This window comes from Chryseobacterium sp. SIMBA_038, assembly GCF_046535115.1.
GTDB lineage: Bacteria > Bacteroidota > Bacteroidia > Flavobacteriales > Weeksellaceae > Chryseobacterium.
In genome coordinates this window covers 688,531-803,873 of record NZ_JAWRXH010000002.1, presented here as the reverse complement: position 1 = coordinate 803,873, position 115,343 = coordinate 688,531, and the positions used below count along the sequence as shown (strand labels likewise).

The window sequence follows — 115,343 nt, the reverse complement described above, 5'->3', positions numbered from 1 at the left end:
ATTGTCTAATTCACTCCTGACTTTGTCCAGTTCATATTCATTGCCATGGTTTTGAGTAAATCCGCGATTTACTTTTGCTCCAGAAATTTTAAAGAAATCAAAATAATTTTTAATCTAAAACAATTATAGCAATGAAAATAAATCAGACTCATAAAAGAAATTTTCAGACAATAGCTGCAACAGCTTTTCTATTTATTTCAACATCAGGTTTTGCACAACAGCTTACAACAGGAAGTAATAAAAATTCGGAGGAAATTCGTCCTTTTCATATTCATGTTTCAGACAATGCTCTTAATGAACTTCGTCAACGTATTAATACAACGAGATGGCCCGATAAAGAAACGGTAACCGATCAGTCTCAGGGTGTAAAATTAGATCAGATCAAAAATTTAGCTAATTATTGGGGAACAGATTACGACTGGCGTAAAGCCGAAGCAAAACTGAACGCTCTTCCACAGTTTGTCACTAATATTGACGGACTTGATATTCAATTTGTTCATATTAAATCTAAACATAAAAATGCACTTCCATTAATTATCACTCACGGATGGCCGGGTTCTGTTTTTGAACTTTTAAAAGTAGTCGGTCCACTTACAGATCCCACAGCGTACGGTGGAAAAGCAGAAGATGCTTTTGATCTCGTTATCCCATCAATGCCCGGTTATGGATTTTCAGAAAAGCCAAAAACGACAGGATGGGGACCGGAAAAAATAGGAAATGCATGGGATATTTTGATGAAGCGTCTCGGATACAAAAATTACGTTTCACAAGGAGGAGATTGGGGTTCTGTGATTGCAGATGCGATGGCTCGTCAGGCTCCAAAAGGTCTGCTAGCAATACATGTGAATATGCCCGCAACCGTACCGGCAGAAATTGCTGATATTTTAAAAGAAGGAGGTTCTGTTCCCGCAGGTCTTTCTGATAAAGAAAAAGCAGCTTTTATTTCATTAAATAAATTGTATACAAAAGGTGGCGGTTATGCAGGAATGATGGTTACCCGTCCGCAAACTCTTGGCTATGGACTCACAGATTCTCCAACCGCACTGGCTTCTTTTTTCTTAGACAAATTCAATGAATGGACGTACAGTGGAGGAAATGCGGAAAAATCTCTTACCAAAGATGAAATGTTGGATGATATTACATTGTACTGGCTTACCAATACAGCTACCTCTTCTGCACAGTTGTATTGGGAGAACAACACCAATAATTTCAATGTTGTAGAGCAAAAAACATCCGAAATTAAAATTCCTGTTGCGGTAACCGTTTTTCCGGGAGAGATTTATCAGGCTCCGAAAAGCTGGACAGAGCGTAGTTATAAAAATCTTATCTATTTCAATGAGGTGAAAAAAGGTGGTCATTTTGCAGCATGGGAAGAACCTCAACTTTTCTCTGAGGAAATGAGAGCTGCTTTCAAATCATTCCGTAAATAACAGAATATCAAATCTATATTAATTAAAATTTTAAATAATATGTTTCACACTTCAATACCTAAGCATCATTATTTCATTAAAAAATATTTGATCAGCGCTATCCTTATTTTACTATTTAATATAGGGTTAAATGCACAGGAAACGAAAAGTTCTCTGGGAACTTTAAAGCAAATCAACGCAGGTGTTCTGAATATTGGCTACACAGAAGCCGGTTCACCTAGCGGAACTCCAGTGATTCTGCTTCATGGTTGGCCGTATGACATTCATAGTTATGAGGAAGTTGTTCCTTTATTGACAGCGAAAGGTTACAGAGTAATCACTCCCTATTTAAGAGGCTTTGGGACAACCCGTTTTCTTTCTGATAAAACCATGAGAAACGGTCAACAAACAGCGGTTGCAAACGATATTATTGCTTTAATGGATGCTTTAAAAATCGACAAAGCGATTATTGGAGGGTTTGACTGGGGCGCGAGAACGGCAGACGTAATGGCGGTTCTTTATCCGGAAAGAGTAAAAGGTTTGGTTTCCGTGAGCGGATATTTAATTACCAATCTTGAAGCGAATAAAAAACCGTTATCTCCGAATGCGGAATTGGGTTGGTGGTATCAATATTATTTTTCAACCGAGCGTGGTGAAAAAGGATATAAAGACAATACCTATGAATTCAATAAATTGATTTGGAAACAGGCTTCACCGTTATGGAATTTCAGTAAAGAAACGTATGATCAAACGGCGCAATCTTTCAACAATCCGGATCATGTTGCAATTGTTATTCATAATTATCGTTGGAGATTGTCTTTAGCGAAAGGTGAAACAAAATATGATGAATTGGAGCAAAAACTTCAATCAAGACCCAAAATCAGTGTTCCTACCATTACAATCAGCAGTGATTTTGACGGCGCTGCAATTGACGGAAAGGCTTATGAAAATCAATTTACAGGAAAATATTCACATAAAATCTTAAAAGGAATCGGGCACAATGTTCCGCAGGAAGATCCGAAGTCTTTTGCAGATGCAATTATTGAAGTTGATGGCTATTCAAAATAACTTCACTTTTTAGAATGTCTTTTTTACACTTCAAATTGTCTGTTTCACTTATTTTATGATTTCATACAATTTTAAACTCAAGTAATTTTGACCCATAATTTTAAAACCAATTAATAACAATTAAATATTTTCAAAATGGAAAACAATCAAACTTTACAAACAGAAAACGTATTATACACAGGAAAAACTCATACAACAGGAGGTCGTGAAGGGTTTTCTAAAAGCTCTGACGGAAACCTCAACATAAAACTTTCAACTCCGGGCGGAAATGAAGCAGGAACGAATCCGGAACAGCTTTTTGCAGCGGGCTGGTCAGCTTGTTTTATCGGAGCACTGGGAATTGCAGCGAAAAGAAGGAAAATCAGACTTTCTGCCGAGACAGCTGTAGATGCAGAAGTTGACCTTTGTATGAGCGATGATGCTTATTTTTTACAGGCTCGATTGAATGTAAGTCTTCCGGGAATTGATGCCGAAACTGCAAAATTATTGACTGAAGAAGCGCATCAGACTTGTCCGTATTCAAAAATGTCGAGAGGAAATATTAATGTAGAAATTAATATTATTTAAAGATTAATTCCAATTATTTAAATAAAACCCGCTGTGTATTTATCATATACAACGGGTTTCTGCAATTTAATAATGAACTAATATGTAAAACAAAAGGCCTTAAAAAAGCCTTTTGTTCATCAATCAAATATCTATGGACTTTAGTTTTTGCTGATTTTTTTAGAGAAAGTCTGTCCGTTCTTTAATTTCAATTCTACAATGTAAATTCCTTTTGGAAGTCCTTGCATATCGATCTGATCATTAGAGAATCTTACATTAATTTTCTGTCCTACAACATTCATTACATTTACATTTTCAATCGCTGAATCTGCTTTGATGTAAAGAATTCCGTTTGTTGGGTTGGGATAAATTCCTAGTGTATTAAGTTTAATATCTGAAGTACTTAAACCTGTAAAATCTTTAATACATCTTACAGAAGCACCCTGACCTCTTGGAGCCCCAGAAGATGGATTGGCGATGGTAGTTCCTACATAAAGATATTTTCCGCCTGTGGTTGCTACATCCGAACTCCAGAAATAACCTCTTTGTCCTACATAGGTAAATCCGCCATCTGTACTGCCTCTATAACCACCTGCCGGCAATTTTAATTTACTGTTAAAAGCTGAAGTCGGATTGCTGATAGACGCAGCGTTTACAGCCGATGTCCAATCTGCCTGAGAAGGCATTTTCCAGCCCTGCCCGATTGCTTTACAAGGATCCGCTCCCATGGCCTGATTTACTGCTGAAGCGTTATTTGCTGTCCATTGGTCGCTTGAAGCGTTTCCACCCCACCATGAGCTTGCACTGGAACCAATAATAAATGAATTAACTCCCACCAATGCACTTGGATTATTAGTTGAAGGAGCATTAATAATTGATGAATTTCTTGCCTGATGACCGTCATCCCATCTTCCCCACTGGAAAAGATCTCCATAAGAATCTGCATCTGCCTGAGAAGTTGCCACCTGCGCGCTTCCTAAGTTTTGCTGAAGCCAAATTTTCCCGTCTGATCCTCTTACCGTTGTATACGTTACAGGTTGTCCTTTATAGGTAAAAGTAACACAACCTAAATCACCAATATTAGTTCCCGGATCTGTATTATTACAAAGCTGAGCTGCGCTGCCTAAAGAAATTCTTTTTACTTTTAAACCTCCGTCTGTATAGGCTAAAACAAGATAATTGTTTGCTTTATCGATCGCAAGATCATTGTAAGTTGCCTGTCCGTCAGAAAGGAAATTTCCTCCTAAAGTTCCCCAAGTTTGAGTGGAGTTATCTAATTTGTAAACTGTATTTCTTAGCAAATCATCATTTTCCCAACGGCTTGCTACCACGTAAGGCTCGCCAGCAGAAGTTACTGCAATGGCAACATGCTGAACACCACCTGAAGAAAAATAGGCATTTCCTAATTGTATCCAAGAAGTTCCGTCAAATTTCTTAACATTTACTTTTCTTGAGTTTGCAGCGTTTGAAACATACGCAACATAAAGATTATTATTCGCATCAATTGCTATATCTGATGTATAACTTTCTCCTGAAGATGAAGCATCCACAATACTTCCGCCCGTCAATACCCAGTTATCAGAAGTGGTTGCAGTCGTTGTATTTTCGTATACTCTTACTCCACTTGCTACGTTGCAGGTATACACTTTGTTATTCGTTCCGATCACCATTTCTGCAAATGAAGCTCCACTAGAAAAACCTGTATTTCCTACCTGCTCCCAAACTCCGTTCACATAACGCTGAACCGTTCCTGAATTATGAGTACCAAAAGTGAATAATACATTCGATGGAGATACTGCAGAAGCATGATAATTAACTGTACTCGTCGTTGCACTTGGCAATTGAGACCAAGCGGTTCCGTTAAACTGGCGAACTTCTAATCCCGTTCCCTGATTTGTATAATAAATATTACCTGAACCATCCACAGATAAAGAGTTGTACAACGCTATTCCTGATGTAATTCCGGCACTTCCTCCGGCATAAGACCAAGAAGTTCCGTTGAATTTCTGTACAGAACCTTTTGTTACTGATGAATCATAATAAGAAATAAAATAATTTCCCACATTGTCTACCACCAAATTATTGTGGCTCGTTCCTGCTGCTGATATCGGTTGCACCGATCCAACATTCTCCCATTGCTGTGCGTATGAGTAACTTACTGCGATAGTAAGCAACCCTAATCCCACTCCAATTTTTTTCATCGCAAAATATAAATTTCCGAACATAATGAATATTATTTTTATTTATTCTAAATTTAATTTAATTTTGCGCAAAATTAGTTGACATCTTTAACCTCGAGTTATCATTTCCGAACTTTTTGTTATCTGATGTCCGGCTTTCGTTTTAAATTGTACCATGCCCGTAAAAACCTGTCGTATGAAGAATCAATCTAAAAATGGATTATTGTTCAGATCCGAAGACATTAAAATCGTAATGCAGGAAGACTCGTATCCTGACAAGTTTTCAAGATCGAATATGATCGAGGGTAAATCGAGTTTTAATCTTATTTTTTTATTGAGCCCGAATATTAATTTGGAAGCTCAGGATTGTGGTACGCACTTTAAATTCAAGAAAAATCAATATATTCTTCATTATTCGCCCCAAGAAAGTACGGCTGAACTTTGGACAGAAAATCAGGAAGTTTTAAAATATCTTCAAATTCAGATCAATTATCAATATATATTTAATCTGATTAATCCTGAATCTAATCGAGAAAGCGCGGAGATTTTGGAAAATATGATTGAAAACAATTATATTTTTCTTCACAAAGAAACTCCTCCGAATATGACTGTCGAAATGCATATCATTTTAAGGGAAATTGTAAGCTATTCTAAAAGAGGCGTGATGCAGAAATTATTCATTGAAGCAAAGATTATCAAACTTCTGATTTTAATTTTTGAGCAATTCAATGAAAAAAATACTATTGAGACTTCTCCCAAAACACCATCAATTATTAAAAAATTCGTTGATGAAAACTTTCATAAGAACATAAAAGTTGAAGAGATCGGAAAGCTAATAGGAATTAATCAAAACAAAATAAGAAAAGAGTTTAAAGCTCAATATCACATCACAGTTACCGATTATCTTTCTGAACTAAGAATGCTTAAAGCAAAAAAAATGATCATTGATAAAGAAATCATGATCAAAGAAATCGCCATTGAATGCGGTTACGAATACGTTCAAAACTTTACAAGAGCCTTCAAAAAGAAATACGGAGTTTCTCCTGAAACTTTAAGAAACGGCTAAAAACAGAAAAACCACCTAATAAATTAAGTGGTTTATATATGTTGTTTTGCTTTGATATTACTTTTTCAGAATTCATGTGAAAAAGCAATGACAATCAATTAATGATGTCCGTGACTATCGTGTAAGAAAGGTCCGTTTCCTTTAGGGTTGCTGAAGATTACTTCTACTCCCTTCTGCTCATTCAGTTCTTTTCTTCTGATATCTTCCGGATCAAAAGGTTTTACTTTACCGAAGTATTCCATCAAACCTTCACTTAACCACATTGGGATTACCAATCCAAAAAACATAAAGATACACCAGAATCCTACAAGGAACATTGTAACAAAATAGATTGTCCAAAGGAACTGATAAAACGGCCAAAATGCTGATAACATCATTTTTCTTATATATTTTAGGCAAAAATAGAACTTTTTTCTTTTTTAAACAAAAGATCAGCGTCCTATTTTCATTATTTATTTTTATTTTAAACTATTTTAGAGAGAAGTTAGATATTAGATGTTAGAAATTAGACTTATAGCTTTGTCCGAATTTCCAATCATATAATTAACCTCTACAAATTTAATGGGCAAGATTTGCGAAGAAATCATTTCCTTTATCATCGGTGATGATGAATGCCGGAAAATCTTTTACTTCAATTTTTCTTACTGCTTCCATTCCTAATTCAGGGAAATCGACCACCTCAACAGACAAAATATTGTCTTTTGCCAAGATTGCAGCAGGCCCTCCAATCGAGCCAATATAGAATCCACCGTATTTGTGACAAGCGTTAGTAACATCAGTTGTTCTGTTCCCTTTTGCCAGCATCACCATGCTTCCGCCATGGCTTTGGAATTCGTCTACATAAACATCCATTCTTCCCGCAGTTGTTGGTCCGAAACTTCCTGAAGCCATTCCTTCCGGAGTTTTTGCCGGTCCTGCGTAATAAATCGGATGATTTTTGAAATATTCAGGCATTGGTTTTCCTGCATCCAATAATTCTTTGATTTTTGCGTGAGCGATATCTCTTGCAACGATCAATGTTCCGTTTAATTTTAATCTTGTTTTAATTGGATATTTTGAAAGCTCTGCTAAAATTTCAGGCATTGGCTTATTCAAATTGATCTCAACTGCTTCCTCTAAGTGTGGCGGCGTTGTAGGTAAGAATCTTTTTGGATCTTCTTCCAATTGCTCTAAGAAAATACCGTCTTTATTGATTTTTCCTTTAATATTTCTGTCAGCTGAACAAGAAACACCCATCCCAACCGGGCAAGAAGCCGCGTGACGAGGAAGTCTGATAACTCTAACATCGTGAGTTAAATATTTCCCGCCAAACTGAGCTCCAATTGCACTTTCCTGGCAGATTTTCTGAACTTTAGCTTCCCATTCCAGATCTCTGAAAGCCTGACCCGCTTCATTTCCTTCTGTCGGAAGATTATCATAATATTTTGCCGATGCTTTCTTTACCGTAGCTAAATTCGCTTCAGCAGAAGTCCCACCAATCACCAAAGCTAAGTGGTAAGGCGGACAAGCAGCCGTTCCCAAATCTGAAATTCTTTCTTTTACAAAAGCTTCCAAAGATTTTTCGTTCAATAAAGACTTTGTTTTTTGATATAAGAAAGTTTTGTTAGCAGAACCACCACCTTTTGTTAAGAATAAAAACTCATAAGAATCTCCTTTCTTAGCATACAAATCAATTTGTGCCGGAAGATTTGAACCAGAGTTTTTCTCATCAAACATATTCAAAGGAACTACCTGAGAATATCTTAAGTTTCTTTTTTGATACGTATTGTAAATTCCTTTGCTTAAATATTCACCATCATCAACGCCTGTGTAAACGTTCTCTCCTTTTTTACCCATCACGATAGCAGTTCCTGTATCCTGGCAAGAAGGCAACGCTCCTTCCACTGCTACAGCAGCATTCTGTAATAAGTTATAGGCAACGAATCTGTCATTATCAGTAGCTTCAGGATCATCGATAATTCTTTTCAAACTTTCTAAGTGAGATGAACGAAGCATAAAAGAAACATCTGCCATAGCTTCTTCAGCCAATAGCTCCAACCCTTTTGGATCAATTGTTAAGATCTCTCTGTCTCCTAGTTTTTCAACTTTCACATATTCTGAAGTCAACTTTTTATAAACCGTATCGTCCTTTTGAATCGGGTACGGATCCTGATATCTAAATTCCATTTCAATTTTTTCTTGGTGCAAAAATACGGCTTACCTAAAAAAACATGAGTAAAATCAGTGACTTGAATTGATATTTATAATGATTATAAATTGCGGGATTCTGAGTTTATGATTAATTTTATAGAAACGTATTTTTAACGACAAAAGGCACAAAAGTTTTTAAACACATTAGTATAATTTAAGTTTAATTAAATAGTGTTTTAAAAGAACACATTAGTTTTTGAAAATCTATGATTCTCATTTTTGTGAACTTTAAAGATTTTTATTATAAAATTTAAACTAAATCTTTTGTGTCTTTTGTGGTTAAATTAAAATTAAAAAAATTTCAATCACAATGAATTACAGAATAGAAAAAGACACCATGGGTGAGGTTCAAGTTCCTGCTGATAAATTTTGGGGAGCACAGACGGAACGTTCAAGAAACAATTTTAAGATTGGTCCTGAAGGTTCAATGCCCCACGAAATTATTGAAGCGTTTGCTTATTTAAAAAAAGCAGCTGCCTTCACCAATACTGATCTGGGAGTTCTTCCTGCTGAAAAAAGAGATATGATCGCCAAAGTTTGCGAAGAAATCTTGGAAGGAAAATTAAACGACCAATTTCCTTTGGTAATCTGGCAAACAGGCTCAGGAACGCAATCTAACATGAATGTGAATGAAGTAATTTCTAACAGAGCTCACGTTAATAATGGAGGAAATTTAGGTGATAAATCTGAAATTCATGCCAATGATGACGTGAATAAATCACAATCGTCCAATGATACTTATCCAACAGCAATGCACATTGCAGCTTATAAAAAGGTTGTTGAAGCAACGATTCCTGCTGTTGAAAAACTAAAAAATACGTTAGCGGAAAAATCTGCTGCTTTTAAAGATATTGTAAAGATTGGAAGAACGCATTTAATGGATGCGACTCCATTGACTTTAGGACAGGAGTTTTCAGGATATGTGGCTCAGTTAAATTATGGTTTAAAAGCATTAAAAAACACATTGCCTCACCTTTCTGAGCTTGCTTTGGGGGGAACTGCTGTAGGAACTGGTTTAAATACACCTCAAGGTTACGATGTAAAAGTGGCTGAATATATTTCAAAATTCACCAATCTTCCTTTCGTAACGGCTGAAAATAAATTTGAAGCTTTGGCTGCTCACGATGCTATTGTTGAGTCTCACGGAGCTCTAAAACAACTGGCCGTTTCTTTATTTAAGATTGCTCAGGATATCAGGTTAATGGCTTCTGGTCCACGTTCAGGGATTGGTGAAATTCATATTCCTGAAAATGAGCCTGGATCTTCAATTATGCCTGGAAAAGTAAATCCAACCCAAAACGAAGCATTAACAATGGTTTGCGCGCAAGTTTTAGGAAATGATACTACAATTTCTTTCGCGGGAACTCAGGGAAATTATGAATTGAATGTTTTCAAGCCTGTAATGGCTTATAATTTCTTGCAATCTGCGCAGTTAATTGCTGATGCATGTATTTCATTTAATGATCATTGTGCTATTGGAATTGAACCTAACAATGAAAGAATTAAAGAATTGGTAGATAAATCTCTGATGCTTGTTACAGCTTTGAATACGCACATCGGTTATGAAAATGCTGCAAAAATTGCAAAAACTGCTCACAAAAACGGAACAACGTTGAAAGAAGAAGCTGTAAATCTTGGATTTTTAACTGCTGAACAATTCGACGAATGGGTGAAGCCAGAGGATATGGTGGGAAGTTTAAAATAGAGAATTAGATTTAATTATTATATTGTAAAAACGCTGAGAAAATATTTTCCCAGCGTTTTTTATATGAATGGTTACATGTTCTTTACCACCAAAGTGCTACTCCAAAGACTAAGGCCTTATCATTTTCAAAATTTTCGTTTTTAAAGAAATTTCCGAAATCTTTTTTCACAAAAATGCTGAAATCATTGTAAGAAACCGTGAACTGTCCTCCATAAATAAAAGGATTCACCTGATAATTGCTTCTATCTCTTTCACTGATTCCGTCTCCTTTTATAATATTATTGGTAGCCATTTTTACCCCGCCGTAAACGTTCGCTCCCACTTTGAAACCTTTGTTGTAATCTCTGTACTGAACATCCATTCCGGCGTTTTTGATTTTCGAAAAATTATACTGAATTCCAAGCGGAACCATGATGTATCCCGTTCTCAGCTTACTTTTGCTCAATCCTTTATCATAATGAGCCAAGACAGGATTGGCATTAAGATCTTTCATGAAAAACATATTGTTATCAATATTTAAAGTTCTCCAAGAAAAACCAATTCCAGAAATCAATCCCCACGGGCTCGTTCTACCGAACTGATAATTAAGTTTAAAACCAAATTCAAAATTTCCGGCGTAACCTAAGTTTTTATCTAGGTCGTTATCAACTTTAGAATTCGTAAGATTCATGATTCCGTAAGAAAAATATCCTGAAAGACTTTTCGTTGGTCTGAATTTTTTCATCAATTGTGCTTTTAACTCTTCATTAGAAGTAACATCAGAGTTAAGAAGTGAATATCTTACCTGTTTTTGAATCACATTATCAAGATCAAAGCCTAATTCTTCAATTCTTGTATCAATTTTTTCAGAAAAACGATCGGCAATAAGTGATTTTTGTTTATCAAACTCAGTTTTCTCAAGATTTTTTGCCTGAAGAGTGAGCAATTCTGCTTCCATCAGCTTTTTCTCTTCCTGAATGATAGCATCAATTTTTTTTGCATACTCGTCTACTTTTTCCTTTACGATAGGACTTACCTCGGTATCATTTTTTGACTGGAGATTCACTGATAATGATTTTCTCTGTGAATACGCTGATGTGGATAACAGACATAGGAATCCCATCATGATAATTTTCTTGATCATATTATTAATTTTTTATAGTTAAAATGAGTTTTATTTTCCGTTCAGATCAACGCTTGCGACGTTGCTTTCTTTAGTTTTTTCAATCACATCTTTATGTTCAACAGAAAAAAGCAATGTGGAAGGGTCTACATATTTTTTTCTTTTCGCAGGAATCTTTGAAGAATCTGCCTGAGCCATAATTTGTTCTGTCTTAATTTTAGGAAGCTGTGGAACAATTATTTGTGTACCTTCTTTTTGTGGAAGTATCCGTTTCTGTTCTGCTAAAACTTTTGAAGGTTGAACTTCATCGATGATTTTAGTTGAAATATCTTTATTTTCGGGACTTATATTTTTATCTGCATAAACAGGCTCTGTATCTTTATTTCCATCTTCAGAAGGTTTATCCTGAATAGGCTTATTTTTTATCTCGGCAATTTCTGTATGTTGAGTTTTTCCTTTCTCCGAAGGATTTGAAAAAAGAACGAATCCCAAACCAAAAGCCAAAACAATACTTGCAGCAGCCCAAACCCAAGTCATATAAGATCCAGATTTTTTCTGCTCTTTCTGTAATTCAATCTCAGACCACAGATCTCTTGAAGGAGTAATTTCTCTTTCTTCTATCTGTTTTTTTATCTGATGTTCTAAATTATCTTTGTGCGTGTTCATTTCTCTTTGTTTTTTGTTGTTGAAGATAAAGTACTCTTAACTTCTCTTTAGCTCGAAACAGCTGCGTCTTGCTTACCGCAAGTGAGATCTGTAATGTCTCGGAAATTTCCTGATGCGAGAAACCTTCCAGAACATACAAGTTGAAAACCATTCTGTAAGCATCCGGAAGCTGATTCAAAAGTTCTTGGGCATCGAAGTCAACAGTAATTTCATCGTCCAGAACTTCTACCAAAAAAGATGGGTTGATATCGTCTATATAAAAAACCGTTTTGTGGCTTTTTATAAAATTAAGACACTCATTCACGACAATTCTTCTTGCCCATCCTTCGAGATTACCATCACCACGAAAACTTTCAATATGTTTAAAAATTTTACAGAAAGCTTTGATGATACAATCTTCTGCCTGATACAGGTCTGTGATGTAGCTTTTGCCCACGCTCAGGAACTTCTTAACGTTCTGCTCATAGAAAATCTTCTGAGCAGCCGGATCTTGTTTTTTAAGACGGCTCAGTAAATCTTCTTTTTTATTTCCGAACAAAATTTTCATTCTTAAAACTGTTTCTATTGTAAAGACAACGAAAACCTAAAAAGGTTACACAAAAATATATTTTTATTAAAAAATATTTTGAATTAATATTTTTCCCATTTAACAATAAAACGCAATAATCTATAAATCAAATGATTGTAAAAATTAAATTAAACAATCAAAACTTAAAGGTTTCAAAAAACAAAAAGGCCAGAAACATGTTCTGACCTTTTATATTTTATTTAATTGCTTTATCCTGAAAATTCATCCAACATATTTCTCGTCGGAACAAAGAAAAGCGTTCCCGTAACTACTGTGCTGAAATCCAAAATCCGGTCATAGTTGCCAACCGGATCTCCGATAAACATATTGGTCAACATTTTTTTAGTCGTTGCAAATGTGCTTGAATACGCAATAAAGTACGTCCCGAACTCATTTGTTGAAGGACTTCCAAAAGGCATATTATCTCTTACGATTTTTAGTTCTTCACCATTTTCCCCTTCAATATTCGCCAAAGCGATGTGTGAGTTTGAAGGCTTGACATCGTCTGACATCTCAATGTCATTTTCTTTTGATCTCCCGATCACTTTTTCCTGTTCTTCTGTTGAAAGACCTTTCCAGGCATCCATGTTATGAAGATATTTTTGAACAAAAAGATAACTTCCACCTTTAAAATCTTGATCTTCATCGCCAATTTTTGCGAAATGATCTCTGTCTTCTCCGTGTGGATTTTCCGTTCCGTCAACAAAACCTAAGATCGAGCGGGCATCCCAATATTTAAAACCATGAATTTCCAATATACTTTCAGCAAAAGGATTCAATAATTTTGAAATTTCGATCGCCATATCAAAAATAATGCTTTGATTATCTGCTCTTAAATGAAAATGGAGATCTCCGGGAGTAGAAACAGCGGTATGTTTTATGCCCCTAATTTCTTCAAAAGTGGCTAATTCTTTAGGCATAGGCATTGGAAGTTCCAATTTTTTCCACGCTTCATAACCAATTCCCATCACACAACTAGCCCGGCTGTCTAGAAATCTGTTAAACACAGAATTATTTAAGTTTAAAACTAATGCACATAATTTTTGAAAGACATCTTTTAACTTAGGATCATCATTCAGCTTCCAAACCATAAAAATGGTATTGCTGTTGGGATAATCGGTAACGTTTTGTGATTCTATGCTCATGAATTCAATCAATATTAGACTTAAAATTTTGAATTAAATAGCCTCAGTCGGAGTGGAAACCTGATCTGCAAAATACTGTTCCAATTCTTTCAACGTTTCAGGATTGGTTTGAATATCTTTCACCAACTGACCTTTATTTACAACAACAATTCTGTTACAAACCTCCGTTGTATGCGAAAGATCATGACTTGAAATAAGGAAAGTTACTCCATCCTGTTTTGATAATTCTTTAATTAAATTTTTCAGTTTGATCTGCGTGGAAGGATCTAAATTGGCAAAAGGTTCATCTAAAATAATAATTTCAGGATTTCCGATAATTGCGCCTACAATTCCTACTTTCTTCTGATTTCCTTTTGAGAGATCACGAACGTATTTTCCTGAATTTAAAATTTCACCATTAAATAAATCATGAAATTGTTTTAAAAACTCATCTACAGAAGCTTTATTCTGCCCTCTCAATTCTCCAATAAAATAGAAATATTCCTCCGGAGTCAGATAACCAATTAAAAAAGTATCATCCACGAAAGCCGAAACTTTGCTTTTCCAAGCTTCAGATTCACTTACTTTAATTCCGTCAATGCTTACAGAACCTGTTGTAGCCTGAATCAGATCTAACATTAAGCTGAATAACGTTGTTTTTCCCGCTCCGTTATTTCCGACAAGACCGAAAGTTTCGCCGTTGGGGATTTCAATATTTTCGATATTCAGAACAGTCGCAGTTCCGTATGTTTTAGATAAATTATTTATAGTAATCATATTAATCTTTGTTTTTGAATGCGTCTAACGTACTGTATTTCTCTTTTTTATAGTGTCTTACGATGGTATCGAATATTTTTTCTCTCAATAAAAATCCAATTAATCCTAAAATGGCGATGCTTACCACTCCGGCAGTCATTCCGAAGAAATATTTTGAAGCTCCGAAAACAGCCATCGGTAAAAGCATTTTTGGAATTAATAACAGCAAAGCCTTCATATTGAAACTGTTTTTTTGTCCAATCCTTTTTTCTCTGGAATTTAAGTCTATTTGAGTTTTATTAAAAGCTCCAGACCAAAGCGTAAATTGAGAATTAACTCCAATATTGTACAACCCCGCTGCGAAGAAAGTAATGTAGATTTCCCAACCCCAATAAGCATAAAATATGGCAATGATCATTGAAACTCCTGTTACAATATTCATCAACCACCATTTTGCTTTTAAATATTCTTTGTAAGGAACATTTAAAGTCATCATCAAAGGATAATAAGAACTGTCGAAAGCCGGAACCCTCTGCCCAAACAAAAATTGGAAACCTCCCGTCACAAAAAGTCCCATAAGCATCATCATGTAAGGTGTTTTATAGACTGAAGAGCTGAACATGAGCATTCCATAGAATATAAACAGAAAACTCCCTAAAATGATTCCTTTAGCTACTTTATTACGCCTTAACAGCTTGATATCGTTATTAATAAATGTTCCGAGTACGCCGTATTTATTTAAAAAAGCAATATTTTCTGTTCTTCCTATCATTTTTTTTGCTTCTAATCCTTGATCCAAATAAAATTCCTGATAAACATGTTTAAAACAAATCCACCAAAGTCCCGAAAACAAAACAATTGGTATTAAAATTAAATAAGGCTTTGTATAAAAACCATAGAAAAAAGTTTCAGAATAAGACAGAAGAGGGATGATATTATAATACGTTAAAAGCCCTAATCCTAAGAATATAGAACCAATTACGATAGCAATCGTTTCTTTATTATTGAAAAGTATATTGATGAAATTATTAAGGTAGAAAAGTAAAGAAACTCCAATAAACCACGACAAAACTTCTACAAATCCGTATCCGTTGAATAGCGCAATAATAGAAAACGTGATGAAAAATAAAGAATTTATCCAACTGAAAACCGATAAAAATGTTTTGATCAACATGTAATTGACCAATGTTTTCTTAGAGATATTCAGTGTAAGAAAGGGTTTGATGTTTTGGGTAGACATTTCCTGCCACATGTATTTGACAATCAAATCTACCACCCAGACAATAATCATGAATTTTGAAACTACTTTTAAAGGATCAGCATTCATTTTCTCCTGAACAAGGTAGAAAGCAGCAAAAGCACCTCCTACTAAACATGCCATAAAATAAAGAATCCCGATAAACCGTAAGATCTTCATGGCCAAATTTACCCCAACAGAAGTACCGCGAAAAAAACTTTTTATTTCTAGCCTTAAGAACTTTACAAACATAGCTTACTTTTTTACATTAGTAAGTGGAATGCAAAATATGTTACAGATTTTGTGACAAAACGTTTTTAATGAGATTTCAGAGATTAAAATAATTTCAAAAACATTTTAAATAACATCAATATTTAACAATCTTAGAATAATAAATTTTTGACAATTATTTTTTGCCACAAAAATTAATCACATAATTTCTGCTTTTAAAATTTATAAGGCCTCCAGCTTTGTTAAAACTATCACAAGCACCAGAGATATTTTCTTTAGTGAGATAAGATACACCAAGATTAATATATAATAATTTTAGGATTTCGTTATCTCTATTTGTCAAGTTTAAGGCATTTATCTGTTCATAAGATTCAATAGCTTTTTCAAAATCATTTTTCAAATAAAAAGAATTTCCTTTTTCATAAACTTTAACTACATTACGATCTTCTGTTGACATACTCCCATCCACTTTAGAATCATCTAATTTAATTTTCTGTCTTCTTGTAATTAAAATATCTTTACCCGTATTATTTTTAAAAAATTTTTCTCCATTTTTTAAGTATTGAATAAATTTTGAATCAAAATCAGGAGATATACTTTTTTGGATTTTCAAATTATCAATTTTAGATTCTTTTGTGACAATAAATTGTACAGCGAAAAAATTATTGCCCTTTGGAAAATCATTATAATTTATAAAAAAATCTCGAAAATATTTATTAAAACTTCCTGTATAATTAAAATCTGGTTTTACAATCACGTTTTCCAGATAAACCATTTTATCTTCAATCTTAATTTCTTCAGGTTGAAATTCTGGATATAATTCCAAGAAAGATTCTGGTTTTAATAAATAATAAATTTTATCTTTATTCAAGTTTTTTAAGAGAAGATATTTATCTTGAAATTCATAATCTATCTTTAAAGCAGGTGTTATTATTTGTTTTGATGTTATAGAAACAGGAACTTCAGCATCATTTATTTCCATCTTATTATTTGAAAATTTATATTGATAATAAGTAGAATATGTTTTATCATTAACTTCCAAAGGACCACCATTGGCATAAGTTATTTTATCCAAAATCCAAATCCCCTCTAATTTGACATTTTGGCAAAAACCTTCAAAAAAAATAAATAATAATACTATAGATAAAGTTTTTCTCATTTTAATATTTCAAATTAATTTCCAATCAACTCCCTTGCCTGCGCCAAAGCCGCTTCAGTAATTTTACTTCCGGAAAGTAATTGGGCAATTTCGTTCAATTTTTCGTCATCACTTAAAGAAACAATTGTAGACTGCGTTTTTCCGGAAACGTCCTGTTTTACTACTTTGTAATTGTTATTTCCTTTTGCGGCAACCTGCGCCAAGTGAGAAATAACGATCAACTGCATGTCCTGAGACATTTCACGCATCAGATTTCCGATTTCTTCGGCTACTTTTCCTGAAACTCCACTGTCGATCTCGTCTAAAATAAGCGTTGGAAGCTCGTCACTTTCAGCAATAATTTTTTTGACAGCCAACATCACCCGTGACCTTTCACCGCCGGAAATAGCTGTTTGAATGGGTTTTAAAGGAAACCCAGAATTCGCCTGAAACAACAACTGAATATTTTCTTTCCCGAATTGGTTAAATTCTGAAGTATCCTGAAGCTCAATATCAACTTTAGCTTTTTCAAGACCTAGTTTTTTAAGTAAGCTTTCTGCTTTTTTAATGAAAACAGGAATACTTTTCTTCCTATTTTTAGAAAGTTTTTCGGAAAGAGCTTGAAGAGATTTTTCTTTTTTAGAAATATTTTCTTCAATTTCAATAATATTTGATTCTAATTCTGATGCACCCTGTTGTTCTCCTGCTAACTGATCTCTGATTTCTTTTAATTCAGTAACGTCAGAAACATTATGCTTAATAAATAGAGCATTCAATTTATTATTCAGTTCAGAAAGTGAGGCAAGATTTTCAGGATTGATTTCAATTTTTTCAGACTCATTTTCCAGTTCGGAAATGATGTCTTTTAATTCTACAAAAGAGATTTCTAATCTTTGGTCAAGCTCAGCAAAGCTGTTTGAAACCTCAGAAATTTTTGATAATTTATTTTTAGCTTCATTAAAGAAAGATAAAATCCCGATTTGTTCCTGATGAAATCTTGATAAAACCTGAGCCAGATTTTCAGAAATCATTCCTGCATTTTCCTGAACAGAAAGTAGATTTTTTAATTCTTCATAATCAACATCATCCAGATTCAATTCTTCCAGTTCATTCAATAAAAACTGCTTGTAATCACTTTCTTTATTGCTTTCTGAAAGTTGAGTCTGTAATTTTTTCAGCTGAGTTTTTAAGCTTTGAAATTCTAAAAATTCATGCTGATATTCTTCAACGATTTTTTTATTTTCTGAAAGTCCATCAATGATTTTAAACTGATATTCTGAGGTAAAAAGGTTTGAAGTCTCAAACTGTGAATGAATATCAATAAGTTGCGAAGAAAGCTCTCTTAAAACATCCAACGTAACCGGAACGTCATTAATAAACGCTCTGGATTTTCCTGCAGGAGAAATTTCTCTGCGGATAATCGTTTGATGCTCATAATCGAGATCATTTTCGATAAAGAATTTTTTGAACTGATTATTTAATTCAAATTCCGTTTCTACAATGCTTTTTTCTGCTGCATTTGAAATGGATTTCACGTCCGCCCTCTCTCCTAAAATAAGTCTAAGAGCACCTAAAATAATAGATTTACCGGCACCAGTTTCCCCGGTTATCACTTGTAAACCGTTGTGTAATGATACATCAAGCGTATCAATTAAAGCAAAATTTTTAATGTAAATTCTCGAAAGCATTGATGTAGCGTTACTTTAGGTAATGCAAATATAGAACTTTAAAATTCAGAATTCAAGACTGAAAAACAGCAAGCTTTTTATTTCCACTTGCTCCAAAATTCGTCTGTTTTTTTCGGATTCATGAGAATCAATAATTGTTTCAGTTCATTCAATGCAATTCCTCCATTATTATTAGAATTGAAAATATTAAAAATCTCACTACCCTTAGTTGTAAGAAAAACATCTAGATAATAGTTCTGAGTAAAATTACTTTCATAGGTTTTCAACTGTAACAAACCATCAAAAATAACTTTCTTTGCCGGTATCTGATCCTGATTGAATAAATTATCTAACCCTGCTCTGTGATAGGTATAAAAGAGTGATCTCAACTGTACCATATTAGGGCTCATAATTTCTTTGATCAGCTGAGAACGGTTTCTAGGCTCATTAATCTGCTTCCATCCTTCATAGGTATTCTGGGACTCTCCGTTTTGGGCAATTTGCTGTGCTTTTTGAAACCATGGAGTTCCGCCTGAAGACTGGAAACTGTCTGCATCATAACCCAAAATTGTATAAACATAAAAACTAATTACATCAATTAAATTTTTCCCGGAAAACTGTCTTTCATTAAAAATAAGATTCTCATTTTCAATATATTCAAAAGAAAATCTTTGATCCTGAATATTCAATAATGAAGATTCATAATTAGTATTATAAACCGGACGTACTGCTTGAACTAAAACCTCCCCTTTGTATTTATTATTACCAGGGCTTTCCCTTAGGACTATATAAAAATTACATTTTACCTTTTCAAAATTCTGAAGCTTTTTCCCCGTCCAGCTTGTATTATTGATAAAATCTCTAAGACTTTTTTCCAAAGCTTTATACGCTTGCTGGTTACTTCCTCCCAATGCTTGATAATTTACCTGAACGGTAGCCAGCAACTCCTGAGAAAAGCTAAGATTAAATATGAAAAGCAGTAAAAATAAACTTATGTATTTTTTCATTATCTATTAAAAATTGAGAACGGAAATTTATTAAAATTATTTCAATATCTGAGACTCAACAAAATTAAGGATGTCTTTTGCAACATCGTCCTTAGATTTTAGTTCAAATTCTTTTTTCTCCGTTTTGGTGAATATTTTTATTTTATTGGTATCATTTTTAAATCCTGCGCCTTCGTCACGAAGAGAATTTAAAACAATCATATCAAGATTTTTCTTTTCCAGTTTTCCCTTGGCGTTTTCTTCTTCATTCTGAGTTTCTAATGCAAAACCTACCAAGAATTGATGGGTTTTCTTTTCACCCATTGTTTTGAGGATGTCCGGATTTTTAATTAATTCAATCGTTAGGCTGTCATCATTTTTTTTGATCTTCTCTTTTGCAACTTCCTTTGGAGCATAATCTGCAACGGCGGCACTTGCAATACCGATGTCGATAGTTTCATAAAATTCAAATACTTTTGCCAACATTTCTTTTGCAGAAGTAACTTTATGGAGATCAACATTTTTATCATCTATCACCTGAGAAGTAGGTCCTGAGATCAAAATAACTTTTGCACCTCTTTTTGAAGCTTCTTCAGCCAAAGAAAATCCCATTTTACCCGAAGAATGATTTCCTATAAATCTTACAGGATCAAGAGCTTCATAGGTTGGTCCGGCTGTAATTAAAACCGTTTTTCCTTCTAAAGTTTTTTTATGATTTGAATTAAAAAATTCTTCAACCGCTTTAGCAATCGTTTCCGGCTCTGCCATTCTTCCCTGTCCGATCAATCCGCTTGCCAACTCACCATTTTCCGCAGGAATAATAAAATGACCGAAATCTTCAGCCAATTCTAAATTCTGCTTTGTGGAAGGATGTGCATACATATCCAAATCCATTGCAGGAGCTATAAAAACAGGACATTTCGCTGACATATAGGTTGCAATGACCAAATTATCACACATTCCGTGCGTCATTTTAGCCAAAGTATTTGCTGTACACGGTGCAACGATCATTACATCTGCCCACAACGCCATTTCTACATGACTGTTCCATGTTCCGTTTTCGTTGTAAAAATCTGTATAAACAGGTTTCTTAGACAGTGTAGACAAGCTTAGCTTCGTTACAAAATGCTCAGCGTCAGGAGTCATAATTACCTGAACTTCCGCATCTTTCTTTATAAACTCTCTTATCAGAAAATGAATTTTATAGGCTGCAATTCCTCCAGAAACGGCAATAAGAATCTTTTTCCCGGAAATACTCATTTAGTTTTAATTTTTTAAAACACTAAAATACTTATTTTTTCTCACAAACCATTTAAACAACAAAGGTCATAAAAGAAATAGTTCCTTTATGACCTTCATCTATTAAAAACCAAACGGTTTTTATTTTCTTTCTTCAGTTTTTCTGAAGTAAATATCTTCATTTAACCATTCTTCGATCGCGATAGAAGTCGGTTTTGGAAGTTTTTCGTAATGTTTAGAGATCTCAATTTGCTCTCTGTTTTCGAAAACTTCTTCCAATGTAGAGTTGTGAACAGCAAATTCGTCTAATTTGTTATGCAATTCTGTACGAATTTCTGCGTTGATCTGCTCTGCTCTCTTTCCCATGATAACAATAGCTTCATAGATTGAACCTACTTTATCTTCAATCTTGTCTTTATCGTAAGTAATAGTATTTACTTCTGCTTTTGTATCTTTTACACTCATTTTGAGAAAATTAATTTATTTATAAGGTGGCAAATTTACGAATTATCTTTGGATTTTGAAAGTCGCTGCCGGTGGAGGTGTCTGAAGCTTCGCACTATCCCTCTGGATCTGCATTGCTTTCTTCTCTGCATCGATCTGATTTTTAATCTGATCTTCAGTTTTGTTCTTTTCAGCCAGCTTTTCTACTTCTTTTTTCTGTCTTGCCGTTAATGTTGCAATTCTAGCTTCTGTTTGTTTTTTTACAACTGCGAAATCTTTCTTTTCTTTCTCTAATTTCTCTCTAAGATCCAATGCAGTTTTAGAATATTCTGTATTCGGAAGTTCTTTTTCAACAAGTTTTGTAAATGACAATGCACTTTCAATACGCTCGTCTTTAAGGTCATAAATAGATTTCTGAGCCAACAAATAACGTGACTTCATCATATAATCATAGATTTTCGGACGAAGTTTTGTACTTGGGAAATCTTCCAATACGTTTTCTAAAGCCGTGTTTGCAGCTTTATAATCACCCATATTGAAGTATTGTCTTGCATTTTCGTAAGATTTGAATTCTAATTTGTAAGACAACTCATCAATAAGCGTTGTGATGTTTTTAGATCTTTCAGAGTTTGGATAATTATTCAAGAAATCCTGTAACTCATTAATCGCCAATTCTGTACTAGACTGATCCAAATTATAATCCATTGAACCTTCATAGTAACATAAAGCCGACATATATGCCGCCTCTTCTGCTCTAGGGTCCTTTGGAAAACTTACTGCAAAGTTTTTGAACTGATGCCCAGCCAACTTATAATTTTTATCATAATAGTTTGCATACGCCGTATTGAAACCCACATTAGGGAAATCATCCGTACCAGCAACCAAATTAGCCAACCTGTCATAAAGAGCCAGTGAATTTTTCCACTTCTTTTTTGCAAAGTTCTCATTTGCAACCTTTAAGATGTAGTTTTTATCAGCACTTTTCATCGCTTTATCTTGCTGACTCACACATGAAGATACCACAGCTACAGCAAAAAGACCTAAAATATATTTTTTCATATAAAAAATTCAACAGTTTTCGGATTATATGACCGATCTATTAATTTGCAAAAATATAACTTTTTTGTCAATAGATTTTTTTTTATGAATATTTAACGTAATTTTAGTCTGCAGCGTATCCCAAAATTGCAAAAACACTCATCAAAAGATTCATTCTTACCTTTTTTTCGGCTTCTTTACCGTAAGCTTCTTCGTTTTTACTCGGAACATAGAGCTCATAAAAGTTTTTATTACGAATTACGAACAATGTAGAACCTATAATTGTGGTCAAAACATCCTCTGGTTTTGGAGTGAATGTAAAAACTCCGGACGTAACGCCTTTTTTTATGACTTCATCTAATTTTTTAACGAATAGTTGATAAAAATCGAGAAGTTCATCCTTTAAATTTTCTGTATGGCGAAGTTCCTGAGTGACAAATCCGTGAAAATAATTATATTTAAATAACTGAGAGACAATATATTTAATAATTTCCTTCATCTGCATCTCCGGTTTCCCATCTTTGATCGTATCTGCAAATTCTGAAAAGTTTTCCCTAGTCTTTAAAACCCTGTATTGATAGAGATAAGACATCATTTTTTCTTTAGAACCGAAATAATAAGAGATCATTGCGACATTAATATTGGCTTTGGAACAGATATCCCTCACCGATGTTCCTTCGTATCCTTTTTTCGCAATCAGCTCTTCGGCGATGTCTAAAATATGGATTTGTTTTTCCGTAAATTTTTTCTTCATGAAGTGTAGTTTGAGTAAAGTTAAGAAATTTTTAACATATTTATAAACGTTCGTTTAAGAATTTTATATTAATTCTAAATAGTTAGTATTTTTGTACATGGATTTTTTTGATTTTCATCATCATAAGAAAAATGTGACTTACGGAATTTATAATTTAGACTTAAATAATATTCCGCCCGATTCGCTGTATTCTATTGGGATTCACCCTCAAGACATTAGTATTGAATCAATTGATAATCAAATTGATTGGTTACAATCAAACATCAATGAAAACTGTTTTGCAATCGGAGAATGCGGTCTGGATTCTTTTGTTGAAATTGATCAAAAAATTCAGGAAGACGTTTTTTTAAGACAGATCAAAATTTCGAATGAAGTAGAAAAGCCTTTAATTATTCATTGTGTAAGAAAATTTTACGAAGTGATTTCCTTCAAAAAAAGAGCTGAACAGGCGATGATCATTCATGGTTTTAATAAAAAACAAAGCATTGCCGAAGATCTGCTTAAAAATAATTTTTATTTGAGTTTTGGAAAAGCGGTTTTGTATAATTTATCTTTGCAAAATATTCTGAAAATTACCCCTTTAGACAAAATCTTTTTAGAAACTGATAATGAAGATTTTTATATTGAAGATTTATATCAAAAAACTTCAGAACTCAAGGGAATTTCTTTAGAAAAACTGAACGAACAAATTGTAGAAAATTTAGAGACAATAAAAAATGGATAAAAACTGGTTGGAGAGAACGGAACTTCTCATCAAAGAAGAAGGTTTGGAAAGATTGAATAAAGCGACTGTTCTGGTTGTTGGATTAGGCGGAGTTGGCTCTTTCGCGGCAGAATTTCTGGCACGAGCGGGAGTCGGAACTATGACGATCGTAGATGGCGACACGGTAGATATCACAAACATTAACAGACAGTTACCTGCTTTACATTCAACCATCGGGAAGCATAAAGTAGAGGTTGTTGCAGAAAGACTTTTAGATATTAATCCTCAACTTAATTTAACCAAAATCAATGAGTTTCTAAATCCGGAAAGAATGGATGAAGTTCTTGATTCTGCGAAATTTGATTATGTTTTAGATTGTATCGACAGTGTAACGCCAAAACTCTGTTTAATCATTGCTGCAAAAAGAAGAAAAATAAAAATTGTAAGCTCAATGGGAGCCGGAGGGAAGACCGATCCTAGCAAGGTAATGGTAAGAGACATCAGCAAAACTGAGCATTGCCATCTTGCAAGACAGGTAAGAAAAAGATTAAAAAAAGAGAAAATTGATAAAGGCGTTCGTTGCGTTTTTTCAAACGATATTCAAGATGAAGAAAGCCTAAAAATGACAGACGGAACTAATTTTAAAAGATCTTTTTACGGAACGATAAGTTATATGCCTGCGATTTTTGGATTGTATACAGCTTCGGAAGTTATTAACCATTTATTGAAAAAAGATTAATTTAATTCATAATAAAAATGCTTCGGCTCCGCTCAGCATGACATTTCTACTACTAGCTGTTTTTCACAGCATATTTGTAGCGCTGTCATGCTGAGCGGAGTCGAAGCATCTCAAACAAACAAAATATACCTTATATTTACACCCTGTAAATGACAAATTTCAAATATCCCGGAGCCGAAAAACTCAAAAAAGACAATGAGATCACTTTACTTTTTGAAAAAGGTAAATGGAGAACCTGTGGAAATTTGAGAATTATTATTCTAAAAGATAAACCTACTTTACCTGTAGAAGTTTTAAAAATTGGAGTTTCTGTTTCTAAACGATATTTCAAAAAAGCAGTTCACAGAAATCGCGTAAAAAGATTATTACGAGAATGTTACCGTTTGAATAAAGATCTTTTCAGGGAAGCTTTCGGTGAAAAAACGATTGCGATGCTATTTTGGGTTTCGCCTGAAATGCCTGCTAAATTTCAGGATGTGGAAGCGCAGTTTATTAAGCTTTGTCAGTCTAATCAGCCTCAGAAAAAATCTTAATCTTTCTATTTTTCCAGAATAAATAAAGTGTAAACATTTGTGAAAATCTGTGGTTATAATTATTTATTTTTCTACCACAGATTACTCAGATTTGCACAGATGATTGTGTGATACTTTCTTGCGCTTAAATCTGATTCGCTGAGAATTAAAAATTCATTAAAATCTTTGCATACTTTTTGTAACTTTATGGGAAACAATTAATCTGAAAATTAAAATGTTAGATCATGTTCCCTTTCTACCTTATGTTTTGAGTGCATTTATCGGTATCGGACTGGCTGCTGCGACCGGCTTCAGAGTTTTTCTGCCAATGTTTGCGGTGAGTCTCGCTTCATATCTTCATTGGATTCCGACGAATGAGAGTTTTGAATGGCTTTCCGGCCTTCCGACGCTTATCACAACCGGAATTGCTACGGTAGCTGAGATCCTCGCTTATTATATTCCGTTCATCGATCATTTATTGGATACGATCTCTGTTCCGATGGCAACTGTGGCTGGTTCTGTTCTGTTTGCGAGTCAGTTCGCAGATTTAGGAACTTTTCCGCAATGGGCTTTGGCTTTGATCGCGGGAGGAGGAACAGCAGCAACCATAAGTTCAGGGTTTGCGGGACTTCGGGCAGCTTCTACGGCAACGACAGGCGGATTGGGAAATTCAGTTGTTGGAACTACAGAAACAGCAGGAGCGGGAATTATGACTGTTTTAGCAATGGCAATGCCTATTTTGGCTGGGATTTTTGCTATAATTTTAGTTATTCTCGTTGTCGTTTACGGACGAAAGGCATGGCGAAAATTGAGAAGTAAGAAAAATGTCGTCAATAATACATAAAACAAAAATGCTGAATCTTTAGGACTCAGCATTTTTTATATTTTCTTTTTTTTAATCTTAGTTTTTCCCTCGGATATCCTTAATTTCTTGGATTTTCCCTTCAAAATATTCTTTCTTTTCAGGATGTTTGGTTATTAATATATTGAAAGCTTTAATCGCTTTTGTGTACAATTTCTGTTCGAAATACAGAGTCGCCAAAGTTTCTGTCATTAGATGTGAAATATCATCCGTTTTTTCCTTCACAACGAAATTAACTTCATCTTTTAACTGAGAGATTTTAGGGTTATTTTCTATGAAAGATTCAATAACCTTATTTTTAATTTCAGTTTTTACTTTGTCTACAGGTTCTGTCTCTTCTATCGTCTCAATATCTTCTACAGTTTTTTCTGTTTCATCAGACGGTCTGTCGATTTTCAGCCAGCTTTGCCATGTATTGATAAATCCGGGAATATTGCTGTCTATAGGATTTACCTTTTCGGCAGGAGTTTCTATAATCTCCTCTTTTTCCTTTTGCTGTTCTTCTTTAGCTTTATTGGCATCAACCGCCCAGCTTGAAATAATATCTGAATTAAAGAAAGAGACATTCAATGCCGGAGCTTCTTCCTCTTCCTCGTCTTCTTCTACAGTTTCAGGTCTTTTAATTTTTCGTTCGACAACAGGCTCTTCGACAGTTTCGATTTCTTCAGGAAGTTCTCTTTCTTCAACTTGTTGAATAATTTCCTCTTTCTTTGGAGATTCTTCTTTTACCTCTTCAACTTTTGGCTGAGGAGTTTCTGTTGATTTATTAAGTAAAGAATCCGGAACGTGAGACTCGAAACTCATTTGTTTCCATGCAGATTTTGCTTCTTGTGGTTCTTCTGCGACAGGTTTTTCTTCTGGAAGTTCTTCGTTTACAGTTTCTTCAACTGTTTCAAGCTCGTCAGATTTATTTTCAACTAATTCAGGTTTCTCTTCCTCAGTTTTTTCTTCAATAATTTCTTTTGCAGGTTCTTCAACATTAAAACTTTGAGTTTCTGCAAAACTTATTTCATGTCCTGAAATTTCAGGTTCAGTTTCTTTTTGTTCAGAAGAAACTTTTACCGTTTTCATTTTTTTCTCAACCTCTTCAATCAGACGTCTCATTTCATCTTCATGCTTGTTGATGTTTGGCTGAGGAATTTCTTCGCTTACAACTTCTTCAACAGTATTAGATTGAATTTTAACGTCAGGAAGGAAAGAATCTGTTCCGTGGAAACTTAATTCGGCATCATTATTTACCTTTTCAGTTTCACTTTCTGAAGTAATTTCTTCTTCATTAATGATTTCTTCGGGAGTAAATGCTATTTTAGCTTCAACTTCATTAAGCTCTTCATTTTCAACAGAAACCGATTCAGTTTCTTCAACTAAATCATCTTCTTTAGGTTCATTTTCAATTAAAGAAGGTTCTATTTCATGGAAGCTAATATCAGCTTCATTATCAATTTTTTCTTCCTCAACTTCTGAATCTACTTTCTCTTCATTAATAATTGTTTCAGGAGTAAATTCTGCAATTTCTTCAACAGGATTTTCTTGCTGAACATCCTCAGAAATTGGTTCTTCCTGAATATTTTCTACCTCATCAATTACCTCTTCTACTTCTTTCTTTTCAGCTTTTTGAGTAACAATAGATCCTGATTCTAAAGTAGATTCCAAATCAATAGTTTCCAAAGTATCATCATTAAGGAAGTTTTCTTCACCTTCAAATAAGATACGGTTTCTTTCACCGTCAACGTGAAGATGCTTAATTTCCGGTATGATTTGAGCCTGAAGAAGAAATGCTTCTTCGTGCTTTTTATCTTTAACGATTTGTTCGGCTTGCTCTTCCTTGATGATCTGCTGTTGCTCTTTTTCCTCTCTTTTAATAGGAAAACTACTGCTTTTATAAATATATTTGAAGGTATTTGCAGAAACCAAAGGCTTTTGCTCTTCAATAATTTCGGGTTTTGGCTTTTGCTTAATCTTACCGTTGATCAACTGATAAAGAATTTTCTTATCCGTTGTGTAAGCAGCCGTTGTAGAAAGCTCTTTCTGATAATTTTCTTTATCATAAAGATGAATCCCATACAGATGTAAAGCTCTGATATTTTGAATGTAAGGAAAAGAATTGATCTCCTCTTTCAAAAGAGTAAGATCTTCTGACTGTATATTTTTGGGGTTCTTTAATAATTCTAAAACTCTTGGATTCATTTTACCAATTCGCTACAATATCGTTAAATATCTTGTTAATGATTCTATCTGTTGCAATCTTCACCTGTGAAGCCTCTATATCTGATTGTGATAAATTACTGTTGAAAACCGCTTCATCAGAATATGTTCTGTCGAAACTTGAATCCGAATGGATTTTGTTTTCATAATGTACTTTCACTGTGATTGTTAATTTGTTTTGAGAATCCTGAACAATTCCTCCCGTCGTTTGATTGGTCGTAGAATTGGATCCAATCGTAGTCGGTGTTATAGAATAGTCTGAAATCTCACCTTCGATCAAAATATCCGGATTTTCTTTGGTTCCCTTTAACGTCGTTCTCTGTAAAAATCTGTTCTGAATATCCGTTGAAAACTGCTGTGACAAGGCAGGATTCACCAAGGCAGCATTATTCGGAAATTCATTGATCTGTACCGTCTTCTCGTCCGTTAAAGATGAACCTGTAAAAGAATAACACTGCTGAAACAATGTAAGAATTACAAATCCAAATATAATTTTCATTTTACTCATAAACCCTGCTTTTGATTTTGCGTTTCTAAAATATCTTTAAAGCTGACATATTTAATACAGATTCCGATTGGCGCAGTAAAAAGTATCCCGATTCCGCAAGCAATGATTCCTAATTCTGAAATTACTCCAACAACAAGGCTGAAAACCAATATCATAAAGAAGTTTTTCTTCGCAATTTTCCAAGAAAGTGAATATGCTTTTCTTACACTTTGAACTCTGTAAATCGAAATTAACGGCTGTACAAAGTAAAAAGAAATTGCAAATGCAAATATCAGCAATATAAAAAGTATCATCCAAACTCCCATTCCGCTTGCAAATAACGCAGTCCCGACATCACCTGTACCATCACCATATCTTGCCGCCATTATCATTGGAACCATAGACACTTGAATAGGAATCATCAATATGAAAATTGCCACAAAAAGCAATATCATAAATTTGAAATATACCCAAAAATCTGTAAAATCAAAAATATCACCGGCCTGAACTTTTTCTCCTGTATCTACTTTTCTACAAATTTTATAAAAATTCCCCATTGCCAATAATCCGCAAAAAGGAATAATGCACATTACAATGGCAAGAATTGTAGCTACTATAAATCCGCCAATATCTTTTTTGAAAAGTTCAAATCCGTCTGAAACGTATTTTCCGATGTTAAAATTGTATCCTCTTTTAATAATTAAGTCAAAATCCATGGTTAGTTTAGTCTTCTAGGTTATATTGTTTTATTTTTCTGTATAAAGTTCTCTGTGAAATTCCTAACTCATCGGCCGCTTTGTTTCTGCGTCCTTTATGCTTCTCCAACGCCTTGATAATCAAATCTTTTTCATTGTTTTGAAGAGACAGAGATTCAGGTTTATTTTCCTCAATTTCAATGTCTTCAAAATCTTCATAGCTGTCATCATTATCAGTATTTGATATGATGGTCGGCGTCTGAACAGTTGGGTTATTATTATTTTCAAAATACAATAAAGAACTTGCCGGTGCTGCCTGCTGAGGCTCAGGAGTATAAATTCTGCTGATCAGATTTTTTTCCTGATTGCTAAGATCTGCTGTTCCTCTGTTCTTTATCAGTTCCGAAGTTAAGGATTTTAAATCATTAATGTCATTACGCATATCGAAGAGAATTTTATACATAATTTCTCTTTCGCTTCCAAAATCATTCTGTTTCTGATTGTTAGGAGCATTTACCACCATTGGCAAATGGGTTTCCATTGGGATATATTCTGATAATTTTTCTACCGTTACGCTTCTGTCACGCTCTACCACGGTCATTTGCTCAACCAGGTTTCTTAACTGACGAACATTTCCCGGAAAAGTATAATTTTCAACATAATGAACGGCATTGGGCTCTAATTCCAATTCCGGCATTCTGTATTTTTCGGCAAAATCGATAGCAAACTTCCTGAATAACAAATGAATATCACCTTTTCTTTCTCTCAAAGGCGGCATATCAATTTGCACGGTATTCAAACGGTAAAACAAATCTTCACGGAATCTTCCGTCATGAATTGCCTTCATCATGTTGACGTTGGTAGCTGCTACAATTCTCACATTGGTTTTTTGAACCTGTGAAGAACCCACTTTCATGAATTCACCGCTTTCCAGTACTCTTAAAAGACGAACCTGCGTCTGTAAAGGAAGTTCACCAACCTCATCAAGGAAAATCGTTCCGCCATCTGCGACTTCAAAATATCCTTTTCTGGTACCTGTTGCCCCTGTAAAAGCTCCTTTTTCGTGTCCGAATAACTCTGAATCGATCGTTCCTTCCGGAATGGCTCCACAGTTTACGACAATATAAGGCTGATGTTTTCTTTTAGATTCTGAATGAATGATTTTGGGGATAAATTCTTTCCCCACTCCACTTTCACCGATCACCAACACGGAAATATCCGTTGGTGCTACCTGAATAGATTTTTCTAAAGCACGGTTTAGAGCCGGAAAATTTCCGATAATTCCGAAGCGGTTTTTTATATTTTGTAACTCGTTACTCATAAGTAAATTTTTGATTATTGATTTAATTTTATCTACAGATTTTAATTTATTCTGTAAAATTTGTTGATTTTTTAAAACGATTAGATAAACTTTTAAAGCTTATTTTCATCACAATTATTAATTCTAACTTATTAAATCCAAATAATCTTTGTTTCTGACTTTTGAAACTTTACTCGTAAAATATATGTTTTCGACAAAATCATAATCTTTGATCTGTCGTTCAAAATTTTCTAAATTTTTATTGTGTTTGTTCTTCTGAGAAGAATTTAATCCAAGATAATCTTTATAAAAGTTATGATGTTGATTGGGTACAATTGTTTCTCCAATTGCATCAACTGCTTTTTGTTTTTGATTTAAAGAGCAATAATCGGTTGTTTTTCTCTTAGTTAAAAACTCCAACGACTGTTCACAATCCTGAGTTCCCAGAAACTTACTGTAAACTTCCCACAGCCTTTTACAGTCATCGCTTTCGACGGTACCGTTTCTGACGTGGGCAGAAATATTATTGCAAATGATTACCAATAAAACACTGAGGCAATATTTATGAAATTTTTCCATTGTCTGTTTATTATTGATAATTATTTTTCTTGAATATCTATTTTCTCGTTGAAGAACAAATTAGTTCAGTGTATGTTCAATTTTTCTTCCTAAAAGTGTGCCTTGTGTGTTATCATAAACGAAAACATCCACAATGTCACCTAATTTTTGCCCTTCAAGCATATCAAATACGCAAACGGCATTTTGAGAATTTCTTCCTTTCCATTGCTTTTCATTCTTTCTTGAAACACCTTCGATCAAAATACGGTGAACACGTCCAACATATCCTTCCATTCTTTGTCTCGACAATTCTCTCTGTAAATCAATAACTTCTGCCAAACGTCTTTGCTTAACCTCAGCCGGAACATCATCTTCCATTTTCTTATGAGCAGGAGTTCCTGGTCTTTCTGAATAAGAGAACATATAACCGTAGTCATATTCTACTTCTTTCATTAAACTTAAAGTATCTTGGTGATCTTCTTCCGTTTCGCCACAGAAACCAATGATCATATCTTGAGAAAAAGAAATATCGGGAACAATTTCTTTCGCTTTATTAATTAAATCTAAATATTCTTCACGAGTATGCTGTCTGTTCATCGCTTCCAGCATTCTGTTGCTTCCACTTTGAACAGGAAGATGAACATAATTACAAACATTGTCGTGTTTCGCCATAATTCTGAATACATCCAAATTCATATCCTGAGGATTAGATGTTGAGAATCTTATTCTCATATTTGGAACCGCTTTGGCCACAAGATCAAGCAAATGTGCAAAATCAACAGCTGTAGCTTTCTGCATTTCAGATGCTTTGGCAAAATCTTTTTTAGGCCCGCCTCCGTACCAAAGGTAAGAGTCTACGTTTTGTCCTAAAAGCGTAATTTCTTTATATCCATTATCCCAAAGACCTTTACATTCTTCAAGAATTGAGTGTGGATCGCGGCTTCTTTCTCTACCTCTAGTAAACGGAACGACGCAGAATGTGCACATGTTATCACAACCTCTCGTAATCGTAACGAAAGCTGTAACACCATTTCCGCCCAAACGAACAGGATTGATATCTGCGTAGGTTTCTTCCTTAGAAAGAATTACATTGATAGCATCTCTTCCGTCTTCGGTTTCTTTTAAAAGATTAGGTAAATCTCTGTAAGCATCGGGGCCAACAACAAGATCAACCAATTGCTCTTCTTCTAAAAATTTGGTCTTTAATCTCTCCGCCATGCAGCCCAAAACACCAACCGTCATGTTTGGTTTTTCTTTCTTCAGCTTTTTGAACTGAGCAAGACGCATTCTCACCGTTTGCTCCGCTTTCTCACGAATGGAACATGTATTTAAAAGGATAAGATCCGCTTCTTCTACTTTAAGAGTGGTATTGTATCCCTGATCATTAAGAATAGAAGCAACGATCTCAGAATCAGAGAAATTCATCTGACAACCATAGCTCTCTAAAAATAATTTTTTAGAATTTCCATCTCTTTCAGCAATCGCAAAAGCTTCTCCCTGCTTGGTCTCGTCTATATATTTTTCCTGCACTTTTGTAGAAATTAAATTTTAGAAATTGGGTTTTATATCAATGCTAAAAATAGTTTAGTTTGCAAAGATACAAAATATTGTGCCAGAATGGCAGATGATTATTCAAAACTCATCGTCAACGGTAAATTGAATTTGGATCTTATTGGAATACCATGTAATGTCGCCGGTTTCCATTTACCTTTTATTCTTCCGACAGAATTCAAAGCTTCCTTATTAAAACTTTTATTCTCTGATTCTTTTGTTAAATATGGCTTTTCCATATTACCATTTTCATCAATTTCAAATGTTACCACGACTTGAAAATATCCTGACTTAATAGCGCTAGAATTAAATACTTTGGTCAATTTCTGCCTAAAACCATTTATCCCTCCATCAATAAATTCTGGAAGTTTATAATAATCTTTAATATCATAGTCCTCTTTGTATTTCTCAAATAGATAATCTGGAAAAATCATGTGTCTAGATATTGCCGTATATTGTTTCTCGTCTACTACAAGGGGATTCCAACCTTTTAAGTATTTAAAAACTTCACGAGTCACTTCATAAGCACACTTGTTTTTCTGAATTGACAAAGTATCATCGTCTTTCACGAACTTAATTGTAGAATCAGGATAGATAGCAACATCAATTGCATAATATTCATTTTTATTTTCACAAGGCTTAATATTCTTTTCAACTAAAATATCATGAAAATCCTTATAAAATTGCTTATTTCCACCTTTATACGATTCGATTCCGTGAGGATATTTATCTATTATTTGCTGTGCATTATAAATAAGGCTTATAAGCATTAATAAAATCAGAATAAATTTACTTTTAATCATTTTCATAAGTGTTTGAACTAAAATCAACTTTTAAAATATATTTTGAATTAACAAGAATCCATTCTTTTGTTACAGGTATTCATTTTTTATTTCTTTTATTACAAATCGGTTGAAATAGATGACAGATTCATTTTTATTTTAACCTGAGAAGTGATTGGCTGGCCGTTGCAAGATGCCGGAATCCAATTTTTTTTGATTCTTCTCACCACATATTTCATGTCATCAAAGAAGACTTCACTGTTGGATACTTTTGGAGATCCTTCAATTTTAGTTACTTTTCCAGTCTGGTCGATCGTTAATACAAAATTGAAATCACCATTCAAAACATAAAAATCAGAATTCAGATAATCAAACATATATTTTCTCAATGTTTCTTTATAAACCAATACTCCACCCTCAAAAGCTGCAGCTTTAAAATCGTTGCAGTTTTTTGCAGCAATTTGCAATAACGGCTCTTTGATATCTATTTTTAAAAGATTCTTATTGCTTTCCGAAGTAAAAGTATCGTCTCTTTCTTCAACATCTTGTTGTGCAAAAGCAAAATTTGCCACAAAAAGTCCGATGAATAATGCTAAAGTTTTCATGAATATATTTTTAATAGAGCAAAATTACATCAAAAAAAAGCTTCACACAAAAGTGTAAAGCCTGATTAAAATATTTAATTAAATTTTAATGTAAAAACTATGAAACTATTGTCTGATTCTGAGCTTTACTTCCTGTTTCTTTCAACATTAATGAAACACAAATCGCTAAAACAATTCCCACAATCCAAAATAAAATCGAATGTTGAAAATGTAGATCTCCGGAAGAAATATCTAAACTTTTCCCGAACCATCTGCTGAAGATGGGACTCAATAAAGTAGTAACTCCAAAAGTGATAAAATTAATGGCTCCTGTTGCGCTCCCTTTTACATAATCAGGATTAGCTTCTTTAATAACAGAATACGGAATCATCGCTGCTCCGGAACCTAATCCGAGAATGAACATGCTAATTTTTGCAGGATACAAATCCGGAAGATAAATTAACTGCAATAAACTGATGATCATTAAAACTGCGCCAGCAATCAAAACAGGTTTTCTACGACCAATTTTATCTGTAATAAATCCTAAAAGCGGACATCCGAACACCCACCCAAAAGCAACCATCGCACTAGTAATCGCTGCTTCATGAAAAATAAACTGTTTATCTTTCTGAAAAAAAGCAACCGCCCAAGTCATGGCAAATATCGTTGTTGGAGCAAATAAAAGCCCAGAAACAATCCCACAAAGCCAAGACTGTGGATTTTTAAAAACGATTTTATAGGGTTCTAAATAACCGATATGTTTTGTTTTAGCTTCCTCAGAATTTTCAGATTTATTTTCATTGGGAATCACAAAAAACAGCCCGAAAGCGGTAACAATCGTGGCAATTCCCGACCAAAGCCAGAATGTATCAATATTTACACCTTTTTCAACCCACGGTCCTACTACAAATTGCCCGGCTGTTCCGCCCAGCATTCCTATACATTGTGTAAAACCGATGGCCGTAGCCAAAGATTTTGAAGAGAAACCTTTACTCGCCAAGTAAACACAGCCCGGAAATGCAAAAGCACAACCTGCACCTTGTAATAATCTTCCAGAAACTCCGGCAACCTGACTTGAAATTAAAAATAATAAACAGCCAAATCCCAAAATTAAAGTTCCGACAAAAAGAGATTTTTTCCCTCCGAATTTATCTAAAGCAATTCCGGCAATCAAACTACAAGTTGAATAGGTGTAATAATACGTTCCCACCATACTGATCAATTTCAGTTCGGTCGTATTAAAATTATTAACCAATTGCGGAATCATCACCGCTGGCGCAGACCTGATCACGTAATCTAAAAAGTAAAAAATAAGCCCAAATGCCCAGGCGATAATGTAGAATTTCTTTAGAGAACTACTCATTACAACAATCCTTTAATATGTTTATAGTTGCTTTTTACGGTATCTAAAGCTTCTTCCATTTTTCCGCCAAGCATTAATTGTGTCATCGATTTTGTCATTCCCAATACCTGATCGAATTCGATTTTTGGAGGTAACGCCAATGCATTAGGATTTGTGAAAATATTTAATAAATATGGCCCGTCATGGTTTAAACATTCCGTAATTGCGTTCACAACTTCTTCAGGTTTATGAACATTTTTTCCGGGATAGCCCATTGCCTGTGCTACCATTGCAAAATCAGGATTAATCATATCTGTTTCGTTATCGGGCATTCCTCCGACTTCCATTTCCAATTTTACCATTCCAAGTGTTCGGTTGTTGAAAACGATCAATTTTATCGGAAGTTTATACTGAAAAATAGTCGCCATATCTCCTAAAAGCATTGATAATCCACCATCACCACACATTGCGATAACTTGTTTATCTGGATGAGCCAAAGATGCTCCAATCGCCATAGGCATTGCATTCGCCATTGAACCATGGTTGAAAGAACCTAACATTTTACGTTCACCAGTTCCTGTAATATATCTTGCTCCCCAAACACAGCACATTCCTGTATCTACAGTGAAAATGGCATCTTTTTTTGCAATTTGATCAAGAATATGCGCAACATATTCCGGTTGAATAGCATCTTCTTTTCCGGAATCTTTCACATAAGCCATCTGACTTTCTTTTACTTTTTCGTAAAATTCCAATTGCTGATTAAGGAAATGAATGTCTGTTTTTTCTTTTAATAAAGGCAGTAAAGCTTTGATGGTTTCTTTCACATCACCCGTCAGACCCAATTCCAACTTGGCTCTTCTTCCCAATCTTTCAGGACTTTCATCAATCTGAACGATTTTATTTTTAACAGGCATGAATTTCTGATAAGGAAAATCTGTTCCTAAAAGAATCAGCAAATCAGCTTCATGCATCGCGTGATAGGCGGAAGGGAGTCCCAGAAGCCCGGTTAACCCAACTTCATTAGGATTATTAGGTTGAATCGCCATTTTTCCTCGGAAAGAATATCCCACAGGAGCTTTTAAATATTTTGATAACTCTACTACTTCGGCATTGGAATTTTCTGCTCCGATTCCGCAGTAGATGGTTACTTTTTCGCTTTCGTTAATTAAACTTGCCAACTCATTCAATTCATCATCAGAAGGACGAATAATTGGGTTTGTTTTAAATATTTTATTGGAAGTTGTTGCTTCTTCAGCATCTAATTCTGAAACATCGCCCGGAAGTCCGATCACGGCAACTCCTTTTTTAGAAATAGCATGCTGAATGGCTGTTTGAACCGTTCTTTGAACCTGCTCTGGTCTCGTGATCATTTGATTGTAGTAACTACAGTCGTCGAACAATTTTGTAGTATTGGTTTCCTGGAAATAATCCATTCCCATTTCTTCGGTCGGAATCGTTGAAGCAATAACCAACATCGGAACGTGAGAACGATGCGCCTCGTAAACACCATTGATCAAATGAACGTGTCCTGGCCCGCAACTTCCTGCACAAACTGCAAAACCGTCAAGCTCAGCTTCGGCGGCAGCGGCGTATGCTCCAACTTCTTCATGCCTTACATGAATCCATTCGATGCTGCTTTTTTTTACTGCAATATTGAGGTGATTAAGGCTGTCGCCCGTTACTGCATAAATTCTTTTTACATTTGCGTTTTCGAGCATTTCAACAATTTGCTCTGCTATGTTTTTAGCCATAATTAATATTTTTGTGGGTTTTCTATTCGAAAAAATATAGAATGTATATGGATTAATTAAGACTTTTTCTTCCGTAAAGAATCATCTCTCTATCAAATTTAGGCAATAATTTAAAACTGATGTTAAACAATTGATTAATTTTTTCAATCAATATTAAAAAAAGAACTCTGTAATTTCTTACAGAGCTCTTGGTATTATTTAGATTACTTCAATCTGATTTCTCAATAAATCTTCAAATTCATCTCTTTTACGAATTAAGAGCGCTTTTCCGTCTAAGAAAAGAACTTCAGCTGGTTTTAATCTTGAATTAAAGTTTGAACTCATTTCAAAACCGTAAGCTCCTGCATTATGGAAAGCCAAAACATCGCCTTCTCTTACTTCATTCAATTTTCTATCCCAAGCGAAAGTATCTGTTTCACAAATATTTCCAACTACGGTATAAATTCTTTCTGCACCTTTTGGATTAGATAAATTTTCAATCTGATGATAAGAATCATAAAACATTGGACGAATCAAATGATTAAACCCAGAATTAACTCCAACAAAAACGGTTGCTGTTGTTTGTTTAATTACATTCGCTTTTACTAAAAGATATCCGCTTTTTCCAACCAGGAATTTCCCTGGCTCGAACCATAATTCGAATTTTTTACCTGTAGATTTTGAAAACTCAGCGATTACTTTTTCTACTTTTTTGCCTAATGTTTTCACATCAGTTTCTTCTTCGCTGTCTTGGTAAGGAATTTTGAAACCACTTCCCATATCCAAATATTTCAGGTTCGGGAAATGCTCAGAGAGTTCCAACATGATATCTAAAGCTTGCAAGAAAACATCAGGATCTTTAATTTCGCTTCCTGTGTGCATGTGAAGACCTTCAACATTCAGGTTTGTACTTTTCATCACTCTTTCGATGTGACGAACCTGGTGAATTGAAATACCAAATTTGCTATCGATGTGACCTGTAGAGATTTTATAATTTCCACCTGCAAAAATATGCGGGTTGATTCTTACTAAAATTGGATACGTATTTCCGTATTTGTTACCGAACTGCTCGAGAATAGAGATATTATCGATATTAATGTGAACTCCGTGCGTCATTGCTTCCTCGATTTCAGCTAAGTCGACACAGTTTGGAGTGAATAATATTTTTTCTTTCGTAAATCCGGCTTTTAAACCAAGCTTTACTTCATTAATTGATACACAATCCAAAGAAGCACCCAAGTTCTTGACATACTTAAGGATATTAATGTTTGTCAACGCCTTCGCCGCGTAGAAGAACCTTGTGTGTTTTAAAAAAGAAGATGTAAGTTTCTCGTATTGAATTTTAATCGATTCTGCATCGTAAACGTACACCGGTGTGCCAAACTCATTGGCAATCTTTAATAATTCTTTTGAATTCATAATTTTATTTTAGCATAAAAAAGGCAGATTCTTCCTAAAAAGAGTCTGCCAAAGTATTATTTTTATGCAAGGCAACTCTTTTAAACATTCCAAACCTTAGAGAACTTTACAGTTCCCTTTTTTCCAGCTTTATTTTGTTTAAAATTGTGCATTGCTTTGTTTTATTTTTTACAAAAATACTAATTCTTTTTTATTTCAAGAAAATTGTTTGAAAAGCGCTCTCTTCTTGATAAGAATTAATATGGGTTTAGAATCTTGTTTTATTTTGGTAATGGCAACGTTTCAAAGTCGCCACGAAGTAACGCCAACTGCAAATCATTATTTAAATCTGCGGTTGATAGAGGCAGATCTATTTTTAATTTAGAGATCATACTCAACGTCTGAATTTGGGTGAAGAGTTCATAAAAACCGTAAGAAACAGCTTTTCCGTTTTCTATAATTAAGAATAGTTTTTCGCCTAATTTTCTTCCCTGTCCAAGCCAAAGCTCGTTTCTTTTTTTGAAATCTATTTTCTTTTTGAAGATATTAATATCAGTATATTCTTCAAAAGTTCCAATAAACTGGACGGCTTTTGTACCTTGAGTAAAAGATTTAAATTTCAGAATTGGTCTTTCTGATTTATTCAGCTGATTTTTCTCAACGATATATTTATTATTTCTAAAATAAAGTCCGAAAGGATAAACTTCTCTCTTTTTGATATTTTTTGAGTTCAATATCAACTTGGCAATGATATCTGTTCCGGTAAGCTCAAAATTAATTTGGGTAACTCCCGTCTGAATTTCTTCCCATCGCTTAGATTTGGAATTAAAAACTTTCTTAGAAAATTTATTAATATCCTGAACATAATCGGAAAAGATAATTTTCCCGCTTTCGTTTTGGAAATAGACAAAGCCTCTTTCATTCGGAAGATCTTGCGTTAACTGCTTGATCTTATTGATGTAAGTATTGGCATTTGTTTCTTCGTGCTGTTCCTGAATGATCTCATTTTTAGTGTCTTTCGAAACCAAAAGTTTAAATAATTCTAAGGTAGCCCGTGCATCACCATCTGCTCTGTGATGATTTGTTAAAGGAATTCCCAACGATTTCACCAATTTACCCAATGAATAACTTACCTCATCAGGAATCAGTTTTTTAGCTAAAGGAATTGTATCTAAAGTATTGATTTTGAAATCATAACCAAGCCTTGCAAACGATTGGCGAAGCATTCTGTAATCGAAATCGATATTATGCCCAACCAATGTTGTATTTTGAGTAATTTCGATCACTCTTTTTGCAATTTCATGGAATTTTGGAGCAGTTTTGACCATTTTTGGTGTAATATTGGTCAATTTCTGCACAAAAGGCGTGATATCTCCTTCAGGATCTACCAAAGAAATAAACTGATCGACAATCTTCTGACCATCATAACGGTAGACAGCAATATCTATAATGCATTCTTTCCTGTAACCTGCACCATTACTTTCTATATCTATTATTGAATACATTATAATCTGTTATACAGCTAATTTTATGATTAATACTAATAATTACTGCCATCAAAATCCCTACAGTAGCCAATAAACTACGTACATAACTTATGCCATAAATAAAAAGGATTTTATACCATCTTCCCGATACACCCTCACATTATGTAAAAATTCATTGTTGAAATCAACTTTTCAAACAACGGATACATCTATTTTTTATCGATGAATAAAGGCAGTCGTGCTAAATTAACAAAAATTATGTCAAAAAAAAGTAAATCTTGAATTTAAACTATCTATAATTATATTGAAATTGACAAAATCAACCCATATTATTATCTTTTTCTGCCTCCCAAACCAAACATTCCTAAAAGAGCTTTTGCCCCTTCACGCATTAAAGTACTGGTAAATGTTCTTCCTGCTTTGCTTTGTAAAACTTTTTCAAACATTCCCGGTTCTTCTTTTACAGGTCTTGATTTTTGGGTTGGAGCAGAATTTTGAGCTGCTTGTTCCATTCTGCTTGTTAGCATTTCGTAGGCTGACTCTTTGTTTATATCTTCTTGATATTTAGCAACTAAACTAGAATTATTCACTAAATCAGAAACTTCAGAATCACTTAAAACATCCATTCTGGATTCTGGAGAAATTAAATAGGTATGAACCAACGGTGTAGGAATTCCTTTTTCATCTAAAGCAGTAATAAATGCCTCCCCAATTCCTAGATTTTGAATTAAATTGGAGGCATTATAAAATTCCGTTGTCGGATAATTTTCAACTGCTTTTGATATTTCTTTTTTATCTTTTGCTGTAAAACCTCTCAGCGCATGCTGGATTTTTAACCCTAATTGAGAAAGCACACTTTCAGGAACATCGCCAGGAATCTGAGTGATAAAATAAATCCCAACTCCTTTAGAACGAATCAGTTTCACCATCGTTTCAATTTGTGAAAGCAATGCTTTTGAAGATTCATCAAACATTAAATGAGCTTCATCAATGAACAAAACTAACTTTGGCTTTCCGCTGTCTCCTTCTTCCGGAAAAGTCATATAAATTTCAGCAAAAAGAGAAAGCATAAACGTAGAGAATAACTGTGGTTTATTCTGAATATCAGCAACTCTCAAAATATTCACAACCCCTTTTCCATCTCTGGTTTCAAGCAAATCATGAACATCAAAACTTAATTCACCAAAGAAATCTGCTGCTCCCTGCTGTTCCAAAGCAACGATTGATCTCAAAATAGCGCCTAAAGAAGCCGGAGCAATTGAACCGTAGTTGGAAGCTAGTTCAGCTTTTCCTTGTGCGTTATCTGTAACGTATTGCAGAACCTTTTTCAAATCATTAAGATCAATCAAAGGCAATCCTTTATCATCAGAATATTTAAAAACAATTGACATGATACTTTGCTGAGTATCATTCAATTCTAAAATTTTACTTAATAAAACCGGACCAAATTCGGTAACAGTCGCTCTTAATTTCACTCCTTTCCCTCCAGAAATGGTCATCAATTCTACCGGAAAAGCTTGTGGATTATATGGAAGCTGCGTTTTAGCATATCTTTCTTCAATAATCGTATTCATTTGTCCTGCTTCTGCAATCCCTGAGAAATCGCCTTTGATATCCAAAACCAAAGACGGAACTCCCGCATGAGAAAGCTGCTCTGCAAAAACCTGTAACGTTTTGGTCTTTCCGGTACCGGTTGCTCCGGCAATAAGTCCGTGTCTGTTGATTGTTTTTAAAGGAATGGTTACATTAATTTCTGATACCACTTCGCCGTCCAGCATTCCTTTTCCTAGTATAATATGTTCACCTTTTGGGGTGTATCTGGGAGTTAATTCTTCAATAAATTTCGCTTTATCTGCCATTTGTTCTTTTTTAACTTATAAATATAAAATTTTTTATAAAACTTTTAATCATCGAAAGAATATTCATGATTTAGTTCAGCTTCAAATTTCTATAAATTTTGCTTAAATTAGTCATGCTAATAAAGAAAATCAGAGAGAATATTTATTATCATTAAAAACAAAATAAATATTCACTTACAATCTTCATATAAATTAGACTAAATAAAACTTTATAGATTTACTCTATTATTATCGATATTTTATTTTATCCCGTTTTTAAAAAATAAAACACGATTTTTGTAGATTGAATAATAACAACAAAATTGTTAAAGAAATAAGATGAAAGTTGAACAAATATATACAGGCTGCCTTGCTCAAGGGGCATATTATATAGTATCAGAAAATGAAGCTGTAATTATAGATCCATTAAGAGAAGTTAATCCTTATTTGGCTCGCCTTGAAAAAGACAATGTAACTTTAAAATATATTTTTGAGACCCATTTCCATGCAGATTTTGTTTCAGGACATTTGGATTTAAGTAAGAAAACGGGAGCCCCAATTGTTTATGGACCGACTGCTAACCCTGATTTTGAAGCAATTATTGCAGAAGACAATCAGATCTTTGAGATTGGAAAAGTAAAAATAAAGACCTTGCACACTCCTGGTCATACCATGGAGAGCACAACCTATCTTCTAATTGATGAAAATGGTGTTGAAACTGCAATTTTCACAGGAGACACCCTATTTTTAGGAGATGTAGGAAGACCGGATTTGGCTCAAAAAGCAACCAATCTTACTCAAGAAGATCTTGCAGGAATTTTATACGAAAGTTTACACAGCAAAATACTTCCACTAGATGACAGCATTACGGTTTATCCGGCTCATGGAGCAGGTTCTGCATGCGGAAAGAATATGCAGAAGGAAACTGTTGACATCTTGGGAAATCAAAGAAAAACCAATTACGCATTAAATCAACCCGATAAAGAATCATTCATCAGAGAGGTTTTAGATGGATTAACAGCTCCACCAAAATATTTCGGAATGAATGTGGCCTTAAACAAAGGAGGTTACGAAAGTCTTGATGATGTTATGAATAAAGGATTAAATCCTGTCTCTGTTGAAGATTTTGAAAGTTTTGCAGAAGAAACTGGCGCTTTAATTTTAGATACAAGAGAACCTGCAGATTTCCAGAAAGGTTTTATTCCAAATTCTATTAATATTGGATTAAAAGGAGATTTCGCACCTTGGGTTGGGACGTTGATCGTAGACGTAAAACATCCTTTGTTACTGGTTTCTGACGAAGGAACAGAAGAGGAAGTGATTACAAGATTGAGCAGAGTTGGATTTGATAATGTTTTAGGATACTTGAAAGGTGGATTTAATTCTTGGAAAAACTCAGACAACGAAATTGATGAAGTAACAAGAATTTCACCTGCTGAATTTGCTGAACAATTCAATGAAAATACAAAAGTAATCGACGTTAGAAAGCTTGGAGAGTACTCTGCAGAACATATTGACAATGCTTACAACAAACCATTAGATACCATTAGTGATTGGGTAACCACAATTGATGATTCTGAACATTTCTTCCTACATTGTGCGGGAGGCTATAGAAGCATGATCGCAGCAAGCATACTTAACTCACACGGAATCAGAAACTTTACTGAAATAGAAGGCGGATATAATGGAATTAAAAAAACTGAAAAATTTCCAACTTCAGACTTCGTTTGTCAATCAAAAACATTGTAAGATTTTAAATATGAAAAATAAACTTCTCGGATTAATTCTTGTATCAATTTTTGCATTAACTGCATGTAAAACAGCAGCAACCGTAGACGTTTCGAACGCAAGCATCAAAAAAATAATCAATAATCCGGATGTTACTTTGGTAGACGTAAGAACTCCTGAACAATTTGCAGGAGGATCAGCAAACAACGCGATCAACGTACCTTTAGCTGAAATTATAAACAATCCTACATCTCTGAAAGGCAAAAAAGTAGTTGTTTTCTGTAATAAAGGAATACAAGCCGATGAAGCCGTTAAAATCTTAAAGAAAAACGGTGTTGAAGTTTATGACGGAACGAGCTGGAAAAATGTAAAAGGCATTCAGGATTCCAGCCTTTAAATATTGAAACTTTTAACTAAAACCAAAAACTATGTCACAAAAATTTCAAGAACTTATTGAATCCGAAAGACCGGTATTGATAGACTTTTTTGCAACTTGGTGTCAGCCATGTAAAGTTCAGTCTTCGGTTTTAAATACAGTAAAAGAAAATGTTGGCCAGGGAGCCAGAATTATAAAAATAGATGTTGATCAATATCCTGCCATTGCTTCTCAATACGGCGTACGTGGAGTTCCTACTTTAGCGATCTTCAAACAAGGAGAATTACTTTGGAAAGAAAGTGGTGTGCATGATGTGAATACGTTGACTCAACTTTTAAAACAATATGAATAGAACTGTGATTTTTCACAGTTTTTTATTTTAAACCACAGATTTTCACAAATTTACACAGATGTTTGCGCTTTAGTGTTTATTAATTATTTGTCTATTAAAATTATGCCTAAACATCTGTGTAAATCCGTGTAATCTGTGGGAGAAAACTACAATTCAATCGAAAAAGAATCTCTATCATTCAAAAACTGAAAATGTTTTCTGAAATCATTTAATTCATTCATATTTAATTCTGCAGAAACGATATTTCCATTTTTCGTAGCAATTTCTTTTCCGTCTGCAAAAAAGCAATGTGAGCTTTCCTGATAAAAAAGATCATTTCCATCGGTTCCGATTCTATTTAAACCAAAAACAAAAGATAAATTTTCAATAGCACGAGCTTTTAGAAGATGCTCCCAAGCTCCTACTCTTTTTTCCGGCCAGTTGGCAACGTACAAAATTGCATCGTAATCATCATTATTTCTCGCAAAAACAGGAAAACGAAGATCGTAACAAACCTGTAGTAAAAATCTGATTCCTTTATAGTTAACAATCATTCTTTCCTTTCCGGGAGTATAAACTTTATCTTCTCCAGAAAAAGAAAACAGATGTCTTTTATCATAAAAAACAACCTCTGAATCTGGCTGAACAAAATACATTCTGTTATAGAAATTTCCGTTTTCCTCTACAGAAGCGCTTCCACAAAATGCAGCATTCTTTTCTTTTGACAGTTTCTTTAAAAACGCTAAAGATTCTTCATTTCTGTCTGATACTTCAGAAGCATCCATACAAAAACCCGTAGAAAACATTTCCGGCAAAAGAAATAAATCGGCTTCAATATTTTCTAATTCTTTTTCAATCAGTTGAAAATTTTCATCTTTATTTTTCCAGATGATATCTAAATTTAATCCTGCGATCTTCATAAACTTTGTTAAATAACTTCCATAAAAATACGATTTTCCCTTGATTTCGGTTCTATTTTTGATGCGGATATTTTTTAGTAATAACATCGAAAAAGTAAAATTTATGAAGAAATTGGTTTTTATGTTTATGTTAGTATTGGGAGGAGCTTTGGTAAATGCTCAAGCTTACACCGGAAAAGGAGATCAGAAAGTCCAATTGGGATTGAGCGCTTGGGGATACGGAACTGGAGTTACAGGAACTTATGATTATGGTTTAAACAAACTAATTTCAGTCGGAGGAGGTTTGAACGCCTATTTTAGCGGATATAAAGATGATGACAAAGACAACAGAGTTTTTATCTTCGGAAGATTGAATTTTCATCTGCGCGAAGCATTAGATCTACCGGAAAAATTAGACATTTATCCCGGTGTTGATGTAGGAGCTCTTGGAAAAGACTTTGGAATCGGCGCTCACATTGGTGCAAGATACTTTTTCACAGAGAAAATCGGGGTATTTGCAGAAGTAGGAAACAATGGCAGTCTCGGAGTTTCGCTTAATTTGTAGAAAATAGTCTTAATATATGACAAAGCTTCTCGTTTCGGGGAGCTTTTTTATTTGGCATAGTTTTGATAATTGTTACCTTTGCAAATTAAATCTAAATTTTATTAATGGAATTAGCAATCAAGATTTTCCAGTTTATATTAAGCATCTCTATTTTAGTGGTTCTTCATGAGCTTGGACACTTTTTACCCGCAAAATACTTTAAAACCAAGGTAGAAAAATTCTATCTGTTTTTTGATCCATGGTTCTCAATAGCAAAGAAAAAAATCGGTGAAACAGAATACGGTATCGGATGGCTTCCTTTCGGAGGTTATGTGAAAATTGCCGGAATGGTAGACGAAAGCATGGATACCGAGCAATTGAAGCAACCGGCTCAGCCTTGGGAATTCAGAGCAAAACCGGCTTGGCAGAGATTAATCATCATGTTGGGTGGAGTTACGGTAAACTTTTTCTTGGCTTGGTTAATTTATAGCTGTTTATCTCTTTTTAACGGAGAAACATATACTGACCTTACGAAATTTGAAAACGGAGTTGAAGTAACAGAAGCCGGTAGAAAAATGGGCTTCCAAAATGGTGATAAAATCATCAGCATCGACGGAAAACCTAACGAAAGACTAGAAAATGCTTCCATTAACATCCTTTTAGGTGATAATGTTACGGTTTTAAGAGACGGAAAAGAAGTTACTTTCCCTGTAAATACTGAGGGTGTTGCAGAAGTTCTTAAACAAAAAGAAGCAAAACTATACATCAGCCCAAGAATGCCAATGGTTATTGATTCTTTGGCAACTCCATCTTCTAAAGCATCTGGTTTAGCTGTTGGTGATAAAGTTGTTGGAATTAATGGTCAGAAAGTTTCATTCTTTGATCAGGTAAGCTCTATTTTAAGTCAAAATAAAGGAAAAACAATTTCTGTTGATGTTGAAAGAAACGGAGCTGTTCAGACTTTAGCTTCTGTTCCTGTTGATAAAAACGGAAAATTAGGCGTACAAATTGCGACTAAAAATCTTGCTAAATCTATTACAACCAATAAACATTATTCTTTCGGAGAATCTATTCCTAGAGGATTTACAAGAACTATTGAAGCATTAACAATGCAGGTTAAGCAGTTCAAAATCATGTTTAACTCTAAGGTTCAAGGATATAAAAACGTTGGTGGACCAATTGCCATCGTTAAAAACATGCCTGTAAATAAATCTGCTGACGGAAGCATCGGTATTAACTGGCCGGCTTTCTGGAGTTTTACAGCAATGTTCTCTGTTTGGTTAGCATTTCTGAACTTAATTCCTATCCCAGGATTGGATGGTGGGCACGTTATCTTTACTTTATATGAAATTATTGTAGGAAAACCTGTACCTCAAAAAGTTTTAGAGAATGCACAAATGATCGGAGTTATCTTCTTGTTAGGCTTAATGTTACTGATCTTTGGAAGTGATATCTTTAAAGTGTTCACAGGAAAATTATAGAAATATTTAAAATATTTTTAAAAAAAACTTGCATGGTATAAATATCAGTCCTATATTTGCACCACTTAAAAATAAGGACATTCCTCCTTAGCTCAGTTGGTTAGAGCATCTGACTGTTAATCAGAGGGTCCTTGGTTCGAGCCCAAGAGGAGGAGCGAAAGCTAAAAAGAGTTACAAAACATTTTGTAACTCTTTTTTATTGCATATAAACTAAATTTTCTCAATCCTCAATATAGATAAACTCACATCTCTTAATTTTAAAAAGATGACAGAAAATAATATCTTGCAAATAAAAAAATATGAGTTCAATTATCGTAAGACAAGCTGAGCCGAAAGATTATCCCGCCATTATCGAGCTGCAAAACGCCAACACTCCTGACCAATTAACTGAAGAAGAAAAGAAACAAGGCTTCGTAGTTTCCAGCATGACTGAAGAAACATTAGATGGTATTAATAAAAATTTAGGCGTTTTAGTTGCTGTTGAAGATGATCAATTAGCCGGGTTTGTATGTCTTGCAACAACTAATCCCTTACCGGAACATCCTGTTGTAAAAGCGATGTATGAAAGTTTTCCTCATCAAATATTTAATGACAAAAAATTGACAGATTATCGAGTCTTTATCTACGGTCCTGTTTTAATAAATTCTAATTGGAGAGGAAAAGGAATCCTGAAAAAGCTATTTGCCGCCGTGAAAGATTTTACTAAAAATGATTACAATTTGGGAACCGCTTTCATTAATGATAAAAATCCACATTCTCTTGCTGTGCATGTTGATGGTTTAGGAATGACCGCTTTAAAGCCTTTTAATTATAAAGAAGAAACATTTCAATTGGTTGTTTTTTCTGTTTAAACACTAAGAAAATGGATTAGAAAAAAATATTTTTAAGCAAATTTGAAAAATATTTTATTTTTTACTTTTTATCAATTCATCTTTAGATTAAACTTCAAAATACTGAAAAATAGACAGATAAAAACGTCAGCCTTTTTTCATCATTAAAAAAATTAAAAATCATCGAATAAAAATTCAATTTTTCTGCCATAATTTGCTTTGAACACTTGCTTCATATCAATATTCATATTATATTTGCATCACCAAAACAACGGAAAATTCCTCCTTAGCTCAGCTGGTTAGAGCATCTGACTGTTAATCAGAGGGTCCTTGGTTCGAGCCCAAGAGGAGGAGCAAATCCATCAGATTATTCTGATGGATTTTTTTATGTCCAATTTTCTCCATTTCCTTTTTCAAATTTCAATTATTGATTTTCTTTCAATATTTGTTTACATCTATATTTCAATGTTTTATAATGATAATTTATTAAATATTTAAACAAAAACGTCATATTTAATTAATATTTTATCATTAATTTGTGAATAATTAAAAAATAGATTTATGAAAAAACTAATTTTACTAACGTTATTACCTTCTGCTATTTTCGCTCAAGTCGGTATCAATACAAACACCCCAACATCCACTCTAGACATTACCGCAAAAGCCTCAACAGGAACTACAACAAATGTAGACGGAATGTTAATTCCCAGGATAAACCTCCAACGCGCACAGTTAATGTCAGCAGTTCCAACATCCACACTTATTTATGTAAATGATCTCTCTGTAGGAACAGCAGCAGGTATCGCGGCCGATGTTACATCCACTGGTTTTTATTATTTTGACGGTACAAAATGGGTCGCTGCTATAACATCCAATAATAACAATGACTGGCATCTTATAGGGAATACCGGGACAAACCCTGCAAATAACTTCATAGGAACTAGCGATAACCAACCAGTTGTCTTTAAAATAAATAATGCAAATGCTGGAGCACTCGGTACTGCTCCATTTTTTAATACAAGCTTTGGACTAAGTACTTTTGCTTATAATATTACAGGTCCATTCAACGTAGCTTTTGGATTTCAAGCACTTAGGATAAATACGACAGGGAATCGTAATACCGCCATTGGAGTCAGTGCTTTAAATAGTAATATTCTTGGAAACCAAAATACAGCAGTTGGGTATGAATCATTAACAAATTCAACCGCTGGAACAAATACCGGGATAGGTTATTTTGCACTACGTCCTTTAACTACCGGCACCGAAAATATCGGAATAGGCTACCAAGCCGGTCTTGATTCAAACGCAGGAGGAACTGCCGCAGGAATTACTACCGGATCCAGAAACTTAATGCTGGGAATAAATACGGGCGTTCCAAACCAAGCAGCAAATGACCAAATGAATATTGGCAATATTATTTTCGGAACAAATATAAATGGAACCTTAGCTACACCTAAAGGAAATGTCGGTATCGGAATTTCTGATCCAACTACAAGGCTACATGTTGTTGCAACCACAGCAAATGCTAACAGATATAATCTTTTTGATGCCACTTCAGGAACAAATCAATATGGAATACTTACTCTTAGAAACACCTCTCCTTTAGCTACAGGAAATTATTCACTTCTAGGATTTACCAATAGCGGACCTACTTCTGGAGGAGGAAACTGGGCTTTAGGTTCAATTCGTACAGGAGCCACAGCCGTTAATGGTTCTGAAGAAGATTTTTATATTGGAAACTCTACCGGCGGAGCTCTAACCGAGAGATTAAGAATAAAACCAGACACAGGATTTGTAGGAATCGGAACAACTACACCTACAGCAAGAGTAGAAATTGCATCAGGCGCAACCGGAACATCAGGATTAAAATTCACCAACATTAATAATACTACAGCCACTACACAAAACGCTGCAGCTTTAGGAGTAGACGCTACCGGAAATGTTGTTATTCAAAACAATGCTCCATTAACATCTACTTTTAAATCTTTTAGTATTAATGCTAGTTCTGCTGCAAATTCATTAATTACCATTGGGTCATTACAGTTTCAATATCCAGCAACTAGCTGTACAGTAGGCCCAACATATATTCAGGTAAGATCTACAAGCGGAGCTAGTAATATCGGAATTATGCATGCTGCAATGACATCTTCACAAACCCAAGCCAGCAATGCCTTTATAGCAACAGCTCCTTTAACAGCTACTACCGCTTTTACTGATATTACATCACTCCCTTTAAATTGTATACAGGACAGCCACGCACAATTTAATTTCTACTCTTACACAGACAGAACATTTTATAGAGTAAATGTCAACATAGCGGATGGTGACAGCTTAGGTTTTGGAGCCTTAGGATATATTTTTGTGGAGCTTCAGAGATAATTTATTTTAAACTTTATCATTTTAACAAATTAATAACTATAACACCGTCATTTTGATGGTGTTATTTTGTTAACTTTGCGCTTTTGTATTTATTTAAAGAATTTTTTTAAAATTTTACTATTTTATAAATAAACAGCATACTTTTTGTTTATGCTAAATGCTTGAAGAAACAACAAATGTTAATTAATAACTCCAAATATTACTCTTTCTCTTTTTTTCTATTTTTAACCAGCCTCGTCTGTGCTCAAAACTCAGCAAACGGCAAAATTTTAGATTCGAAAACAAATAAGGAAATCAGCGGTGTAGATGTTTTCATAAACGATAACAACAAACCGGCTTTAACTACGACGACAGGAAATTTCAGTGTTCAATCGGACAGTATTATTTACAAATTAAAATTTCTAAGAAAAAATTATGCCTTAGAAAACATAACTGTTACACCCGAAAATGCTAACAATCTTTTCGTAAAATTATCTCAGGAAAAAGTAGAAAGTATCCAAGAGGTTGTTATTCATAACGAAAAGCCAAAATACAAGAATAAAAAGGAAAATCCGGCTTACGCGATCATGCAGGAAGTCTGGAAAAGAAAAAGAAACAACGGATTAGATAAATTCGATACTTATACTTATAAAGAATACGAAAAAATTCAGTTTGATGCCAACAATCTGGATAGTGCTTTTATGAGTAAAAAAATCTTCAATAAACTAGATTTTATATTCGATTATGCAGATTCTACGGCGAGCGGAAAAATAGGGCTTCCCATTTTCTTAAATGAATCTATTTATGAAAACTTTGGAAAAAACAAACCCGATAAAAGAACAAAAAGGCTATTGGTTGCTCAAAAAACTTCCGGTTTTCAGGATAATCAGGTAATTACTATTACGGCAAAAAATCTTTATCGTGACATTAATATTTACGATAATACAATTAATTATTTTGATATAGGGTTCCCGAGTCCGGTTGGAGAAACCGGCTTTAGCACTTATGATTACAATTTAGTCGATACGATCTCAATCCGTGGAGAGAATGCCTACAAAATAAGATATTTACCCAAAAGAACCGAGGTTTTAGCTTTCCAAGGCTATCTTTATATAGATACAGACAGTTATGCCGTTTTGGGAGCAACCTTAAAATCGACTCAAAAAATAAATGTCAATTTCATCAACTCAATTTCAACCGAACTTGAATATGATAATCCTGACGAAAACACCTTTTTACCTAAAAAATTCGTTACAGAAATCGAATTGACACCTTTCGCCAAGAAAAAAACATCAAAAAGTATCATTGCAAAACGATCCGTGGATTATTCAAATTATGAATTTAATAAGCCTTTAGAAGATAAAGTTTTTGTTCGAAGAGAAGAAGAATATGAAAATAATTTCGTTGATAAAGACGATGCTTACTGGGTAAAAGCCAGACCGGATTCTTTGTCTAAAAGTGAACAGGGCGTTTACGAAATGCTTGATAAACTTCAGCAGACACCAAAATTCAACAGAATTGTAAAGATTTATGAAACATTAGCTTCCGGATATTACAATGCATTTAAAGGAATAGATATCGGACCGATATTTTCAATTTACGGAAAAAATGAGGTTGAAGGAGATAGAATAAGATTGGGTGCAAGAACCTATTTTGGGCAAAATGATCCGTGGAGAATTCAGTTTTACACCGCTTACGGTTTTAAAGATCAGCAGGTTAAATATGGTGTTGAAGGTAGATATATGTTCAACAGAGTCAACAGATTTATGATCGGAGGAGGAAACCGAAGAGATATCCTGCAGCTTGGCGTACAATTAACAACTGATGACGGCATTATGGCTCGTTCATTTGCTTCATCAACCGTTTTTGCGAGAGGTGAAAACGCTTCATTAAGTTCATTAAATCAAACCAATATATTCACATCTATCGAACCTTGGAAAAACTTCCAGATTCGTGTTGATGGAACCATGCAGAGCATTAAATCTGCCAATCCGGACGGATTTAATCTAATGTATTACAGAAATGGAGATCTAAGAAAAACGGTAAATGATTCTCACGTTACTATTAGTTTGATCGCAAGACCGGGAGCGAAATTCTCTCAAACCGGTGTCGACAGATACGAACACGGGACTTTAGCGCCAACAATCGTTTTAAAATATACGAGAGGTATCGAAGGATTGTTTAATGCAGATTTCAACTATAATAAGCTTCAATTTATGTTTTACAAGCCAGTTTTGATTGGAAGTTGGGGTAAAACATTAATTAATTTTGAAGCAGGTAAAAATTTCGACACTGTTCCGTTGGCTTTACAGAATGTTATTCCGGGGAACCAGTCTTACAGTTTAGTTGGAAATACTTTTGCACAGCTTAATTATTATGAATTTGTTGCAGATACGTATACAACATTACATTTGGAACATCATTTTAATGGAAAAATACTTTCTTACATTCCTTTAATTAAGAAATTGAAATTGAGAGAAGTAGCTTTCATCAGAGGAGCTTACGGAACTTTAAGTGATGCTTCAAAATCTATTAATGTTGAAGGTTTCAAATATTCTGCTCCGAGCGAACATGTTTATTACGAATACGGTTTCGGAATCGAGAACATCGGTTTTGGAAACTTAAGAATTTTCAGAGTAGATTTCAACTGGCGAGGGAATTACCTTGACCGACCGGATATTTCCAAATTTGGAATCAAAGCAGGATTCCAAGTTGGGTTTTAAAATACAAACTCCTTGTTCATTGAGCAAGGAGTTTTTTATTTCATTAAGATTCTGCCGGATAATCTTTACAGCTGTTACAATGAGCTACAATGTAAACCACATTACAAGGCGGTCTCTGCCCTTCCGGAATTTTACAGTACACATCACACGGTAAACAATCTTTTACCGGAAGCGCTCCTCCCATTACATTTTTAAGTTCTTCTCTGTTGATTTTCTTTAAATTTTTCATAATAATTAATATTTAGTTTGATGATTTAATTAAACATTGGAAATTTAAGAAAATTATTCTTTACATCATTGACTAAAAAAACATTAGAAATAATCCGGAAAACTTGTATCTGGATTCTTACAGAATGACAAATTTTGCGATTTTTACAAATGGTTTAAAGAAACGACCACGACCCTAGCCCTGATTGGAGCATTTGTTTGAGCTCATTTTTCTCAGGTTTCGGCTGCGGCGGCAAAGCCGCCGCAGCCGAAACCTGAGAAAAATAGCGAGTGCGGAAAGCAGGAAAAAGCTTCAAATAAATAACTTTTTGATATAACCAATTTATTTCTTAAAATAAAATTCAACGAATTCAAAAAAAACTCCAAACAAAAAAAATCCCCGACCAAAGCCGAGGATTACATTTTTATAGAACGCTTAAATAATTATGCGTTTGGTTCTACAGATACGAAAGATCTGTTGTTTGCTTTCTTTCTGAAAACTACTTTACCGTCTACTAGAGCAAACAAAGTGTGGTCTTTACCCATTCCCACGTTAGTACCTGGGTGGTGTTGTGTACCTCTTTGTCTGATAATAATGTTTCCGGCAATAGCTTCTTGTCCTCCGAAGATCTTCACACCTAATCTTTTAGAGTGAGATTCTCTACCGTTCTTGGAACTACCGACTCCTTTCTTGTGTGCCATTTTATTACAGTATTATTTATTAAGTGCTTTAAATTGATCAATGTTCTTAACGATAGCAGCATCTACTTCTTCGTGAGTAAGAACAGTTTTCTCTAATTCAACTTTAACTGCTTTACCTAAAGTAATTAAAGTTTCTCTGTTTTCTTTAGACTGAGACAAGTTGTTTTTCTTCAAGTGATAGTTCAACTCGTGATCTTCACCAAAGTTAACAGTTGCGTTGTCTGAAAGAACTTCAGCTTTCACAGTTTCTTTTTTTGCAGCTTTCTTTGGTGCTCCTTCAAAACCAGTGATACCAGTGATTTGAATTTGAGTTAAAGATTGTCTGTGACCATTTTTAACTTGGTAACCTTTTCTTCTTTTCTTTTTGAAAACGATTACTTTATCAGCTTTTACATGATCTAAAATTTCAGCATCTACTACGATACCGCTTACAGCTGGGGCGCCAACAGTGATTGAACCGTTTACAGTAAGAAGAATCTTATCGAAAGATACTTTATCTCCTTTTTCTCCTTTCAAACGGTTTACAAACAACTTCTGGTCTTGCTCAACTTTGTATTGAAGCCCTGCTATTTCTACAATTGCAAACATTGTTTATAAATTTTTAGTTAATTCGAGGTGCAAATATAAGAATTAATTTTCAATTACCTTATAATCAAATCAATATTTTTTACACGACATACATATCACTATGCGTTGAATAATTTTTAACACTAAATCGCTCGTTCATAACAGATTATTTTATACCTTCGTTTTCACCAAAAAATATTTAATATGAAAATGAACTTTAATTTCTGCTTACTAGCAGGAGCCATTGCTGCATTCTCACTGACAGCATGTAACGACAACAAAATGGAAGACAGCGTTCTTCCGGAATCTCAAACTGAAACTTCAAAGATAGAGCAACCCGGAGATCTGCAAAAGCAGTGTTCTTATGTTGATCAATACTGGAGCTCAAATGCAGTTTTAAAAACGACTCTTAAAACGACGACTGACACCAATTTCATGAATGCTCAAATGACCAAGATCATCAGTCTTTGGGGTGGAACGAGCTTAACTTTCAGATTTGTGGACGATGCATCAAACCCAAATTCAACGTACAATGCAATTTCGTATTCAAATGGTAAAATCTATTATGGATATGCCATTTATTATGATGCAAAAGCAAAAGGCGGAGATATTGTAAATGCGATGATTCTTGCTCACGAGTATGGACATCAACTTCAGTATCGCTACAATTTACCTTCTGTAAGTGAATCTACAGCAAGACCAAATGAATTGGAAGCGGATGGTTTCGCAGGATATTATTTGAGAAGACCGAACGGTTACAATCAAACAACATTTGCGCAAATTGCAGCAGCTTATGAGTTTGCTCAAAGCATTGGAGATTATCAAACAACAAGTGCGGGACACCACGGAACTCCACCACAGAGAAGATCTGCAGTTCGTTTAGGTTTCCTTTTAGGACAGTATGATCTTTCTGCTGCCGATTTCGATTATAACTTCTTCTATTATTATCAAGGAGTTTTAAATGGAACTTACAAACAGGCAAAAAACACCAGAAATCCAGAACTTGATGCTTATATGAGTCAATATATCGACGAGTTAAGAAAAATTCAGACTGGAGAAATTTCTGCTGAAGAATTCAAAGATCTTAAGTAATCATTCATTTTTAACATATTTAAGAAAGGAGGTAAACGATTCGCTTTACCTCTTTTTTATTTATTTGAAATAATTCCTAAACTTTATTTACTTTTGAACTTTATCATCCATAATAATGAACAGAGATCTCTACATTGATTTTGCAAAAGGACTGGCAACGCTTTCCATTATATTTATCCATACCGCTTTTTGGTCAGGACAATTTTATATTCCGGTCGAGGTTAGAGTATTTTCTTTGGTTTTTGATGTTGCTTTATTCTACGCTTTAAGTGGAATCACCTCAGGTTCAAATATTGAGAAAACTTTTTATAGATTATTAAAATTGCAGATCACTTACATGATCTTCGTAACATTTTTATTCTTTTTGGATTACTTTTTTAAAGTTTTTGGACTAAGTTTTTTCTCTTTGGAATGGTTACAGAAATTTTATTCAACATTTGGATCAAAATATGCTATGACAAGTATTTCTACAGTTCCACAATGGCAAAATCTCGGAAATTGGTATCTTCATCAATACACAAATGCAGACACTTTTCCTGTTGTGATGGGAAGTTTTTGGTATTTAAAAGTGTATTTTATCCTTACCGTTTTTGGAGTTTTAATTTTAAAATTCTTTCCAAAACACATCAATTGGTTTATCGGAATTTGTATTGCTTTAACTTTACTCTTCAATATTTTCCCATCGTTTTATCCTACAGGACAAGTTGGTTATGTAGCTTTTTATATGGCTATTTTCTTAATTGCCAACAGAATGCGCGGTAAAAAAATTCCAACCAAGATGATTCCCGTTCTTTACGGAATTGTTGCAGTAGCAATAGCCTGGATGTTCTGGTATTATGGAAGTGAAATTTTTTATAAAATCAATAAAAATAAATTTCCTCCAAAGATTCCTTATATAATATGGTCTCTATTTTCGTTGACAACCCTATTCGTTTTTTACAACAGATTAAAAATTACGAAAGAAAATTTTGTAACCTACATCGGTAAAAATGCTATCTTTTTCTATTTCGCTCAAGGATTAAGTTCATCTCTAGTCTATTTTCTTGTTGTTCCATTGAAAGAAAATATGCCTTGGTGGATTTTAATGGTATTAATTTATATTATTAATATTATTCTGGCATTTATTATTTCATCAGGATTGAAGAAGGTTGACAGTTTTGGCTGGAATATTTTAGAGATTTTAAGAAGAAAAACTGAAATTAAATAAATTAATCTCCTTTTCTTCCTCCTCTTACCAAAAGAGCAACAATAATAATTAAAACAACCGCTCCAATAATAAGATAAGTAGGCTCAGCGTACCATTCTGTTGTAGTTGTCGTTTTGGTTTCATTTGTGCTTACAGCTGTTTTTGCAGAATTTTCCTGAGCAAAAGCAAAACAAGAAAAGCCAAATGTCAAAATAAGAGAAAGAAATCCGTTTAATTTGTTTTTGAAAATTGTAATTGTTTCCATGATAGTTTAAATTTTTAATTATATTCTAGTAATATCAAATAGAATACCATGAAATTTAAACGGATTAATTAAAAACATAAAAATTATAAAATCAAGGGCATAATAAAACTTCTTAGTTATCGCAATTTATTTTAATTTTACAAAAAATTTATACAATGTTTAAGTTAAAACTTCTTACCGACCCAAGATGGGCTAATATTGCAGAAGGAAATCTCGGAGAAATTTTGACGGATCACGCTTGGTGCGAGCAGAAAGCTACAACAAACGCTATAAGTTTGATCAATATGCTTCCTGAACATCCGGAAATTGTAACAGAACTTATTGCTATCGCTCAGGAAGAGCTTGACCATTTTAGTCAGGTTCACGAGATCATTAAGAAAAGAGGATTTGTTTTCGGGAAAGCAAGAAAAGATGATTATGTAAATGAATTGGCTAAATTTGTCGTTCAGGGAACAAGAGAAGATCTAATTGTTGATAAATTACTTTTCGCGGCCATGATTGAAGCGAGAAGTTGTGAACGTTTTAAAGTGCTTACAGAAAACATTAAAGATGAAGAACTTGTCGTTTTCTACAGAGAATTAATGATCTCAGAAGCAAATCATTACACGACTTTCATCGGTTTCGCAAGACAGTTGGGAGATCCTGAAAAAGTAAACAAACGTTGGGAAGAATGGCTGGAATATGAAGCCAATATCATCAAATCATACGGAAACAAAGAAACAATACACGGTTAAAATAAATACAGTAAACAAACGTTGAAAAAATTAACTTTCGAAAATATCACTAATTTCTTTCTGAAAAATTTCTTTCAGGGATTGGTGATTATTGGCCCAATCGGACTTACCATTTTTGTCATTTGGTATGTTGTCACGTCTGTTGACAATATCATTCCGTCGGTTGCCAAAGAAATTCCGGGGTTGGTTTTTATTTCAACGATTTTAATTACTGCTCTTCTAGGGTTTTTAGGAAATAAATTCGTTGTCGGAAAATTCTTTTTCGATTTAGTGGATCGTTTACTTGAAAAGACTCCGGGAGTAAAGCATATTTACACACCAACCAAAGACGTAATGTCTTCATTTGTAGGAGACAAGAAAAAATTTAATGATCCTGTTTGGGTAAAAACCAATGAAAACCCAGAGATCTGGAGAATCGGATTTTTAACACAAAAAGAAATGGAAGATGTAGACAAGCACAATTATGTTGCTGTTTATCTTCCTCATTCTTACGCTATTTCGGGTTGGGTAATTGTAACTGAAGAAAAAAACATCAAACCTGTAGTGGGAATGACCGCAGCTTCGGCAATGAAATTTGCTGTAAGTGGTGGTGTAGCAGGCTTCCATTCAGACGATAATATTTTTAAGGCACCGGAATAATTCTTTTATTCCATTTAAAAATACTTGATGAATTTGAATTTATTTCAAACAAAATTTTCGTTACAAACAATCTAATATAAAATATCATGAATTTACCGTACGCGGAACCTTTCCGCATTAAGATGATTGAAGAAATCCGTCAATCAACCAGAGAAGAAAGAGAGCAGTGGCTTAAAGATGCTAACTATAATTTATTTAATCTAAAATCTTCGCAGGTTTATATTGATCTTTTAACAGATTCAGGAACCGGAGCAATGTCTGACAGACAATGGGGTGCATTGATGACTGGAGACGAAAGCTACGCAGGTTCTCGTTCATTCGAACAATTACACCAAACTGTACAGGATATCACAGGTTTCAAATATCTTTTACCTACGCACCAAGGAAGAGCTGCTGAGAACGTTTTATTTTCAGTATTAGTAAAAGATGGTGATGTAGTTCCAGGAAACTCTCATTTTGACACAACAAAAGGTCACATCGAATTAAGAAAAGCACACGCAATCGACTGTACGATTGATGAAGCATTTGATATTAATAATTTACATCCATTCAAAGGAAATATCAATCTTGAAAAACTGGAAGAAGTTTATAAAAGTCATCCAAAAGAAAAGATTCCTTTCTGTTTAATCACGATTACATGTAACTCTTCAGGGGGGCAGCCTGTTTCTCTTGAAAACATGAAAGCAGTAAGAGAACTTTCTAATCAATATGGAATTCCTGTTTTCTTCGACTCAGCAAGATTTGCAGAAAATGCTTATTTCATCAAAAAAAGAGAGAAAGGACAAGAAAACAGAACTATTAAAGATATCTGTAAAGAAGTTTTCTCTTACGGAGACGGAATGACGATGAGTTCAAAAAAGGACGGATTGGTAAACATCGGAGGATTCATTGCTTTAAATAACGAAGAAGTTTTCAGAAAAGCATCTAGTTTTACCATTATCTACGAAGGTTTCATCACTTACGGTGGTATGGCAGGAAGAGACATGGCAGCTTTAGCAGTTGGTCTTGATGAAGCTACAGAATTTGCTTATTTGGAAGGCAGAATTTCTCAAGTTGAATATCTTGGTCATAAATTAATTGAATACGGAATTCCTGTTCAGAAGCCAATCGGTGGACACGCAGTTTTTATTGATTCATTAAATTTCTTACCTAATGTTGACCGTTCAGAATTCCCAGCACAGACCTTAGGACTTGAGATCTATAAAGAAGCCGGAATCAGAACTGTGGAAATCGGAACTTTATTGGCAGACAGAGATCCTGAAACAAGAGAAAACCGTTATCCTAAGTTGGAATTGGTTCGTTTAGCGATTCCTAGAAGAACTTATACAAACAATCACATGGATTATATTGCTGCTGCAATTAAAAACGTTTACGAAAGACGTGATGAAATTGCAAAAGGTTACAAAATAACATGGGAACCAGAACTTCTGAGACATTTCACAGTGCAATTAGAAGAAGCATAAAAATTTAAACCGAGATTAGTTCTCGGTTTTTTTATTTTTAAGTTTTTTAAATTGTAAAAATAATTAATGTATAAACACGAGTTAAGTGAAAATTCTATAATATTCAATTAATTAAGCTTAATACATAATACTTTTCAAACAATAGTGATTTTTTTTATTGATTTAAAATCAAATTTTAATATATTTGATTTATCACTAAATTAAAAAAACTCGATAGATATGAAGATTAAGTATTTAAGTGCTGCTTTTTTCGCCGCAACCTCTATGCTGTATTCGCAGGAAATAAATGATACGATTTCAAAAGAAAAAAGAATCGATGAAGTCACCATCACAGGAAGCCGAAACAAGAAAAGAACAGTCATTGATACTCCCGTACCTATCGATGTAATTGATATTAAACAAGTCAGTCAGTCCACAGGACAAGTCGAAGTTAATCAACTTTTACAGTTTGCCGCGCCCTCTTTTAATTCTAATAAACAATCCGGATCAGATGGAGCTGATGCTGTAGATCCTGCAACCTTAAGAGGTCTAGGGCCTGATCAAACCTTACTTTTATTAAACGGAAAAAGATACCACCAATCCTCATTAATCAATCTTTTCGGAACAAAAGGAAGAGGAAATACAGGTTCGGACATGAACACCATTCCGATCGGAGCCATAAAAAGAGTGGAAGTTCTTCGTGACGGAGCTTCTGCACAATACGGTTCTGATGCCATTGCAGGCGTTATCAATGTTATTCTGAACGACCGCGACAAAGGTTTTGAAGGAAATACTTTCTACGGAATGAATCTTTTTAAAAGCCCGGGAAACAAAGATGTCGTTTCGGATCGTAAAATAGATGGAATTACATTTGATTTTAATGGAAATTTAGGAACAAAAATAGGCTCAAAAGGCGGTTTCGGAAATTTTACTGTAGAATTTATCAATAAAGAACATTCTATCAGAAATGCCAATCCGGAATTTTACGAATCTCCAAGACAGCGTTTTGGCGACGCAAAATCTCAAAACATCTATTTCTTTGGAAACATAGAAGTTCCTTTGTCTGATAACCTGAAATTCTATTCCCGTCAAGGGTTTTCGCACAGAGGAACAAACGCTTACGCATGGACGAGAACGGCAGATGCAGACGGAAATATTCCGGAAGTTTATCCGACTGGTTTTAATCCAATTCAAAATACAAACATTACAGATTTTACATTTGACAATGGTTTGAAATTTAAAGTTGCCGAGTGGGATGTAGATTTTTACAACGCTTTTGGCAGCAACAGATTCATGTATCAAATCGACAATACCATTAATGCGACTTTAGGAGTAAATTCTCCAACAAGCTTCAACGCAGGCGGACATTCGCTTTTACAAAATACGACAGGTTTTAATGCTACCAAGCAGTTTGATGTTTTGGAAGGTTTAAATATTGCTTTCGGATCTGAATTCAGGTATGAAAAATTTAATGTCATTAAAGGACAAGAAGCTTCTTACGCGATGTATGACGTGAATGGAAACATTGTTACTACAGACACTCCACAAACCTCACTGGTTACCAATCCTTTAACGGGAGAAATAAGACCGGGCGGTTCACAAGGATTTCCAGGATATTCTCAGGAAGTGAATAAAAACAGAAATAACTTTGCAGCTTACGTTGATACCGAACTTGATATCACAAAAAAATGGATGATCAGTTTGGCCGGAAGATTTGAAAATTACAGCGATTTCGGAAGCACGATTAACGGAAAATTTGCCACAAGATATGCCATTACCCCTCAACTTGCATTCAGAGCTTCTGCTTCTACAGGTTTTAGAGCACCATCATTGGCTCAAAAATATTATAGTCTACAGTTTACTAATTTTCAGGGTGGCGATCTGGTAACGATTCAATTGGCATCGAATGACAGTGGTTTAACGCAAGCTGTTGGAATTCCTCAATTAAAAGAAGAAAAATCGATTAATGGAAGTGCCGGATTTACTTTTAATGCAGGAAAATTTACAGCAACAATTGATGGATATTACATTAGCATAAAAGACAGAATTGTTTTGACCGGAAATTTTGCGAAAGATGAACTCCCGATTGAAGCTCAGGTAGAATATCCTTACATAGACCAGGCTCAGTTCTTTTCCAACGCTATTGATACCCGTACAAAAGGAGTTGATGTTATTTTAAATTATAATCAAAATATAGGTAACGGAAAGCTAACCGCCACTTTAGCAGGAAATTATAATGAAATGGAAATCACCAAGGTAAATACTTCCCCAAAATTGGCTGGCAAAGAAGAAACTTACTTAAGTCCGAGAGAAAGAGCTTTCATTCTGGCTTCTGCTCCGAAAACAAAGATTAACTTAAATTTAAATTATAAGATCAGTAAATTTAATGCAAATCTACAGGTTGTTAGATTCGACAAGGTAACGCTGATCGGATATAACGGCGCAGATGATTATCAAACCTATAACCCAAAAGTGACCACCGATTTATCTTTTGGATATGATTTTACTAAAAACATTAGTTTAACAATTGGAAGTAAGAATTTATTCAACCGATACCCAACATTACAAAAGACTGCGGTTTCTGACGGAAATACCGAATCAGGCGGAATTTTCGATCCTGTACAAATGGGATTTGCAGGAAGACAGGCTTTTGCAAGATTTAATTTCAAATTTTAATATATATTTTTTAACAATAATGCTTCTGAAATTCAGAAGCATTATGTTTTTATTTTTTAGAGATTTTATAGAGTTTTCCGCTGTCTGTCACAGCATAAAGGCTTCCATCCGAACCATCCAAAACATCTCGGAATCTTTCATTCTGATCAGCCAAAAGACGCTCTTCTCCTACTACTTTATTATCTTTCATCACAATTCTGTTGATGTGTTCACCACTCAGACAGCCGATGATTAAATTCCCTTTCCATTCATCAATATTTCCGGTGTAGAAAGTCACTCCGCTTGGTGATATCACAGGATCCCAATAATAAACAGGTTGCTCGGTTCCTTCTTTTTTTGTTGTTCCATTATTTATTTTCGAACCTGAATATTCAATTCCATACGTCACATCTCCCCAACCGTAATTTTTTCCGGGTTTGATTAAATTAATCTCATCGCCACCTCGCGGTCCCATTTCTACATCCCAAAGATTTCCGTTGGGATCAATCGCCAATCCTTGTGGATTTCTTATTCCATAAGCATAAATTTCAGGTTTAAACCCAGCTTTCCCGATGAATGGATTTCCCGGAGCAGGTTTTCCATCCTTTGTTATTTTTAAAATTTTACCTAAATAATTATCAGTCTTTTGAGCATACACTCTTGTCTGTTTATCAGATCTTTCTCCTGTACTTACAAATAAATTACCGTCTTTATCAAAAGCTAATCTGCTTCCGTAATGCTTATCTCCGTCATAAGAAGGTTCAGCACGGAAAATAACTTTCACTTCTGAGATAGTTTTTAAATCTGATGAAAGTTTTCCTTTGGCAACAGAGGTTAAATTTCTCTCACCAAAAGGTTCTGAAAAACTAAAATAGATGATATTATTGGTTTTAAAATCAGGATCGAGAGCAACATCAAGCATTCCGCCCTGCCCTTTTGAATCTACTTTTGGAAATCCCTCGATTTTAGAAATCTGTTTTCCGTCCGGTGAAACAACGTTCATGTAACCTCTTTTATCGGTAATTAAAAACTTGCCATCCGGCAAATTGACAATTCCCCAAGGTTTTCCGAGGTCTTTATTTAATACTTCGACATTGTATGCGGTTGACGTTTTTACAGCTTTAATTCTTGTCTGTCCCGCAAATGCCGGTTTATAATTAGAATTTGGCTTTTCTGTTTCTACACTTCCGTCCTTACTCGCCTGCTGAGCATTAGCATTACTCTCCTTGCACGAAGAAAGTATTAAAAACAAACTCAAGGCCGGTACATAATATTGATTGAATTTCATAGTGTTGTGATTAGTGGTTATAAAAGAAATGGAAAAATAGTGCCATAATAATTTGTGCAATTAAATTTTTATTCTACATTTGTAGAACTAAATACAATATTGTAGAATATGAATGAAATAAAATTAACCGATTCTGAAAAAGACCTCATGGAAATTCTTTGGGAAAAAGAAAAAGCATTCATGAAAGAAATTTTAGAGATTTATCCTGAGCCTAAACCAGCTACAACAACGGTTGCTACTCTTTTGAAGAGAATGCAAAATAAAGATCTGGTAGGCTACAAATTGTATGGAAATTCCCGTGAATACTATCCTAAAGTAGCCAAAGGGGAATATTTCAAGGAAGAAATGACTTCTATGATTGACCGTTTTTTCAATAGTTCAGTGACACAATTTGCCTCATTTTTTACAACAAACGCAGAATTGTCTCAAAAACAGCTGAAAGAACTTCGTGAAATTATTGATAAACAAATAGACGAATAAAATGATCCCGATTATTCTAAAAATAATTTTATGCTCTTCATTGCTTGTTGCTTTATATTATTTGTTTTTGGAAAAAGAAAAAATGCATCAGTTTAACCGGTTTTATTTAATTTTTTCACTGGTGTTTTCTTATGTAATTCCTTTTATAACTATTACCACAGAATTTCCAAAACTTAATAATAATCCTCAGCTAATCTTTGAAGAGACAGCACAGCAAATAACACTACTTCCAACGAAACAAGAAAGTTTCAATTGGATGAATGTCACTTGGATAGTATACGGAATTGTAGCTTCTATCCTCCTTTTAAAAGCAATTATATCTGTTTTAAAAATAAAAAATCTAAAGGGAAAAGAAATTAATTATTTAGGACAAAAAATAATTATAACCAATCAAAACCTTTCTCCTTTTAGTTTTTGGAAAACAATTTATTTAGGCGAAAACTATCTGTTAAACAACGAAATAGACTCAAGAATTTTCTTACATGAAAAAAGCCATTTAGGGCAAAAACACAGCATTGATCTTTTACTAATTGAAATCTTGAAAATAATTACATGGTTTAATCCTGCTCTTTATTTCTACAAAAAAGCAATGGTGACCAATCATGAATTTTTAGCCGACGAATATGTACTGAAAAATAATTATAATATTAAAGACTACCAAAATTTAATACTTCAAGAGATTATTTCAGGCCAACATTACAACCTTACGCATACTTTCAACTTTAATAACACCAAAAAACGATTTATTATGATGAACACTAAAAAAACAAAACTGTCCAGACTAAAAAAAATTGTAAGCATTCCGATATTGATTACCATTTTTGGATTATTTGTTCAAAAAACCTATGCAAATAATTCAAATTTAAATATCAAAAACAACGGTAGGGAAATACAAAATACAGCTCCTGCTGAGCAGTCACAATTAATTAAAAAAGAAGAATTAAATACCAAAATAAACGTAAAAGAAAACACAAATGATGAAAAAGTAATTTTAGATACCATCAGACCAAATAAGAAAAATGATGCAAAAATCAGCAAGAAGGAAAAGCAAAAATCAACAGAATATGAAAACGACCCACCCCCTCCACCTCCATCTGTTCCATATTCAAAAGATTTTGTAACTGCAGAGTACCCTGGAGGAATTAATAGCTTTCGAACAAAACTGGCATCAAATTTTAACGGATCTGTCTTTGATGGAAAAAAAGGATTGATAAAATCAATTGTTTTACTAAACTTAGATGAAAACGGAAAAATCACGCAAATATCTGCAACAGGCGACAATACAGCTTTCAATAATGAACTTACAAGAGCAGCAACCGCAGCTAATAATGAAACACTATGGAAACCTGCAACAAGAAATGGCAAACCTGAAGCTACAGTTTTCAAACTACCGGTTACAATGACTTTCGAATAAACAAGAAAGCGCTAAAATTTTAGCGCTTTTCTTATTTTTAATGTTATTTTTTAATAATCTTATGTTTAAGTGACATTCCTTCATCAAATATAATATTCAGAAGATACAAACCAGATGGATATTCGCTGATATCCGCTTCATTTCCTTTAAAAATCCTTAGCAATCTCCCATCTGAAGAATAAACTTCGGTAGCTTTTACTTTTTTAGTACTCGAAATTTTCACAACATCAACTACAGGATTAGGATAAATTTTAACGTCTGTGATTTTCACATCACTTGTACTTAAAACATTTTGCTTTTCTCCCTGAAAATAAACAGAAAGCGGAAAATCTCCCTGCTGTCCTACAAATTGAGCAGACGGAACACTAATTTGAAAAGTATAACTTCCCGCCTGCATATTTCCAAGCGGAATTTTTCTGATCGGAACAGCATCACCGGGACACCAATTATTCCATGAAGTCCACCAAGAGGTAGATTGGGCAGAAGATCCGTAAATTCCATTCCCCTGTGTGTTGTATTGGCGATATGGCTCGCAAGACTTTCCACCTGGCGTGTAATTATAAATAGGTTGATCGTTAAGAGATATAAAATGTTGTCTTCTAATGTATTCTTCCCCTCCACTATTGGCTCCGTGATTGGATGTGATTAAATAAAAATTAGCATTATTTACAGGAGTATTTAAAATAAAGCTCAACATTCTGATCGTTTGCCCGGGAACATCTGTTGCACTATAATTATTAAGACTTTTCGCAGCAGTCATAGGAAGAAGAAAATTATTGGTAGCCGGAATTGAAGAATCTGTCGTCGTCGTAAAACTTAATGAACCTTTAAAAGTATCAATACGTCCTGAACAGCCAGAAACCTGAGTTTGTGCAGCGTAAGGAACTCCTAAAACAACAAATTCTATCCAGAAATCATATTGCGACCTTAGAACAGGATCTTTAAGAATAGCTGCCACATTATCCATCTGAAATGTATAAGGAACAGAAGTCGGACTCACATTTTTATTCATAAAAGGAGTAATAAACCTTCCTAATTCTAATTTTGTAACTGAATTTGTATCATAATCAGCTGAACCTTTCGTTACTAAAGCAAGATAAACATTGGCCAGACGGTCGTAATTATCACACAACGCACCAATGGTAATATTCATGGTAAGCTTATTTCCAAATGAATCTAATTGAGATTCCGTAAGCATTTTGGTATAGGAACTATTGCTTTGTCGAATCGCATCCGCAGGCAAAGGTTGATTGACAGTAGCCGCATACATGTCATAAAAGACAGCATCTTCATACACAGAAATTACAGTTGGCGGAGGATCGGGAGTGAAGTATTTTTCAGCATGCAAAATATTACAAAGACCAATTAACACTAAAGAGAGTAATTTTAATTTCATATTAATATTTAAATTAGATTTAAAGCAAAGATAATTCAAATACAGCAACAAAACATAGTCAATAAATCAATAAATATAATTTTACGTTCAATTAAATATAAAATATTGTATTTATCTTAATTAAATAAAAATATCCCGTCTCATTTATTAAATTATAATCGTAGAACCAGAGTTGAAATTTTATAAATATCTACAAATCAACTAAAAATCATAATCTTTTAAATTCGTACCACTTTTATTGAGACTAATAATATCTTTCGTATTTTTGTATATACACTAAATTTTCAATGAATTTTAATCTTCAATCAGAATATAAACCAACCGGCGACCAACCTACAGCCATTGAAAAACTTACCGAAGGAATCGAAATCGGTGAGAAATATCAGACTTTATTAGGTGTTACCGGTTCCGGGAAAACATTTACCGTTGCCAACGTTGTTCAAAACGTACAAAGGCCAACAATCGTTATGGCCCACAATAAAACGTTGGCCGCACAGCTTTTCATGGAATTTAAAGAATTTTTTCCTGACAATGCCGTGGAATATTTTGTAAGTTACTACGACTACTATCAGCCTGAAGCCTATATTGCAACAACCGGAACTTATATCGAAAAGGATCTGAGTATCAATGAAGAAGTTGAAAAATTACGACTTTCTGCCATCACCAGTTTGCTTTCAGGAAGGCGAGATGTCTTGATTGTAGCTTCTGTATCCTGTATTTATGGCGTTGGGAACCCTGCGGAGTTTCACAAGTCTTTAATTTCTCTTGCAATTGGAGAAAAAATTACACGAACATCACTTTTACATTCATTAGTTAATGCTTTATACTCTAGAACATTAGCAGACTTTCAACGAGGTACATTCAGAGTAAAAGGAGATGTTATTGATGTCTTTCCTGCGTATGCCGATAATGCGGTAAGAATTCAATTTTTTGGGGATGAAATTGAAAAAATTCAGAGTTTTGATCCAGTTTCAGGGAATGTTACGGCTAGTTTTGATCAAATTCAAATTTATCCTGCCAATCTTTTCGTGACATCAAAAGAAACCTTGAATGGAGCCATTAAATCTATTCAGGACGACATGGTAAAACAGGTTGATTTCTTTAGCGAAATAGGAAAACCTTTAGAAGCCAAAAGATTACAGGAAAGAACGGAACTCGATCTTGAAATGATTAAAGAATTAGGCTATTGTTCTGGTATTGAGAACTATTCTCGTTATCTGGACGGTAGACTTCCGGGATCAAGACCTTTCTGTTTACTGGATTATTTTCCTAAAGATTATTTAATGGTGATTGATGAAAGTCACGTTACTGTTCCACAGGTTCATGCAATGTATGGTGGCGACAGAAGCCGAAAAGAAGCTTTGGTAGAATACGGATTCCGACTTCCTGCAGCAATGGACAACAGACCTTTGAAGTTTGAAGAATATGAATCGATACAAAATCAAGTAATTTATGTTTCTGCAACTCCGGCCGATTATGAATTAGAGAAATCGGGAGGAACTTATATTGAACAAATTATTCGTCCAACTGGACTTTTAGATCCTGTTATTGAAGTAAGACCAAGTCAAAATCAGATTGATGATTTGATGGAGGAAATCCAGAAAAGAGCTGATCTTGATGAAAGGGTTTTAGTGACTACTTTAACCAAAAAAATGGCCGAGGAACTGACTAAATATTTCACAAAATTCGGTATCAGAACGAGGTATATTCACTCTGATGTTGAAACGTTGGAACGTATTCAGATTATGCATGATTTGCGTGTTGGGTTATTCGATGTTTTAATTGGAGTCAACTTACTAAGAGAAGGTTTGGATTTACCTGAAGTTTCTCTAGTTGCCATTCTAGATGCTGACAAAGAAGGAATGCTAAGAAGCAGAAGATCAATGATTCAGACAGTTGGTCGTGCGGCAAGAAACCTTAACGGGAAAGCTATTTTATATGCCGATAAAATGACAAAATCGATGCAGGCAACGATAGATGAAACAAGTTATCGTCGTGAAAAACAAATTCAATACAACACAGATCACAACAAGGTTCCAACTGCATTAAATAAGAAAATATCTGAGAATTTAGTCGGCCGAAGCAAAGACTTCCCTGATGAAAAATATACTCAAAAACAGATCTTACAAAAAGTTGCCGAAGTTAAAGCAACTTACGCCAGCGAAGACGTTGAAAAAATGATCGTTCAAAAGCAAAAAGAAATGGAAGCGGCTGCTAAGAATCTTGATTTTATTAAAGCAGCCAAACTGAGGGATGAAATTGCAGCATTAAAGGATTAATTTGATTTAAAATCTAAAAAGTTTCGGCGGCACCAAAGGTGCCGCCGAAACTTTATCTTAAAATTTATAAGTCTTGTTTTTTAGCTTATCATAATTCACTGTTCCTCCTCGAAGTGGCGTCAGCAAATCCATCAAGCCATTTATTTTTATTTCATAAATCGTTGAAAGTTGCATTCCCAATTTTCCCGGTGGCATTCCTTTACTGTGAAACCATTCAAGATAACTTACTGGAAGATCTGCAAGAATAACTCCTTTATGCTTCCCGAAAGGCATCTTCATTACACAAATTTCTTTTAATATTTCGGGGTTTATTCCTTCTACCATTTTATTTTAAACTATTAGATCAATTTTATTTTCCAACTCATCATCTTTATCGGGCAATTGTAACTCCGGAGGAGTATCTTCATCAGAAAACTCATTTCTATATACCTGAATCAGAAGAAGTGTAAGAGAAATTAGAATCGGCCCAAAGATCAATCCCATAAATCCAAACAGATTCATTCCCATGATAATTCCGAAAACGGTATTTAGTGGGTGAATATCTTCTAATTTTTTAAGAAGGGTAAAACGTAATAAGTTATCCGTTAAACCTACTATTACCAAGCAATATGCAGCCAAACCAAGACCATGCCCCGTATCTCCTTCTGCAATCATAAAAATACAGATAGGAATATAAACAATCGCCGCTCCTACAATCGGAATCATAGAACCCACTGCCGTCAATGCAAAAAGTAAAATCGGACTTGGCGCTCCAAAAATAAAGTAACCTATCATAGCAACTAAACCTTGTCCCAAAGCTACAACAGGAATTCCAATTGCGTTTGCCATGATCAGCTTTCTCATCTTTTCGCCTATCAAAGACACATTCGCTCTTTTCAAAGGGGCCGAAGCAGCAAGAATACGTTCAAAAAAACGAGGTGTGCTCAACATAAAATAAAGAATAAAATACATGGACATGATCACAGTAAGCGTATTGAAAGTCCCGCTAACAGCTTTCGTCGACACTTGACCGGCGGAGCTTTTCAGCTTAGCCATATTTTCTTTACTGAGAATATCAAAACCTGTTTTTGAAAAAATATAAGTATGAATTTTTTCCAGAAACACATTAAACTTAGTCATATAAGCTTGTGCATTTCCTAATTTTTCAATTAAAAGATCTCCAATAAAATAGATTGGCAAAATAAGGATAATCAAACTCGCAAGCATCAATACTAATGATGAAAGCCAGGGTTTCCATTTTTTTTCTTCCTGCAGGTAGAAATTATATTTTCGGCAAAGAACATACAGGGTAATTGCCCCCAAAACCGAAGGTATAAAAAGAGCAAGGTTAAAACAGATCAATCCCGCCAACACCAATATGATAGCAAGTAACGAAACCTGCTTTATGACCACACTGCTTATTTGTTTATCTTTATTCAAATCGTTATTTTTTATCTAAAAGTTGTCTAGGTTTTCCTAGAAAAGCACAATATGCTGAATACATTACAACCATAATAAATGGCGCTGTTACGATAACTCCTATTCCGCAAAGAACAATCCCTGCAATAGATATTAAAAGACCTAAAAGCGTTATTCCTAAAAATGTTCCATAATTCTCTTTCGCAATATTGAAAGATTTACCCAAAGCTTCTGTAGCAGATGCGTTTTCAAAAAGCAAAATTGGGTAACCCAATAGCAATAAAGGATAAACTAAAAAGAAAGGAATAACACAAAGAAACAAAGCAATACTAGATATTATACCTGAAATAAGACTGTAAATCAGAATATTAACAAAATTCTGACGATAACCAATGAACAAATCAGAAAACTCAATACTGTTTTTTGTGTTGAATTTATTCACAATATAGATCAATCCTACATACAAAGGAGCCAATAAAACTCCAAAAAGACTCGAGAATGTGATGTACATTGGAAATCCTGGCGCATTCCAGTAACTAAAGTTTGAATAATCTCCCGAATCTCGCATCTCTTCCATAATAGAAGCAGAATTAAATCCAGTTAACGCTTGAATAATAGCTCCTCCAATAATATAAATAATCATTGCCACTATCGCATAAAGAAAAACGCCTTTATACATTTCGAAAGCGTGAGAAATAATTGATCCTGTTTCTCTGCTCGGAACAGATCCCTGCTGATCAAATTCATTAAATTCTGACATGGTGTTTAATTTTTTAATGTTATTCTCAAATTTAACTTTTTTTGCCAGATAAAGTATTAACTACATATAAATTTAACTTTTCTCAGCAAAAACGGTCTTATAAAGAGCATAAATCATCGCATTCCAAAACGGAAATGTGAATAAGCCTCCAACCAAAAACAGACCAAAGCCCAAATATTTAAAGAACGTTGCCACAATAACGCAGACAAATATTTCTAAAAAATACATTTTTAAGGCTTTAAAATTTAATGAAATGGCTTCAAAAATTCTTTTATCTGTAAAAAACATCAGCGGAGCAACAAAAATTGTAATAATAACCCAAACCACTGCAAGAATTATAGTTTGAACTGTAAACATGTAAATGAAGAACCAGAAAACAAAATACCCAATATATTTAAAGAAATTAAGTCCGTTATAACCTGCAAATAAATCTCCGATTACTATTTTCTCGTTTAAATCAATTTTTCTGTAGATCTGAAAAAATCCTAGATTTAAAGGATACAGAAAAACAATCGTTGCAAAAAAAGCATAACTGAAATAACGTGAATTATCCGTAGCAGACAATTCCGCAATCTTTTGCATATAAGCATCTGTACTTATTTTGAAAGCTTCTATCAAAGCCTGATTTTGCTCCAACATTCCATATTTGGCAGCAAAGAAAGTAATTGATGTAAAAAATATAGCAAAGTAAATGATGGAGAACATTAATTGAAAAATCAATGTTTTATTCCAGTAAAAAAAAGCCTGTTTTAGTATAAAGTCAATTCCCGGTTTCTGAGGATATTTATTCTGCATTAAAAATATTTTGTGCAAAAGTAAACATCAATAAGTACTTTTGTCGAATGTTTTCAGTGAATCATCAAAAATTTATGGAAATGGACGAACTTTCTCTCCAGAAGGTTCCCTATTTTTTTGTTATCGACTTCCTTTTGGATAATGTTGAAATTTATAAAGAAAATGAAATTGAAAAATCAGGTTTATTAGTTGATTTTCAATCGTTTTCAACGACAAAAACAACACACGAATTAGATAAAAAAATTGAATGGAAATCTTATCCTGAAACTTTAGAAAGTTTTAAATCAGGATTTGATAAAGTTCAGAAAAATATTCGTTTAGGAAATTCTTATCTGGTAAATTATACTAGAAAAACCAAAATTGAGACGAATTTAACACTCGAAGAAATTTTCTATCATTCAAATGCAAAATACAAGGTTTTTTATAAAGATTTTTTTGTATTTTTTTCTCCTGAAACTTTTGTGAAGATCATTGACGGAAAAATTCTCACTTATCCCATGAAAGGTACTATTGATGCGTCTTTAGAAAACGCAGCAGAAATCCTTAAGAACGATAAAAAAGAAAAAGCCGAGCATTACACCGTTGTAGATTTACTTCGAAATGATCTTAGCATGGTAGCAGACGATGTGAAAGTTGATAAATTTCAGCACATTGATTTCATCAAAACTCAGCAAAAAGATTTGTATGCCATGAGTTCTGAGATTTCAGGGAATTTAAAGCCTGAATTTGATGGAAAAGTAGGAAGTATTATGAAAAAACTGCTTCCGGCAGGATCTATTTTAGGAGCTCCAAAGCCAAAAACCTTGGAAATAACTCTCGAAGCAGAAGGATATGACAGAGGTTATTACACCGGAGTTTGTGGCTGGTTTGATGGTGAAAATCTCGACAGCTGCATAATGATCCGTTTTATTGAAAAAGAAAATGGTACATTGTATTTCAAGAGCGGAGGCGGAATAACGCACATGAGTAAATTAGAAGACGAGTATCAGGAAATGAAAAATAAAATCTATGTCCCAATTCATTGAAAGTATTAAAGTAGAAGATCAGGAAGTTTTCTTGTTAGATCTTCATCAAAAGCGTGTTAATCAAACCTTTGCCCATTTCGGGAAAGAAGGCTCAATTGATTTGGCTAAAATTTTTAAACATCTGGAACATGATGAAGACGGAATGTACAAACTAAGAGTTTCTTATGATTTGGACAAAAAAATCCGTACCCAAATGATCCCTTATGCAATTCCTGAAATACAAGATTTTCAATTAGTTGAAAACAATAGTTTCGATTATTCTTTCAAATTTGAAGACCGAAAAGAGCTGGAAAAAATGAAAATGAAATCCAAAGCTGAAGAAATAATTATTGTAAAAAATAATCACATCACAGATACTTCATTTTCGAATCTTTTATTCCAAAAAGGTAAAGATTGGTTCACTCCGACAACTTATCTTTTGAATGGTGTTCAAAGACAAAATCTTTTGAAGCAGAAGAAAATTAAAGAAACCGAGATTACTTTACAGAATCTTAAGCAATTCTCACATTTTCAACTAATTAATGCCATGAATGACTTTGATGATATGTTCATTTACCCAATAGACCGAATTATCAATCTACCGGGTAATGAAGAATATTTGGATCTTTAATTCTCTTTCATGAAATTGAAATAAGCTTTTAAAACATCAGCACTATTTTTACCGTAAGTATTCACTTCCAGTATCTTAGGTTGTGCATCCGGCTTGAAGAAATTATCTAAAACACGGTCAAGCGTCGGCTCATCTTCCACTCTTGTATAAGAAAACCCGAAATGCTTGGCAAGATGTTCAGCATTTTTTTTGTGTTTTGTAGCGATAAATTCGTCTAGAGTATTCGGGTTGGCATTTCCAGGTCCCGGAATAATTTTAAAGATATTTCCTTCACCATTATTGAAGATCATAATCCTTACAAAAGGCGGAATATATTGATTCCAAAGCCCGTTGATATCATAGAAAAAGCTTAAATCTCCCGTAATCAACAAGGTCGGATTAGCATTTTTAATCGCAAATCCCATTGCTGTAGATGTAGAACCATCGATTCCGCTCGTTCCTCTGTTGCAATAGATTTTTCTCTTTCCAAAATCAAAAAGCTGGGCATATCTAATTGCCGAACTGTTACTTACATGAATATTATAGTTTTCAGGAACCGTCTGAGAAGCTTTATTAAAGAAATAAAAATCAGAGAATTCCACCATATTTAGAAATTTAAGGTGTTTTGCATCCTTTTTATCTCTTAAAACATCCCAAAGATTAAAATATGGTTTTGGTTCTAGACTAATGAATTTCAACAATTTAGAAAAGAACAATTCAGGTTTGATTTCTATTTTTTCAGTCAAAGAAAAATAAGTATCCGGCTGCCAAACTTCATCCAAATGCCAATGCTGTTTTGGACGGGCACTTCTTAAAAACTGTTTTACTTTTTTAGAAACAACATTCTGCCCGATCGTTATTAACAGATCCGGAGCATATGTTTTGTAATCTTCTTCCGTGAAGTTGTAAATATATCGATCAATATGTTTAAAGAATTTCTCGTGATGCAAATTAGAATTCACCTCACTTAGAACCACAACAGAATGGTTTTTAACCAATTGAGAAAGCTGATTTTCCAATTCAGGGCTATAATCTCTTGTTCCTACCAAAAGAAGAATTCTTTGGGAAGTATTCCAGTCGGCAACTAAATTGGAAGGAATTTCGTATTCTTTATGCTTAATTGTTTTTTCAACGGTAGGAAAAGTAGGAAGCTCAGAAACCAATTCATACAAAGGCTCTTCCAACGGAATATTAATATGAACCGGACCTTGTTTTTCAAAACAAAGCTCGATCGCTTTTTTAATAATGTCAAAATTAATTTCTTCCGCGTTTTCCTTGCTGTCTTCTAAAAGTTCGAAATCGCCATAAGAATGCTGATGAAAAATATTATTCTGTCTGATTGTCTGTCCGTCAAAAATATCTACATAATCTGTTGGCCTGTCCGCACTTAAAATTAAAAGTGGAACATTCTGATAAAATGCTTCTGTAACGGCAGGGTAATAATTCGCCACCGCAGAACCACTTGTACAGGTAATTGCAACAGGTCTCTTCTCACTTTTTGCCATTCCGATTCCAACAAAAGCCGCACTTCTTTCATCCACAATACTGAAACAATTAAAGCCATCCACTTCCGAAAAATGAATCGCTAACGGAGCATTTCTGGACCCCGGTGAAATAACAATATCTAAAATTCCGTACTGCTGAAGAAGATGCGCAAGTATTTGGATACTTCTCTTAGAAGAATATTTTTTCATAAGTACAAATTTAACTTATAAATCCTTAATTCTAAAAAAATTTAATTCAAAAAAGATGTAATTTTGCACCACGTTAAATTTCTAAAAATGGATAAAATACCTAGTGTAGACCTGCGTGATTTCCTTTCGGGTGACCCGGAACGCAAACAGAAATTTGTAAATGAAATCGGAAAAGCTTACGAAGAAATTGGTTTTGTAGCCTTAAAAGGGCACTTTCTTAATGACCAATTAGTAGAAGATCTGTATGGCGAAGTGAAAAACTTTTTTGAACTTCCCACAGAAACAAAACAACAGTATGAAATTCCAGGAATCGGTGGCCAGAGAGGCTATGTCGGATTCGGTAAAGAAACTGCAAAAGGTTTCAAAAAAGGAGACTTGAAAGAGTTTTGGCACTTCGGACAATATGTGTCTGATGATTCAAAATACAAGAAAGAATATCCTGACAATGTGATTGTTGAAGAACTTCCAAAATTCAATGAAGTTGGTAAAGAAACGTACAAAATGCTTGAAAAAACCGGTAAATCTGTTTTACAAGCGTTGGCTTTGTATCTTGGATTGGATGAGTTTTATTTTGACGACAAAATCGCAGAAGGAAACTCTATTTTAAGACCAATTCACTATCCGCCAATTACTCAGGAGCCTGATGATGCGGTAAGAGCTGCTGCTCACGGAGACATCAACCTGATTACTCTTTTGATGGGATCTCAGGGAAAAGGACTTCAAGTTCAAAACCATAACGGTGATTGGATCGATGCGATTGCAGAACCGGACGAATTGGTAATCAACGTTGGAGATATGTTATCTAGACATACCAACAACAAGTTGAAATCTACAATTCACAGAGTGGTAAATCCGCCAAGAGAATTGTGGGGAACTTCAAGATACTCAATCCCTTTCTTTATGCATCCCGTAAGCGGAATGTCATTAAATGCTCTTGAAAACTGTGTTGACGAAGACCATCCTAAGTTATATGAAGATACAACAGCAGGAGAATTTTTACATGAAAGATTAATTGAATTAGGTTTAATAAAAAAATAACTACCACACTGTATTTAGTTAATGATTTTTTAATTATCTTTACTTTACTATCAAATTTTTAATTAAAACAATATGAAAAATTTAAAAAAACTAAGTAAAGGCCAATTAAAAAGTATCGCTGGAGCAGGAGGAATTAAACTTCCAGAACCTGAATTTTGCATGTATTACTGCAACGGAGTTGTGATTTGCGCAACTTGTAGTGATAAATTTACATGTCCAGATGATTCAATGTAATTGAAATTCAAAAAGATTTATAAGAAAACCGTTCCTTTTGGAGCGGTTTTTTGTTTTGATTACTTAAACACTAATAGCACAAATATTTTCCACTAATAAAACACAAACATCTGTGAAAATCCGTGTAATCTGTGGGATAAAAAAAATCAATCAAACAATCTTAATTGCTGATCTTTTGCACCTGTGAAATTCGCGGTTGTCAATTTTGGAAATTCTTTACCATCAAAAAACTTCTTTCTTCCTATTTTAAAGGTATTATGAATCATTTCTGCAATATTTCCATCACCCCTTTGTCGGTCAAAATATCTTTTTTCGCCTAATTTTCCACCTCGCATGGAACGAATTAGATTTAAAACTTTCTGCGCTCTATCAGGAAACTGAGTTTCAATCCATTTAACAAAAACAGGTTCAACTGTATCATTTAATCTCACCAAAGTATAGCCAAAACTTTGAGCACCGGCTTCTGAGATTGATTTTAAAATTGTCAAAGGTTCATCACTATTCAATCCAGGAATGATCGGCGCAACCATAACGTGCACAGGAATTTTATTTTCAGCAAAAATTTCTATAGCTTTTAATTTATTCTTGGAAGAACTCGTTCTCGGCTCCATTTTTCTTCTAAGATCTTCATTGATTGTCGGAATACTTAAAGAAACAGAAACTAAATTTTGTTCTGCAAGTGGTTTTAGAATATCCAAATCTCTCAGAACCATTGCATTTTTTGTCAGAACATTGACAGGATGTCTGTAATCAAGACAAACTTGCAGCAACTTTCTGGTGATCTCAAATTGTCGTTCTGCAGGCTGATAGCAATCCGTGTTTCCTGAAAGTAAAATCGGCGCTGGTTGATAGCCTCTTTTTTGGAAAAATTTCTCCAATAATTCCGGGGCATTTTTCTTAACCATGATTTTTCTTTCAAAATCAATTCCGGCACTGTAGCCCCAATATTCGTGAGTTGGTCTGGCGAAACAATAGGAACATCCGTGTTCACAGCCTTGGTAAGGGTTCATCGAATATTCCATCGGAAGATCTTCGCTTTTCACCTGATTTACAATTGTTTTCGGGAAAATTTCCGTGAAGGTTGTTTTTACAGATTCAAAATCTTCATCATCAGGCTCATAGGTATATCGGTCGAAACGATTGATAACATTTCGCTGAGCGCCCTGACCTTTTATGATATTTTCGTTCTGCATTTTCTGATGTAAATGTAAAATGGAATGGCTTAAAAATAATTAGTTTTAACACTAAAGTTTTCCACAAAAAAAACCAACACTTAAAAAAGCGTTGGATATCAAAAAACATAATTTATATATTTTTACTACTTCAATGCGTAAAATTCTACTCCGTGATACTCGTCCTCATGATCTTTAGCATCAAAGTGTCTGTGATGGTCTGAGTAAGAATCACTGTATTTTTTATTTTTTTTATCTAATACTTTTTTTATGCCTATAAAACTTAATACTGCCAAAAGCCCAACACCTCCTGCTAGTAAAACTCCGACTTCTTTTTTCATATTTTGTCCGATTTATTACTGACGATATTGCAAAAAGTGTACCTATTTTATTTTTTTCAATTATAAATTTTGTTAACATTCAACTTCTTTTTTAAGTAAAATATAATTTTACAGTCTTCCTTTTTTCGTAAATTAATGGTTTAATTATTGTATTAATAAAGAAAAATAATATTATGGATAGCGCAGACAATATGGATCAAATGACGACTTTAAGCCAAGTAATGACAAGGCTCTCTGAGAGAGGAATACACAGGGAATTCAGGATGAATGACAGTTGTGAAATGAAGCTTGATAATTCTGAACAAAACTATCAACCTGCCGATTTGACCATCTTAAAAACATACCGTTTTGAGGGTGACAGTAATCCTGACGATAATGCCGTTTTATATGTTTTAAAAGATGCAGCCGGAAACCGAGGAATGATCATAGATTCTTACGGCGCAGACAGCAATTATCCCGGAGAAAAGTTTGATGAATTTTTGAGAGATATTCCGGTTCAGGAAAGTGAAGAATTTAATTTTTAAATATATATTAAACCCGAAATTATTCAGTTTCGGGTTTTTCTTTTTTCTTAAAAACATTCTTTAGAAAACCTTTCTTTTCCTTTTTCTCTTCCGTTGGTTTTGGCTCTTCTTTTTTAGTTCCGGAGCCCTTTATATCCTGTTTTAATTCTTTGACAGATTTTTTCATTTCCTTTACAGAAGCAACTGCGTTTTTTACCGTTTTCTCTGTTTTGTCAACGTTTATTCCGATCAGCGTTTTCTTCAAACCTTGCTCAATCCCTTTCCAGAACAGATTAAAGAACGATTTTGTAGGATCTCTTTCTACATCTTTTACATCCACAGACTGAGGAAGATTTCCGGAATCCGAACGCACAACAAGATTGGCAATTGCCGTTAAAACTCCTTTTTTCTGTTGATTATCTTTATTTAAAACAGCGATTTTTAAGTCTTTATGTTTCAAATTAAAAGTTCCATTTAAACCTCTTGGATTTCCTCTGAAATTAAAAAGCATTTCCTGAATCGTCCCTTGAGTCGCCATCACATGAAGATACGGTTTGATAAACGGATTAATTCCATTCGCAGGAAGATTGGCCGCCCTACCGGAAATTGTAAAAACATCGCTCTGATTAGCAACATCAAACCCCCAATTTACAGACAACGGAGCAAGATTCATAAACGAACAATTGATCTTGATATCAACTTTGGTTGGTTTTCCTTTTGTTTTGGCTGAGTTTAAATTTTTAACATTCATATTAAAATTGGCGAATGTCAATTTCCCTGGTCCAGCACTTTCCGGTGTATCTTCCTCATAGACCAAAATTGAGTTTTTCAGATCTAAATTATTAACATAAAGCGGAATTTTAATCGAACGCAACAATCTGGAATACAAAGGTTTTTCTTTCGGATCATCATTCGGAATTTTACTTCTGAAAATATTAGCATCCGCAGATTGAATCACAACATTGGAAGCATTGATGAATTTATTTTGAGAAAATAAGTCCCAATTTCCTTCTGCTGTTATCTGATTGGCTTTCAAATCATATAAATCCCTTTCAACAGGTATCATTTTGATAAACTGACCTCTCGAAATGAGAGGTTTCATCGCAAATTGAGTGATCTGAACTTTGTTTTTATTTAATTTTAAAAGCCCGACACTCATATTGTAGAACTTTGTTTTGTAGGCAAAATTCTTGGTTGTCAGAAAATAGTCTTTTGCTTTAAAAGTATGTCCTAAATTATTGGGTTTAGACTTAATTTCAATCTCATTAATCGTTGCATTTAAGTCATTAAAAACAAGCGGTTCATTTCCTTTGTCATAAGTAATATTAGAATTTTTAAAAGAAAATTTTCTGATAAGAATTGAATTTACTTTATTTTCTTTCGGAGCTTTCTTTGTTTTATTTTCTCCTGAAACGATAATTCCGTTTACATTATCAACCAGAACATCTTTTATATCAAGACTTAATTTTTTATCTATAAATTCTAATTTATTGATATTAAAAGCTGCAAGATTTGCTTTTAAAGTCATCGATCGCCTTCCCGGATCTGATGGATTTGGAGTTACTGTAATATTTCTTAACTCTCCACTTTTAGAATTTAAAGCAATACTTCCCACAACATAATTCTGATGATTTGAGTATAAAATATCCTTTCCCGAGAACTGAAAACTCTTGTATCCGACAGGAATTACCTCTTCTTTCGTGTCTTTATCAAATTTTAATTGATTGATATCTAAATTAAGGTTTTTCGCAGATAAAAGATTGCTTCCGTCGGGTTTTACAACATTTACGGTCGCATTATTTAATTTTATATCTTCAAGATTAAGCTCAAAATTAATAGGTTTTTGAACTTTAACAGGAACAGCATTGGTCGTATAAACTAAAAGTTTAGGATTCTGAAAATCTGCATTCGCCAGAGAAACAGCATTGCTTTTTAAAACAATATCCTTGAAATTCATTTTTTGAATATCAAACTGAAAAAGTTTCGTTTTTTTAGGATAAAACCTTTTAAACTGATTAATCGTCAACAACGGAATCAGCCTGAAATTCTCTATAGCTACTTGCCCGTTAGCTGTTGTTATTTTATTGATTTTTAAAGCATAAACATTATCCGGACGGAAGAAAAAATTCTCTCCTTTAATGTGATATTTATCAAAAACAACAGGTAATTTATTTTCTACAGATTCTTCTGTCATCTGTAAATTTTCAACAAACAAATCAAGCTTTTGAACAGATAAAAACTTCTGTTTTGTATCTCTAAAAACATTAATAGTCCCATTATTAATCCTGATATTTTCAAACAATACAGGATTCTTTTTTTTACCAGTTTTTTTATCAGCCGGTTTTGCAAGAATAATATTCAAATTAGGACTTCCTAATAACAAATCGGAAGAACTTATTTGTTTATTAAAAATAGCATCGTAAATCCCGAAACGGTCAATTTTTAAAGTATCGATCGTTCCTTGAAGACCAATTACATCGGTATTCTGCGGATCTTTACTATTGACTGTAATTCCGGTTGAAAGGATATTTCCTGTACCAAGATCTACATCTAAGGTTTTATAGGAAACTTTATAATCCGTATTTTTTTTGATATAATTAGGAAGTTGGGTTTTAAGCCAAAAATTTAAGCCGAAGTTTCCCAGCAAGAAAATCACCATCAAAACCCCGAGGCTAATTAGTAACTTTTTAACCCATTTTTTCATTTTTGCGATTTAATTTAATTATATCTAAATGTATGCCTAATTTTTTACATCCAATTCAATAACATATCCTTCATGTCCTCTTACATTAATAAAATCTCCGCCTTCAAAGCTTAAATACTGTCCTTTAATTCCAACTAATTTCCCAGTAAACTCGGGCTTCTTGTCTAAAGTGAATGATGTTACTTTTTCAGGTTTTTCGAAAGGATAGTCAAATCTCCATACATTTTCACCTTCGCTGTAGAATTTTTGGAAATCCTCAGGAAAATATTCTTTTATTTTTTGTTGAAAATCAGCAAGATCTATTTCTCCTTCAAAATCATCCTGCAGCATTTTTCTCCAATTTGTTTTATCCGGCAGATGATCTTTTAGAGCAACTTCTATCATCCCAGCTTCATAACGGTTTTCTGTTCTGGCAATCGGCAGCGCAAAAGTTGCTCCCTGATCGATCCATCTTGTAGGAATTTGCGTGTTTCTTGTAACACCCACTTTCACATCGCCTGTATACGCCAAATAAACCGTGTGTGGTTGAAGCTGAATTTGCTTTTCCACTTCCAAATCACGTTCTCCAACGCCAAGATGTGCTGTGGAAAGTTCCGGACGAATGATTGTATCACTGGCATAAGGACTTTCAAAAAAGCAGCTTTTGCAAAATCCCATTCTGTAAATAGGCTTATTTTTTCCACAATTCACACATTGGAATCCTGTATGCTTTATCGTCAATTCTTTTCCAAACAATTCATTCATGTGAATAAGATCACCCGAAAGGTTAAGATAATACTGAATTGGCTGAGCATCGAAACTCGTCATCTTTAAAATTTGCCCTTGAAACTGCATATTAATTTTATATTACTTTATTAAGTAAATTTAATGATTATATTTTTCCCAAAGGAAATTTATATTTTTGTACTCATAAAAAAACATTGATGATATATCTTGTAACAGGAGGAAGCGGATTTATTGGTTCTCATTTAATAGAAAAATTATTGAAAGAAGGACATTCTGTCATAAACATTGACAATTTTGATAATTTCTATGATTATCAGATAAAAATTAAAAATACATTAGAATCAATCGCTAATTTTTCTGATTTTACCTTTTCTGATAAAGAAACTGATATTAAAAAATTAATTTCCCTTTCAAAATCAAACAATTACACGTTATACTATCAGGATATCCGGGATAAAAACGGTCTTGAAGAAATATTTAAAAATCATAAGATCGATTTGATCATCCACCTAGCCGCACTTGCCGGAGTTCGTCCTTCTATTGAAAGACCTTTAGAATACGAAGAAGTAAATGTTCGCGGAACAATGAACCTTTGGGAACTGTGTAAAGAATTCAATATTAAAAAATTCGTTTGTGCCTCTTCATCAAGCGTTTACGGAAACAATGAAAAAATTCCTTTTGCAGAGACAGACAATGTAGATAATCCTATTTCACCATATGCTGCAACAAAAAAATGTGGGGAAATTTTAGGTCATGTTTATCATCAATTATACAATATTGACATGATTCAACTAAGGTTCTTCACGGTTTACGGACCAAGACAAAGACCTGATCTTGCGATACATAAATTCACAAAATTAATCTCTGAAAATCAGGAAATCCCATTCTACGGCGATGGAAACACCGCAAGAGATTACACTTACGTTGATGATATTATTGACGGAATTACTAAATCTATCAACTATCTGGAAACTCATTCAAAAATATACGAGATCATTAATCTTGGAGAAAGTCAGGTAATTAATCTTAATGAAATGCTTTCCACCATTGAACATGCTCTCGGAAAAACTGCCATCAAAAAAATTCTGCCAATGCAGCCTGGAGATGTGCAAAAAACCAATGCTGATATAGGAAAAGCGAAGACATTAATCGATTATAAACCAACCACAGACTTCCAAAATGGCATAAAAAAATTTGTGGAATGGTTTTTGAGAAAATGACATCGAACAAGTTGCTGACATAGCTGTAATACAGTCTGTCACGTGCAATGAGTAAAAAATTAATAAAAAGAATTGAAAATCAAGTATAAAAAAGCGTATAATATAAGCTAATTTTATACTTTTGCAAAAAAAATAGAATATTATGTACTGGACATTAGAATTAGCCTCATATCTAAGTGACGCACCTTGGCCAATGACAAAGGCTGAGCTTATTGATTATGCAATCAGAACTGGTGCACCAATGGAAGTAACGGAAAACCTTCAGGCTATTGAAGACGAAGGGGAAATGTACGAAGCCATCGACGAGATCTGGCCAGACTATCCTACGGACGAAGATTATCTTTGGAACGAAGACGAATATTAAATAAGGCATGAGCTTTAGGCAATAGGCTTAAAGCTTATTTCCCTTTTTATAATATCAATTTTTGCGCAGTAAGCGTATTTAGTAAAACGCTTAAAGCATATCGCTTTAGGCATAAAGTAAAAATTTATGAGTTTTTTAAACAAAGTTCTTAAAGGGTTTTTGGGAGACAAGAAAGCGCAGGACCTAAAGGAAGTAAAAAAAGTTGTAACAAAAATCAAAGCTGTTGAACCAAATATTCAGCAATTGTCTGATGATGGCTTAAGAGAGAAAACTGCTGAATTTAAAAATAAAATAAAAACAGCAACAAGTACCATCACAGCGCAGATAGAACAGATTAAAGAGCAGATAAAAAATTCGACCAATGTTGATGAAAAAGAAGCTCTTTTCTCACAAATTGAGTCTCTTAAGAAAGATTCATACGAAATTGAGGAGAAAGTTCTTAGCCAGGTTCTTCCTGAAGCTTTTGCATTAGTAAAAGAAACAGCAAGAAGATGGGCACAAAACGGAGAGATCCGTGTAACTGCCACTCAAATGGACAGAGAACTTGCTGCAACTAAAGATTTCGTTGAAATTCAGGGAGATCAAGCTGTTTGGAAAAGCTCATGGGACGCTGCCGGAACTCCTGTAGTTTGGGACATGGTCCATTATGATGTTCAGTTTATTGGAGGGGTTATTCTTCACAGTGGTAAAATTGCCGAAATGGCAACCGGTGAAGGTAAAACTTTGGTAGGAACATTACCTATTTACTTAAATGCACTTCCTGAAAGAGGGGTTCACGTAGTAACCGTGAATGACTATCTTGCAAAAAGAGACTCCGCTTGGATGGGTCCATTGTATCAGTTCCATGGAATGAATATCGATTGTATTGATAATCACCAGCCGAACTCAGATGGAAGAAGAAAAGCATACAATTCAGACATTACTTATGGAACAAATAACGAATTCGGTTTCGATTATTTGAGAGATAACATGGTAACTTCACCTTCAGAATTGGTACAAAGAGAATTAAACTTTGCTATCGTGGATGAGGTTGACTCTGTTTTGGTAGATGACGCAAGAACGCCATTGATTATTTCTGGTCCGGTTCCTCAGGGAGACAGACAAGAGTTTGATGTTCTTAAACCTTCTATCGACAGAATTGTTGAAGTTCAAAAGAAAACCGTTTCTGCAATTTTTAATGAAGCTAAAAAATTAATCGCTGCAGGAAATACTAAAGAAGGAGGATTCAAATTACTTCAATCTTACAGAGGTTTACCTAAAAACAGACAATTAATCAAGTTCTTATCTGAAAGCGGAAACAGAGCATTGCTTCAAAAAGTAGAGGCTCAGTACATGCAGGATAACAACCGTGATATGCCGATCGTAGATAAAGATCTTTATTTCGTGATTGAGGAAAAAAATAATCAGGTTGATCTTACAGACAAAGGTGTTGAATACATGTCTCAAGGAAACTCTGATCAAAACTTCTTCGTTCTTCCGGATATCGGAACTGAGATCGCTGAAGTTGAAGCTAAAAATTTAACTAAAGAAGAAGAATTCGAAGCTAAAGAAAAACTATTCTCTGATTTTGCTGAAAAATCTGAGCGTGTTCACACAATGAGTCAGTTATTGAAAGCATATACATTATTCGAAAAAGATGATGAGTATGTAGTAATTGATGGTGAAGTAAAAATCGTTGACGAGCAAACAGGTCGTATCATGGAAGGTCGTCGTTATTCAGACGGTCTACACCAGGCGATCGAAGCTAAGGAAAACGTAAAAATTGAAGCTGCAACGCAAACTTTTGCAACGGTAACGCTTCAAAACTACTTCCGTATGTACAACAAACTTACGGGAATGACGGGTACTGCTGAAACTGAAGCAGGCGAGCTTTGGGAAATCTACAAATTAGATGTTGTGGTAATTCCTACAAACCGTTCTATTTTAAGAGACGATAAACAAGATTTAGTTTTCAAAACTAACAGAGAAAAATATAACGCGGTAATTGAAGAAATTGAAAAATTAACAGCAGCAAGAAGACCTGTATTGGTTGGTACAACGTCTGTTGAAATCTCTCAGTTGCTTTCAAAAGCCCTTCAATTAAGAAAAATCCCGCACCAGGTATTGAACGCGAAACTTCACAAGAAGGAAGCAGAAATCGTTGCCGGAGCAGGACAGCCGGGAGTTGTAACAATTGCAACCAACATGGCAGGTCGTGGTACGGATATCAAACTTACGAAAGAAGTAAAAGAAGCCGGAGGTTTAGCAATTATAGGTACTGAAAGACATGATTCAAGACGTGTTGACAGACAGTTAAGAGGTAGAGCGGGACGTCAGGGAGATCCGGGAAGTTCTCAGTTCTACGTATCTCTTGAAGATAACTTGATGCGTTTATTCGGTTCTGAAAGAATCGCTAAAATGATGGACAGAATGGGTCATAAAGATGGTGAAGTTATTCAACATTCAATGATCAGCAAATCTATCGAAAGAGCGCAGAAAAAAGTAGAGGAAAATAACTTCGGAACAAGAAAGAGACTTCTTGAATATGATGACGTTATGAACAAGCAACGTGACGTAATCTACAAAAGAAGAAAGAACGCTTTATTCGGAGATCACTTGAAATACGATATCACTAACATGATTTTCGATGTTTCTAACTCTATCGTTGCAAAAGGAAAAGCAAACGGAAGTTATAAAGATTTTGAATTTGAAATAATCAAACATTTCACAATGGCTTCTCCTGTTTCTGAAAGTGATTTTGGTAACAAACAAGTTCCGGAATTAACGAATATTTTATTCAAAGCTGCTCAGGAAGATTATGCCATGAAACTGAACTTATTGAAAGAGAAATCATTCCCTATTATTGAGAATGTATATCAAAATCAAGGTTCAATGTTTAAAATGATTCAGGTTCCTTTCACAGACGGACACAAAACAATGACTATTGTAGCTGATCTTAAAGAAGCTCACGATACTCAATGTGAAAGTTTGATCAACGATTTTGAAAAGAACATCACTCTATCAATTATCGATGAAAACTGGAAGCTTCACCTTCGTGAGATGGATGATCTAAGAAAATCTTCTCAGGGAGCTGTTTATGAACAAAAAGATCCACTTGTAATTTACAAGCAAGAATCTTTCCACTTATTCAGCGAAATGATTGATAAATTAAACAAAGAAATTATTTCATTCTTATACAAAGGAGAAATTCCTGCTTAAGAAATAATTAATTATAGAATAGAAACCGCTCCAGCATTGCTTGGAGCGGTTTTTTGTTATTCAGTGGATAACATTCGTATGATAAATATCAACTTGATAATTTATTTAGAATAATTAAAAACAATATATTTGCAGAAAATTTGACTTTCATGAAAAATGTACTGATCTGTGCCTCACTATTGGGGTCTATGTTGACTTTTGCGCAAAAGGATTCAACAAAATCAAAAGATATTGAAGAAGTTGTTGTAAAGGGAAAATATTATCAAAAATATAAGCTTAATGAAGTTTCGGGATCTTTAAGATTGCAAACTCCCATTATGGAACTTCCGCAAAACGTACAATCTATCAGTTCGCAGGTATTAGCGGATCAGATTACATTAAACATGTCTGAAGGGATCGTAAGAAACGTAAGTGGAGCCAGAAAAGTAGAACACTGGGATAATGTATATTCTAACGTATTCATGAGAGGAGCAAGTATTGCAACTTATATGAACGGGATGAATGTTTCTTCAACTTGGGGTCCCATCAATCCAGATGCTTCAATCATCGACAGAATAGAATTTGTAAAAGGTCCGGCAGGTTTTATGGGCTCAATGGGAGATCCGGCAGGTTTCTATAATGTTGTAACTAAAAAACCTACAGGAAAATTCCAGAATTCTGTAAGATTTACAACAGGAAGTTACAATCTTTTCAGAGGTGAAGCAGATCTAGACGGCGTTATTGTAAAAAATGGTGTTCTAGATTACCGTTTAAACTTAATGGGCAGCACAAACGGATCTTGGACAGAAAATGACAAAACAAAAAAGATCATTGTTGCTCCGTCATTAACTTTCAGACCAACAAAAACTACGACTTTAACAGCTCAATATAATTATCAATTCTTAAACTTTTCTCAGCCCGGAGCCTATTTAATGTCTAATGACGGTTATGCATCATTAAATGTTCATACTAACTTTAATGATAAAAATTTCAAGAAAACTGAAGTAAAAGATCAAAGTTTATTTCTGACATTAGATCAAAAATTATTCAAAGACTGGACTTGGAGTACTCAATATGCCTATATGGATATGAACTACGACGGTGGTTCTTGGTGGGGAAGTTTCGACACAAATAACAGTAACATATTCAACAGAACATTAAGTAACTGGCAGGCTGTTGGAAAAAATCACATTTTCCAAACTTATGTAAGAGGTAGCTTAAAAACAGGAAATATCGTTCACAAAGTAATTGCCGGATTTGATTACGGAGATAGAAAATATAATGCAGACTTCTCTGGTTATGCAGCTGGAGTTTATCCAATTAATATTCAAAATCCTCAGTATGGTGTAGATCCGTCTACACTTCCTCCTGATAGTTTCTACACATTAAGTACTGCAGCGCCTTTCTATAATGACCAGGGAGTAAAATATACATCTTATTATGCTCAGGATCAAATAGAAATGTTCAATAATAAGTTGCGTCTTACTTTAGCAGGAAGATATACAAATGGTAAAACATATGCGGGATATCCGTTTTATTCTCCTAACAATATCGTTCCAAAAGATACTGCTGGAGAATTTACACCTAGAGTTGGGGTAAGTTATTCTTTCAATGAAAACTTCTCTGCTTACGGAGTTTTTGATAAAACATTTGTTCCACAATCTGCAATACAATATTCTGATGCTAATCCTAATGGAGAACCTCTTACAACTCCATTCAAAGGTCAGAACTTAGAAGTTGGGATTAAAAAAGATTGGTTTGGCGGTAAATGGAATTCAACTTTTGCCGTTTACGAGATCACAAGACAGAATATATTCACTTCAGATACAGCTCACCCTAATTTAGGCTTCTCTTTAGCAACCGGAGAACAAAGAGCCAGAGGTTTTGAAGCTGATATTAAAGGAGAGATTGTAAAAGGATTAAATGTTGTCATCAATTATGCTTATACAGACGCAAAAACTGTAAAGGACAATGATGCTACAAGAATAGGCCAACAATCTCCTGGAAATGCTAAAAATGTGCAAAATACATGGTTAAGCTACAGATTTGAAAACGGTATGCTAAGCGGATTTGGACTTTCTGCCGGTTACCAATATCAAGGGGGAAGGCAATCTTGGTTTGGAACTTCAGCAAAGCAGGATCAAACTCTTGAAGATTACTTCGATACAAACTTTGGAATTTCTTATGCCGCTAAAAAATTCGATGTCAATCTAATTTTAAACAATGTTCTAAACAGAAAATTATATAGTGGATACAGAAACGATGACGGTTCATACGCTTGGATCTACAATGCTCCTAGAAACTGGAGACTTTCAATAGGATACAAATTTTAAATAAACAAAAGTTAACCCCTCAAAAGGTTAACTTTTTGATATGAAGAAAAAACATCATCATAAGAAGAAGGTTTCTTCAACAAAAAAATGGTCTGCCAAACTGCATTTGTGGTTTGGTTTGTCCGTTGGTCTCATTGTGTTTATTGTTTCTTTGACGGGAACGATGTATATTTTTAAGGATGAAATTCAAAATCAGCTTAGAAAAGACGTCATTTTTGTAAAAACTGAGACAATTACTCATCAACCATTATCCATTGAAGTTCTTCGTGAAAAAGTTGCTTTGGAAATCAATGAAAAGTATCCAATCAGTTCCGTTGAAATTCCTTTAGATAAAAACAAATCTTATGAATTTTTGTATTATGAAAAGGATAAAAAAGCGTGGAATTATTTTGATGAAGTAAAAATCAACAAATTAATTTACGTTAATCAGTACACAGGTCAGATTCTTGGAATTTATAATGAAAAATATGACCTCTTCCCTATTTTAAAGGCAATTCATTGGAGTTTGTTATTAAATTCAGATTGGGGAAAATATGTAATTGGAATTCCTGTTGTTTTATTCATCATTATGCTCATCACAGGAATCATTCTTTGGTGGCCGCAGAATAAAAAAATGCGAAAAGGACGTTTCTCTTTCGATTGGAAAAACGTAAAAACATGGAAACGCAAAAACTACGATCTTCATAATATCTTAGGATTTTATGCTTCGTTTATTGCTTTAATACTAGGCTTATCAGGAATTTATTTCGCTTATCCTTGGGTAAAAAATGTTTTTAATATTACACTTTCAGGCTCGTTGGAACTTCCAAAAGAAAAAGAAATCAAATCTCCCGACTCGCTTTTAGCAAAGAATAATGCAATATTTGATCTTACCGCACAGGAAACAAGAAAACTATACGCCACCTCATCAAGTTTCAGAATTCCATTAAACGGAAAAAATAAAAAAGGAAAAGACTTAAAAAACATTCCGGTTTCCGTATATGGTGAAGACGGAAAATTTGCCATCAGAAATCAATTGGTTTTTGATAAATATTCAGGGAAATTATTGGCTAATAAACCTCATCAACAATTAAATAATGCAGAAAAATATGCCAACGCCAATTATGATATTCACACAGGATCATACTTTGGACTGTTCGGAAAAATTATTTGGTTTATCGCAGGACTTATCTGCACATCATTGCCTGTCACAGGGTTTTTAGTATGGCTTGGAAAACAAAAGAAAAAAGGAATTAAGACACTATAATGAAAAAATTAACTCTATCTGTAGCTTGTTTGGCTACTATTTCAGCATTTGGACAAGTAAAAGACAGCATCAATACAAAAGATGTAGATGAAGTTGTGTTAACGGCATCCAGAAAGAGAGAAAATATTAAAGAAATACCAAGTTCTATAACTGTTGTTGGTGAAAAACAGGTGCAGTCACAATTGACGGTTAATTCAGATATTACAAGCATTTTACAATATACGGTTCCGAGTTTGGCAACAAACTCTGGACAAACTTCCAATACAGGACAAACTCTTCGCGGACGCCAGGTTTTGGTTTTAATTGATGGTATCCCACAGTCTACTCCGCTTCGAAACGGAGCGAGAGATTTAAGATCTATCGACCCTTCAGTTATTGAAAGAATTGAGGTGATCAAAGGAGCTTCATCCATCTACGGAAACGGTGCAGACGGAGGTATTATCAATTATATTACAAGAAGAAGCAAATCCGACAAGAAGATCTCGGGAATTTCACAGTTTGGAATTACCGGTCAGCAATATGGCGGAACATTAGGCTACAGAGCAAGTCAGCTTTTATCGGGAAAGATCAGCAAGTTTGATTATGTGGTTTCATTAGCTTATGAAAAAACAGGTTATATGAAAGACGCAGATGGCGTAAATCTGAGTCCAACATACAGCACAGCCAAGATGAATAACTACAACGGAATGTTGAAGTTGGGCTACTCTATTAATGATAATCAAAGAGTTGAAGCTTCCTATATCGGCTATGCTGCCAAATCTGATTTAAATCTAGGCTTAAAAACAGGAAAATACGGCGTTACCCCAACCATCGGAGAAGGAGAAGGAAAAAACCTGGAAACAACTCCACAGGGAACCCCAAGAAATCATAACTTCAAATTAAGCTACGATAACAAAAACCTGTGGAAAGGAACTTCATTAAATGTAAACCTTTATTTACAGGATTTCAGAACCGTTTATGGATACAGCGATACCTTCCTGAATGGCGGACAATCGAATGTTATTTCAAAAAAGACAGGTGCCAGAGCCAATTTCGATACTCAATTATGGAGTAATAAAAATTCTCAGGGTGAAATTATCTACGGTTTAGATGTTTTAAATGATCAAACCGTTCAAAAACTGGAAGACGGCCGTTACTGGACTCCAGACATGAATATGACCAACATCGCTCCTTTCCTTTTGGTTAAAGTTGATTTAATGAAAAAATTAACCCTAAAAGGAGGTTTACGATATGAAAATATTGCCGTAAAAGTTGGTGATTTCAATACACTTTCTACGATTAAAAGTGACGGAACTTTCACAAAAAGTATTTTCGTGACAGGCGGAGATCTAAAATACAATGCCTTAGTCGGAAATATTGGAGTTCGTTACAACATCAATCCGATGGTTAATCTTTTTGGAAGCTTTTCTCAGGCCTACTCGATCAACGAATTAGGAAGAATTTTAAGAACCTCAACAGAAGGAACCATCCAAAATCTTGAAACAAAGCCAATCATTGTCAACAATTATGAATTTGGAGCAACAGGACAGCTTGCAAAATGGGTTAATTATGAGATCACTTCTTATGTAAGTACTTCAAAATTGGGAGCTACATTTATTCAAAGTCCGGACAGAGCTTTAACAATTCAGAGATCACCGGAAGTTGTGTATGGTGTGGAAGGATTTTTACATTTTACACCTACAAAATGGATCAATTTCGGAGGAAGCTACAGTTGGATGGAGGGAATTACTTCTATAAAAGATGACGGTGATTATTCAGCCAAAATCAACAACAGTAGGATTTCTGCTCCGAAAGTTTTAGCGTATGTTCAGGTAAGACCAATTCAGTCTTTATCTGTCGGATTGGATATGTTGCATGCTTTTGCTCAAAACAGATTCGAGCCTAATGCCAAAGGTTTATATGCCTACGGAGAAGGAAAAGTTCCCGAATACACCGTTTTTAACCTAAAATCAAGCTATGGAGTTAACCAAAACTGGAAAGTTTCTTTAGGTATCGAAAACCTTTTCAACAAAACCTATCAGCCTGCAATTGCCTGGTGGGCAGCAAGAGACGCAGACTTTACTAATTCATTAGGATTAAGAGGAACGTTTATGGTTGAATATAAATTTTAATTAAAAGTTTATTTGAAGCTTTTTCCCGCTTTCCACTATATCTTTTTCGCCAGCGCTTTTTTTTTCAAAGCCATTTCAGAAAAAGGATGTCGTTGCAATCGGGGCTAGTATGCAGTCATTATTTAAACATTTGGAATATTCACAATATTTGTCATCCTGTAAGGATCTAAGCATAGTATTAGAAAATAGTCTGTAAAGATTCGTGCGTAGATTCTTACAGAATGACAAACTTTATGGAAATAAATTTATAAGAAAACTTTGTATAACCTTGCCTTTAAAGAAAAATATTTTCCATTAAAAGCTGGTTAATTATAAACATTCTAAATAAAAATTAAAAACTTATCTTTGTCTAACTTTAAGAAATTATGAAGAAGAAACATCACAAAAAGAAGCCAAGCGTATTCAAAAAATGGACAGGAAAACTACATTTGTGGTTTGGTTTAGGTATTGGATTTTTGATCTTCATCATTTCCATTACCGGCGCTTTGTACGTTTTTAAAGATGAAATTGAGAACATTACCCGAAAAGATGTCATCTATCATAACGAAAAAAATATCGATCAAAAACAGATTCTTCCGATCCGAGTGTTGGAAAAATCGGTGGATGCTCAGGTAAAAGAAAAATATCCAATTCATTGGGTAAATATTCCTATCGACAAAAAAATGTCTTATCAATTCTATTGGTACGAACACAATACCGATGCATGGAATTATTTTGATGAATTCCCTATCTATAAAGTCGCTTACGTCAATCCTTACGACGGAAAAGTTTTAAGAACCTATGACGAAAAAAACGGTTTCTTTCAGATTGTAAAAATGATCCACTGGAGCTATTTATTAAAGCAGGATTGGGGAACGTATGTTGTGGGAATTCCTGTCATCATCTTCGTTATCATGCTGATATCAGGAATTATTTTATGGTGGCCTAAAAACAAAGCAGCGAGAAAGCAACGATTCTCATTCAAATGGAAGAATATCAAAAGCTGGAAAAGAAAAAACTACGATCTTCATAATATCTTAGGCTTTTACGCCTCAATTTTTGCCTTAATTTTCTCAATTACAGGATTATTTTATGCTTTTTTTGTCGTTCAGGCGACGATTTATGTGATCTTCTCAGGAGGTGAAACAAAATATCCGGATTTCTCTCATATCAAAACAAAAGCTCCGATTGAATTAAGAACTGAAGGTACATTAGACAAGATCAGCAATATAGTTAGAGCAAAATATCCTGATTCTTACGGATTCGCACTCGATCTTGGACATCCGCATATGGATGATCACGAGCATCCGAATTTCGAAGTTTATGTAAAACATTTGTCTTACTCTTATCATAAAAGCAGCAGTCTAATTTTTGATGAAAATTCAGGTGAACTGCTTCATACTCACGACATGAAAGACAAAAATTTTGGTGAAAAAACGGTTGGTGCCAATTATGATATTCATGTTGGATCTATTTTAGGACTTCCTACTAAGATCATTGCCTTTATTGTAAGTTTGATATGTGCCTCATTACCAGTCACTGGCTTCCTTGTTTGGTGGGGAAGAAGAAAAAAGAAAACGGTAAAAACTGCTTAAAAACTTTTTTCAATAAATGTTTCGTTAATAATTCATTAATACAATCTTTTTTATAATTTTAACCCTTTAGAATTTATAAGAATAGAAATGTCATTAATAGATTTATCAAAACACGTTGCCCTAGGAATTGATATTGGAGGTACAACTACCAAATTCGGTGTTGTAAACCACAGAGGTGAAGTTCTTGAAAAAGGCAATCTAAGCACTGACGCATATGCGACGGTTGAAGAATTCATAGATGCTTTGTACGAAAAAGTGCATCCGCTGATCAATAGCTACGGAAAAGAAAAAAACTTTGACGGAATTGGCGTAGGCGCTCCCAACGGAAATTACTATACCGGAACAATAGAACAGGCTCCCAATTTACCCTGGAAAGGCGTCATACCGTTTGGTAAATTAATGACTGAAAAGTTCGGTTTGCCTACTACAATAACTAATGATGCTAATGCTGCAGCTTTTGGTGAAATGCTTTTCGGAGCGGCTCGCGGAATGAAAGACTTTATCATGATCACCTTAGGAACAGGCGTAGGAAGCGGAATTGTTTCAAGTGGTAAATTGATTTACGGACATGATGGATTTGCAGGAGAACTTGGACACACGATCGTAAAACCAGGCGGAAGAAAACACTGGAGTACCGGATCTGAAGGAAGCTTAGAAGCATACGCTTCTGCAACAGGAATCGCAATCACTGCAAAAAAGATGAGAGCAGAATTCCCGGAATCTATGCTGAGTCAGTTTCCTGAAGAATCGATCAACTCAAAAACGGTACACGAATGTGCTTTGAAAGGTGACCCTATTTCTATTGAGGTTTTCAGATATACAGGTCAGAAATTAGGGGAAGCATTGGCAAATTTTGTCATGTTCTCTTCACCGGAAGCTATTCTTTTATTTGGTGGAGTGATTAAGGCCGGAGATTTTATCCTAAAGCCAGCTAAACTTCATATGGAAAGAAATCTTCTTCCAATATTCAGAAATAAAGTGAAATTGGTTTTCAGTGAACTTGATGAAGCAGATGCTGCTATTTTAGGAGCAAGTGCTTTGGTTTGGGAAAAGTAATTGAAAAACATTTTAAATATAATTGAGCATCCTTTTTGGGTGCTTTTTTTGTTTTTTATCTCCCACAGATTTTACGGATTTACGCAGATGTTTGCGTTATATTTATTTTACCTGTAAAATCCTTGTCAAGGTTTAAAACCTTGACAAGGATCATTGTGTTTATTGTGAAAAAATTAGTGTTATTAGTGTTTAAAAACCTCCCACAGATTACACGGATTTACACAGATGTTTACATTATATTTTTCTTGTGATTATTTGTGAAATCTATTAGTGTAATTTGTGTTTAAACCTCTCTTTTCAACATAAAATGAAAAACTTTTTCTTACTTTTGATTAGTTTTTTTAATACAATAATCAACCTAAAATGGATAACAATAATTTAGAACAAATTACTTTCGGAGGCGGATGTTTCTGGTGCGTGGAAAGCTGTTTCAATATGCTTAAAGGTGTTGAATCTGCACTTTCAGGATATTCGGGAGGACATAAAGATAATCCGACATACGAGGAGGTTTGCACAGGAGAAACAGGTCATGCAGAAGTTGTACAGATCACTTATGATCCTAAAATCATTTCTTACGAGCAATTAATGGATGTATTCTTTTTCCTTCACGATCCTACTCAATTAAATAGACAAGGAAATGACATCGGAACGCAATACCGTTCTGTAATTTATTATAAAGATGATGCTGAAAAAGCAAAGGCCGAAGAAGCCATCAAAACTTCTGAAGCGTCAGGAAGATGGTCGGGAACTTATGTTACAGAAGTAACACAATTCGAAAAATTCTGGTCAGCAGAACAGTATCACCAAGGATATTATAATGAAAATCCGACTCAACCCTATTGCAGTGCGGTTGTAGGTCCTAAAATTCAGAAATTCAAAAAACATTTCGGAGAATTGGGAATGTTGAATGCAGAGTAATTTTAAGTTTTGGCTAAAGTCAGATGATTTGCCTTTTCTGTTAAACGGGCTAAAGCCCGTTCCTATTGATAAAGATAAAAAAAGCGAAGAGATTGATTCCCTTCGCTTTTTTGTGCAAATTATTTTTATATTGATGACTATTAATTAATATCCAGGATTTTGTGAAAGGTCATTCGATGCGTCAAGCGTTGCCTGAGGAATCGGGAAAATCCTTCTGTAAGGTTGAGAAGCCGGCTTTGCAGTTCCCGGAAGATCAAACTTCCCGAATCTTATCATCGCCTTTCTTCTATACATTTCCCAGTATAGTTCGTATCCGGATTCTTTAAACAGCGTATTAGCGTCTAATGAAGTAAGCGCAACTCCGGGAGCATTACCGTTTAAGGCATCACGGGTTCTGCTTGTTCTTAAAATATTAACATCAGCTAAAGCACTTGCAATATTTCCACCTCTGAAATAGGCTTCTGCTCTCATCATATAAATTGTTCCTAATCTGTATAAAGGCACATCCATTCCGCTTGTTCCGTTATTTCCGTAACCCGGATCAAACTCAAACTTGAAATTTCTTACTCCTCTGTTGATCTGAGACTGAGTAAAGACAGCTTCTGAAGGATTATCAAAATTTAGTTCAGGTGTAAAATCTGCAGCAAGTGTCGTGTTTTTTTCTGTGAATAATTTATAAACTTTAATTCTTCCATCTGCTGTCATATCAAAGCTTCCGTTGGCAAGAAGTTTTGGACCATATTGCTGCCCAACCTGCAATCCTCTGTTGAAATGGAACCAAGGTTTCCCTGTTCCTTCTACTTTACTTGTTGAAGGTACGCTTACATCCGTTCCATCATTTCTGAACCATGTTCCATCTTCATACTGGTAGCTTCTTTGGAAACGGGGATCATCATGATTTCCGTTCCAAGAATAATAGAATTCAGGAGTGATACAAGAAGCATTCGTTCCTCTGTTATCAGGGGAAGGTTTCTGGATTCTTTCCATTGACATGTAAGCCAAGTCATTATCCGCATTTCTGTTCGAGTTTTTCTTCTGAACAATCGTGAATATCATTTCCTTACTTGTATCATTATTAATATCAAAATTGTGGAAATAATTAGATTCTAAACTGAATTGCCCTCCATTAATCAATAAATTAGAATACTGAATTACTTTATCCATATCTGTTCCTCCACCATTCACAGCTTGTTCTACAAAATTAAAATTACCTGCTGTTTTATTTTTAAGAACTGCTCTGTTCAGATACATATCTGCCAGTAAAGCATAAGCCGCCTGTTTTGTGAATCTTCCGGCATGTGTATTCTGAGTTTTAATATCAGCCAAATTAGGAATAAGACCTTCTACTTCTGTAATTAAAGCATCGATATAAGTATCTGCTTTTCTGATCTCAATCGGGGCATTTAAATCGCTTGGATCTCTGTACGGGGCTTGTCCGAATAAATCCAAAGTGTTGTAAGTATAATAAGCCAACAATCCTTTTGCCTCAGCTAAAAATAAAGCTTTATTGCTTACACTGCTTTTGTTGATACTTTTAATTGCCGTTAAAGATTTTGTAATCCCGGAAGTTAATTGATCCCAAGTCGTTTTTACGACATCATTGCTGGCATCCCATGTAAATTCGTGCATGGCTCTCCATTTTCCGCCGTCTCCCCAGTCGCTTCCTCTTGTTGCCAATAAGGCTTCATCGGTAGAATATTCCTGTAATGCAAAAACACTTCCATGGTCTACAAAAGTTCCGTCACCAAGCTGTCCGTAAGCTGCAGCAATTGCACTTTCGGGGTCTGCAAGATTTTCAGAGCCCAATACCTCATCTACCACTTGCTCGTCAAGATTTGTACATCCCATTAAGGCCAATACAAAAACAGATAAAACGATTTTATTAATATGTAAAAAATTAGATTTCATATTCTTTTTAGATTAAATTAAAATTTAACAGTTGCTCCCAAAATGAAAGTTTTCGCAGACGGATATGTAGTGTAGTCAATTCCCAGAGACTGGTTTCCTCCAACCTGTTTGTTGGTATCAACAAGAGGATCGTAACCTGAATAGTTGGTAATCGTTAATAAATTCTGCGCACTTACGTAAAGATTAATGCTTTTCAAAAACTTCAGCTGATGCATATCGAAAGTATATCCCAGTCTTACGTTATTCAAACGAATAAAGTCTGATTTCTCAAGATATAATGACGATAATTGCGGCTGATTTGTGAAACTCGCGCCTGAATCATAAAATTCTTTCAAAACGTTTCTGTCTGAAGCTAAGTTATTGATATTTAAATCCAATGCTGTATTGTTCAATAAGTAACCGCCTGTCTGACCGATAAATGAAAATGCAAAATCAACCTTTTTATACCTCATGTAAGAATTGATCCCGAAAGTGAAATTCGGAATAGCACCTTCGAAAATTTTTCTGTCTTTCTGATCGATCCTTCCGTCTCCGTTAATATCTTCATAGATGTATTTTCCGTTGGCATCAACTCCCTGATAATTCAACATAAAGAAAGATCCTGCTTCATATCCATTTTTATAGATATTTGCCGTAACTCCGGAAAGCCCGGGCCCTGAAACTTCACCTGAATAAATTGCTGTAACCGGAAGGTTTTTAACTTCATTATTTACCGTTGCTCCGTTTACATCAAGATTCCATGTGAAATTCTCATTTTTAATAATTTCTGAACCTAAAGTAAACTCAAAACCCTTATTAACAATCTGTGCATCAACATTTTTCCAAACCAAAGTTGTTGGACTCAATACTCTTGAAGGAATATTAAGAATTGGATCTTTTGTCGTTTTGTTGTAATACTCTAAAGATCCGTACAATTTGTTTTTCCATAAGCTGAAATCTGTTCCGATATTTATTTGCTCCACCACTTCCCATTTCAGATCCGGGTTTAATGTTCTTGCGATCTTAACTCCATTGATTAGATTTAAATTATCATATAAATAATATCCTCCATCCTGAGCTAATGAATAGCTATCCTGAGTAATTTTGTTCGGAACTTCCTGATTACCTGTTTGTCCCCAGCTTCCTCTTAATTTTAATTCATTAACAATTTGAGAATCTTTCAGGAAATTTTCATTGGAGATCGTCCAACCTACTGCAGCTGAAGGGAAGTAGCCATATTTGTTATTACTTCCGAAACGCGTAGAACCATCAGCTCTTAAGGAAACCGTTAATAAGTATTTTTTATCAAAATTATAATTTACCCTTCCAAAATAAGATTGTAATTCATTTGACTGATTATATCCCGCTCCCGGAATGAATGCCTCTCCAGAATATCCAGGATTAATTTCCGGTGCAACTCCTGCTCCTTGGTTCGCAATATTTCTAACCCCGAAATAGGTTCCAGATGATTTAAATTTTTGATAAGAGAAACCTCCTAATAAGCTGAAATTATGTTTATTTAAACTAAGATCATACGTTAAATAATGTTCCAAAAGTACATTATAAGAGTCTAGATTTGCCTGAACATACATCCCTTTTGGAGTTCTGTCGGTGATGTTCGGATACATTGTTGTGTTCCTTTCCGACATTGTTTTGTCGATACCTAAATTGAATTTATAATTTAATCCCGGTAAGATTCTCAACGTTGCTTCCGTATTTCCTAATACTCTGAAAGTATTCGTTTTATCAGTATAAACACTCAATAAATACAATGGATTGTAGTGAGCATTCATGTTGAAATTCGTATAATTTCCATTTTGATCGTACACAGAACGTGTAGGATTCGCCATCAGAGCGTGGATAATTACCTGACCATCAGAACCTGCATTGGCTCCGTTCGGAATTCCGGTTTCTTTGATGTCACTCGCCGTAAGATTTAGTTTAACTTTTAATCTTTTATTATCAAAGAAAGATTCTTCGGCATTCAAACGAGCGGTTGTTCTTTTAAAACCACTGTTCAGCACGATACCATCCTGATCCATATGAGAAAGTGAGGCAAAATAATTCCCTGTTTCCGTAGATTTTGAGAATGACACCGAGTGATTCTGAGAAACTGCACTTCTGTAGATTTCATCCTGCCAATCTGTATTTCCACCGTGGTCATACAATTTATCAACTCCTGCAGCCCTGTATTGATCTGCTGTTAATAAGTCTAATTTTTTAATCACAGAAGAAAAACCTAAATACGTATCATACGTAAACATCGGTTCTCCTTTTTTACCTCTTTTTGTCGTTACCAAAACAACACCATTTGATCCTCTTGCTCCATAAATAGCAGCTGCAGAAGCATCTTTTAAAACAGTGATTGATTCAATATCTGAAGTATTCAAAAAGTTCAACGGGTTTTTAGCCTGAGCATTTCCTAACCCAACGTTCGGACTTTGTGCGCTTACCGCATCATTACTCAAAGGAACATCGTCTACAACGAATAAAGGCGTACTACCACTTCTGATAGAGCCAATTCCTCTTATCGAAACATTCACTCCCGCTCCGGGTTCACCGCTCGACTGAACGATACGAACACCGGCAATTTTTCCCTGCATCAAATTATCAACAGAAATATTCATTCCTTCTTTGAAATTTTCTGCCTTCAATTGACTTACAGCTCCTGTTAAATCTGATTTTTTCTGAGATCCGTAACCTACCAAAGTGACCTCCTCAATAGAAGTAGCTGCTTTTTTGAATTGGAGTTTAATTGAAACTGATGAAGAGGTGATCTTCACTTTTTGTACTTCGTATCCATCATAAGAAATAGATAACGTTTGTCCTACAGAAGCGGAAATAGAAAAATTTCCTGAAGCATCGGTAGTTGCCGTAGCCCCTGTTTCAACGACGGTGACTTTCGCCCCTTCCATCGCTGAACCATCCTGATCTGTGACATTTCCGGCAATTGTTTCATCCACCCGAAAGGAAACAGAATGAGTTTTTGTAAATCCTTCAGCATGAGCTTGGTTTGCCACCAAAAAGATCAATGCGATCGGAATTAGCTTTTTAAATTTAAAAAAATTAATTTTGTGGTACATATCATTAAGTAAAGTAAGTTGTAATTAAACGATGCTTTGCTTAGTAAAAAAGCCGCTGTTGTTCCCGCAACAGTGGTTTTCTTTAACTTGATCTTCGTTTCATTTTCGGCATACAAAGTAAAATGATATACCACGAAATCATTTTAACATAATGTTATCTTAAAATCAATTAAACTTAAATATCTCAAAAAGAGAAAATAAAAACACGCTGTTTATTAGTTATTTATGAAGCTATGTTTTTTCTCATTCACACAATCTTAAAAAACACTTAACATAATATATAAATCGTCTGATAAGAAGAGTCATTAATTTCGCCATTACAAAAATTGACGAAATGAAAAAGACCGCTTTTATAGTCTTGTACCTCTCTTCTTTAAATCTATTTTGGTCGCAATCTCAGAATCTTAATGATTTAAAAATTAATGAAATTCAGGTAATAGGCTCTCACAATAGTTATAAGAAAGCTATTCTTCCAGAGGTTTACAGCTATTTATCTAAGAAAGATTCTATGAATTCTCTGCCTAGAATTCAATATGAACACATTCCTATACCTCAACAATTAGATTTAGGATTAAGAAATTTAGAAATTGATGTGTATGCAGACAGCAAAGGCGGAAAATATGCTCATCCGAAGATTTTAGACCTTGTAAAAACTTCACAACCATTCGATCCTGAAGGGAAAATGAAGAAGCCTGGGTATAAAATGATCCACATTACAGATATTGATTATCAGACTTGGTATTACACATTAGAAGATTGCTTGAAAGATCTTAAAAAGTGGTCAGATGCCCATCCGGATCATGATCCTGTATTCATTACACTAGAACCTAAAGATGGAGAAACCAACAGATTTGGCACGGAACCTGAACATTACACTTCAAAACTTTTCGATGATCTGGATAATGAATTGAAAAAATATTTAGGTAAAAATAAAATTATAACTCCGGACGATATTCGCGGTTCTTACAAAACATTAAACGAAGCCGTTTTACATAAAAACTGGCCAAAAGTGAAAGATGCCAAAGGAAAATTTCTTTTTGTACTCGATAACAACAGTGAAAACAGGGATATTTATATGAAAGGACATCCTTCTTTGAAAGAAAGAATGGTTTTTACCAATTCCTCTCCTGGAACGCCTGAGTCTGCTGTTTTATTTATGAATGATCCGAGTCCGAAAATTAATGATCTCGTAAAACAAGGCTATATCATCCGAACAAGAGCCGACGCCGATACGATGGAAGCAAGGAAAGAAGACTATTCAAGGTTTGAAAAGGCGAAAGAAAGCGGTGCGCAGGTAATTACTACAGATTATTATCACCCAAGTAAGCTTTTTAAGTCAAACTATAAAATCAGTTTTGATAACAATACGTATGAAAGGAAAAATCCTGTGAATGGAAAATAATTAAAATGATATTAAAGGAGAGACTGTCTGATTTTTGGGCAGTCTTTTTTGCTTCTAGTAAATATTTTAAACACAAATAACACTAATTTTTTCACGAATAACACAAAGATAAAACGCAAGCATTCGTGAAATCCGTGGGAAATAAAAAACTACAACCTCTTTATTTCCTGTTTTTTCAAATCTATCTCGAAATGATCTGCCGGATCTCCGTTTGACAATAAAGAAAGAATTTTGAAGACCGATTTTAATTGTATGATAAAAGGATCTTGGGATTGATTGGTTTCAAATAACTTTTCCAATGTCTGATATTGTTGCAATCTTTCTTTTGGAATGTCTTTTTTAGCCAGCTCATCCGCAGATTGGAACTTATAGAGATCAAATAACAAATCTTCAAAACTCCATTTTTTAAATGATTTTGAATCAATTCTTGTTTGCTTTATTTCTGACCCTGAATTTTGCGCTAATAAAAGCAAATCTTCACCATTTAAAGATTTCGCTTTCTCCATAAATTCTTTTGGCCAATCATTCGGAATCATTCTTAAGCGAACCAATTCTTTTAAGTGAAACAGCATGAAGCCGTGATAGGATTTTGTTTTCAAAATATCCTTATTCCAAAGTGTTGCATTTTTGTTTTGACTTAATGCTTCGTACTCCTTTTCATATAAAGGAAAAAGATCGTCAAAATGAGGAACATCATTTAAAACTTCCGTTTGTACCTCCATTTTTTCAGGAGAATGAATCGTGAGAATTTTATAACTCGGTAAATATGCCGCCAATGAAGGAACCTGAACATTCACCAACATTTTCTCTTCGATTTTTCGAATTCCTGTGTCGTTGATGTGCATGTGTCCTGCAAAATGAATTTGTCAGGATTTTACCATTTAATTTTGCTTCATCTGCAATCTTTTTTACCCACTTGATCAAATGTTTTTTATTGGTCAAGACGTTATTATATCCAATGCTTGCTCCATTATAATTGGAAGGATCATTTGGATTTTCGTTGAGGTTTTTAGAAATATAGGTATTTCCATCAATTGCCATCATCCAAATCCCTTTCACTGGTTCAACAACATAACTCAGATCGGGAACAGAAAAACCTGTCGCAACGTCATACATTCTTTTGGAATAATCAGCATTTTGTAAAGCTTTTTCGAATGAATAATTTTTATAAGAATCCTGATCAAAAGGTGTACTCCAATACAGATTTTCTTTTTTGGGATAAAAACCGAAATCTTTTAATTCATTTAAAATTTCTAAATATCCGGATTCGGCGATGTCTTTTGTAATGATTCTATTCTTTGCTTTTCCAAGGTTTTCTTTGCTGTAAATTCCTAATGGATTTCCGTCCTGTCCTAAAAAATCATCCTTTCCTGCGTCCTGTCGAAACGGGCCAACAGGATCGTGGTTTCCTGTGGTTAAGTAAAAATCAATTCCATACTTTTTATGATACTGATCTAATATTGTATGAAGACCGCGCAGGTTATAGGCTTGTCCATCATCCGAAAAATCCCCCGGCATGGCGACTATTTTAATTTCCTTTGCGGCAATATCATCCAACGCTTTCAGAAAGGCAAAATAATTTTCATTAAAAATTCTCGTGGAATGCAATTGCGAATCCATCGTTCTCAGAATGGTAGGTTTTCCTGTTTTAGGATTGATAATTCCTTTAAAATTATTATCTGAAAAAGTTCCATACAAATCCTGAAAATGCACATCGGAAAGAAATGCAATTTGTACAGGTTTTTGCTGTGCCGAAAATAGAGTAAACGTAAAAAGTAAAAGTGAAAATATTCCTTTGTTCATTTTAAAATAAGACGAAAGTAATAGATTCTTTTGTGAATTGTTTTAAGCTAAGTTTAAATAATTGTGAAGGAAATTTATCATTCTACTTCTATGGAGTCAGAATGCTGAAAAGCATATTTCTCTAACATAAGAGGAGTTGATTTTCTTAATTCTCTACCAGTATCAGGATCTGTTCCGTCTTTTGTAAAAAACTCTACTTCACCATTATATTTTGAATACCATGTCTTTCCAACTGCATTTTCATAGGTCAATGTATCTTTTCGCAAAATTCTTTTAAAAAACTGTAAATTATCCTTATCCATAGGAATTTTCTTATCAAATCTTGGATTCTTGTCGTTACAATCTACTAATTTATATTCGCTTCCATTCCAATACATACACTCCATCGATGGTAACATTCCGGCAAAACCATACGTTTTATTCTTTGGATGCGAAAAAACCACACTTCCGGTGACGAGACAGATTACCAAAGCCATTTCCATAATTCCCATTCCGTTTTTCTTCATGAATTCGGGCATTTTGAAATTTTGCTCGTTCGTTATATTGATAATTATATTAGAAAGTAGCTCAGAGATTGATTCTTCATCTTTATCAACACTTATTTTAACGGTGGTTTTATTGGCATCATCATCTTTTTTGACGAAAGTTCTGGAGAAATCTGCGAAGTCTTTATAACCAACATATGCACTGAATTTATCTAAAATATCGACATCTATATTTCGGTCTCCGTTGTCACGTATGAATGTGTCATAATACCTAGACAAAGTTTTATCTGTAATATACTCCGGAAAACGTTCATCAAAATAAGCCCACAAGTAAGCTGATAGGCCATTTTTCGTTTTTTTCCCGGTTTCTTCTTCCGCCTTTCTGAATACCTCATGAATTAATAGTTTTTTCTTGGACATAGTTAGTTTTTAAGGAGTTACAAAATAGCTAATTTTTGACCATGTCGCATTACGGGTTTCCGTAATACAATTCCTGTCCATTTGATGTCCATCGATGTCCATGTTTTGTCTAACACTTGCCTTACCCATTGTCGCATCTTTGCTTCAGAAATCAGTGATAAACAAAACATTACAAAAACAAATGTACAAAACTGATTTCAAAATCACCAGATAAAACGGAGGAAAACTCCGGGTTGGGAAGCAGATGTTTCTCCTCCGTTTTTGAAGGTTCACTTCCCAAAAAATTTAAGAAGCGCTTCGAAATTTTAAACGTGTAAAACTATCTGCGATCTGTTTCGCAGGGAAGAACACGAATGCTTTAACAATAAATTTTTTGAAAACATGATCCAGTTTATATTAATGCTACTAGGTTTAGCATTCTCACATAACAACGCAAATACAACAACGTGTAACGATAATAACGGAAACCCTGTAACAGTGCAAAACGGACCGAGCGGGCCGACTACCGGAACCGGAGAAGATGGAGGGCCTGGTGGCGGAGGCGGAACAACAGGTGATACAGGACAAACTCCACCCCCTTTTACCAATCCTTAAAATTAGAAAGGACAGATTGTATAAATCTGTCCTTTTTTACTATTTTGCAGTATAAAACTAAGCTATGAAAAAAATATTCTTATTAATAATACCAATCATTCTATTTTCTTGCTCAAAAATTAAACCTTCACAAGAAAACTCAAAAGAAGAAAATTTACTACATCAAAAAGCAAGAGCTTTTAGGAATGCAAAAAATAGTGACTCTGCTTTCTATTATTATACCCTAGCCAAAGATGAGTATATTAAAAATAATGATTCATTAAGGACTGGGCAATGCTTGATCAACATGGCAATCATTGAAACAAACAAAGGAGACTTTTATGGTTCCATTGAAACCTCTGTCGAAGCTAATAAATTTCTAATTAATGTTAAAGATAGTATAACTAGAAGAGATCTAGCTGCTAGTTTCAACAATATGGGTATTGCTTCTGCATTTATGTACAATTACGATGAAGCTATTAATTTTTATAAAGAAGCCATCCATCATGCAATAAGTACCAATATAAAACGTACTTATTATAACAATATAGCAGTCTCATTACTTTCTAAAAAAGATTCAAAGCAAGCATTGCAATATCTTAGAGATGCTATTTTGATTACAGATCCCAAAGATTATTCGAGAGCTTTAAATAATTTTGCTAAAGCAAAATTCATGGAAAATAAAAATTACAATCCACTTCCTGAATATTACAAAGCTTTAGAAATAAGGCAAAAAGATAAAAATACAGAAGGATTGAATTCAAGTTACTCTACATTATCTGACTATTTCAAAGAAAAGGACAAAAATAAATCTCTTTTTTTTGCACAGAAAATGTTAGAGACCGCAACAATGGTTAAAAATCCTGAAGATAAGCTACAAGCGTTAAACAAACTTATAGAACTTGATCCCAATAACATTTCAAAATATTTCAAAACTTACCAATCCCTTAATGATAGTCTTATAATTTCAAGAAGCAGAGCTAAAAATCAGTTTGCTTATTTCCGGTACGGTATTGAAAAAGAAAAAGCAGAAAATCTTAGTTTAAAAGCAGATGTAATACAACGAGAAAACCACATTCTACAACAATATTTTCTCGTAGCATTACTAGCTCTAGCATTAATAATAATTATTGTCTCGTATCGAAAAAGACAAAAAAGATTAAAACAAGAAAACGAATTAAAAATAAAAGACAACCAACTCAAACTCTCTAAAAAAGTACACGACGTTGTAGCAAACGGCATTTATCAGGTAATAACCAAAATTGAAAATCAAGAAAATATTGATAAAAATGAAATGCTGGATGAGCTGGAATTCGTCTATGAAAAATCAAGAGATATTTCTTATGAAAAAATAGATTTAAAGGAAGATGAGGAAGATTTCAGCAAGAAAATTTCAAAGCTTATTGCCACCTTTAAAAACGAAACAGTAAATACCTATGTTGCCGGAAATGATGAGACCATTTGGAAAGACGTGAAACCATCTAGTCAGGAAGAGGTTTATCAGATTATTAGAGAACTTTTGGTTAATATGAAAAAACACAGTCAGGCAGACAGAGTAGTTTTAAAATTTGAGAGAATAAATAATTTTATCACAATTCATTACACAGACAATGGTGTAGGGATCTCTGGAGAATTAATTTATAAAAATGGGCTCACGAGTACGGGTTCCCGTATAGATTCTATCGGCGGAGAAATTACTTTTGACACCAAAACCGAAAAAGGATTGAAAATTAATATTTCATTTCCTGTATCCTAAAAAAAGAGAAAAGAATGTTCAAAAAAATTTTAATCGCCGAAGACCACGAAATGGGCAGCCTGTCTATCCAAAAAACATTAGAAGATCTTAATATTCCCAATATTGATCATGTTTACTATTGTGATGATGCAATAGCAAAAGCTCAAAAATCTATCCGAGAAAATGCTCCTTACGATTTGCTGATCACCGATCTTTCTTTCGAGGAAGATCATCGTGAACAAACCATTAAGGACGGAAAAGAATTAATTGAGAAAATAAGAGAAATACAACCCTCTTTAAAAATAATTGTATTTTCAGGAGAACACAAATCAGGAATTATTGATTCGCTTTTTACAGAGTCTAAAATTAACGGGTATGTTCGTAAAGCAAGAAATGACTCAAGAGACCTGAAAAAAGCAATTGCATCCGTTTATGTTAACGAAAATTATTTATCCCTAGACCTTAAACAGGATGTAAAAAAGCTTAATAATTATGAGTTTTCAACTTATGATCTTACCTTAGTTTCCCTCCTTTCACAAGGCGTTCTGCAAAAAAACATACCTGTTTATCTTCAAAATAATAATATGAGACCTAACAGTTTAAGCAGCGTCGAAAAAAAATTAAACAGCCTAAAAGAAGATCTTGGGGTCACGAGCAATGAGCAGTTGGTTGCTTTTTGTAAAGATTTGGGGGTTATTTAATTATTTCCTCAATCATTTTTATATAAACCTTTCAATTTTTTTGAAAGGTTTTTTCATTTTACGGGTTCCCGTAAGGATTGGTTTTTAAAGCGTTATACTTTTGGAGTGTTAAATAATTAAAAATTTTTATTATGAATGTAAAACACACACCAACAGCAATCGTCCATAAAGGACAAAAAGGAGGTACAACAGGTTGCGGTACCGACACAACTGTTCATTCTGATCATTGGACAAATACCAATGACAAAATAACTTGCGATAAGAACGGATGTAAAAACTAAAACACAATCACTATGAAAAAACTACTACTTACAAGCCTTTTAGGTTTAGCTCTATTATTACCTGCAAGCTTTTCAGCATCAACAAGCGGAACAACCTCAACAACTGAATTTTCGGCAAAAAAACCGAAGAAAAGCAAAAGCTCAAGAAAAAAGAGCAGAAAAAGCAAAACGAGAAGCTCTAGGTCTTCTTATTCTCAAAGCAAAGGCTGTACTTACAACGGACACTCATTGTATGTTGGAGAAAGAGGAGGATGCTACTACATGGCTGGAAACAGTAAAGAATATGTAGACAGATCATACTGCTCAGGTTGTAATTAATTTCTCTAAAAAAGCCCGACTAAACTAAAAACCATGAAATACCTCATCATTATAGCCGCTATCTGCTGTTTTATCGGCATTATAGATCTGCCTTTCGGGTACTATACGTTCCTAAGGGGAATCGTTTCTGTGATGGCCTTAATCATTATTTTCAATGAATTCAGGAGCAGAAGATTTTGGTTTATTGCATTTGCGCTCATTTTCATTCTTTTCAATCCGATTATCCCGATTTACTTTTATCTAAAGCCTTTTTGGATTATCATTGACATCATTGTCGGGCTTTTGTTCTTGTATTATTTTTCGACATTAATTCCGAGAAAGAAAACAAAAGAGCCTGAAATCATCAACACAAAACACGAAGAAATTCCACGAACACGAGACAGAATAATCAAATAAAACACTATGGAAACAGTACAAATACCAGAAAATCTAAAAGCTCACTTTTTAAGATTGTATCAAATGGCGATCTGTGATGATGATTTCAGTGCCCTGGAACTGAAAATGCTTTACAAATCGGCCGAAGAAAGAGGAATTTCAGCTAAAAATCTTGATGAAATTCTTTTAAATCCCATCAATTCAAAGTCATTAATTCCTGAAACCATTGAAGAAAAGGTAGAATACCTCTACGATCTCACCGTAATGATCTGGGCAGACGGCGTTGTTTCTCCCAATGAATATTCAACCTTAAAAAAGTATGTTTCAATGTTCGGATTTATGGAGGAAAATGTAAAGGACATTGCCGATTACCTCATCGAAGCCGTAAAGGAAGGAAAAACTAAAAGTGATATTCTTAACGACCTTAAACACTAATAACCATGAATACCATGACATCTAATCTCAAGAATCTTTTTCGTTTAAAGCCAGTTCCCATCGAGGAAAATCAGGATCAGCTTTCAAAAACAGAATCGTTAGGAAGCGAATCTACCGAGGAAAACAGAAAAAGAACCTATCACGAATCCGGTTATAGAGACAGTTCAAGAAACAACGGAAATCATACCGCTTTGTCGATTTGTCTTGATGCAATTTATTCTAAATTTCAAAATGAAGAAAAAGAACTGGTTGAAAAACAGAAAAAATTAAAGGAACCTTACCTCAACGAGCAGAAAAATAAAGAAACCGAAATCAAAGGACTTACCGTTTCTTTAGACAATAAGGAAGATCAGCTGAACAATGTAGGAACAGACATTCAAAACGTTCAGGACAAGATTGAAAAACTGAAATTTGAAATCAATGATCTTCCAAGAAATCCTGAAGCCTACAGCGTAAAGGCAACAAAAGGAGCTTCTACAAAATTCTGGATCGGATTAATTATTTTGATTCCGATAAGTTTATACCTCTTTACTTTTTATATTTCGACTTCATATTCGGCTTTTTTTAAAAGTTTTGATGCCAACGGAAATATTATTCAAAGTGTCTTGGATGCGCAGGCCTTCAACAAAGCTTGGGATGAAGGTCCGCTTGAAGGAGCTTTTGTAACATTAATTCCGTTTGTATTTTTAGGATTAGGATACTTGATCCATATGTTTGGAGAAAATAAAAGCTTTGTTAATTATTCTAAAGTCGCCCTGTTATTCATTATAACATTCGTTTTTGACGCCATTTTAGCATATGAAATTGAATCTAAACTGTATGAACTCAACAGAACCTTTACTTCCCCTCCTTTCGATCTTTCGATAGCTTTTACAAAGAATCAGTTTTGGGGAATTATTTTCGCGGGATTTATTGTTTACATTATTTGGGGACTCGTTTTCGACTTTGTAATGAAAGAAAATAAAGAAAAAGACAAGATAAAGCACGAACAAACAAGAAGGCAGAAGGATATTATCGTTCATCAGGAAAGAATTGAAGATTTCGAGAAACAAAAAGAGGAGATCCGAATCAACATTGGCAGCATTAAAGAACTGATAGCCAAAGCAAAAGGCAGAATTGAAGAGCTTCAGAACATCATTGATGGGGTAATTATTCCTACAAAGGATTACAAACTGTACGCCTCAGAATACATGCAGGGCTGGATTACCAATATCAATGAAAGAATTCATTCTCAAAAGCTGGTGGAAGAATGTATTGAAAAGTACAATGCAAACCTCAAGAAAGTTGGAGCCAATGCCGACAGCCAGAACACTGTTTATATGTCAATCTTATAAAACTGTTATGAAAAAAATATTATACTTATTGATTGTTTCTGCATTTTTTATTCAGTGCGGAAAGCCAAAAGAAAAGGTTTCTGAAAACTTGACGACAGCAAATAATTCTTCAAATTCAAAGAATATAAACGTCAGTATTTTAATTGATCTTTCAGACCGAATTGATCCCGATAAAAATCCAAATCCAACAATGGAATACTTTCAGAGAGATATCGAATACATCAAAGCGATCGACAAGGGATTTTTAGACCATATTAAAGGTAAAAAAGTAATTCAGCTTAATGATCAGATGCAGGTTTTCTTTAATCCTGAACCGTCTGATCCCAAAATGAATGACCTTACAAAACAATTGAAGGTTTCGTTTGATAAAAATACCACCAAGGATAATATTAACCTTGTTGAAACCAGATATTCCTCGCTTCCTTTACAGATCTACCAGTCTGCCATCAAGGACAAGCAATATGTAGGGTCCGATATTTGGGAGTTTTTCAAAAATAAAGTGAAGGATTACTGTATTAAGGATGATCATAGGAATGTTCTTTTCATTTTAACTGATGGATACATTTATCACAAAGATTCCAAGTTCTCGGAAGGTCAAAAAACATCGTATCTGACCCCTGAATTGGTGAAATCATTAAAACTGAATTCCTCGGATTTTAAAAATAAAATTCAGGATAAAGGTTTAGGTTTCATAAAAGCAAATGATGATCTTGAAAATCTTGAAGTAGTTGTTCTGGGAATAAATCCCGTAAAAGGAAATCCCTTCGAAGCAGACGTCATCAAAGAATACTGGGAAAACTGGTTCAAAGAAATGAAAATTAAAAACTATCAGATAAAATCGGCAGATCTACCTTCTAATCTTGAACCTATTATTTTAAAAGCTATTTCAGGAAAATAAAAAACACTCCATATATATTTAATTATCAAAAAAAGCGAAGATTAATTTCTTCGCTTTTCTTTATTTTCTCAACATTTCCGTGTGCGGAATGTCATCTTCCAAATATTTTTTCCCAGTATCTTCAAAACCAAAATCTCCATAGAATTTCAATAGATAATCCTGTGCAGAAATCCTGATTTCAGAAGTATGAAAACGGTTTTCTATGGTTTCAACAGCATATTTTATCAGCAGTTTTCCTAAGCTTTTTCCTCTTGCTTTTTCTGTTGTTAAAACTCGTCCGATCGAAGCCTCATCATATTTAATCCCTTTATCGAAAATCCTGCAATTTGCTAAAACTTCACCATCTTCTTCTGCCCAAATGTGAATTGCTTTTTGATCATAATTATCCAAATCTTCGTAAGGGCAATTCTGCTCAATAACAAAAACATCGATCCTAGCTTTCAAAACGGCATATAATTCGGGAACTGTAAATTCCTCGAATGTCTTAATTTTCCAGATAATATTACTCATCGAAATTAACGTTATTATTATTTAAAAAGTCGTTGGTTGTTTGTATAAAATCAAGGATTTCATCGCATCCTTCTTTCTTTTCAGCCGAAGTCACGTATAATTCGGGAAGATCTTCCCACGTTTTATAAAGCTCAGCCTTATAATCTTCTACATTTTTTATGGCGATATTCGGTTTCAGTTTGTCAACTTTAGTGAAAACAATTGAAAACGGAACACCACTTTCTCCGCACCATTCAATAAATTCAAGATCTATTTTCTGTGGGCTGTGTCTTGAATCAATCAAAACAAAAAGATTCACCAGATTTTTTCTGTTTAGAATATAATTGTTGATCAGTTTCTCAAAATCCCTTCTCAGAACCTTTGAAACCTTTGCATAACCATAACCAGGTAAATCGGTAAGATACCAATTCTCATTGACGATAAAATGATTAATAAGCTGAGTTTTCCCTGGAGTTCCGGAAGTTTTAGCCAAATCTTTCCTGTTCATCATCGCGTTGATCAATGAAGATTTCCCAACATTTGATCTTCCTATAAAAGCATATTCAGGGATTGTCGGTTCCGGACATTCCTGCCATTTTCCGCTACTTTTTACAAATTCTGCAGTCTTAATAACCATTTCGAATATTTTTAGAAAAATAAACCATTAAGAAAAGCTCTTAATGGTTCAATTTATTTTTTTTAAACTTTATCTTTTAACCAGCTGTAGAGAATTTCATTGAACTCATCCGGTTTTTCCATCATTGCTGCGTGGCCGCATTTATCAATCCAGAACAGATCTGAATTTGGAATAAATTTATGCATATCGATCGCAACCTCCGGAGGTGTCACATTATCCTGTTTTCCCCAAATCAAACACGTTGGTGTCAAAATCTTAGGAAGATCGTGCAACATATTGTGTTTGATGGCACTTCTGGCCAACATTACGGTTTTTATTCCCTTCATTCTATCATTCACCACCCCAAAAACCTCGTCTACAAGATCTTCAGTTGCAACAGCAGGGTCATAAAAAACCTCTTCAGTTTTCTTCCTTATATATGATTTGTCATTTTTTCTCGGAAAACTGTCTCCGAATGTTCTTTCATATAATCCGGAACTTCCTGTTAAAACCAAATTATTAACTAAATCCGGTCTTGCCAAAGTTAATATAAGCCCAATGTGACCTCCCATTGAGTTTCCAACAATAGTTACAGGCCCTTCGATATGACTCTCTATAAACTTTATAATATATTTTGCTAATGTGGTAAGATTAGTATTGAGCACTGGTAAATCATAGATCGGCAATTGAGGTACATAAACCTTAAATCCTCTCTCTGAAAAAAAATTCACCATCTTATCGAAATTGCTCAAACCACCCATTAAACCGTGCAATAGCACTAATGGATGTCCTTCTCCCGCCTCTACAAAGGTATATTTCTTTTCTTTTTTTGTACTAAATATCATAAAACGCCTTAATAAAGCCTTGCAAAAATACAAATTAAACCTCAAAAATATTTTGATATGCCTAATTTAAAATAAAAATAATATAATAAAGCTCTTTTTAACTCTTTTTTTGAAAATCTCTTTACTATGGCCTGAATAATACAATTCTCAAGGCTCAACATATCAACAACTTAAACCTATATTATTAAATCTTTAATAAAACTTATTAACATTAAGTCAAAAAGTGGGAAAAAGTGGGAAATATTGGAAATTATTATATAAATTTGTCCCAAATGAAAAATTTCATTGGAACATATGAGTGTAAAATTGATGACAAAGGCCGTTTAAAAGTTCCTTCATCTCTGATCAAACAGATGGAAGACTTTGATGACAAGGCATTTGTAGTCAAAAGATCCGTGTTCCAAACTTGCCTGGAAGTTTACCCTATGAATGCTTGGGATAAATTGATGGGCAAGATTAATAAATTAAACAGATTCATTAAAAAGAATGCTGATTTCATTAGAATGTTTACGGCAGGAGTAAAAACTGTAGAATTGGATAACGCCGGTAGATTACAGATTTCAAAAGATCTGACGCATTTCGCAAATCTTCAAAAAGATATTGTGATTACCAGCGCCGGAGAATTATTTGAAATCTGGGACAAAGACGCTTACGAAAAAGTGATCTCTACCAACGAAGAAGATTTTGCCAGCCTTGCCGAAGACGTGATGGGCTCTTTAGATGAAGAATAACCGCTAAATAAAAAAAGCGACAAAAAACACAACTTAAACATGTATCATAACCCCGTTTTGTTGAAGCAAAGTGTTGATGATTTGGTGACGAATCCAGACGGAACATACGTGGACTGTACTTTTGGTGGCGGTGGTCACTCAAAAGAAATACTGAGCAGACTTTCCGATAAAGGAAAGCTGTACGGTTTTGACCAAGATTTAGACGCACTTAAAAATACAATTGATGATCCGAGATTTACTTTGATCAATCAGAATTTCAGATTCTTAGAAAACTCCTTATTAATGTATGGAGTTTCTCAGGTTGATGGGGTTCTTGCTGACCTTGGAGTATCTTCTCATCAGTTCGACGAAGCAGAAAGAGGATTTTCCACAAGAAGCAACGCTCCTTTGGATATGAGAATGAATGTAATGCAGGGTCTTGATGCCAAAAGAGTAATTAACGATTACG

At 34.3% G+C, this 115,343-nt stretch carries 105 protein-coding genes and 2 tRNA genes (1 of these 107 running past the window's edge); 54 read left to right on the top strand and 53 right to left on the bottom strand.

From position 1 onward, the window contains the following. The first annotated feature begins 131 nt into the window (after positions 1-131). The 3 genes from SB689_RS09945 (at position 132) to SB689_RS09935 (ending at position 3,044) form a co-directional block, all read left to right on the top strand. Positions 132-1,430 (top strand): epoxide hydrolase family protein, encoded by a 1,299-nt coding sequence (locus tag SB689_RS09945; protein ID WP_410691966.1) that lies wholly within the window; start codon positions 132-134, stop codon positions 1,428-1,430. Between the two features lie 39 nt (positions 1,431-1,469). After that, positions 1,470-2,477, top strand: a complete 1,008-nt coding sequence (locus SB689_RS09940; protein ID WP_410691965.1) for an alpha/beta fold hydrolase — start codon at positions 1,470-1,472, stop codon at positions 2,475-2,477. A 135-nt stretch (positions 2,478-2,612) separates the two neighbouring features. Next, positions 2,613-3,044, top strand: a complete 432-nt coding sequence (locus tag SB689_RS09935) for an organic hydroperoxide resistance protein (protein WP_410691964.1) — start codon at positions 2,613-2,615, stop codon at positions 3,042-3,044. 140 nt (positions 3,045-3,184) lie between these two features. Here the strand turns inward: SB689_RS09935 and SB689_RS09930 are convergent, their stop codons facing one another. Further along, the gene (locus SB689_RS09930; protein WP_410691963.1) at positions 3,185-5,248 is read right to left on the bottom strand and encodes a T9SS type A sorting domain-containing protein; all 2,064 of its coding nucleotides are present in this window, start codon (positions 5,246-5,248) and stop codon (positions 3,185-3,187) included. A 151-nt stretch (positions 5,249-5,399) separates the two neighbouring features. Between SB689_RS09930 and SB689_RS09925 the strand changes: the two genes are divergently transcribed. Next, the gene (locus SB689_RS09925; RefSeq protein WP_410691962.1) at positions 5,400-6,269 is read left to right on the top strand and encodes a helix-turn-helix transcriptional regulator; all 870 of its coding nucleotides are present in this window, start codon (positions 5,400-5,402) and stop codon (positions 6,267-6,269) included. Between the two features lie 98 nt (positions 6,270-6,367). Here the strand turns inward: SB689_RS09925 and SB689_RS09920 are convergent, their stop codons facing one another. Together SB689_RS09920 and SB689_RS09915 are read right to left on the bottom strand one after the other, a co-directional pair. Next, positions 6,368-6,646: a hypothetical protein gene (locus SB689_RS09920; RefSeq protein ID WP_072409013.1), complete on the bottom strand. Its 279-nt coding sequence runs from the start codon at positions 6,644-6,646 to the stop codon at positions 6,368-6,370. A 181-nt stretch (positions 6,647-6,827) separates the two neighbouring features. Beyond that, positions 6,828-8,435 (bottom strand): fumarate hydratase, encoded by a 1,608-nt coding sequence (locus SB689_RS09915; protein WP_410691961.1) that lies wholly within the window; start codon positions 8,433-8,435, stop codon positions 6,828-6,830. 334 nt (positions 8,436-8,769) lie between these two features. Between SB689_RS09915 and fumC the strand changes: the two genes are divergently transcribed. Next, positions 8,770-10,164 (top strand): class II fumarate hydratase, encoded by a 1,395-nt coding sequence (gene fumC / locus SB689_RS09910; protein WP_410691960.1) that lies wholly within the window; start codon positions 8,770-8,772, stop codon positions 10,162-10,164. 82 nt (positions 10,165-10,246) lie between these two features. Here the strand turns inward: fumC and SB689_RS09905 are convergent, their stop codons facing one another. The 13 genes from SB689_RS09905 to SB689_RS09845 form a co-directional block, all read right to left on the bottom strand. Beyond that, positions 10,247-11,287 (bottom strand): outer membrane beta-barrel protein, encoded by a 1,041-nt coding sequence (locus SB689_RS09905; RefSeq protein ID WP_410691958.1) that lies wholly within the window; start codon positions 11,285-11,287, stop codon positions 10,247-10,249. A gap of 30 nt (positions 11,288-11,317) precedes the next feature. Next, positions 11,318-11,932, bottom strand: a complete 615-nt coding sequence (locus tag SB689_RS09900) for a hypothetical protein (protein WP_410691957.1) — start codon at positions 11,930-11,932, stop codon at positions 11,318-11,320. Continuing rightward, positions 11,913-12,479, bottom strand: coding sequence for an RNA polymerase sigma factor (locus tag SB689_RS09895; RefSeq protein ID WP_410691956.1), 567 nt, complete (start codon positions 12,477-12,479; stop codon positions 11,913-11,915). Before SB689_RS09895 ends, SB689_RS09900 begins: the two co-directional genes overlap by 20 nt. A gap of 230 nt (positions 12,480-12,709) precedes the next feature. Continuing rightward, positions 12,710-13,645 carry a Dyp-type peroxidase gene (locus SB689_RS09890; RefSeq protein ID WP_410691955.1) on the bottom strand — a complete coding sequence of 312 codons (936 nt, stop codon included), beginning with the start codon at positions 13,643-13,645 and terminating at the stop codon, positions 12,710-12,712. A 33-nt stretch (positions 13,646-13,678) separates the two neighbouring features. Beyond that, entirely contained in the window at positions 13,679-14,401 is a 723-nt protein-coding gene (locus tag SB689_RS09885) for an ABC transporter ATP-binding protein (RefSeq protein ID WP_066754301.1), read from the bottom strand. Position 14,402: 1 nt separating this feature from the next. Then, positions 14,403-15,869 (bottom strand): DUF5687 family protein, encoded by a 1,467-nt coding sequence (locus SB689_RS09880; RefSeq protein WP_410691954.1) that lies wholly within the window; start codon positions 15,867-15,869, stop codon positions 14,403-14,405. Positions 15,870-16,023: 154 nt separating this feature from the next. Beyond that, entirely contained in the window at positions 16,024-17,007 is a 984-nt protein-coding gene (locus SB689_RS09875; protein ID WP_410691953.1) for a hypothetical protein, read from the bottom strand. Positions 17,008-17,021: 14 nt separating this feature from the next. Continuing rightward, complete coding sequence (locus SB689_RS09870; RefSeq protein WP_410691951.1) at positions 17,022-18,674, bottom strand: DNA repair protein RecN; 1,653 nt, start codon at positions 18,672-18,674, stop codon at positions 17,022-17,024. 77 nt (positions 18,675-18,751) lie between these two features. Then, positions 18,752-19,660 (bottom strand): DUF4835 family protein, encoded by a 909-nt coding sequence (locus tag SB689_RS09865; protein WP_410691950.1) that lies wholly within the window; start codon positions 19,658-19,660, stop codon positions 18,752-18,754. A gap of 36 nt (positions 19,661-19,696) precedes the next feature. Further along, positions 19,697-20,899: a bifunctional phosphopantothenoylcysteine decarboxylase/phosphopantothenate--cysteine ligase CoaBC gene (gene coaBC / locus SB689_RS09860; protein ID WP_410691948.1), complete on the bottom strand. Its 1,203-nt coding sequence runs from the start codon at positions 20,897-20,899 to the stop codon at positions 19,697-19,699. A 120-nt stretch (positions 20,900-21,019) separates the two neighbouring features. Continuing rightward, entirely contained in the window at positions 21,020-21,343 is a 324-nt protein-coding gene (locus SB689_RS09855; RefSeq protein ID WP_027378789.1) for a DNA-directed RNA polymerase subunit omega, read from the bottom strand. A 42-nt stretch (positions 21,344-21,385) separates the two neighbouring features. Further along, a complete protein-coding gene (locus tag SB689_RS09850; RefSeq protein ID WP_410691946.1) occupies positions 21,386-22,381 on the bottom strand; it encodes an outer membrane protein assembly factor BamD in 996 nt (331 codons plus the stop codon). Between the two features lie 103 nt (positions 22,382-22,484). After that, a complete protein-coding gene (locus SB689_RS09845) occupies positions 22,485-23,114 on the bottom strand; it encodes a TetR/AcrR family transcriptional regulator (protein ID WP_072409035.1) in 630 nt (209 codons plus the stop codon). Positions 23,115-23,211: 97 nt separating this feature from the next. On the opposite strand from SB689_RS09845, the gene SB689_RS09840 reads away from it, so the two are divergent. The 4 genes from SB689_RS09840 to SB689_RS09825 all read left to right on the top strand — a co-directional run bounded on the left by SB689_RS09840 (position 23,212) and on the right by SB689_RS09825 (position 25,912). Further along, entirely contained in the window at positions 23,212-23,838 is a 627-nt protein-coding gene (locus tag SB689_RS09840) for a TatD family hydrolase (protein ID WP_410691944.1), read from the top strand. Beyond that, positions 23,831-24,556: a ThiF family adenylyltransferase gene (locus SB689_RS09835; protein WP_410691943.1), complete on the top strand. Its 726-nt coding sequence runs from the start codon at positions 23,831-23,833 to the stop codon at positions 24,554-24,556. Before SB689_RS09840 ends, SB689_RS09835 begins: the two co-directional genes overlap by 8 nt. 149 nt (positions 24,557-24,705) lie before the next feature. Next, positions 24,706-25,089, top strand: coding sequence for a ribonuclease P protein component (gene rnpA / locus SB689_RS09830; RefSeq protein ID WP_410691941.1), 384 nt, complete (start codon positions 24,706-24,708; stop codon positions 25,087-25,089). 214 nt (positions 25,090-25,303) lie between these two features. Further along, entirely contained in the window at positions 25,304-25,912 is a 609-nt protein-coding gene (locus SB689_RS09825; RefSeq protein WP_410691938.1) for a DUF4126 domain-containing protein, read from the top strand. Positions 25,913-25,969: 57 nt separating this feature from the next. Here SB689_RS09825 and SB689_RS09820 read toward each other — a convergent pair whose 3' ends face one another. The 13 genes from SB689_RS09820 to SB689_RS09760 all read right to left on the bottom strand — a co-directional run bounded on the left by SB689_RS09820 (position 25,970) and on the right by SB689_RS09760 (position 41,911). Beyond that, positions 25,970-28,117, bottom strand: coding sequence for a hypothetical protein (locus SB689_RS09820; protein WP_410691936.1), 2,148 nt, complete (start codon positions 28,115-28,117; stop codon positions 25,970-25,972). 1 nt (position 28,118) lies between these two features. Next, positions 28,119-28,643 (bottom strand): LptE family protein, encoded by a 525-nt coding sequence (locus SB689_RS09815; protein WP_410691935.1) that lies wholly within the window; start codon positions 28,641-28,643, stop codon positions 28,119-28,121. Beyond that, the gene (locus tag SB689_RS09810) at positions 28,640-29,338 is read right to left on the bottom strand and encodes a DUF4013 domain-containing protein (protein WP_410691933.1); all 699 of its coding nucleotides are present in this window, start codon (positions 29,336-29,338) and stop codon (positions 28,640-28,642) included. Before SB689_RS09810 ends, SB689_RS09815 begins: the two co-directional genes overlap by 4 nt. A 7-nt stretch (positions 29,339-29,345) precedes the next feature. Then, positions 29,346-30,638: a sigma-54 interaction domain-containing protein gene (locus tag SB689_RS09805; protein WP_410691932.1), complete on the bottom strand. Its 1,293-nt coding sequence runs from the start codon at positions 30,636-30,638 to the stop codon at positions 29,346-29,348. Positions 30,639-30,761: 123 nt separating this feature from the next. After that, positions 30,762-31,196 carry a hypothetical protein gene (locus SB689_RS09800; protein WP_410691931.1) on the bottom strand — a complete coding sequence of 145 codons (435 nt, stop codon included), beginning with the start codon at positions 31,194-31,196 and terminating at the stop codon, positions 30,762-30,764. A gap of 60 nt (positions 31,197-31,256) precedes the next feature. Further along, a complete protein-coding gene (gene miaB, locus SB689_RS09795) occupies positions 31,257-32,705 on the bottom strand; it encodes a tRNA (N6-isopentenyl adenosine(37)-C2)-methylthiotransferase MiaB (protein WP_410691929.1) in 1,449 nt (482 codons plus the stop codon). Between the two features lie 98 nt (positions 32,706-32,803). Beyond that, positions 32,804-33,529: an energy transducer TonB gene (locus tag SB689_RS09790; RefSeq protein WP_410691928.1), complete on the bottom strand. Its 726-nt coding sequence runs from the start codon at positions 33,527-33,529 to the stop codon at positions 32,804-32,806. Positions 33,530-33,627: 98 nt separating this feature from the next. Then, positions 33,628-34,113, bottom strand: a complete 486-nt coding sequence (locus SB689_RS09785; protein ID WP_066754263.1) for a hypothetical protein — start codon at positions 34,111-34,113, stop codon at positions 33,628-33,630. Between the two features lie 97 nt (positions 34,114-34,210). Then, a complete protein-coding gene (locus SB689_RS09780; RefSeq protein ID WP_410691927.1) occupies positions 34,211-35,455 on the bottom strand; it encodes an MFS transporter in 1,245 nt (414 codons plus the stop codon). Beyond that, positions 35,455-37,188: a thiamine pyrophosphate-dependent enzyme gene (locus SB689_RS09775; protein WP_410691926.1), complete on the bottom strand. Its 1,734-nt coding sequence runs from the start codon at positions 37,186-37,188 to the stop codon at positions 35,455-35,457. The genes SB689_RS09780 and SB689_RS09775 overlap by 1 nt, the downstream gene beginning before the upstream one ends. A 198-nt stretch (positions 37,189-37,386) precedes the next feature. Further along, positions 37,387-38,586, bottom strand: coding sequence for a diaminopimelate decarboxylase (gene lysA / locus SB689_RS09770; protein WP_185097278.1), 1,200 nt, complete (start codon positions 38,584-38,586; stop codon positions 37,387-37,389). A 260-nt stretch (positions 38,587-38,846) separates the two neighbouring features. Continuing rightward, positions 38,847-40,070 carry a PolC-type DNA polymerase III gene (locus tag SB689_RS09765; protein ID WP_410691925.1) on the bottom strand — a complete coding sequence of 408 codons (1,224 nt, stop codon included), beginning with the start codon at positions 40,068-40,070 and terminating at the stop codon, positions 38,847-38,849. Between the two features lie 314 nt (positions 40,071-40,384). Further along, complete coding sequence (locus SB689_RS09760) at positions 40,385-41,911, bottom strand: helicase HerA-like domain-containing protein (RefSeq protein WP_410691924.1); 1,527 nt, start codon at positions 41,909-41,911, stop codon at positions 40,385-40,387. 318 nt (positions 41,912-42,229) lie between these two features. On the opposite strand from SB689_RS09760, the gene SB689_RS09755 reads away from it, so the two are divergent. From SB689_RS09755 to SB689_RS09745, 3 genes are read left to right on the top strand one after another with little or no spacing between them, the layout of a single operon-like run. Further along, on the top strand, positions 42,230-43,639 hold the full coding sequence (locus tag SB689_RS09755) for an MBL fold metallo-hydrolase (protein ID WP_410691923.1): 1,410 nt from the start codon (positions 42,230-42,232) through the stop codon (positions 43,637-43,639). Positions 43,640-43,649: 10 nt separating this feature from the next. Further along, a complete protein-coding gene (locus SB689_RS09750) occupies positions 43,650-44,015 on the top strand; it encodes a rhodanese-like domain-containing protein (protein ID WP_410691922.1) in 366 nt (121 codons plus the stop codon). Between the two features lie 31 nt (positions 44,016-44,046). Then, positions 44,047-44,346, top strand: coding sequence for a thioredoxin family protein (locus SB689_RS09745; RefSeq protein WP_410691921.1), 300 nt, complete (start codon positions 44,047-44,049; stop codon positions 44,344-44,346). A 146-nt stretch (positions 44,347-44,492) separates the two neighbouring features. Here SB689_RS09745 and SB689_RS09740 read toward each other — a convergent pair whose 3' ends face one another. Further along, positions 44,493-45,245 carry a nitrilase-related carbon-nitrogen hydrolase gene (locus tag SB689_RS09740; RefSeq protein WP_410692138.1) on the bottom strand — a complete coding sequence of 251 codons (753 nt, stop codon included), beginning with the start codon at positions 45,243-45,245 and terminating at the stop codon, positions 44,493-44,495. A 103-nt stretch (positions 45,246-45,348) separates the two neighbouring features. Here SB689_RS09740 and SB689_RS09735 point away from each other — a divergent pair, with 103 nt between their 5' ends. The 7 genes from SB689_RS09735 (at position 45,349) to SB689_RS09705 (ending at position 53,160) form a co-directional block, all read left to right on the top strand. Next, positions 45,349-45,789 (top strand): DUF6646 family protein, encoded by a 441-nt coding sequence (locus SB689_RS09735; RefSeq protein WP_410691920.1) that lies wholly within the window; start codon positions 45,349-45,351, stop codon positions 45,787-45,789. Positions 45,790-45,893: 104 nt separating this feature from the next. After that, positions 45,894-47,249, top strand: coding sequence for an RIP metalloprotease RseP (gene rseP, locus SB689_RS09730; RefSeq protein WP_410691919.1), 1,356 nt, complete (start codon positions 45,894-45,896; stop codon positions 47,247-47,249). 81 nt (positions 47,250-47,330) lie between these two features. Then, a tRNA-Asn gene (locus SB689_RS09725) sits at positions 47,331-47,404 on the top strand. Between the two features lie 144 nt (positions 47,405-47,548). Beyond that, positions 47,549-48,100 carry a GNAT family N-acetyltransferase gene (locus SB689_RS09720; protein ID WP_410691918.1) on the top strand — a complete coding sequence of 184 codons (552 nt, stop codon included), beginning with the start codon at positions 47,549-47,551 and terminating at the stop codon, positions 48,098-48,100. Positions 48,101-48,359: 259 nt separating this feature from the next. Then, positions 48,360-48,433: transfer RNA gene (locus tag SB689_RS09715), tRNA-Asn, on the top strand. 207 nt (positions 48,434-48,640) lie between these two features. Next, entirely contained in the window at positions 48,641-50,458 is a 1,818-nt protein-coding gene (locus SB689_RS09710; protein ID WP_410691917.1) for a hypothetical protein, read from the top strand. A gap of 176 nt (positions 50,459-50,634) precedes the next feature. Next, the gene (locus SB689_RS09705; protein ID WP_410691916.1) at positions 50,635-53,160 is read left to right on the top strand and encodes a DUF5686 family protein; all 2,526 of its coding nucleotides are present in this window, start codon (positions 50,635-50,637) and stop codon (positions 53,158-53,160) included. A gap of 43 nt (positions 53,161-53,203) precedes the next feature. On the opposite strand, the gene SB689_RS09700 is transcribed toward SB689_RS09705, so the two are convergent. The 3 genes from SB689_RS09700 to rplU form a co-directional block, all read right to left on the bottom strand. Further along, positions 53,204-53,389 carry a bacteriocin-like protein gene (locus SB689_RS09700; protein WP_410691915.1) on the bottom strand — a complete coding sequence of 62 codons (186 nt, stop codon included), beginning with the start codon at positions 53,387-53,389 and terminating at the stop codon, positions 53,204-53,206. Positions 53,390-53,811: 422 nt separating this feature from the next. Next, positions 53,812-54,069, bottom strand: a complete 258-nt coding sequence (rpmA, locus tag SB689_RS09695) for a 50S ribosomal protein L27 (protein ID WP_034701234.1) — start codon at positions 54,067-54,069, stop codon at positions 53,812-53,814. A gap of 12 nt (positions 54,070-54,081) precedes the next feature. After that, positions 54,082-54,657: a 50S ribosomal protein L21 gene (rplU, locus tag SB689_RS09690; RefSeq protein ID WP_410691914.1), complete on the bottom strand. Its 576-nt coding sequence runs from the start codon at positions 54,655-54,657 to the stop codon at positions 54,082-54,084. A gap of 183 nt (positions 54,658-54,840) precedes the next feature. On the opposite strand from rplU, the gene SB689_RS09685 reads away from it, so the two are divergent. Together SB689_RS09685 and SB689_RS09680 are read left to right on the top strand one after the other, a co-directional pair. After that, positions 54,841-55,728: a metalloprotease gene (locus tag SB689_RS09685; RefSeq protein WP_410691913.1), complete on the top strand. Its 888-nt coding sequence runs from the start codon at positions 54,841-54,843 to the stop codon at positions 55,726-55,728. Between the two features lie 115 nt (positions 55,729-55,843). Further along, positions 55,844-56,935 (top strand): acyltransferase family protein, encoded by a 1,092-nt coding sequence (locus SB689_RS09680; RefSeq protein ID WP_410691912.1) that lies wholly within the window; start codon positions 55,844-55,846, stop codon positions 56,933-56,935. A gap of 1 nt (position 56,936) precedes the next feature. On the opposite strand, the gene SB689_RS09675 is transcribed toward SB689_RS09680, so the two are convergent. Next, positions 56,937-57,179 (bottom strand): hypothetical protein, encoded by a 243-nt coding sequence (locus tag SB689_RS09675; RefSeq protein ID WP_410691911.1) that lies wholly within the window; start codon positions 57,177-57,179, stop codon positions 56,937-56,939. A gap of 155 nt (positions 57,180-57,334) precedes the next feature. On the opposite strand from SB689_RS09675, the gene SB689_RS09670 reads away from it, so the two are divergent. The 4 genes from SB689_RS09670 to SB689_RS09655 all read left to right on the top strand — a co-directional run bounded on the left by SB689_RS09670 (position 57,335) and on the right by SB689_RS09655 (position 62,670). Further along, the gene (locus tag SB689_RS09670; protein ID WP_410691910.1) at positions 57,335-57,913 is read left to right on the top strand and encodes a tRNA-(ms[2]io[6]A)-hydroxylase; all 579 of its coding nucleotides are present in this window, start codon (positions 57,335-57,337) and stop codon (positions 57,911-57,913) included. 21 nt (positions 57,914-57,934) lie between these two features. Beyond that, a complete protein-coding gene (locus tag SB689_RS09665; protein WP_410691909.1) occupies positions 57,935-58,552 on the top strand; it encodes a DUF502 domain-containing protein in 618 nt (205 codons plus the stop codon). An 86-nt stretch (positions 58,553-58,638) separates the two neighbouring features. Continuing rightward, positions 58,639-60,015 (top strand): tryptophanase, encoded by a 1,377-nt coding sequence (locus SB689_RS09660; RefSeq protein ID WP_410691908.1) that lies wholly within the window; start codon positions 58,639-58,641, stop codon positions 60,013-60,015. A gap of 219 nt (positions 60,016-60,234) precedes the next feature. Further along, a complete protein-coding gene (locus tag SB689_RS09655; RefSeq protein WP_410691906.1) occupies positions 60,235-62,670 on the top strand; it encodes a TonB-dependent receptor plug domain-containing protein in 2,436 nt (811 codons plus the stop codon). A gap of 49 nt (positions 62,671-62,719) precedes the next feature. On the opposite strand, the gene SB689_RS09650 is transcribed toward SB689_RS09655, so the two are convergent. After that, a complete protein-coding gene (locus SB689_RS09650; RefSeq protein WP_410691905.1) occupies positions 62,720-63,937 on the bottom strand; it encodes a PQQ-dependent sugar dehydrogenase in 1,218 nt (405 codons plus the stop codon). Between the two features lie 108 nt (positions 63,938-64,045). Between SB689_RS09650 and SB689_RS09645 the strand changes: the two genes are divergently transcribed. Beyond that, positions 64,046-64,417, top strand: a complete 372-nt coding sequence (locus SB689_RS09645) for a BlaI/MecI/CopY family transcriptional regulator (protein ID WP_410691904.1) — start codon at positions 64,046-64,048, stop codon at positions 64,415-64,417. A 1-nt stretch (position 64,418) separates the two neighbouring features. Next, positions 64,419-65,831, top strand: a complete 1,413-nt coding sequence (locus SB689_RS09640; protein WP_410691903.1) for a M56 family metallopeptidase — start codon at positions 64,419-64,421, stop codon at positions 65,829-65,831. Positions 65,832-65,874: 43 nt separating this feature from the next. Here SB689_RS09640 and SB689_RS09635 read toward each other — a convergent pair whose 3' ends face one another. Beyond that, positions 65,875-67,227 (bottom strand): peptide-N-glycosidase F-related protein, encoded by a 1,353-nt coding sequence (locus SB689_RS09635; RefSeq protein ID WP_410691902.1) that lies wholly within the window; start codon positions 67,225-67,227, stop codon positions 65,875-65,877. Positions 67,228-67,514: 287 nt separating this feature from the next. Between SB689_RS09635 and uvrB the strand changes: the two genes are divergently transcribed. Beyond that, positions 67,515-69,506, top strand: a complete 1,992-nt coding sequence (uvrB, locus tag SB689_RS09630; protein WP_410691901.1) for an excinuclease ABC subunit UvrB — start codon at positions 67,515-67,517, stop codon at positions 69,504-69,506. A 57-nt stretch (positions 69,507-69,563) separates the two neighbouring features. On the opposite strand, the gene SB689_RS09625 is transcribed toward uvrB, so the two are convergent. From SB689_RS09625 to SB689_RS09610, 4 genes are all read right to left on the bottom strand, one after another. After that, positions 69,564-69,818, bottom strand: a complete 255-nt coding sequence (locus tag SB689_RS09625; RefSeq protein WP_054512893.1) for a DUF3820 family protein — start codon at positions 69,816-69,818, stop codon at positions 69,564-69,566. A gap of 18 nt (positions 69,819-69,836) precedes the next feature. Beyond that, positions 69,837-70,925: an AI-2E family transporter gene (locus SB689_RS09620; RefSeq protein WP_410691900.1), complete on the bottom strand. Its 1,089-nt coding sequence runs from the start codon at positions 70,923-70,925 to the stop codon at positions 69,837-69,839. Between the two features lie 4 nt (positions 70,926-70,929). Beyond that, positions 70,930-71,664, bottom strand: a complete 735-nt coding sequence (locus SB689_RS09615; RefSeq protein ID WP_410691899.1) for a beta-carotene 15,15'-monooxygenase — start codon at positions 71,662-71,664, stop codon at positions 70,930-70,932. A 72-nt stretch (positions 71,665-71,736) separates the two neighbouring features. Next, positions 71,737-72,459, bottom strand: coding sequence for a hypothetical protein (locus SB689_RS09610; RefSeq protein WP_410691898.1), 723 nt, complete (start codon positions 72,457-72,459; stop codon positions 71,737-71,739). 47 nt (positions 72,460-72,506) lie between these two features. Here SB689_RS09610 and SB689_RS09605 point away from each other — a divergent pair, with 47 nt between their 5' ends. Next, the gene (locus SB689_RS09605; RefSeq protein WP_410691897.1) at positions 72,507-73,484 is read left to right on the top strand and encodes an aminodeoxychorismate synthase component I; all 978 of its coding nucleotides are present in this window, start codon (positions 72,507-72,509) and stop codon (positions 73,482-73,484) included. Then, positions 73,468-74,094, top strand: coding sequence for an aminotransferase class IV (locus SB689_RS09600; RefSeq protein WP_410691896.1), 627 nt, complete (start codon positions 73,468-73,470; stop codon positions 74,092-74,094). The genes SB689_RS09605 and SB689_RS09600 overlap by 17 nt, the downstream gene beginning before the upstream one ends. Here SB689_RS09600 and menD read toward each other — a convergent pair. Continuing rightward, complete coding sequence (gene menD / locus SB689_RS09595; RefSeq protein WP_410691895.1) at positions 74,091-75,767, bottom strand: 2-succinyl-5-enolpyruvyl-6-hydroxy-3-cyclohexene-1-carboxylic-acid synthase; 1,677 nt, start codon at positions 75,765-75,767, stop codon at positions 74,091-74,093. The two genes, SB689_RS09600 and menD, sit on opposite strands and share 4 nt — an antisense overlap. A gap of 87 nt (positions 75,768-75,854) precedes the next feature. Between menD and SB689_RS09590 the strand changes: the two genes are divergently transcribed. Next, positions 75,855-76,805 (top strand): isopenicillin N synthase family dioxygenase, encoded by a 951-nt coding sequence (locus SB689_RS09590; protein WP_410691894.1) that lies wholly within the window; start codon positions 75,855-75,857, stop codon positions 76,803-76,805. 72 nt (positions 76,806-76,877) lie between these two features. After that, on the top strand, positions 76,878-77,039 hold the full coding sequence (locus tag SB689_RS09585) for a bacteriocin-like protein (RefSeq protein ID WP_410691893.1): 162 nt from the start codon (positions 76,878-76,880) through the stop codon (positions 77,037-77,039). A gap of 146 nt (positions 77,040-77,185) precedes the next feature. Here SB689_RS09585 and SB689_RS09580 read toward each other — a convergent pair whose 3' ends face one another. Both SB689_RS09580 and SB689_RS09575 read right to left on the bottom strand, forming a co-directional pair. After that, positions 77,186-78,232: a PA0069 family radical SAM protein gene (locus tag SB689_RS09580; RefSeq protein ID WP_410691892.1), complete on the bottom strand. Its 1,047-nt coding sequence runs from the start codon at positions 78,230-78,232 to the stop codon at positions 77,186-77,188. Positions 78,233-78,357: 125 nt separating this feature from the next. Further along, positions 78,358-78,552: a hypothetical protein gene (locus SB689_RS09575; RefSeq protein WP_072409154.1), complete on the bottom strand. Its 195-nt coding sequence runs from the start codon at positions 78,550-78,552 to the stop codon at positions 78,358-78,360. Positions 78,553-78,725: 173 nt separating this feature from the next. Here SB689_RS09575 and SB689_RS09570 point away from each other — a divergent pair, with 173 nt between their 5' ends. Further along, positions 78,726-79,076 carry a hypothetical protein gene (locus tag SB689_RS09570; RefSeq protein WP_066754205.1) on the top strand — a complete coding sequence of 117 codons (351 nt, stop codon included), beginning with the start codon at positions 78,726-78,728 and terminating at the stop codon, positions 79,074-79,076. 19 nt (positions 79,077-79,095) lie between these two features. Here SB689_RS09570 and SB689_RS09565 read toward each other — a convergent pair whose 3' ends face one another. Further along, positions 79,096-81,759: a hypothetical protein gene (locus SB689_RS09565; RefSeq protein WP_410691891.1), complete on the bottom strand. Its 2,664-nt coding sequence runs from the start codon at positions 81,757-81,759 to the stop codon at positions 79,096-79,098. Between the two features lie 36 nt (positions 81,760-81,795). Further along, the gene (locus SB689_RS09560; protein WP_410691890.1) at positions 81,796-82,593 is read right to left on the bottom strand and encodes a DUF2797 domain-containing protein; all 798 of its coding nucleotides are present in this window, start codon (positions 82,591-82,593) and stop codon (positions 81,796-81,798) included. Between the two features lie 89 nt (positions 82,594-82,682). Between SB689_RS09560 and SB689_RS09555 the strand changes: the two genes are divergently transcribed. The 9 genes from SB689_RS09555 (at position 82,683) to msrA (ending at position 96,484) form a co-directional block, all read left to right on the top strand. Beyond that, positions 82,683-83,705, top strand: coding sequence for a GDP-mannose 4,6-dehydratase (locus SB689_RS09555; protein ID WP_410691889.1), 1,023 nt, complete (start codon positions 82,683-82,685; stop codon positions 83,703-83,705). Positions 83,706-83,847: 142 nt separating this feature from the next. Beyond that, on the top strand, positions 83,848-84,069 hold the full coding sequence (locus SB689_RS09550; protein WP_034756280.1) for a DUF2795 domain-containing protein: 222 nt from the start codon (positions 83,848-83,850) through the stop codon (positions 84,067-84,069). 126 nt (positions 84,070-84,195) lie between these two features. Next, entirely contained in the window at positions 84,196-87,267 is a 3,072-nt protein-coding gene (gene secA / locus SB689_RS09545) for a preprotein translocase subunit SecA (protein WP_410691888.1), read from the top strand. Between the two features lie 149 nt (positions 87,268-87,416). After that, entirely contained in the window at positions 87,417-89,579 is a 2,163-nt protein-coding gene (locus tag SB689_RS09540) for a TonB-dependent siderophore receptor (protein ID WP_410691887.1), read from the top strand. A gap of 40 nt (positions 89,580-89,619) precedes the next feature. Beyond that, entirely contained in the window at positions 89,620-90,825 is a 1,206-nt protein-coding gene (locus SB689_RS09535; protein ID WP_410691886.1) for a PepSY-associated TM helix domain-containing protein, read from the top strand. After that, complete coding sequence (locus SB689_RS09530) at positions 90,825-92,936, top strand: TonB-dependent receptor (RefSeq protein WP_410691885.1); 2,112 nt, start codon at positions 90,825-90,827, stop codon at positions 92,934-92,936. Before SB689_RS09535 ends, SB689_RS09530 begins: the two co-directional genes overlap by 1 nt. 365 nt (positions 92,937-93,301) lie before the next feature. Further along, positions 93,302-94,510 (top strand): PepSY-associated TM helix domain-containing protein, encoded by a 1,209-nt coding sequence (locus SB689_RS09525; RefSeq protein WP_410691884.1) that lies wholly within the window; start codon positions 93,302-93,304, stop codon positions 94,508-94,510. Positions 94,511-94,597: 87 nt separating this feature from the next. After that, entirely contained in the window at positions 94,598-95,566 is a 969-nt protein-coding gene (locus SB689_RS09520) for an ROK family protein (protein WP_066754188.1), read from the top strand. Positions 95,567-95,929: 363 nt separating this feature from the next. Further along, positions 95,930-96,484, top strand: a complete 555-nt coding sequence (gene msrA / locus SB689_RS09515) for a peptide-methionine (S)-S-oxide reductase MsrA (protein ID WP_410691883.1) — start codon at positions 95,930-95,932, stop codon at positions 96,482-96,484. Positions 96,485-96,628: 144 nt separating this feature from the next. Here the strand turns inward: msrA and SB689_RS09510 are convergent, their stop codons facing one another. Continuing rightward, entirely contained in the window at positions 96,629-98,392 is a 1,764-nt protein-coding gene (locus SB689_RS09510) for a RagB/SusD family nutrient uptake outer membrane protein (RefSeq protein WP_410691882.1), read from the bottom strand. Positions 98,393-98,409: 17 nt separating this feature from the next. Then, positions 98,410-101,454 (bottom strand): SusC/RagA family TonB-linked outer membrane protein, encoded by a 3,045-nt coding sequence (locus SB689_RS09505; RefSeq protein WP_410691881.1) that lies wholly within the window; start codon positions 101,452-101,454, stop codon positions 98,410-98,412. A gap of 334 nt (positions 101,455-101,788) precedes the next feature. On the opposite strand from SB689_RS09505, the gene SB689_RS09500 reads away from it, so the two are divergent. Then, on the top strand, positions 101,789-102,856 hold the full coding sequence (locus SB689_RS09500) for a phosphatidylinositol-specific phospholipase C1-like protein (RefSeq protein WP_410691880.1): 1,068 nt from the start codon (positions 101,789-101,791) through the stop codon (positions 102,854-102,856). Positions 102,857-103,005: 149 nt separating this feature from the next. Here the strand turns inward: SB689_RS09500 and SB689_RS09495 are convergent, their stop codons facing one another. The 3 genes from SB689_RS09495 to SB689_RS09485 all read right to left on the bottom strand — a co-directional run bounded on the left by SB689_RS09495 (position 103,006) and on the right by SB689_RS09485 (position 105,564). After that, positions 103,006-103,578: a hypothetical protein gene (locus SB689_RS09495; protein ID WP_410691879.1), complete on the bottom strand. Its 573-nt coding sequence runs from the start codon at positions 103,576-103,578 to the stop codon at positions 103,006-103,008. 28 nt (positions 103,579-103,606) lie between these two features. Further along, entirely contained in the window at positions 103,607-104,659 is a 1,053-nt protein-coding gene (locus tag SB689_RS09490; RefSeq protein ID WP_410691878.1) for a metallophosphoesterase, read from the bottom strand. A gap of 77 nt (positions 104,660-104,736) precedes the next feature. Next, the gene (locus tag SB689_RS09485; RefSeq protein ID WP_410691877.1) at positions 104,737-105,564 is read right to left on the bottom strand and encodes a hypothetical protein; all 828 of its coding nucleotides are present in this window, start codon (positions 105,562-105,564) and stop codon (positions 104,737-104,739) included. Positions 105,565-105,945: 381 nt separating this feature from the next. On the opposite strand from SB689_RS09485, the gene SB689_RS09480 reads away from it, so the two are divergent. The 9 genes from SB689_RS09480 (at position 105,946) to SB689_RS09440 (ending at position 112,214) form a co-directional block, all read left to right on the top strand. Beyond that, a complete protein-coding gene (locus SB689_RS09480) occupies positions 105,946-106,158 on the top strand; it encodes a hypothetical protein (RefSeq protein WP_410691876.1) in 213 nt (70 codons plus the stop codon). Between the two features lie 64 nt (positions 106,159-106,222). After that, positions 106,223-107,893, top strand: coding sequence for a tetratricopeptide repeat protein (locus SB689_RS09475; protein WP_410691875.1), 1,671 nt, complete (start codon positions 106,223-106,225; stop codon positions 107,891-107,893). Between the two features lie 14 nt (positions 107,894-107,907). After that, the gene (locus SB689_RS09470) at positions 107,908-108,573 is read left to right on the top strand and encodes a response regulator (RefSeq protein WP_410691874.1); all 666 of its coding nucleotides are present in this window, start codon (positions 107,908-107,910) and stop codon (positions 108,571-108,573) included. Between the two features lie 131 nt (positions 108,574-108,704). Next, on the top strand, positions 108,705-108,854 hold the full coding sequence (locus tag SB689_RS09465; protein ID WP_410691873.1) for a hypothetical protein: 150 nt from the start codon (positions 108,705-108,707) through the stop codon (positions 108,852-108,854). Between the two features lie 12 nt (positions 108,855-108,866). Further along, complete coding sequence (locus SB689_RS09460; protein WP_410691872.1) at positions 108,867-109,172, top strand: hypothetical protein; 306 nt, start codon at positions 108,867-108,869, stop codon at positions 109,170-109,172. 33 nt (positions 109,173-109,205) lie between these two features. Beyond that, the gene (locus SB689_RS09455; protein WP_410691871.1) at positions 109,206-109,568 is read left to right on the top strand and encodes a DUF6804 family protein; all 363 of its coding nucleotides are present in this window, start codon (positions 109,206-109,208) and stop codon (positions 109,566-109,568) included. A gap of 6 nt (positions 109,569-109,574) precedes the next feature. Then, positions 109,575-109,982, top strand: coding sequence for a hypothetical protein (locus SB689_RS09450; protein ID WP_410691870.1), 408 nt, complete (start codon positions 109,575-109,577; stop codon positions 109,980-109,982). A gap of 5 nt (positions 109,983-109,987) precedes the next feature. Beyond that, positions 109,988-111,316, top strand: a complete 1,329-nt coding sequence (locus SB689_RS09445; protein ID WP_410691869.1) for a beta-carotene 15,15'-monooxygenase — start codon at positions 109,988-109,990, stop codon at positions 111,314-111,316. 7 nt (positions 111,317-111,323) lie between these two features. Next, positions 111,324-112,214, top strand: a complete 891-nt coding sequence (locus tag SB689_RS09440) for a hypothetical protein (RefSeq protein ID WP_410691868.1) — start codon at positions 111,324-111,326, stop codon at positions 112,212-112,214. A gap of 60 nt (positions 112,215-112,274) precedes the next feature. Here SB689_RS09440 and SB689_RS09435 read toward each other — a convergent pair whose 3' ends face one another. From SB689_RS09435 to SB689_RS09425, 3 genes are all read right to left on the bottom strand, one after another. Next, entirely contained in the window at positions 112,275-112,724 is a 450-nt protein-coding gene (locus SB689_RS09435) for a GNAT family N-acetyltransferase (RefSeq protein WP_410691867.1), read from the bottom strand. After that, on the bottom strand, positions 112,717-113,340 hold the full coding sequence (yihA, locus tag SB689_RS09430) for a ribosome biogenesis GTP-binding protein YihA/YsxC (RefSeq protein ID WP_066754178.1): 624 nt from the start codon (positions 113,338-113,340) through the stop codon (positions 112,717-112,719). The genes SB689_RS09435 and yihA overlap by 8 nt, the downstream gene beginning before the upstream one ends. Before the next feature lie 62 nt (positions 113,341-113,402). Further along, positions 113,403-114,164, bottom strand: coding sequence for an alpha/beta fold hydrolase (locus SB689_RS09425; RefSeq protein ID WP_066754176.1), 762 nt, complete (start codon positions 114,162-114,164; stop codon positions 113,403-113,405). 272 nt (positions 114,165-114,436) lie between these two features. Here SB689_RS09425 and mraZ point away from each other — a divergent pair, with 272 nt between their 5' ends. Further along, positions 114,437-114,895: a division/cell wall cluster transcriptional repressor MraZ gene (mraZ, locus tag SB689_RS09420; RefSeq protein WP_066754174.1), complete on the top strand. Its 459-nt coding sequence runs from the start codon at positions 114,437-114,439 to the stop codon at positions 114,893-114,895. 39 nt (positions 114,896-114,934) lie between these two features. After that, a protein-coding gene (gene rsmH, locus SB689_RS09415) for a 16S rRNA (cytosine(1402)-N(4))-methyltransferase RsmH (RefSeq protein WP_410691866.1) crosses the window boundary here: on the top strand, positions 114,935-115,343 show its beginning. Its footprint extends 485 nt past the window's final position; the window shows 409 of its 894 coding nt (coding positions 1-409); its start codon is at positions 114,935-114,937; its stop codon lies off the right edge, out of view.

Excerpts from the sequence above, each read along its gene's own strand:
- SB689_RS09945 (WP_410691966.1), top strand. The coding sequence starts at position 132 with ATGAAAATAAATCAGACTCATAAAAGAAATTTTCAGACAATAGCTGCA.
- SB689_RS09940 (WP_410691965.1), top strand. The coding sequence starts at position 1,470 with ATGTTTCACACTTCAATACCTAAGCATCATTATTTCATTAAAAAATAT.
- SB689_RS09935 (WP_410691964.1), top strand. The coding sequence starts at position 2,613 with ATGGAAAACAATCAAACTTTACAAACAGAAAACGTATTATACACAGGA.
- SB689_RS09930 (WP_410691963.1), bottom strand. The coding sequence starts at position 5,248 with ATGTTCGGAAATTTATATTTTGCGATGAAAAAAATTGGAGTGGGATTA.
- SB689_RS09925 (WP_410691962.1), top strand. The coding sequence starts at position 5,400 with ATGAAGAATCAATCTAAAAATGGATTATTGTTCAGATCCGAAGACATT.
- SB689_RS09920 (WP_072409013.1), bottom strand. The coding sequence starts at position 6,646 with ATGATGTTATCAGCATTTTGGCCGTTTTATCAGTTCCTTTGGACAATC.
- SB689_RS09915 (WP_410691961.1), bottom strand. The coding sequence starts at position 8,435 with ATGGAATTTAGATATCAGGATCCGTACCCGATTCAAAAGGACGATACG.
- fumC (WP_410691960.1), top strand. The coding sequence starts at position 8,770 with ATGAATTACAGAATAGAAAAAGACACCATGGGTGAGGTTCAAGTTCCT.
- SB689_RS09905 (WP_410691958.1), bottom strand. The coding sequence starts at position 11,287 with ATGATCAAGAAAATTATCATGATGGGATTCCTATGTCTGTTATCCACA.
- SB689_RS09900 (WP_410691957.1), bottom strand. The coding sequence starts at position 11,932 with ATGAACACGCACAAAGATAATTTAGAACATCAGATAAAAAAACAGATA.
- SB689_RS09895 (WP_410691956.1), bottom strand. The coding sequence starts at position 12,479 with ATGAAAATTTTGTTCGGAAATAAAAAAGAAGATTTACTGAGCCGTCTT.
- SB689_RS09890 (WP_410691955.1), bottom strand. The coding sequence starts at position 13,645 with ATGAGCATAGAATCACAAAACGTTACCGATTATCCCAACAGCAATACC.
- SB689_RS09885 (WP_066754301.1), bottom strand. The coding sequence starts at position 14,401 with ATGATTACTATAAATAATTTATCTAAAACATACGGAACTGCGACTGTT.
- SB689_RS09880 (WP_410691954.1), bottom strand. The coding sequence starts at position 15,869 with ATGTTTGTAAAGTTCTTAAGGCTAGAAATAAAAAGTTTTTTTCGCGGT.
- SB689_RS09875 (WP_410691953.1), bottom strand. The coding sequence starts at position 17,007 with ATGAGAAAAACTTTATCTATAGTATTATTATTTATTTTTTTTGAAGGT.
- SB689_RS09870 (WP_410691951.1), bottom strand. The coding sequence starts at position 18,674 with ATGCTTTCGAGAATTTACATTAAAAATTTTGCTTTAATTGATACGCTT.
- SB689_RS09865 (WP_410691950.1), bottom strand. The coding sequence starts at position 19,660 with ATGAAAAAATACATAAGTTTATTTTTACTGCTTTTCATATTTAATCTT.
- coaBC (WP_410691948.1), bottom strand. The coding sequence starts at position 20,899 with ATGAGTATTTCCGGGAAAAAGATTCTTATTGCCGTTTCTGGAGGAATT.
- SB689_RS09855 (WP_027378789.1), bottom strand. The coding sequence starts at position 21,343 with ATGAGTGTAAAAGATACAAAAGCAGAAGTAAATACTATTACTTACGAT.
- SB689_RS09850 (WP_410691946.1), bottom strand. The coding sequence starts at position 22,381 with ATGAAAAAATATATTTTAGGTCTTTTTGCTGTAGCTGTGGTATCTTCA.
- SB689_RS09845 (WP_072409035.1), bottom strand. The coding sequence starts at position 23,114 with ATGAAGAAAAAATTTACGGAAAAACAAATCCATATTTTAGACATCGCC.
- SB689_RS09840 (WP_410691944.1), top strand. The coding sequence starts at position 23,212 with ATGGATTTTTTTGATTTTCATCATCATAAGAAAAATGTGACTTACGGA.
- SB689_RS09835 (WP_410691943.1), top strand. The coding sequence starts at position 23,831 with ATGGATAAAAACTGGTTGGAGAGAACGGAACTTCTCATCAAAGAAGAA.
- rnpA (WP_410691941.1), top strand. The coding sequence starts at position 24,706 with ATGACAAATTTCAAATATCCCGGAGCCGAAAAACTCAAAAAAGACAAT.
- SB689_RS09825 (WP_410691938.1), top strand. The coding sequence starts at position 25,304 with ATGTTAGATCATGTTCCCTTTCTACCTTATGTTTTGAGTGCATTTATC.
- SB689_RS09820 (WP_410691936.1), bottom strand. The coding sequence starts at position 28,117 with ATGAATCCAAGAGTTTTAGAATTATTAAAGAACCCCAAAAATATACAG.
- SB689_RS09815 (WP_410691935.1), bottom strand. The coding sequence starts at position 28,643 with ATGAGTAAAATGAAAATTATATTTGGATTTGTAATTCTTACATTGTTT.
- SB689_RS09810 (WP_410691933.1), bottom strand. The coding sequence starts at position 29,338 with ATGGATTTTGACTTAATTATTAAAAGAGGATACAATTTTAACATCGGA.
- SB689_RS09805 (WP_410691932.1), bottom strand. The coding sequence starts at position 30,638 with ATGAGTAACGAGTTACAAAATATAAAAAACCGCTTCGGAATTATCGGA.
- SB689_RS09800 (WP_410691931.1), bottom strand. The coding sequence starts at position 31,196 with ATGGAAAAATTTCATAAATATTGCCTCAGTGTTTTATTGGTAATCATT.
- SB689_RS09790 (WP_410691928.1), bottom strand. The coding sequence starts at position 33,529 with ATGATTAAAAGTAAATTTATTCTGATTTTATTAATGCTTATAAGCCTT.
- SB689_RS09785 (WP_066754263.1), bottom strand. The coding sequence starts at position 34,113 with ATGAAAACTTTAGCATTATTCATCGGACTTTTTGTGGCAAATTTTGCT.
- SB689_RS09780 (WP_410691927.1), bottom strand. The coding sequence starts at position 35,455 with ATGAGTAGTTCTCTAAAGAAATTCTACATTATCGCCTGGGCATTTGGG.
- SB689_RS09775 (WP_410691926.1), bottom strand. The coding sequence starts at position 37,188 with ATGGCTAAAAACATAGCAGAGCAAATTGTTGAAATGCTCGAAAACGCA.
- lysA (WP_185097278.1), bottom strand. The coding sequence starts at position 38,586 with ATGAATTCAAAAGAATTATTAAAGATTGCCAATGAGTTTGGCACACCG.
- SB689_RS09765 (WP_410691925.1), bottom strand. The coding sequence starts at position 40,070 with ATGTATTCAATAATAGATATAGAAAGTAATGGTGCAGGTTACAGGAAA.
- SB689_RS09760 (WP_410691924.1), bottom strand. The coding sequence starts at position 41,911 with ATGGCAGATAAAGCGAAATTTATTGAAGAATTAACTCCCAGATACACC.
- SB689_RS09755 (WP_410691923.1), top strand. The coding sequence starts at position 42,230 with ATGAAAGTTGAACAAATATATACAGGCTGCCTTGCTCAAGGGGCATAT.
- SB689_RS09750 (WP_410691922.1), top strand. The coding sequence starts at position 43,650 with ATGAAAAATAAACTTCTCGGATTAATTCTTGTATCAATTTTTGCATTA.
- SB689_RS09745 (WP_410691921.1), top strand. The coding sequence starts at position 44,047 with ATGTCACAAAAATTTCAAGAACTTATTGAATCCGAAAGACCGGTATTG.
- SB689_RS09740 (WP_410692138.1), bottom strand. The coding sequence starts at position 45,245 with ATGAAGATCGCAGGATTAAATTTAGATATCATCTGGAAAAATAAAGAT.
- SB689_RS09735 (WP_410691920.1), top strand. The coding sequence starts at position 45,349 with ATGAAGAAATTGGTTTTTATGTTTATGTTAGTATTGGGAGGAGCTTTG.
- rseP (WP_410691919.1), top strand. The coding sequence starts at position 45,894 with ATGGAATTAGCAATCAAGATTTTCCAGTTTATATTAAGCATCTCTATT.
- SB689_RS09720 (WP_410691918.1), top strand. The coding sequence starts at position 47,549 with ATGAGTTCAATTATCGTAAGACAAGCTGAGCCGAAAGATTATCCCGCC.
- SB689_RS09710 (WP_410691917.1), top strand. The coding sequence starts at position 48,641 with ATGAAAAAACTAATTTTACTAACGTTATTACCTTCTGCTATTTTCGCT.
- SB689_RS09705 (WP_410691916.1), top strand. The coding sequence starts at position 50,635 with ATGTTAATTAATAACTCCAAATATTACTCTTTCTCTTTTTTTCTATTT.
- SB689_RS09700 (WP_410691915.1), bottom strand. The coding sequence starts at position 53,389 with ATGAAAAATTTAAAGAAAATCAACAGAGAAGAACTTAAAAATGTAATG.
- rpmA (WP_034701234.1), bottom strand. The coding sequence starts at position 54,069 with ATGGCACACAAGAAAGGAGTCGGTAGTTCCAAGAACGGTAGAGAATCT.
- rplU (WP_410691914.1), bottom strand. The coding sequence starts at position 54,657 with ATGTTTGCAATTGTAGAAATAGCAGGGCTTCAATACAAAGTTGAGCAA.
- SB689_RS09685 (WP_410691913.1), top strand. The coding sequence starts at position 54,841 with ATGAAAATGAACTTTAATTTCTGCTTACTAGCAGGAGCCATTGCTGCA.
- SB689_RS09680 (WP_410691912.1), top strand. The coding sequence starts at position 55,844 with ATGAACAGAGATCTCTACATTGATTTTGCAAAAGGACTGGCAACGCTT.
- SB689_RS09675 (WP_410691911.1), bottom strand. The coding sequence starts at position 57,179 with ATGGAAACAATTACAATTTTCAAAAACAAATTAAACGGATTTCTTTCT.
- SB689_RS09670 (WP_410691910.1), top strand. The coding sequence starts at position 57,335 with ATGTTTAAGTTAAAACTTCTTACCGACCCAAGATGGGCTAATATTGCA.
- SB689_RS09660 (WP_410691908.1), top strand. The coding sequence starts at position 58,639 with ATGAATTTACCGTACGCGGAACCTTTCCGCATTAAGATGATTGAAGAA.
- SB689_RS09655 (WP_410691906.1), top strand. The coding sequence starts at position 60,235 with ATGAAGATTAAGTATTTAAGTGCTGCTTTTTTCGCCGCAACCTCTATG.
- SB689_RS09650 (WP_410691905.1), bottom strand. The coding sequence starts at position 63,937 with ATGAAATTCAATCAATATTATGTACCGGCCTTGAGTTTGTTTTTAATA.
- SB689_RS09645 (WP_410691904.1), top strand. The coding sequence starts at position 64,046 with ATGAATGAAATAAAATTAACCGATTCTGAAAAAGACCTCATGGAAATT.
- SB689_RS09640 (WP_410691903.1), top strand. The coding sequence starts at position 64,419 with ATGATCCCGATTATTCTAAAAATAATTTTATGCTCTTCATTGCTTGTT.
- SB689_RS09635 (WP_410691902.1), bottom strand. The coding sequence starts at position 67,227 with ATGAAATTAAAATTACTCTCTTTAGTGTTAATTGGTCTTTGTAATATT.
- uvrB (WP_410691901.1), top strand. The coding sequence starts at position 67,515 with ATGAATTTTAATCTTCAATCAGAATATAAACCAACCGGCGACCAACCT.
- SB689_RS09615 (WP_410691899.1), bottom strand. The coding sequence starts at position 71,664 with ATGTCAGAATTTAATGAATTTGATCAGCAGGGATCTGTTCCGAGCAGA.
- SB689_RS09610 (WP_410691898.1), bottom strand. The coding sequence starts at position 72,459 with ATGCAGAATAAATATCCTCAGAAACCGGGAATTGACTTTATACTAAAA.
- SB689_RS09605 (WP_410691897.1), top strand. The coding sequence starts at position 72,507 with ATGTTTTCAGTGAATCATCAAAAATTTATGGAAATGGACGAACTTTCT.
- SB689_RS09600 (WP_410691896.1), top strand. The coding sequence starts at position 73,468 with ATGTCCCAATTCATTGAAAGTATTAAAGTAGAAGATCAGGAAGTTTTC.
- menD (WP_410691895.1), bottom strand. The coding sequence starts at position 75,767 with ATGAAAAAATATTCTTCTAAGAGAAGTATCCAAATACTTGCGCATCTT.
- SB689_RS09590 (WP_410691894.1), top strand. The coding sequence starts at position 75,855 with ATGGATAAAATACCTAGTGTAGACCTGCGTGATTTCCTTTCGGGTGAC.
- SB689_RS09585 (WP_410691893.1), top strand. The coding sequence starts at position 76,878 with ATGAAAAATTTAAAAAAACTAAGTAAAGGCCAATTAAAAAGTATCGCT.
- SB689_RS09580 (WP_410691892.1), bottom strand. The coding sequence starts at position 78,232 with ATGCAGAACGAAAATATCATAAAAGGTCAGGGCGCTCAGCGAAATGTT.
- SB689_RS09575 (WP_072409154.1), bottom strand. The coding sequence starts at position 78,552 with ATGAAAAAAGAAGTCGGAGTTTTACTAGCAGGAGGTGTTGGGCTTTTG.
- SB689_RS09570 (WP_066754205.1), top strand. The coding sequence starts at position 78,726 with ATGGATAGCGCAGACAATATGGATCAAATGACGACTTTAAGCCAAGTA.
- SB689_RS09565 (WP_410691891.1), bottom strand. The coding sequence starts at position 81,759 with ATGAAAAAATGGGTTAAAAAGTTACTAATTAGCCTCGGGGTTTTGATG.
- SB689_RS09560 (WP_410691890.1), bottom strand. The coding sequence starts at position 82,593 with ATGCAGTTTCAAGGGCAAATTTTAAAGATGACGAGTTTCGATGCTCAG.
- SB689_RS09555 (WP_410691889.1), top strand. The coding sequence starts at position 82,683 with ATGATATATCTTGTAACAGGAGGAAGCGGATTTATTGGTTCTCATTTA.
- SB689_RS09550 (WP_034756280.1), top strand. The coding sequence starts at position 83,848 with ATGTACTGGACATTAGAATTAGCCTCATATCTAAGTGACGCACCTTGG.
- secA (WP_410691888.1), top strand. The coding sequence starts at position 84,196 with ATGAGTTTTTTAAACAAAGTTCTTAAAGGGTTTTTGGGAGACAAGAAA.
- SB689_RS09540 (WP_410691887.1), top strand. The coding sequence starts at position 87,417 with ATGAAAAATGTACTGATCTGTGCCTCACTATTGGGGTCTATGTTGACT.
- SB689_RS09535 (WP_410691886.1), top strand. The coding sequence starts at position 89,620 with ATGAAGAAAAAACATCATCATAAGAAGAAGGTTTCTTCAACAAAAAAA.
- SB689_RS09530 (WP_410691885.1), top strand. The coding sequence starts at position 90,825 with ATGAAAAAATTAACTCTATCTGTAGCTTGTTTGGCTACTATTTCAGCA.
- SB689_RS09525 (WP_410691884.1), top strand. The coding sequence starts at position 93,302 with ATGAAGAAGAAACATCACAAAAAGAAGCCAAGCGTATTCAAAAAATGG.
- SB689_RS09520 (WP_066754188.1), top strand. The coding sequence starts at position 94,598 with ATGTCATTAATAGATTTATCAAAACACGTTGCCCTAGGAATTGATATT.
- msrA (WP_410691883.1), top strand. The coding sequence starts at position 95,930 with ATGGATAACAATAATTTAGAACAAATTACTTTCGGAGGCGGATGTTTC.
- SB689_RS09510 (WP_410691882.1), bottom strand. The coding sequence starts at position 98,392 with ATGAAATCTAATTTTTTACATATTAATAAAATCGTTTTATCTGTTTTT.
- SB689_RS09505 (WP_410691881.1), bottom strand. The coding sequence starts at position 101,454 with ATGTACCACAAAATTAATTTTTTTAAATTTAAAAAGCTAATTCCGATC.
- SB689_RS09500 (WP_410691880.1), top strand. The coding sequence starts at position 101,789 with ATGAAAAAGACCGCTTTTATAGTCTTGTACCTCTCTTCTTTAAATCTA.
- SB689_RS09495 (WP_410691879.1), bottom strand. The coding sequence starts at position 103,578 with ATGGAGGTACAAACGGAAGTTTTAAATGATGTTCCTCATTTTGACGAT.
- SB689_RS09490 (WP_410691878.1), bottom strand. The coding sequence starts at position 104,659 with ATGAACAAAGGAATATTTTCACTTTTACTTTTTACGTTTACTCTATTT.
- SB689_RS09485 (WP_410691877.1), bottom strand. The coding sequence starts at position 105,564 with ATGTCCAAGAAAAAACTATTAATTCATGAGGTATTCAGAAAGGCGGAA.
- SB689_RS09480 (WP_410691876.1), top strand. The coding sequence starts at position 105,946 with ATGATCCAGTTTATATTAATGCTACTAGGTTTAGCATTCTCACATAAC.
- SB689_RS09475 (WP_410691875.1), top strand. The coding sequence starts at position 106,223 with ATGAAAAAAATATTCTTATTAATAATACCAATCATTCTATTTTCTTGC.
- SB689_RS09470 (WP_410691874.1), top strand. The coding sequence starts at position 107,908 with ATGTTCAAAAAAATTTTAATCGCCGAAGACCACGAAATGGGCAGCCTG.
- SB689_RS09465 (WP_410691873.1), top strand. The coding sequence starts at position 108,705 with ATGAATGTAAAACACACACCAACAGCAATCGTCCATAAAGGACAAAAA.
- SB689_RS09460 (WP_410691872.1), top strand. The coding sequence starts at position 108,867 with ATGAAAAAACTACTACTTACAAGCCTTTTAGGTTTAGCTCTATTATTA.
- SB689_RS09455 (WP_410691871.1), top strand. The coding sequence starts at position 109,206 with ATGAAATACCTCATCATTATAGCCGCTATCTGCTGTTTTATCGGCATT.
- SB689_RS09450 (WP_410691870.1), top strand. The coding sequence starts at position 109,575 with ATGGAAACAGTACAAATACCAGAAAATCTAAAAGCTCACTTTTTAAGA.
- SB689_RS09445 (WP_410691869.1), top strand. The coding sequence starts at position 109,988 with ATGAATACCATGACATCTAATCTCAAGAATCTTTTTCGTTTAAAGCCA.
- SB689_RS09440 (WP_410691868.1), top strand. The coding sequence starts at position 111,324 with ATGAAAAAAATATTATACTTATTGATTGTTTCTGCATTTTTTATTCAG.
- SB689_RS09435 (WP_410691867.1), bottom strand. The coding sequence starts at position 112,724 with ATGAGTAATATTATCTGGAAAATTAAGACATTCGAGGAATTTACAGTT.
- yihA (WP_066754178.1), bottom strand. The coding sequence starts at position 113,340 with ATGGTTATTAAGACTGCAGAATTTGTAAAAAGTAGCGGAAAATGGCAG.
- SB689_RS09425 (WP_066754176.1), bottom strand. The coding sequence starts at position 114,164 with ATGATATTTAGTACAAAAAAAGAAAAGAAATATACCTTTGTAGAGGCG.
- mraZ (WP_066754174.1), top strand. The coding sequence starts at position 114,437 with ATGAAAAATTTCATTGGAACATATGAGTGTAAAATTGATGACAAAGGC.